Genomic DNA, 115343 nt, shown 5'->3' with positions numbered 1-115343 from the left:
ACACATTGTTGAAATCTGCTGGAATGTTGCCTTAAACTAATGCTCAAAGGCTATTAGAGGAATAGCTTAATAAAACAGGAGAGTCAATAACCCTACTTTACAATACAAAATTATGTCAGAGAAAAAATCAAAAAACTTTGCATTACCCATTATTTTAGGCATTGTTATTCTATCAGCCGGAGCATACGGCTTTACAAAATATACTCACTCACTCCATTATGTAGATACAGATGATGCACAATTGGATGGAGATATTGTACCTGTAGTAGCAAAGGTAGGCGGTTATGTAAACAGTGTATTGTTTGAAGATAACCAGAAAGTTTCCAAAGATCAGTTACTAGTAAAAATAGAAGATACCGATTATCTGATCAAAGTGCGTCAGGCAGATGCCTCTTTACAATCGGTAATGGCGAATGTAGGTGTATCCAAATCTACTGTAGTATCTACACAAGCTGGCATTGCTACAGCTAAATCAGCTATTGAAGCTGCTAACATACGCCTGTGGAAAGCAAACCAGGATTATACCCGTTATAAAAACCTGTATGATGACAAAGTGGTTACTGCTCAGCAGTTTGATGCCATAAAGGCTGAAAAAGATGCTGCTGAAGCACAATTAGCATCTGCCAAAAGTCAATATGATGTAGCCTCCAAACAAGTAGGTACCTCTGTATCTCAGGTAAGTGCAGCATCCAGTAACATTGCCCTTCGTCAGGCAGATCTGGATTTTGCCAAACTACAACTTTCCTATACCAGTGTAAGCGCTCCTGTTTCAGGAACTGTTGCCAAGAAAAATATTCAGCCAGGTCAGTTGGTGCAGGCAGGTCAGAGTTTGTTTGTAGTAGTAAATGACAGCAGCATTTATGTAACAGCCAACTTCAAAGAGACACAATTAAAGAAAATGAAGCCAGGTAATCCTGTCACCATTGTGGTCGATGCCTATCCAGATGAACCAATAGCGGGTGAAGTAGCTAGTTTTTCTCCTGCAACAGGTGCTAAGTTTTCATTATTGCCTCCAGACAATGCAACTGGAAACTTCGTAAAAGTTGTACAACGTGTTCCAGTTCGTATCAAACTGAAGGCAGATAAAGCTATGCGTGAAAAGCTGCACCCAGGTATGAGTGTAACAGCAGAAGTGAAAATAGATTAACACTTTCTTCAAGGATAATAATGGAATAGTCAATGAGGATAGTCCTGATGATATCCATTAACTACCTTTCCCTCTGAACAGATAACTTCTTTTGAGGCACAGCCTATTTAGAAATATAGCTGTCAGTTTTATAAAAGATGATTGTACCCTTACAATCAATCCATACTTTACATGAACTTTAGTTGATTACTATATGCCTGAAAAAGGTTCTTCCAAATGGATTATTACCATTACAGTGATCGTAGGTTCCTTGTTGGAACTAATTGACACAACCATTGTCAATGTATCACTGCCCCAGATTATGGGAAATCTGGGAGCCACATTATCAGATGTGAGCTGGGTGGTGACAGGGTATGCGGTTGCAAACGTAATCGTATTACCTATGTCTGGCTGGCTTGCCGGACGTTTTGGCCGTCGCAATTATTTCCTTGGGTCTATTATAATATTTACAGTTGCATCTTTCTTTTGCGGAAATGCAGACAGTCTGTTGATGCTGGTTATTTTCCGGATTATTCAAGGTCTGGCAGGAGGTGGCTTACTATCAACAGCACAAACGATTCTGATTGATACCTGGCCACGGGAAGAGATAGGTATGGCCAATGCCTTATTTGGTTTAGGAGCCGTATTGGGACCGGCAGTAGGTCCTACCATCGGGGGTTATATCACAGACAATTACTCCTGGCCATGGATATTTTATGTAAACATTCCGGTAGGTATTCTGGCAGGGGTGTTTGTATTTATCTTCATTAAGAACACCAAAAATGAAAATATAAGCCGACGTATTGACTGGACAGGGATTGCCCTACTCGCTTTATGTATCGGATGTCTGCAGGTGGTGCTGGAAAAAGGTGAAACAGAAGACTGGTTTGAAACAGCGTATATATCTGTATTAACCTTTATCTCACTGGTAGCGAGCATTGCGTTTATATGGCGGGAACTTAGTATCGACTATCCGATTGTAAACCTCCGTATTTTACGCTATCGGAGCTTTAGTGCAGGTATGCTTACTTCTTTTGCACTGGGATTTGGTATGTATAGTTCGGTATTTGCACTACCTATCTTGTGTCAGAATATTCTGGGTTTCAGTGCCCAGCAAACTGGTGAGTTGATGTTTCCCGGTAGTGTAGTCACTATGTTTATCATGCCTATAACGGGAACGTTATTAAAGAAAGGGTTTCCAGCCCAGTTTCTGGCTACAGGTGGTATGATCCTGTTTTTTATCTTTACTCAGATGCTGAGTGTTTCCAATGTGTTTAGTGGTCCGAATGATTTCTTCTGGCCTCTGATGGTACGAGGTGTCGGAATGGCTATTCTCTTTGTTCCTTTGACCACATTGGCGATTCAGGACCTGCATGGAGCTGAAATAGGACAGGGAACAGGACTCAACAACATGATGCGACAGTTAGGTGGTTCTTTTGGAATTGCTCTTTCGAATACCATACTGGCACACCGTGCCGCTTTTCATAGAGTGAACCTGGTTTCCTACATGAATTCTTATAGCGATGCATTTACAGAAAGATTAAGAATGCTCACCAATAGTTTTATTGCCAAAGGATATACTCCGCTAGATGCTGAATCCAAAGCACATAAAGCATTGGATGGAATTATGACCAAACAAAGCATGATCCTCTCTTACAATGATATATTTTGGCTTGTAGGGTTCTTTATGTTATTCTGTATCCCATTGATTTATTTGCAGAAGTTCAAGAAAAATGTTGCAATCCCTGTGGATGCACATTGATGTAATTTACAATTATTCCGAAAAACCGACAGTTACTAAATTGTCGGTTTTTTTATGCTCTGTCCGAAAGATAGCATTATGTAGCATTTCACTTAAAATACATCGAATAACCTCAAAATCTGTAGCGACTGTACACATCCTTACTGACAAACAATATCCTTCTGTTGGGAAAGGTTGTTTCTCTGAAGTTTAAGTACCATTTTTGCGCTATGAAATTCCGATTAATCGATATTATCAAATATGCCATTCCATTGGTAGTAGCTTTTCTATTGCTACGTTTCTACGTATTCAAGGAATTAAGTCTGGCTGATATGATAGCCACTTTCCGACAAGCAAACTACAGTTGGGTTATCTTCTCAGGAATTGTCTTATTGTTTGCACACTGGAGCAGAGCCTATCGATGGCGGTTATTATTGGAACCTCTTGGGTATAAACCCAGTATGTCTCGTATGTTTCTGGCTGTTATGATCGGGTATTTTGCCAATCTGTTACTGCCTCGTATGGGTGAAGTATCCCGATGTGGAGTATTGAATAAGATGAATAAAGTGCCTATCAATGCAGGAATAGGTACTGTGGTAGCTGAAAGACTTTTTGATGTTGTAATGCTACTATTACTTCTATGCCTCAATTTTCTTCTTGAGTTCAACCGGCTTAGTGACTTCTTTATTCAATTCTTTACGGATAAATTTGGTAGCTTTAGCCAAATCTCCTCAACCTTTTACCTCATTTTGATTGTTGGAGCCTTGTTTGTAGCAGGTATGGGATTCTGGGCTTACAAAAATCAGGAAAAACTCTGGAAAATAGCCATTCTTGCCAAGATTCGCGATTTCTTCCTGGGTATGTGGGAAGGCTTGGTCAGTGTAAGAAAGATGCAAAACAAATGGGGTTTTATTGCTCATAGTTTCCTTATCTGGATAGGTTATTATTTTGCGGCCTATCTTCTCACATTTGCACTTCCAGATTCAAAGCCTCTTGGCTGGATGGGAGGGCTTACTATCCTTATGATGGGTAGTCTTGGTATGGCAGCTCCTGTACAGGGTGGCACAGGCCCGTATCACCTGCTGGTAAGTAGTGCACTTATGTTGTATGGATGGTCTCAAGAGGAAGGTATTATCCTGGCTACCTTTATCTGGGCATCTCAAACACTCCTGACAATTGTAGCAGGTGGCATATGCTTTGTGGTTAGTTTGTTCATCAATAGCACAGATATAGAACCTGTTGAGGTAAAAGATACCCCATCTCAAAACTATAACTCTGCAACCTAAACTATTTATAGTATACTAAAATGACAGAAGAAAAAATCCAATCCTTGGATAAAGCACTTTTAACTATAGCTCAGTGGAAGGCAGAAGGCAAGTCTATTGCCTTTACCAATGGATGTTTTGATATAGTACATATAGGTCATGTAGACTATCTGGAAAAAGCGAGATCTCAGGGAGATAAGCTTGTATTAGGCCTCAATACTGATGCATCGGTGCAACGATTAAAAGGAGAAACCCGCCCCATTGTAAATGAAACAGGACGGAGCCGGGTTATTGCAGCACTTGGATTTGTCGATCTGGTAGTTCTTTTTGACGAGGATACGCCAAAAAGTCTGATTGAAGCTATAAAACCTGACATTTTGATCAAAGGTGATGATTATACAGTGGAAACAATTGTTGGTGCAGATTTTGTAATAGCTAATGGAGGAACAGTAAAAACCATACCTCTGGTGAAAGGATTTTCAACCTCATCTATTGTAGAGAAGATCCGAAAGTCAGGGTAAAATTTTTATAAAACCTGTTCGTCTACCTCGGTAATTAAAAATTAAATAAACACACAACTATGATCTTTCTTATCAGTATTGTAACCATGCTTGTCAGCATGTTTGTGAGCTGGCAACTTAAAAGCAAATTTGCGCAATATTCACAAATTCCGTTAGCAGGCGGAATGAGCGGAGCAGAAGCTGCCGCCAAAATGCTGCGAGACAATAATATTTTTGATGTTCGAATAACAGCTGTAGAAGGCCAACTCACTGATCACTATAATCCAGCAGATAAAACAGTCAACCTGAGTCAGGATGTATATTATGGACGTAGTGCAGCAGCAGTAGCAGTAGCCTCTCATGAATGTGGACACGCAGTGCAGCATGCAACTTCATATGGACCTTTGCAAATGCGTTCAGCATTGGTGCCTGTAGTAAGTATTTGTGGTAATGTACTTCAGGTTTTGAATATGCTTATTCTTTTTGGTGTAGGTTACTCTATCTTCCAGGGTCATGGAGCAATGGGTAATATTCTGTTGCTGGTATTAATAGGAGCCAATGCAGGTTTGGCGTTGTTCTCCACCATTACACTTCCTGTAGAATTTGATGCAAGTCGTCGGGCATTAGTTTGGATGGAAAATAGTGGGGTAGTTACCCAAAGAGAACATGACATGGCAAAAGATGCACTTAAATGGGCTGCCATGACTTATGTAGTAGCAGCTATTGGTGCACTTGCTCAACTTGCTTACTGGATATTTGTATTCATGGGTCGCAGAGATGACTAATGACAATATGATTTATAAAAGAAAAACGTCATGCAATCCTGTATGGCGTTTTTCTTTTATAGTCTTTCTATTTGCTCTATCAATCAATCTCAATCACCACATCGCTGGTTAGAGGATGGCCTACACAGGTAAGGATATATCCCTGTTTGATCTCCGTTTCTGACAATCCATCTTCTTCATCTAATAAAACCTTTCCACTTACACACTTACCCATACAGGCAGTACACATACCACTCTGACAGGAGTAAGGAAGATCTATATCGTTATCCAGTGCCGCTTCCAGTATAGTTTTTTGGGCAGGTACAGCTACTTTATATTCAGCTCCCTCATACATAATTGTCACTGTATAGTCTTTCACCTCACCTGTTGTATCTTCTACCACTTCTCCATGTACGGGTTCTTTGGTTACCGTTAGAAAACTCTCAGAATGTACTCTCTCTGATGGAATCTGCAAAATGCGTAGTGCCTGTTTAGCTTCTTCCATCATGCCATCCGGACCACAGATAAAGTACTCTGTATCTGCCCATTTAGGCAAATGTTCCAACATCTTGAGTACTAATGACTGATTCAGTCGTCCAATATGGCCTGTCCATGAAGAGGCGGGCTGGCTTAATACATGAATTACATCTAACCTACCTGCAAACTTTTGTGTAAGAGAAGCTAACTCCTCTTTAAATATAATAGACTGTTCATTCCTGTTGCCATATAATACAGATACACGGCTACGAGATTCTGTATGCAAAATAGTTTTAGCAATAGACATCAGTGGAGTAATGCCACTCCCAGCACCAATCAGAATAATATGTCTTTGTTTATCAGCATTAGGTTCAATAGTAAATGTTCCCATGGGCTCCATCACTTCAACCAATGCACCTGGCTTCAGTTGATCATTCAGAAAGTTTGATACCTTCCCTCCTTCTACTCGTTTTACAGTTACAACCAGATTGTTTTCCGAAATAGGCGAACTACACATAGAGTAGGAACGACGCTCTGTTTTTCCGTTAACAGGAACCAATAACGTAAGAAATTGCCCTGATTTATATGAAATGCGCTGATTAGCAGGCTGCTCAAAATGTACAGAAATCGAATCAGGAGTTTCCCGAACAATTTTTTCGACTTTTAGAAAATGATATTTACTCATGTGTATTAACAATGTTAACTTTATCAGGAGGCAAAAGTAATCAATCGTAGTCAAATCATACTTGTAACGGAATTAATCTTTCATAGCAGAATACAATTTCTGGCTTACAATACAAAATAAAAAGCCTGGCTTTGTAAAGCCAGGCTTTTTATTTTGTATTGTCATACTATTAAAGGCTAACCAGCAGGAACCAGGTAAAGTGTTACTGAGGTAGTTTGTCCTTTTGCATTCGTAGTAGTATATTTTATATTTAAAATATCTTCGGTCAAATCACTGACAGTAACAGAAGCCGGGCTAAAACTAGCGTTATTAGGTACAGTAAAGTTAATTGCTGTATCATTGGAAGCAAAAACCCATGTTCCTGAAGAAGAATTATTCTGAGAATCAATCCATGTAAAGCCTGTACTACTAAAACTCAGGCGTAATGGTGTGTAATTCACAGTCTGAGCACCTCCTATTTCAAAAACAACCGTACCATTTTCTTCTGCCTTCTGAACTTTCCAGGTTTGGCTAATTAATTCGGTTTTGGTTTTGGGTGTACTTTTTTTGCAGGAAGCTCCTCCTACAATAATGCCAATCAAACAGAGTGTAGTAAGGAAAATGTTGATTTTTCTCATTTAGACGCTAATAAAGGTTTATAACAAAAATAGAGACTTTACCATAAAAAAACTAATTCTTTGAAACATACGCTATATTTTATACATGTATATATGTATGTTTTTTATTAAAACATCTGTATTCTATCATCCTCCAATATGAAATACAGAGAGGATCAGCATAATACAGTTTATGAGTCCATATATTCCCAAAATAATAAAGCCTACTGTTCGATCTGTTTTTTGAGATTGTTTGCGTTTTCCGGTATCGTCTATACGCAATGAAATAACAGAAAACATCACAGTAAAGAAGATTGCCAAAAAAGTAGCGCCATGAAGAATGTCTACTATGGTCAATTGAGAAGAGAATGGTAAATAGCCATCAATCACATATTTGTTACCCACTGCTGCAAATAATCCCCCTACTGGTAATCCAAAACGAGCATCTGCATGTTGAGCATCTATAAAAAATGTAACATAAGCAATCGCAAATGCGACATACATTCCCAGAAATAACTTAAAAAATAATCCCCATGCGTTGCGTTCAACATCTACCACAACTGCCAGTTGTGAATAGGCAGCATTAAAGTGTTCCAGGCGTGTATCACCAAATCCTGTTTTGTATTCGCTGGTTCCAATCTCAATAGCAGTCTTTCGAATTTTCCAGCCAGAGATTGTCATATCCGGATCATATAATTTACCACTTGTATCCGGCATAAAAATCAAACTTGACTGATCATATTTCGAGTTCTCTACAAGTATTTGAAGTCGTTGCCGGTCAAAAGGAAAATGTTGGATAGCCCAGTTTTCTTTCATGATACATTTTAACTTAAACTGTACCCACTTTTTTCCTTCCAGACTATCGATCACTACTTCGTCTACTGTTACTTCCTTGGCATTGGCAATCTCCAGACTATTTTCCAGATCCTCCAGCTTTTTATTATATACCATCCAAACCCAGAAACGAGCTGTATATTCCTGTTCCCGAAAATCAAGATCGTGTAAGCTTAACAGATAACAACCTATACGAACCGTATCAGGAGTGCTTGTCTGCGCATAAAGGCTATTACATGTACCTACCCCTATTAAAACTAAAACAAATAAAAGAAAGCTTCGAAGATTCCGTGCAAGAAGAAGCATATGATTCAAATGCTTGACTGTAAATATAAACAGTAGAGGATACTCATCTGGATGATGTAAAAGGAAAGCCATCCAGATGAGTTTTAAATATAACGTTTATGCCTTATTTTTTTGTTTGGCAGATAAAAAGATCGCAGCACCTACAAACGCAAACAAAGCAATAGAGCTAAACAAGGCAATATGTTCACCCTGTTGGTATGTATTACTGATAAAAGTAAACGTAATCTTGTGTTTACCAGGAGGTACAACCATACCACGTAAAATGTAATTCACACGAAAATGAGGTACAGGCTTATCATCTATTGTAGCTTGCCAGTAGTCTTTGTTAGCATAGTAAATCTCAGAGAATACAGCCAGTTGAGGAGTCTGTGCATTGGATTCATAGACCAGATGATCGGGTGAATAGCTTGTAAGGGTAATGGTTGCAGTGCTATCAAACTGGATATTCAGACCATTTAAATCTTTTTCAAAACGTTTGTCAATAATAGCAGTCGTTTTGGGTTCAAAAGTCTCAATGGCTTTAATTTCTTCATCTGCATTTGGAACAATTTTGTATTCTTTTACAAACCATGCATTGCCCAAAGCTTCTGGATTTTGCTGAACAAATACCTGCCCCGTTTTCTGATCTGGCACAATTACATACTTTGTATTCAACATATTAAGACCTTTGATGCTTCCTTTTGCCAAAACGCTGTCAATAACATCACTATACCGACGCATCTTGGCACCATGATACCCTCCTACTGAATGATGGAAATAAGAAGTAGTAGCATCTTGGAATGGACTTGCAGCATAATTAAATACTCTATACTGTGTGGTATCTCTCAGAATCTGCTCATCGGCAGGCGTTGGTTTAATAATAGCCCGTTCCTGATCACGTCTGTCAATGGTAAAATCATCATTATTAACATAGCGCTTGTCAACAGCAAACATATCAGTTAATACAACAGCTCCCAATACCAGGACCATAAGAGACGCAGAGAGACGTTTGAATAAAAACGCAATAATCACTCCTGCGGCTACCACAATAAACATAAAACTGCGAAAAGCATCTCCACGCAATATAGAAGCCCGGTCATCACGTATCGGACGGATAATCCAGTCTCCATATCCCTGCGCAAGTTGCGGATCAACTATATCACTGCGAAAATCAAAGAATGCACCTCCCAATAATGCAAAGAGTAATGCCACACCTCCAGTTAATCCAAAACTCCAGATCAAAGGCCTTTGAAGATTAGTCCAGCTATACTCTCCACGAACCAGTTCCTGTACAGCCATGGCAGCTCCTAACACCAGAAATACCTGCGTTAATGCCAGAGTCATAGTCACTGCACGGAATTTATCAAAAAGTGGTGCATAGGTAAACAGAATGTCATTGAGAGCAAAGTTCTTACCCCATGCCAGCATAGTCATAAATACAGCAGAGCCTAGAATCCACCATTTGATGCGATTTGGGATAATAAACATGCCCAGCACAAATAAAAACAGAATAACAGCACCCGCATAAGTTGGTCCACCCGTAGTAGGTTGATCGCCCCAATATAAAGCACTAGATAGTTGTGCTACAATTTGTTTGGCCTGTGCATCAGATGCTCCTTTTTCAATCAAAGCATTGTACATAGCGGAATTTTTCCCAATACTTTTAGACATAGTTCCACCACCATAAAAATCAGGAATCAACAAGGTAAATGTCTCCATTTTGCCATAGCTCCACCGAAAGGCATAATCATAATCCAGACCATCTGCATTAACGCCTTTATCATCTGCTGTTGCAGGTTTAGGAGTTAATTCTGACTTCCCTCTGATACTTTCTTTGGAATATTCACTGGTAGTAAGCAAACGAGAGGCATGAGAGCCAACAGCTAGTGCAACACCCACACCTATTACAGCTGAGGCAATTAAAAATGGTTTTAGTCGTTTTTCACGAATAGCAACAATCAGTTCCATAAGTACATAGAACCCAATAGTCAGAAACATATAAAATGTAATCTGCACATGGTTTCCATAGATGTGCATTCCTAAAAATAACCCTACCAATGCACCCCCAATCCAATATTTACCTCGATAAGCCAGAATTACCCCACCTAATATAGGAGGTAGAAATCCCATCGCAATTACTTTGGAAGCATGACCAGCTTCTATATTTATCAGGTTATAACTACAAAAAGCAAACCCTATAGCCCCCAGCACGCCTATCCACGCATCAAACCCCAATGCAGCCAGCAGGATATAAAATCCAATCAGATACAAAAACACATAGTTAGCGGGCTCCGGCAACAGATTAGCGAAGAAACGACCTACTTTGGTAGTCCAGCTATTAGGATAATCTGCGGCAATAAGATAAGTAGGCATTCCTCCAAACATACTATTAGTCCACATAGGATAATGTCCTGTCTTTTCACGATACAAACCTGCTTCATGTCCTGCACCTCTAGCTTGCACAATATCATGTTGCGACATAGTCTTTCCATCCAGAACAGGCGAGAAATAAACAAAAGTGATAATTAGAAAAGCCACAATAGCCAATACATGTGGAATGGCTTTTTGCAAGAGGTTGTTGGTTTTCATGCGTTCAGAATATTGGGAGAGCCTCTACAGATAAATAAAATTTTATTTAAGATTCAACAAACAAAACATTGCTTGTAAGACAACTTAGATGGTATATCTTTATCAGTAATGTCTCCTTTCAACGAAATTAGTTTAGATTGTTTTTCGGAAAATGGTTCAAATATAGAATTTAAACTCTGAGGATTTGCAAAGAAAAGCCGATATTATTTTCCCGATAGAACATAAGATTATATAAGTAAAAGAAGGGATATGGAAGTGTTAAAAGTCCTTTTTCAGGATTTAACACAATTTTTATAAAGAATTCATACCACTATTCAGTTTAGCTGTGTATTTTCGCAACCGTTTTTAACGAGTTGTAAAATCTGAATCATTATACAAGCAAGACATATACAGTCAAAACATATCTGTATATTCATTGCATATCTGGCAAATAGCCAATTAAATTATCAGGCAGCCAGTTTCTTTCATATTATCCGGAAATAAGCTACCTGAAATCAAAATTATGAAGAAAATAGCCATTTTCACCTCTGGGGGAGACGCCCCTGGCATGAACGCTTGTGTGCGTGCAGTTGTCCGAAGCGCTATTTATTATGGATTGGAAGTATACGGAATCCGTCATGGATATGATGGCATGATCAGAGGAGAAATTTCTCAAATGCAATCCTATTCTGTTAGCAATATCATCCAAAAAGGGGGTACCATTTTAAAATCTGCCCGTAGTAAAGAATTCATGACCAAAGAAGGCCGGGCAAAAGCATACGATCAGTTACAAAAATATGGTATTGAGGGATTGGTAGCAATTGGGGGAAACGGAACATTTACGGGAGCCTCTATATTTTATGAAGAATATGGTATACCAGCAGTAGGTGCCCCAGGAACTATTGACAATGACTTATATGGCACTGATTATACAATTGGCTATGATACAGCTGTAAATACAGCACTGGATGCTATCGACAAGATTCGGGATACAGCAGATTCTCATGACCGTATTTTCTTCATCGAAGTAATGGGTCGTGATTCAGGATATATTGCCATTCAGTCTGGTATTGGTGGGGGTGCAGAATTAGTAATGGTTCCAGAAACTTTTACTCCTATTGGAGAAGTTATTAAAACATTGGAAGAAGGCTGGAGCCGTTCCAAATCCTCTTTCATCATCATTGTAGCAGAAGGAGAAAGTGGAGGTGCTACAGAAGTGGGAACAACAGTAAAGAAACATTTTCCGGATGCGGATATACGTATCACCAATCTTGGTCATATTCAACGTGGTGGTAGTCCTACAGCATTTGATCGGATTCTGGCAAGCCGTCTGGGTGTTGGTGCAGTAGAAGGTCTGATCAATGGACAGCAAGGGGTAATGGTAGGTATCATTAACAACAAGCTAACCTATACTCCTTTCCGTGACTGCATCAGCTTAAGCAAACCTATTAGTGATGAACTGGTTCGTATTGTAGAGATTTTAAGTATATAACAGTATAAGTTACACAATATCAGACTTTGAATGGTAGTGCATCTGTTCAAAGTCTGATATTGACTATCAGTAGTTAGATAAGATGATGATTTTCGCTCTTTTTGCATTTAAGGTTACAGGGATTGGTGTGCTACCTATACTTCTGGTTATTACAGGAGCAATATTTCTGTGGGGTATGGTGGTTCTTAATAGTCTGAGAACCCGCAAAAGTAATACAGATATCTATCTTCAGAATGTAGGCAAGGTAGCATTTCAGCGAGTGCAGTTACTTATGCAGTTGGGAGAATTACTGAATACCAATCTGGTAGCTGATCAGGAAGGAGGTTACAATGAAACCAAACTGGCGGCAGAAACTAAGACAATTGCCCAATCCATTGAAAACCTGGGATTTGCAGATAATAACGAAGCAAACCGCTTACAAACGGCTTTAAGCCAAAATGCGTCTCTTTTGCTGCAAACACAGAAAAAATTCAGATCCGCACGAGGCAACTACAATGAGTTATGTAAACATATGCCTTACCGTATTATAGCTTCATTATTTGGATTTAAGCCTATGGCAGTTTAGGATTATTCATCTGCTGTTCTATATACTGTACAATCTCTTTAAACTGGCTAGGATGAAACCATTGATATTCTGTATCACGGGTAAACCATGTAAGCTGGCGTTTTGCATAACGCCTGGAATTTCGTTTCAGTAAACGAATCATTTCAGCCTCGTCATACATACCATCCAGAAATTCAAACACTTCTCTATATCCTACAGTTTGTAGAGCATTTTTATCTCTATATGCTGCCAAACTACGAACTTCATCTACCAAACCATTTTTCAGCATCAGGTCCATACGTAAATCAATCCGCTGGTATAACTCTTCTCTATCACGGTTCAGACCAATCTTTATAATCTGAAAAGGTCGTTCTACTTTTGTTCCTTTCCGAAAGGAAGAATAGGGCATTCCAGTTCCAATACTCACTTCCAGGGCTCGCATCACACGTTGTGGATTTGCCCGATCTACCTGTTGTCCATATACAGGGTCCAGTTCATCCAGTTGTTTAATCAGCACTTCTAACCCCTGTGTATCTAATGTTTGCTGAAGTTGTACCCGTATTTCTGGATCAACATCAGGAATCTCATCCATTCCATCTGTCAGCATTTTGATATATAAAGTAGACCCACCTGTGAGAATACAAACTTTATGTTGTGCTAAAACTGATTGGATACAACCTAATGCATCCTGTTCAAATGCAGCAGCATTGTACTCTTCTACAACACTATGGGAGTTGATGAAATGGTGTGTTATTCCTTCTTGTTCATCCGCGGTAGGCTTAGCTGTGCCAATAGTCATTTCACGATAAAACTGGCGTGAATCTGCTGATATGATTTCAGTCTTAAAATAATGAGCTAAACGCACACACAATTCGGTTTTCCCTACTGCTGTAGGACCTACTATCACTACTAAATAATTGACTTCTTGCATACAAAAGCGGAGAGGACACGTTTTCTCAGGAATATTTGTTACTTTTAAATTGGAAGATGTAGAGTATAATTTTATAAAGGCTTCAAAAGCATCTTTTAGGCTGTGCCTTCTCCTATTTTTCGGTCCGTAACTTTTGCTACGCCCGTCAGAATAGTGTCGTCTCGCTCTAGAACCTGCTCTTTTCGATGCTTTACTAATTATACTATAAACTTCATGAAAACGGCCCTTGTTTTTTGAACCAGCAAGATAGTATTTTTCACTTTACAAAGAGAGAACGTTGACAATATGGATTATATTGATTCAGTGACCCAGCAAGAAAAGAGTAGATTATTACAGGAGATCGATCGCTTAAATCACAAGATTGCTCAATACGAGAAACTTACTCAACCTGGTTTGGGAGAGGCAATACCTGCTTCTATTTCAAAATCAGGATACAATCAATTATTTAATAGCCCATTACGGGCCAAAGAGTTTGACCAGCCTCTGACACAAAACAATGATGAGCTAATCATCATTTTCGATAGGGAAGGGAATGTACTGGATGCAAACAGGGCTGCCTTACATTGGTTTCAATATTCAAGAGAAGAACTTATCAGCCGATCTGCCAAAAACTTTTGTGAGGCCTATGGTCTGGACTTTGAGCGATTTCAGGAATATTTAAAACGCACCTGGCAAGGAGAAGAACTAACCATTGAAAGACAACTCGTTAGTAAAAAAGGCACCTTCTTATTCGAGATACTCTTAAAAAAAGCCATCTATCTGGGAAGAGAAGCTATAGCTATCTATGGTCGGGATATCACAGAAATCAAAATAGCAGAGGAAGAGAAAAAACGGCAGGTAGCCCAACGGGATGCGGAAGAGCAATTTCTGCGGACACTTGAGAAAGTAAATCTGGTATGTTTTCGGATTGAAAGTGACGAAACAATTTCTTTTTGCAATGATTACCTCTTAAAAGTAACCGGATGGTCAAGAGAAGAAGTACTTGGACAAAACTTTTTTGATGTATTTGTACCAGTATCAGACCATGTACCCCGTCGCAAGGAATTTTATAATGCACTAAAAAATGGAGGGTTCTTTGAGATTACTGAACGAAGCTTATTAGGTAAAGATGGAAATCTTCGTTACATACAGTTTAGTTCTGTTGTATTGAATACCCAAAAAGGAGAGATTTCGGCTATTACCCGTGTAGGAGAAGATATTACAGATAAAAAGAAAGTCACTGCCATTCTAGCCAGAACTCACGCACAATTACAGGATTTGTTTGATAATGCCAATGACCTGATTCAGATCATATCCCTAAAAGGAGACGTTCTTTTTGCCAATCGGGCCTGGCAGGATAAACTTGGATACAGTGGGGCTGAAATCGAAAAGCTAAATATTCGCGAGATTGTTCATCCTCAACATCTCAAAAGTACACTTAGTAAATTTAACCGCATTGCAAACGGCGAAAAGATCTATAAGTTTCAGACTGTATTCCGAAGCAAATCTGGCCAGGACATTTATCTGGCAGGTAGTGTAAGTTGTAGGTATGAAGCTGGCAAGCCCACAGCTCTTCGCTGTATATTATATGATACAACCGAACGAATTCGGGCAGAACGTGCACAGAATCTGTACTATAGTATTGCCAACTTAACTACCAAAAGTGGTAACCTGGATATCTTGTATCAGAATATCCACAAAGAATTAGGGAAGATTATTGATGTACGCAACTTCTATATTACGCTGTACAACAATGAGCGTAACTTTCTCTATTATCCATATTTTGTAGATGAGGACACCAGCAGTGATTTGCGTGTCACCCAGCGTCGTGTAGGTCGCGGACTCACCGAGTTTGCCATGTTCTACAATAAGCCGTTGTTCTTATATGAAGAACAGATTCTTCGTCTTGCAGAGGAGAACAATCTGGAATTATATGGTAAAACCCCCAAGGTATGGATGGGTGTACCTTTAAAGATTGAGAGCCGGACTACCGGAATCATTGCGGTAAAGTCCTATGACAATCCCAACACGTATAGCACCCGTGATCTTGAACTATTGGATTTTATCTCAGGTCAAATCGCCCTGGCAATTGAAAGAAAGCAGAACGAAGAAAAACTATATAAGCAAACAGCTCAGTTAAATGCTGTATTTGAGAGTGGAAGCCATCTGATGTGGTCTGTAAATAAACGTTTATACCTGACATCTTTCAACAAAAATTTTGCAGATTCCTATGAGTCCCGCTTTGGATTCCGACCAATCATAGGGGTCAATACAGATCGGGTGCGTAGCGAATTTATGCGTTCCCACAATTATCATAACTGGGAAGCCCGTTATCGCCTGGCATTACAAGGTATTCCGCAGCATTTTGAGACGCAGATACGTACTAAACAAAATGAGAATTCCTGGAGAGAAGTATACCTGAATCCTATTATCTCAAAAGATGGCACAATTGAAGAACTCTCAGCAATAGCTCACGATATTACAGAGAAGAAAGAATCAGATATGAATCTGATAGAGAGTGAGAAGAAGTTCAGAAGTATCTTCGAATCTTTTCAGGACATCTACTATCGGTCAGACTTACGTGGTATTATCCGCATGATCAGTCCATCTGCTTATGAGGTAGGAAACTACAATGACGGAGAAATTATTGGACGTAATATTACAGATTTCTTCATTGACAAAGGAAAAAGCTACCATACCTATCGGCAACTGCGACGCAATGGATCTGCCAAGAATATTGAAGTCGGTTTTATAACCAAACAAGGCACTGAAATTCAATTTCTGCTCAATGTTCGTCTGGTACATGATGAAAACGGAAAACCTATAGAAATTGAAGGAGTAGCCCGGGATATTACCGAACGTAAAAAGGCAGAAGAAGAACTTTTAAAGGCCAAGGAAATAGCCGAAAAATCGCTGAAAGTTAAAGAAAGATTCCTGGCGAACATGAGTCATGAGATCAGAACCCCTATGAATGGTATCATCGGAATGATTGATGTACTCAACGATACTCCATTAAATCCGAAGCAAAAGGAATATGTTCAGACTGTTAAAAAGTCATCTGAAACCCTACTCACGATTCTGAATGATATTCTGGACTTATCCAAGATCGAAGCTGGCAAAATGGAGCTTCACAAAGCCCCACTTTCTTTTCAGAATACTATCGAGAAGCTGCATGCATTGTTTACTCAACAAGCTGCAACAAAGAATAATATTCTAAAATACCATATAGATGATAAGGTACCAGAGTTTATTATTGCGGATGAGACCCGATTGCTTCAAATCTTGTCTAACCTCACATCCAATGCCATAAAATTCACAGAAAAAGGTACTGTATCCATTCAGGTATCCTTATATGAAAGTAAGGGAAAAGTCAAGAAAATCAAAGCTTCTGTAAGTGACACAGGTATAGGTATTTCCAAAGAAAACCTGTCTCTGTTGTTTAATGCATTCAATCAGGTAGACAACTCATCTACCAAATCTTATGGAGGAACTGGTCTGGGTCTGGCAATCTCTAAAGAACTGGCCCGTATGATGGGCGGAGAAATAGGGGTTGAATCTCAATCAGGCAAAGGTAGCACCTTCTGGTTCACGTTTGAGGCAAAAGAGACAAACATTAGCCCTCTGACAAAGAATATTACAGAAGGAGAATTTAAGGAAGGCGATGTATTTAACGGATTACAGCCTCTTGTATTACTGACCGATGACAATATGGTTAACCGTACTGTAGCAAGTGAAATACTTGGCAAGGCAGGATGTATTATTGAAATGGCAGAAAATGGTTTTACTGCGATTGAAAAAGTAAAAAACACATTTTCTGATCCAGTAAAACGCAACTATGATATCATTCTCATGGATATTCAGATGCCTGATATGGATGGTATTACAGCGACCCAGCACATTCGTCAGCTAAATATAAAGAACCTCCCTCCTATCATTGCTATGACGGCCTATTCCATGAAAGAAGATCGGGAGAAATTTCTGAGTCAGGGAATGGATGATTACATAGCAAAGCCGATCCGCGCAGCGGCACTCATTCAGAAAGTAAAAGAATGGTTTGACAAATCGGGAAACCTGAAAGCAAATACAAATGTAATACACCCGATAATAGCGTCTCAGCATGTATCAGTAGAATCAATCACCCCTCAAGTCTCAGAACCAAAAACTGCCCCTGTTATCGTATCAGAAGCAGAAAAAGAGTTTCCTGTCCTCAATCTGGAAGTAATAGGACAGTTAAAGAAATATGGTGGGGAAGAGATGGTGCTGGCAACACTCGAAGAGTTTATTGCTGAAGCCTATGAACAAATGAATGAAAACATGGAAGCTTTACCTTCAAAAGATTATAAGAAGATTTTAAGCAACTTACATACATTGAAAGGAAATTCAGGCACATTAGGTATTGAAAAAATTGCTAATTTTGCACGCACGACAGAAGCTGACCTGAAAAACAATGTCGTCAAAAATTTAAAAAAGAATCTGCTGAAGATTCAAAAAGAAATTGAGATATTTGAAAACTCCTATAAGGAGATCTTAGGAACTGATATAGAGGCAAAAACAGAATCTTAGCACGTATATCAGATCAGAATTGTTTAAATTTTGTAACAACTTAATATTTATAACTACTACCTGAAAAATGGCAGACAGCAAAAAAGTACTCATTGCCGAAGATAGTTCGGTTATTCAAAATCTAACCAAAAAAATTCTTGAACAGCAAGGATGTGCTATCTCTTCTGTAAAAAATGGAGAACAAGTACTAAGCGCACTTGAAAAAGAAAACTTTGACATTATTCTATTAGATATCAATATGCCTGTTATGGATGGTATGGAGTGTGCAAGACAGGTAAGAGCATTGCCTGATCCGGTAAAAGCCAATATACCATTGGTTGCTATTACAGGAAATGCAAAAAACTATACAATGGAAGAGTTCCAGGCAGTAGGAATCAATGAATATCTACCTAAGCCTTTAAACTTTGATCAGTTGGTGGAAGTTGTAAAAAAGCTCACCAATAAGGCCTGATTTTATACGATTAGTTTAAAGGTCTTCTGAATAATTTAAAGCTTATTTCGGATTTTATCCACTAATAGCACATAAAATAGCAGAACTGTTTATATATTCTATGTACAGTCTGCTATTTTATGCTTTTATACCTCATGAAATATACACCGCAGTTTTTATCAAAGATCGAAGATATCTTTGCAGAGTCTGATTATATACTCCGTTACGAAAAAGGCAACTTCAAAACGGGTTGGTGTGTGTTAAAAGAGACCAAAATAGTTGTTGTCAATAAGTTTTTACCATTAGAAGGACGTATCAATAGTGTAGTTGAGATTCTTAGATCTGTAGACCTGAGCACCGAGAAAATGACAGAGAAAAGTAAAAAGCTGTTCTCTGAGCTAAAAGGAGAAGAGACAAAAGATAAAGAAACAACACCGACTACATCCTAAGCGCAAAACAAATCCTTTGAATATTGCCCTTTTGTAAGATCATAGAGTCTGCCACATTAATTTTTCTATTTGCTTTATGGTTATTACCCTACTCGGCACAGGTACTTCACAAGGCGTTCCGGTAATAGGCTGTGATTGTGAAGTTTGCCGTTCAGTTGACTTTCGAGACAAAAGACTTCGTACTTCCGTACATATACAAACAGATGATCTGAGCCTTGTCATTGATACCGGTCCGGACTTTCGTCAACAAATGCTTCGGGAAAGAATCAATACACTGGATGCCGTATTGTTTACCCATGAGCATAAAGATCACACAGCCGGCCTGGATGATATACGAGCATATAACTTCCGTCAGAACCGGGATATGCCCGTGTATGGTCAACAACGTGTACTGGACTCCCTGCAACGTGATTTTGCCTATGCATTTGCCGAATTCAAATATCCGGGTATTCCACAGATTCAACTTCATACAATTGACGAACATCCTTTTTCTATACAAAATACCACGATCATTCCCATTGATGTACTTCATTACAAATTACCAGTTCTGGGCTTTCGAATAGGTGATTTTTCTTATATTACAGATGCCAACTACATTTCAGAAACAGAGATGGAAAAGTTAAAAGGCTCCAGAGTAATTGTATTTGATGCCCTGCAACAAGAGCCACATCTTTCCCATTTTACGTTGAATGAAGCAGTCGAAATCCTTACAAGATTACAACCAGAAGAGGCGTACCTCACTCATATTAGCCATCGAATGGGACTGCATTCCACAATTAATAAAATGCTGCCACCATTTATTCGAATGGGCTATGATGGAATGAAAATCAGAATGAACAAGAAAATACCTGTATAGCTTTTATCTAGTAATACAACCGTTCATCAATATGTAATTTGATAGTGATCATAGAATCTTTCAAGTTGCATTTAGATAATAAAAACAGATTATCTAAATCTCAAACCACGGATTGCCATCTATGGTATAATACTTGTACAGTAGTTTGCGCAAAACCTTTAACTATTCAATTATCATGAAAAAATCAATTCTGCTTACATTCGCATTTGCCCTGGCATCTATTCTTGCTTTTGGCCAAAATCCTCCTAAAAGCCCACGTATTACATCTGAAAGTAAATTTATTAAAGTTTCCTATGGACAGCCTTCTAAAAGAGGCCGGACTATTTTCGGACCTAATGGCATTGAACCTTTTGGAAAAGTATGGCGTACAGGTGCGAACCAAGCTACTGAAATTACATTTACAAAAGACGGAAAATTCGGCGGAACTCCTGTAAAAGCTGGAACCTATACACTATTTACTATTCCGGAAGAAAAAGAATGGACTGTATTGTTGAATAGCCAGTTAGGTCAGTTTGGAGCATTTGAATATGATAAATATAAGGATAAGAACGTATTGGAAGTAAAAGTACCAGTGAAAAAACTTTCTTCTCCAGTAGAAAAATTCACTATTACACCAAGTGATAAAGATCTGAAAATCGAATGGGACCAGACAAGCGTTGTTGTGCCTGTAAGCTTCTAATCTGAATTACTAAACAAAAAAGGATTCCAATTATTGGAATCTTTTTTTGTTTAATCTTTTATGTGGTCAGGTGTAGGCAAAAACTGTTTCAAGAGTTCCAGAAATGCAGACAGTTCTGCTGTTCTCTCCTGAGCCCACACTAATCGCATCTCTACCTTATCCGGAATGTTGCTCAGCTCCTGATATTTTATATCCAGTTGTATGCCTTTAAGAGTAGATTTTCCCATCAAAGTTATTCCTATTCCTGCTTCCACTAAGCGTAACACACTAGCTGAGTTTGGAGATTCATGCACTGTCCGTGGCAGAAACCCGTGATTCTGAAATATACGTAGTATATTTTCAACATATCCCTGACTCTCCCGCTGTGGGGGTAAAATCCAGTCTTCCTGACAGAAATCCCTCAGGTTGGCTAGCCTATTAACTGTAAACGGATGAGATTGAGGGAGTATCAAAGCGAAGTTTTCCTGATAAATTACCCGACTACTCAAAGCAGGTGGAACAATTGAATTAGGCATAAAGCCTATATCCAGTTCATTGTTCAGAAGCTTTTCACAAATTAGTCTATTGCTAGCTTCTATAAGCATCGTTTTCACCTGAGGAGCCTCTGTTCTCAGTTGTTTTAGTAATACCGGAATCACCGATTGCATAGCAGAACTTGCATGACCAATCCTATACTCCCCAGCCTCTCCTCTGTGAATCTGTCCGGTACGATATGTAACATCTTCTAACTGATGCAGAAGCTTTTCGATATTGTGTTTGAAAAAACGACCTGCTTCTGTCAACTCTATCTTTCGTTTAGTACGATCAAATAATACAGCACCTACTTCTTCTTCCAGTTGTTGCATCTGACGGGTAAGCGCAGGCTGAGCAACAGGAATTTCATCTGCTGCCTTGCGAAAGCTAAGAGTCTCGGCTACCAACAAAAAATTTTGTAATTGATAAATTGTCATGTATATCTGATATCATTTATAGCATCAATCAATCGAAAATAAGTATTTTTTTCGATCAAACAAATGCAATTACTTTGTATGGAAATCAAGCAACTACAACTATGTTATCTACCTCTACATTCCGGTATACTACAGCTACTCTTGTCTGGATAGCCTTTGTTTTATTAACCCTTACATGGGGTAGTTCTTTTATTTTGATAAAGAAAGGCCTGCAAAATTATTCTACCTGGCAGGTAGCTACTCTGCGTTTGGTCTCAGCCTCTGTGATTATGATACCGCTTGCACTGTTTTATATCCGGCAGATACCTAAAGAGAAGATTCAATATATAGTTCTGTCAAGCTTATTAAGTATGTTTATTCCCGCTTATCTCTTTTGTGCCGGACAGACAGGACTTAGTAGCTCTATTGTAGGGGTATTAAATGCTCTCACTCCTGGTTTTACATTTTTGGTGGGAGTGGCATTCTTTCATCAGAAAAGCAAATGGATACAGATAGCTGGTTTACTATTGGGGCTGACAGGTACATTGTTTCTGATACTGATTACAGCACAAGGTACAGTAGTAATAAATGAATATGCGATCCTGATTGTACTGGCAACAATCAGCTATGGTTTCAATATCAATATTATCAAGAACCACCTTTCTTCCATCAATCCTGTTCATCTTACAACAATCACAGTTTCTATCTCAGGTTTACTGGCATTACTTTATTCTATCATTACCCAAACAAATTTATTACAGATCACAACGTCTGAAGAAAGGACTTCCTTCGCTGCAGTCGTTACTTTAGGTGTAATGGGAACTGCATTTGCTCAACTGGTATTCAATAGCATCATTAAGGTTTCTTCTGCAGTCTTTTCCAGCTCTGTAACCTATTTCGTCCCCATTATTGCTGTATTCTGGGGAGTATGGGATGGAGAAGTTCTTTTGCTATGGCATTATCTGGGTATACTCCTTATCATCATTAGCGTGTTCATATTGAATAAAAGTAGGTAACAGAGACAAATCTATTATTATACCTTTACTTGGATAGCTTTAAATTTACCAGAAGAGAGTACTTCTTTTATTCGGACTCGTATAGGTGCCTCGATGTAAGTAGTTATAAAACCAGCTATGAGAATACAGACTATCAAAGAGATTAGTATAGCTATCCAGAAGTTCATTCCTAGCCATAATGTTAATCCCGGAATTAGCATATGTACACCTAAATATTGGTGTATCAGATAAAGAGCATACGAAATCGTACCCAGATACAAAGTTATTGGATTCACAATAAATCTTAGTTTGCCATGAATGAAAGCAATAAACAAAGCGAAATACATTAATAGCATAGTACTATATTGAGCATGTGAAATGAATAATCTTGATTGACCACCATTGTCGTAAAGCCCTATCTGGATAATGCAACAAAGTACTATAAGAGTATAACGCCTTATATAAGACGTTTTCTCTGTAGAGATTCTGAAAAATAGGATTCCAGCATAGAATAAAGGCAAGTGATTAATCAGAGGAAACCAAACATCCAGAATGTGGTATACATTTGGACAAAATGATACCAACACATAATCATAGATAACAACCAATGCCAATCCTCCTATTCCCCACCATTCGACATTTTTTAATTGATTAGAAATAAACAGGACAAGTATAACTACATAGAAAACCATTTCTATGATCATAGTCCAATAAGGTCCATCCAGGTCTGGCACTCCTAAGTAATATTGGAACATAGTCATGTTAGTGGCATATTGCCAGATGGGATACAATCCAATCGTTTTACGACTCAAAATGTATTCTGACAGTAAAACCAATAGAAATGTGAGCGTAACACAGGTCCAATAGGTAGGATACAATCGGGAAAAACGGCCAATTACAAATTTTCTGGCTGTAGCCATTTTGTCAACGCTCATAAAAATGACAAAACCAGAAATGATGAAGAATAAATCAACTCCAGTTACGCCAAGTTCAAAACCCGATAAAGCCTCTTTTCTCCCCATTGTAAAATGGAAGAAAACAACAAGAACAGCAGCCAGACCACGCAATGCGTCCAGCTCAACGTATCGTTTCTTTTGCACAGGATATTTTTATTTAACTTTTATACAGAATAACAGCATTAATAATAAAATATTTAGAAAGTGAACACGCAGATAAGTATTCTTACTAAAAGCAAAAGGGCCTCATTCGATGAGACCCTTTTGTCTATTTTACTGCAAACATATGTTATTTGCATTCCATTTTCTTCATAGGAGTATTGCTATCAAACTTCAGAGCAGCTTTATCCTTAAAAACCATCTTTCCGTCTTTTTCTTCTATATCACCAAAGCCTTCTATCAAATTATTATTTTTTTTCAGGAAAATAACCTCTCTGACAGATTGTACACCTTCAGACATAAAAGCATATTCTGCTAATAAGGTATCACCGTGCATCTGTCCGGTCAAAGAACCTGTATTTTTATCTTTTCCTGATAACTTATACTGCAATGTCCCTGTTACACTGTTGCCAGTCAAAGTAAATTGAGTAGCAATTGTGTCTTTGTCTGTTACATACGAATAACATTCCGTAGTAGAGACAGTTGCAGAATTGGTATCTTCTGTTTTGGTATCTGTCTGAGTTTGTTTAGTATCACACGCTGTAAGGCATAACAAAAAAATGCCTGAAATATAAAAATGACGCAAGTTTTGCATTACAAATTGGAATAAGTGAAAAGTTGAGTTATAAAAATTAAAGTTTTCTTGTAAATCGCATAATAGATACTTCATTCATATAGAAAGTAAGCATATTAGCTGATATAGTATATTTGTTCATTTTCTTTAAAGCATCCATAAAAACTTGTTCCCCTCCTCCCTCACAAAACATACGAGTCATGACAAAAGTATCTGGAAAACGAATAGTTTGATCTTTTATAGTAAACTTTCCTCTAAATGAATTACAACTGTTATTTCCAACTATAGTATGATCATTAGTATTTACGGTGATAGCAGGCTTCTGATTGAGATATAAACTATCAAAAGCAATTTTTACACCTGAAATATAATTTAACTCCCATGTACCATTGAGTGAAGCCAATGACAAAGAATCTGTGGCTGTACTATGATGGTTCCAAGTAAGCTTTTCTGTCAGATACATATAAGGCCCATGAAAGTGATGCACAAATACCTTGTCTTTACTATCCGGATATACCTTGTAATACTCTTCATCTGCCAGCAACACTATGATTGATCCTGTGCGTACATAATTATTGCTACTATAATATTCAGGTGATATATAACCGTTCAAGTTCTTCTTTACCAATTTGTATGCCATTTTACCCAAATAGTTCTGATAGCGTTTTTGAGCTTTAAGAGAAGGTTTGCTCAACCTATTGTACATATAGTTAAGGGCTATCCGCTGAAAAAACTTTTGTTTTCTAATAATCCCTCTGGCATTTGCAAATAGATTGGTTGTATTAAAATCATAGATCGTTTGAACAGAAAGTGGAACTTCTGGTACCCAATCTGCCGAATTAACTACATTATATGCCCAACCATTTTGTGTCATTGCTTCGTATTCATAAGCAAAAAACAAATTTCCCGGTTTAGGTCCTGCACTACAATAGGTCTTAAAACGTATATCTTCAGGTAGCTGCTTATTTTTTTGTAGGCTATACAAGTAGGCTGTCATCAGATAAGCAATACCTCCACCCTGACTATGCCCCATGATCAGCATATCTTTGATTCCCTTTTTATAACAGGAGTCTATTTTGGGCAGTATATCTTTCGATAGAAAAGCAGTACTCACAAGCCATCCTACATGTACTGCAGCTTTTGGATTTGATGCCAGTTCATAAACAAATTTCTCCTTGGCACTTATTTCAAGTTCTCCTTTGGCTGGAACCATAGCGGAATAAAAGTTTGCCAACCAGCTTACACTACTTGCAGCAGTACCTCTGATGCTGATAACACCCACAGAATGTTGTTTATTTACCCATAAATCCCAACGGTTCTCTAACCCAATTACCGGAGAGCGGTACACAAAATCATACTGTTGAGGCTTTGCGATAGCATTACTATAGGTTGTATCACCAAAGCGGGCAGAAACCTTCATTAATTCCATGTATTCTTCTTTATCAAATCCTGGCTTTAATACCTGCGCATAGGATGTCGTTAAAATTATAAATATCAATACAATAGAATTTGTGAAAGCTCGAAACATTTCCTTTTTCATATTGGACAAACTTTACGGATAAATGAACTGTCTTTTTAACTTCCTATCTGATTAATTGTTTTATATTCCTTTAAGAATAGGATACAGTTACTTAGTTAGCCACAAAAAAACCCTGTAGTGTACTACAGGGTCTTACTTTATATAAATCTATTTATTAAGGATTTGGCTTATCACTATTTGTCTTTCCCAATGAATTGATCCAAGCTGCAATTTTCAATGCATCAGCCTTAGGTACCTGTGGCATTGGTGCCATTGGAGTAGCATATCCAGGCCAGTTCTCAGGTTTTGGATTATAGATCAAGTCCACAATCTTTTCATTGGAATACTTACGCTTTGCCACATCTGCATAGGATGGACCTACCACTTTCTTTTCAGCAGAGTGACATGCCAGACACGTATGTTTACGTAATAAGGGCATAATCTCTTCTGTAGTAGGCACTGCCGCAGTTGCAGGTTTTACTTCCTTCTTGGTAGCAGGTTGCGTTCCTGTTTTTGTTGATTTGGCAGGAGTTTTAGAAGTAGCAGGAGTAGTTGCGGCGGCAGCCGAATTTTTCTTACTTACTTCTGCCATATTCAATTTCTCACCAGCAGGGATGGCATTAAGTGTGTAATAAGCAGTAGGGTGTACCAAAGACCATGAATTTTCACGAGTTCTCACACCTTCTAATAACAATTCATGCACATAATACTCACGCAGATTATCTACTACTACACGAACTTTCATTCCATCTTCACTTACTTTTACTCCCTTCACTGTACAACGCTCTTCATTGATGGTTGGACTACCATATACAGGATAGTATTTATATGTAAAGCTTTTTACCTGATAGGAAGCGATGTCTTCAGCAGAAGCTTTGTCTACAGGCATTGTAAATTCCACTTCAAATCCGTCAGGCATAGCACGTACAGCTTTCATTTCAAAAGGCATTTTTCCGTTCCAGATTAAGCGTTGCAGACCTTGATTAGCATCTCCGGCAGATCCCCATCCACGATTTGTCTCACCTACAAACAATGATCCGTCTTTACCCCAGGACATACGAAGTACACCTGACTGGAAACCACTGCGAAAATCAAAAGCAGCACCCTGATATTCTCCGTTTACTTTCTCAAGGAATACCCGCATGATTTTACTTTGACCCTGATCACCTACAAATACCTGACCAGCAAAAGGACCAAACTTACCTACAGTTTCATCTGTGATGATCTCAGAGTTAGAAATACCTAAGACCCCGTGAGGCAACCAAACGGCAGGTGTCTTTAATTGAGGAAAATCTTTTTTGTATGTGAATAATGGAGCCTCTTTTCCTTCACGATTGTTTTCAGGCTTCACAGCACGTCCATTCTGACGAACAAAACGTGGATCTACTTTGGCATACAATTGCTCAGTTGTAACTTTTACAGGCTTGTCTGTTAGTTCATTCACTTGGGTTTGTTTAGCCCAGCGCAAACCTGCGGGGTGGCCTGTAAAATCACCTTTCGCCACATGCCAGATACCACCAGATCCCATCCAGTCACCCTGGTTATCATCATAGAAAAATTCACCATCTATAATACCTATACCGCAAGGAGAGCGCATTCCTGTAGCCCAAGGTTCCATTTTACCATCAGGTGTAATACGCATGGTCCAACCTCTCCAGGGTACACGACTTTCCCCACGCCACCATTCTTCATCTCCAAAGGCTACGTTGCCCGTTACAAAGAAAGATCCGTCAGGAGCTATTTTAGGACCGAAACTATATTCGTGATAGTGTCCGGACAAAGGCCATGCATAGACAGTTTCATAGCTATCTGCTTTGCCATCGCCATTCTTGTCTGTCAGTTTGGTAAGTTCACCACGTTGTGCACAGTATAAAGATCCATCTTTGTATACCAGCCCCAGAATTTCATGCAATCCACTGGCAAACTTTGTAAAGGAAGGATACGCCCCATTGCTCATGTATGGATTCTTGATCACCCATACATCACCCCGGCGGGTAGATACAGCAATATCACCATTAGGCAAGGTAGTAACTCCACCTACTTCCATAACAATTCCTTCCGGAACCGGAATGGTAGCAATTTTATAAAAATCTTCTTCCTTAGGCGATTCCTGAGCCTGCATACTCAATGGTAGCAACACAGCTGCAGACCACCCAATAATATGTTTTAGAAATGTCTTCATATATATTTTGACAAAGCTTTTAATCTTTTAAACAGGTATTTTGAAACGGACATAATTGTATACAAAAATACAAAGAATGTCTGTTACCAAATAATAGAGTAACTGATCTGATTACCAGTTGTTACTGGCATAAGTAATTCCTGACGATTATTTACTGTACGTACTACAGGCTTTACACCAGCAGCATTAGCAAGCTTTATGAAATAAGATTTATCATCTATCAGATAACTACCATCAGGTTGAGCAACAATATCTTTTCCTTCTGCAATACGGCAGTAGAGATTAGTTGCAGATCCTGATACTTTCAGTGTACGAGTCAGACGCTTACCGCCATCTTCCGGACGAGTCATATCTTCTACCTCAGTTCCATAGATACTATATTTGAAAGTTGGAAGGCCTGTTGCATCCAATTCATAACCATGCCCACGATAGTTGGCTTCCGGAGTTAATGAATCTGGCCATGCAGTAGTATTGGTAGGTAATACAGAGAAATTAGGTACATCATTAATTTTCAACGTGCTACCCATTGGATCGGAATGTCCGTCACCCCGGTCATGCCACATAGGCGTTGCATTCAGGAAATCACCTCTCCAGCACTGTACCAGTGCACCATTATTCAGGTCTACTGTAAAGTTAGCACCTTCCAGGCTACCTACAGATACAGCATGTGTAATTCTCTTAGACTTAGTACCTTTTTCAAAATCAATAAAACAACGAACTATTTTAGGCTCTCCTTCCACATTGATCAGAATAGGATTTACAGGAGCATCCAGTGGCAATGAGCTTAATGTATTCAAAGGCATTCTGCGAACATCTGCACCCTCAATAAAAACACCTAACGCTGGTTTCATCCAGGAATCTCTTTTAGCTACCAATACCTCAAAAGTATGATCTCCAGCCGATAGGTCTGTTGTGGCAGAGCGTTCGTTCCAGGTACCAGTCATAGCTAACGGAGCCAGGATCTTCCCATCTATCTTCAAAAGGTTAAAACCATTGATTTGAGTATAGAACGTATATTTTCCGGCAGATTTTACATTGAGCTTACCAGTGTGTCTGATTATATAATCATTGGCAGCAGGCACATTTTCGATAGTTAGATCCTGTGTTTTGCCGCTTTGTACCACCTTAAACTTGGTATCTGCTTTTAAAGTATCACTGGAGAAAGGTCCTTTGCCATAACTGTATTGCAAATCTGACAAAGTTGGGATACTCATACCATACGTTTTGTAATAAATATTACGAAACGCTACCGGACCATGATCTCCCTGGATCAGAATTGGACCTGGTGTTTTCTCGTCTGGAAAAACAGCACCACGAGTAGGGCCTGTTACCTCCACGTTCTCATGAATGACAATTCCATTCAATACAACTCTCAGGAACTTTGCATTTGCCAGTTTATTTCCTGATGCGTCATAACGAGGTGCCTGAAAAGCAACTTCCAAATGCTGCCACAAACCAGGAGCTAAGCAGGCATTGGTACGTGGAGGAATTCCCTGATAGCCTTTTTGTCCTTCAGGTTTGCTGTCATCCCAGCGTTGATAAATCCCTCCACAATCACCATACGAAGGATTCTTTTTACCCCAACTATCCAGGAGTTGTAGTTCATAACGTCCTTGCAGGTAGATACCGGAATTAGACCCTTTAGCCATCATAAAATCCAGCGTCAGGTCAATATCTGCATGGTCAAAACCAAATGTAAGATTAGAGGTATTTTTCTTATCTGGCAGGTTTACCAACACACCTTTGCCTTTGCCGGTTTTTAATGCATTCTCCTGATTCAGATCAGCATTAGCATCACCAGCTATCTGCCAGTTGCTTCCTGTGGGTTTAAAATTGCTTAAATCTTCTAGCGAAAGCTGTTTCATCGGAACATCCTTGTTCTGAGCCAGTAATGCTCCTGAAAGCAATAGGGCACACCCGAACAAACATGTCTGACGAATGTTTACGAATGAAAACTTCATCATACAGTACAATTGTGAAATAAACAGTAGAAGGGATGGAAATATAGATTAAGAGCTGAAAGGTACAACATTCTCTTGTTTTGCAAAAAGAAGATTTGACGAAATATTCACTTTTAAATAAAATATATCTACAAATGATGTACTTTCAACAAAATAATTTAGCATTAATCTTTACTTAGTAGAAAACATAGATACTTGTTATCGTTGTGTTTTCCATTTACTTTTTTGAGAATTAGTAGTTGTCTGCTGTATAGTGCTTTTGCGGGTATTCTGCGTTTGGAGCAATTGGCTAACCAGCAATGCAGCTATTTCAGCTTCTTCTTCATTAGCATCTGTTTGTAACAAATCCGGTGTAAAGTATTTATTCACAAAGTTTGTATCAAAACTGCCATCCAGAAAAGCAGGATGTTCCAAAACAAATCTGCAGAATCCCAGTGTGGTTTCTATTCCCGTAATCTGATATTCATCAATAGCCCGCTTCATTCGGTCAATAGCTTCAGTACGATCTTTTCCGAAAGTAATAAGCTTTGCAATCATAGGATCATAGTAAATAGGAATACTCATTCCCTGTTCAAATCCGTCATCTACTCGTACCCCTGCTCCCTGAGGACGAACATAGGTTACTAACTGACCAATGTCCGGGAGAAAGTTATTCTTAGGGTCTTCTGCATATACACGCACTTCCACTGCATGACCATGAATGTGAAGGTCTTCTTGAGTAAAAGATAGTTTTTCACCTGCAGCTACTTTAATCTGTTCTTTTACCAGATCCACGCCTGTGATCTGCTCAGAAACAGGATGCTCCACCTGAAGACGGGTATTCATTTCCAGAAAATAGAAATTCAGGTCTTTGTCTACTACAAATTCAACAGTACCTGCTCCATAGTAATTACAGGCCTTTGCTGCAAATACAGCAGCCTGTCCCATTTTTTCGCGTACTTCAGCGGTTAATACAGCAGATGGAGCTTCTTCGATTACTTTTTGATGGCGACGTTGTATGGAACATTCCCGTTCAAACAGGTGAACGATATTCCCATGTTTGTCACCCAATACCTGAATTTCAATATGCTTGGGAGAAGTTATGTATTTCTCAATAAAGACCGATCCATCACCAAAAGCGGCAGTTGCTTCAGAAATAGCTCGCTGCATCTGTTCTTCCAGTTGAGATTCTTCTTCAACCAATCTCATTCCTTTCCCCCCTCCTCCGGCACTAGCTTTAATCAATACAGGATAACCAATTCTTGCAGCTTGCTCTATAGCAATTTTGACCTCACTTACAGCAGACGGAATGCCTGGCACCATAGGTATGTCATATTTTGCGACAGCATTCTTCGCAGCCAGTTTACTTCCCATCACTTCAATAGACTCTGGTGAGGGTCCAATAAAAATCAACCCATTGTCTTCAACCAACTGTGCAAACTTTGCGTTCTCAGATAGAAAGCCATATCCAGGATGGATGGCATCTGCTCCACTTTGTTTGGCTACTTCAATAATCTTTTCCATCTGCAGGTAAGACTGAGCCGAAGGAGGTGGTCCTACACAATAGGCTTCATCAGCTGCCCGAACATGCAAGGCCTTACGGTCAGCCTCCGAATAAATGGCGACAGTAGCAATACCCATTTCCTTTGCAGAACGAATAATCCGTAAGGCAATTTCCCCCCGATTGGCAATAAGAATTTTCTGAATAGACATACAAAACTACCGATTTATTGATAAGCAAAGATAGTATTGGATTCTGGGGATGCAAGACAAAACTTTTAGGAACATAAGAGATTCTCTTTTATATACTTAAAATTTAAAATGCTCTGTTTCATGGAAAGTCAAAATATATACTAAGCAAACCTACCTACAAATCATACACTCAAAACGATGCCAGTTCTCTATGAATTTCAAGTTTTATACAAATACACTTATTAAAATTAATACTTTAATTAGCTATTTATGTAACTTTATGCTGTAATTACTAGCCTCATTCATTTAACAATAACTTTATTATTTCTATTTACACTCTGACCGGAAATGGAATCTGTAGAAAATATTCAATCAATTTATCCTATCATTAGGCTTTATCTTCATACAGCTTTCTGATTCACATATATGCTGTAAGGGATATTAACAGTACCTATATCCCTTTACTTTACTTCACAGACAACCAATCCTATCGTTTAACCTTTATAAATAAAAAATATAACTACGTCCGCACAAAGCAACTATTTATGCGTCTTACCTTTACTATACTTATCCTTTTATCTTCATTCACCACATTTTCACAGGTAAAGATCCAGAATCTTTATTTTAACAGTACTCAAAATATTCTCCGGCTTAATTTTGCAAACCTTCCTCCCACCCCAACATATACAGGTATTGCAGGTATTAGTAAAAGTACAACCGAACCTGAAATTGCAGAAGGTATTGCTCATGTGGAGGATACGGAAGGTAACGTAATTATTTGGGTAAATTCCAATGGAGTATATGACAAAACTGGTACACTTATGCCTGGATCTGCAAGTATTTTAGCAGATCCATCTTCAACTGAGATTGTAATCTGCCCTGTACCCAATACCACTGATCAATTTTATATTTTCTATAACAAAAAATTGTGTTCAACCTTATTGTATGCGATTGTAGATATGAAGCAACGCAATGGATTAGGAGATGTAACTACTCAAAATAATCCCATTGATGTAGCCAATACCTATGCAGAAGGGCTTGAGGTCATAAAAATCCCATGTAGTAATGAATACTGGCTTATTGCCTATCAATGTAGTATAGGCTTTAAACGGTTTAGGATTGGTATTGCGGGTATTGGAACAGGTACTTTGGTGCAATCTCTTACGATTACTAACAACAATACAGAGGCTAATTATGAAGGACGTGGAGAATTAGACTATCACAACGGAAAAATTGGTTACTCCATTTCATCGAAAAACAGAGCATATATTGCTGACTTTAATCCAACAACAGGTTCTCTTTCAAATGGCAAACTCCTATCATTCATTTCTGGGGTAAATAAGTCCAATGATGGTATGTATGGCGTTGAGTTTTCGCCGGATGCAACCAAAGCCTACTTTACAGACTGGAATAACAGGGATATCTTTGGAGATATTGCTTCAAACAATTTGTTTCAGTATGATTTTGTTACTCAACAAATACATTCCTGGCTTATTCCTTACCAAACATGTTCCCTTAGCCAAAGTGAGGTAGAAGGATTAGGACAAATAGAACTGGGAAGAGATGGAAAACTGTACATTCCACATGTAAAGGGTTGTCAGATTACAGTAATTGATAATCCTAATTCAACAACTCCAACTTTTAGCACAATTGATGTCAATACGGTATTATCAACAGGCGTATCTGATCATATTCAATCCGAAATTTTTGTTCCTGTAAGTCTCGCAGCCAGCAAAACATCAATCTGTAAGGGAGAAAGTGTTACACTTACTGTCACAGGTAATACCAGCACGTATCGATGGTCTTCAGGAATAACAGGAAACTCTTCATCTGTAGTTGTAAGTCCTGAATCACAAACAACATATACTGTTTATGCGCTGAACCAATATGGATGTGAAGATTCATCGTCTGTTACTATCAAGGTGAAAGATGTCACCTCAGAAATTTCTGTAACGACACCCCCTTCAGCTTGCAGCCTTACCTCAGTCACACTTACAGCTCCAGCCAATATGGATTTGTATAAATGGTATCTAGATGGCCAATTACTCAATAATCAAACCCAATCCTCTCTGGTTGCTACTCAAAGTGGTTCTTACAAAGTAATTGTATCATCAGATGATTGTGTAGCAGAATCTGATGAAATGGTTATAGAACTTGATACAGGTAAGTTAAAAATCTCCAATCTGATTACACCAGATAAAGATGTAAATCATAAAAATGAGACGTTCAAAATTATAGGTACTCGTAGTACACTCAAACTTATCATTTGCAATCGTTGGGGACAAGAAGTGTATATAAGCTCTCATTACCAAAATGATTGGGCTGCGGATAATTTACCAGATGGACTTTATTATTATTATGTGAGTAGTGCCGAAAATTGTTTTCCACCGCAGAAAGGCTGGCTACATGTCTTACGTGGCCCTCAGAATTAAGTTGTATAGTGTAAAAATAAACCCCTGTGTAGACAGGGGTTTATTTCATAACAGATTCAGAATGTTCTTAGAATCTAAATCCAAAAGCAATGGAGCGTAAATCAGGACCATGCTCTTCTGTAAATAAAGGATTCAGATCATACTTGAAGAAAATATCAATTCCTCTGATACCTACCAATGCCTGCACACCATATCTGACATTATTCAGATAAAAGTTGCTGGTTTCGTGATCTTTCTTGCCATCAGAATCTTTTATTTTAGAGTAACTATGTAGCCTGTATCCAACAAAACCTCCTACCCCAAAACGAAATGATCTGCTGGAGTGTCCGAATTGTAATACAGGCATTACAGGTATACTTGCATAGATAGAAGTCAGCTTTGACTTTTTCAGATCTTTTACATTCGACCCGTCCAGCACTTCCACAAATTCTACACCAGTAACCCCTTTTTCAATTCGTGTATTGCTGTCAAACATATAGTTATAAAAACTAGCTTCCAATCCATAGGTAAGCGACAAAGGACTGCGACTACCACCAATACGTGTTTTATAAATATGGGATATGGCTACATATCGTGACCCTAAAGGCCTCAATGTATAATTAAGGTTCTGTTCTGGAAATTTGCCATCTCCTGTCAGGTAGTTATCTAATCCCAGATCAAAATACCATTCACTACTAGTACGTTTGCGTTTATATACTCTAGGCTGAGAATTAGAAGTAGAATCACCACTACCTACATCTCCATCTTTTCCTCCGATTCGTATGGAAAAAGTGGACTCTCCTCTTTCGGTGTCTTTTATAGTCACTTGATTATCCCGAACCAATACAGTATCTCCATTCATTACAAAGCTGGTATCTTTTCCTGCTCTGGTATCTGTCTTTTCCTGAATCTCAATAACCCTGTTCACCAATGCATTCAGGTCATAATTTCTTAGTGCCTGTAGTTCGGCTTTATCAGTTGTCTGAATAGCAATACGTGTTTTCTTACCTAAAAGGATAATAATTGAATCCCTTCGCTCTTCAGGAAATGAATTAAAAGCCATTGCTGTACTCATCACTCCCCAAAATAATGTAACAAAAATTAACCGTTTCATAGTTGTAGATAGAATTGTGTTTAGTCCTTCTTTCATTCTTACTTTTAATATATGGGTTTATGAGTGATCAGTTTTTAGTATTCCGGTCCTTAACCCAGGCAACAATAGCCTCTTTATCCAGATTAATTTCCGATTTTTTAGCTTTCTTAATTGCCTGCCATAACTTTCCAGCCTTCCTTGCAATAGGTTCATCTGTAGTATCTCCTTTATTTGATGCAGTCAAATTAGCATCAGCAACTTCTACGACCACGACTGTAACTGTATTTTCCTGAGACCTTGTTTCTGGCCTCACAGCAGGCACAACGCTGGCAATCATCTCTTCTTTCGGAGTAACTGTAATCTTGTCATCCGGCTGTGTCTTCTTATCTATCACAGGTAAGTCAGGACCTTTAGCAATCAGTTTATCCTCATTCTCATTGATAGGAGATACTACTTTCTTCGGCTCAGGTTGTTTTACATTTTTCCCTGATTTTTGATTAGAAGATATATCAGTCTCACTATTTGAATAAGTTGTATGTGATTCTGCTGTTGGCCTGGTTATTTCTACATTTTTTGTGTTCTCAGTTTTTTCTCTATCTTCTATGCTTTTTACAGGAACAGTAGGCTTATTTACCTTATGGGGATCTGATACTGCCATCTGTATTCCTTTATCCTCTCTCCAATAACGTATACCTACCAATCCAAGAATAAGCAAAGCAATAGCAGCAGCAATAGAGAGATATAATCCTTTTTTACTCTCTTTTTTTTTCGTCATTCTTCCCTGGAGCTCATCCCACGCACGAGAAGATGGCATTTTCTCGACATCATACAACCGTTTGGTAAACAGATCATCAACCGGATGTTTCTTTTGTTTATGCATATCTTACTTCGTTTTACTTTGTTTCTACTAATCAATAATTCTCCTTTTTCACTCTACTTTTTTCCATTTTATAGGATTATATCAGGTAAAGACAGTCAAATATTTATGTTATCCTATCTGTTTCTCCACGTTTAGCATTTTTTTTTCAGCCTTACGTAGATTTTCCTGTAACAATCCCCTTGCACGACTTAATTGTGATTTGGATGTATTTTCACTAATACCTAATTGTTCTGCAATCTCCTTATGTGAATACCCTTCAATAGCATACAGGTTAAAAACAGTGCGATAGCCGTCAGGCAGTTGCTGAATCAGAGCTAGCAAATCTTCTGTCTCAAATTCATCTCCATCTATATGCATAACGGCTTCCTCATTGTAAACCGTTTCAATCTCCACTTCCAGAAAAACACTTTTATTTCTGCGAACCTGTTGTAATGCTTCATTAACCATAATACGTCGTATCCATCCTTCAAAGCTTCCTGCAAACTGATACTGATCTATTTTCTCAAAAATTTTCAGAAAACCATTAATCATCACATCCTCCGCTTCCATCTGATCTTTGATGTAACGAGTACAAACGCCCAACATTCTACGTGAATACCGATTATACACTTCACGTTGTGCAGCAGCATCATTCCGCTGACAAGCCCGAATGAGTTTTTCCTCGTTATCCCATTTTTGTATGCGTAGAAACATACGTTCTTTGAATGTGTTAGTTGTAATTGATTTTCATAAGGTAGATGCAAAAAAAAGAAGGCAGGTTGCGCCAATGTTAAAAAAAAATCACTTTTCTTAACATATTAGACATAACAACCACATTATCAAACACTTACCGTTAAAATATTTTTTTATTCTCTACCAATAAAAAAGAAACCCGTTTGAAAACGGGCTCAAAATACTAGTCATACGAAAAACAACAAAAGATGGTAGCACTATTCTTTCTATTTCAAAATATCTGTTATCACATTACTAAAAAAACTAACTCACTTACTATCAAACCGATATAAAGCTATTTATTTCCCGCCACGGTCATTGTCCTTTTTTTTAAATATTGAGCCAGTTCTTTCATACTCTCCTGGCTGATGTATTTGTCTTTGCCATCTTCTGCTTTTAATCTCACAAAACCAAGAGGTAGTCCTGTCATACTATCAATGACTGCATGCAGATAGTTGGTAACAATTTTCTGTTTTTTGGACTGTATTTCTGGCACTATCTGTAGTAGGGCCAGATTTGGGTTACCCTTTACAGCACTTTCATTAAAGCGTTTAGCATCTACAATGACAAAAGGATAAGGATAAACTTCTTTAATATCCTCATATGATAAGCCATGTGCCAACCAGTCTTTACGTAAAAGTAGTGTTTTAGCATGCATATCCGCTTCGGCACGTGGCAATACTTCCTCCCATTCATAAGGTGTAGCCCTGTTCTGCAAAGTACTGTCAATCAGATAGTGCTCTACAGCTTGTACTCCGAAAACCAAATCAGCTTTTTCAGGTGTTATATTGGGAAGATTTTGTCTGAAGAGGGATTGAGACTTCGGCAAGTCCTCCAAAAATTTAATCTCCATTACACTATAATTGCGCCAATGTTCCCGGAGGGCATTCAACTGCCTGTAATTTTCCGGAAACAATAAACGCTGATGATTCCGTCCCCCCTCATCTCCTTTTATAGTGAAGTTATCAATAGTGGTGCAGTAAATAACTGCATAGTTTTTTACCTGTGTTTTTCGCAGACGATCTGCATCATTCATTGTCATATAATTAGCAGAACTATCCCACTTCCAGTATTTTTCCACTGCATGTTTCAAGGCTGCATTATAAGCCTCAACTCCTTCTTCATACGCTACTACCTGATCATGTTTCTTTTTCTTCTTCATTAACTCGATCACTTTCTGTGAGGGTTGCTCCATTATCACAATCAACTCTCGCTGAGCTAGCTTTTTCATCAAGGCTGGACTTCCGAAACCACATTGAGCATAACCAGCACAAGCAACAAAGAATAAAAACAGGTATGGGTAGAATTTTCGCATAAACAAATATAAAAGCAATTATTTGTTAGAAAAATTATATACTTTGCATTTAGCTATCAATAACTTGCAGAGTTTCTTATAGGGCTCCCCCAAGTTCCACATTTCATTTGAAAGTTTCACAGAATCTATATTTTTTTTCGATAGAAGTATCTTTTTATAAGTTAAAATTATAACCCTTTCAAAGAATTTCATATTTTGAAAAACAACTACGCCCTCTCTATTCATATTAGAGTAAGCTTGCTGCTGCAATTAGTATGCATGTTGGTCTATAAGCAAACATGCATGGGACAAGAATTGTCTCAGATCCGATTTTCAGGAAACTTTAAAGATGTACCACTAAGTGAAGTTTTGCAGTCTCTCGAACAACAAGCACTGCAACAACAGCAAAGGATACATTTTTTCTATGAGACATCTAGCACATCTACACTAAAAGTTCATGCCACATTTACCAATGCACCTCTTGTCCAGGTCATGCCATCTGTTCTTGCTTCTACACAGTTAAGTTACTTACTATATGACTCTCACTATATTTTATTAGTTAATAAAGAAGATCTATCTTCTCTATCATTATCTCCTCATATGGTAGATTCTGTTGGAAGAAAGATACATCCTGAAAATATACCTTCAATTGAAGCAACTAACGATTCTCAGGAAACGATTCGAGAAAAAATGAATCTTATAACTACCAAACGAGGTACAAAGACGTATTCGATTACAGGGTTATTAACGGATGCTACCAATAATAAAAAACTGGAAGGGGCTACAGTATATGTAGAAGAGATCCGATCAGGGGTTCTGTCTGATACAGACGGAAACTATCAACTGGCATTACCGGCAGGAACTTATAATCTGGTATATAGCTATGTAGGCTTTCAATCCAAAAGAAGACAGATATCTGTTCGCTCCAATCAGACTATCAATATAAGTTTGTTAAACACAGATATTCGTTTGAGAGAAGTAGTAGTAACAGCTGAAGCTGTTGACCGAAATATCTCAACCACTCAAATGGGTATAACTAAACTTAATATACGCACTATCAAAAAAATGCCTCCTTTGTTAGGGGAAGTAGATATCGTTCGCAGTGTTTTATTACTACCAGGGGTAAGTACTGTAGGTGAAGGTTCTACTGGCTTCAATGTGCGGGGAGGCAGCATAGATCAAAATCTAATTTTAATGGATAATGCGCCTATCTACAATACCTCTCATATGTTTGGCTTATTTTCTGTTTTTAATCCGGACATTGTAAGAGATGTTACTTTATATAGAGGTGGGATTTCAGCCAGATTTGGAGGAAGAGTGTCCTCTGTACTAGATATTCAACTGAAAGATGCCAATGCACAAAAAGTTACTGTAAATGGAGGTATAGGACTAGTAGCCAGTCGATTGGCAATTGAGGCTCCTATTATCAAAGACAAGCTTTCATTTATTGTAGCAGGAAGAGGCAGTTTTACAGACTTTTTATTAAAAAATCTTCCGAACGAATCACTTCGCAAAACACGAGCCAACTTCTATGATGTAAATACAAAGGTAGATTATCGTATTAACGCCAAAAACACATTAAGCCTGTCAGGGTATATCAGTGATGACTTTCTTCAAATCAATGCAGATTCCATTCTTACCATTGCAGTTAATTCTTCCATTACACAATACCGATGGAGTAACAAATATGGTGTATTGAAATGGCAGCATTTCTTCAGCGAGAAGTTAACAAACACAACCTCTCTTACATACAGCAATTATACAGCTAAGGTTATTAACCCCACTGCACCAAATGAATTTAAGATACCCAGTCGGCTCAAGCAATTTACAATCGGTTCCGATTTCAGTTATCAGTTGAACGACAACCATAAACTAAATTTTGGTATACAAGGCATTCGGTATTTTGTTCAACCTGAAAATCTGGACGTTACCTTACCCAGTGATATCAATCCAATTGCTCTACCCACTGAACATGGGATAGAAACAGCTATGTATCTGGAAGATGATTTCATCATTAACAAGATGCTGACACTCACCTATGGGTTACGATATTCCCATTATCTGAACATAGGTCCTGCAACTGTCAACATGTATGCGACAGACTCACCTCGGGAATCGCTCTCTGTTATTGATTCAACAAAATATGGATCTGGATCTGTCATAAAAACCTATGGAGGTCTTGAACCCAGACTGTCTCTGAAGATCAGCCTAAATGAAAGCAGTTCGATAAAAATTGGCTATAATCGAATGCGACAATATATTCATCTTATCTCCAATACAGCATCAGCTATCCCAACGGCACGCTGGCAGCTCAGCAACACCTATATAAAGCCTCAAATGGGAGATCAGATTGCCGTGGGTTATTTCCGGAACATATTCGGCAATATGTTTGAGACATCTATAGAAGTATACTATAAAAAGATCTATAACTTCCTAGATTATAAAGATAACTCTGTTGTCTTTCTGAATCGCAATATTGAAACTGCAGTTCTACAAGGTCAGGGGCGATCCTATGGTGTAGAGTTATTACTACGAAAAAATATCGGAGAATATCTGACAGGCTGGATGAGCTATACCTATGCCAGAACTTTTGCTCAGATGAAAAGTCAGTTTGATAGAGAACAGGTAAACGAAGGAGACTGGTATCCTGCCAACTATGACAAACCTCATACATTCAACTTGGTGTTGAATTATCAACTAAAGAAACGTATCGGGTTTTCCATGAATTATACATACAGTACTGGCAGACCTGTCACTTATCCGGAATCCAAATTTGTATATGGTGGTATTATAATTCCGGATTATGGTCTACGAAACCAACGCAGAATCCCAGATTATCACCGCCTGGATGTAGCTATAAATATTGATAGTGGCTATCGGAAAAAGAAGAAGGTAGATAAAAGCTGGACATTTGCGGTATATAATCTCTACAGCCGTAACAATGCCTATTCTGTGTTCTTCAGGCAACAGGGAGGTAGTGCAAATGCCTATAAACTATCCATCTTTGGGGCTGCCTTCCCTTCTCTTACCTATAATTTCAAATTTTAAAGATACATTTTCATTCTATGAGATACCCTATTATATATTTATCTTGTATCTTATTAGCTTCTCTGCTGACCAATTCGTGTATTACGCCATATGATCCAGATCTTCACACGGCAGAATCACGTATTGTTATAGAAGGGCTTATATCTACTTTACCTGGTCCGCAAAAAGTACGTATTACTCATTCTGCAGTGTATACCAATGCTACAGCAGGTACCAATATTGGCATTCCGGGAGCAATTGTATACGTTACAGATGATCTTGAAAACCGCATCGACTATACAGATATTGGAGGTGGCAACTATGAAACATATATCCAAGGTAGTATAGGACGTTATTACCAATTGCATGTAATAACTCCTGATGATAAAGAATATACTTCCGAACCAGATTTGTTAAAACCCGTTCCACAGATTGATAATATCTATTGGGAATACAACCGAGAAAAAAAAGAGATTAATGTATATGTAGATTTGACAGATGCTCCTACTCCAGGAGATGGTTACTTATGGAAATGGCAACATTATGAGAAACTAACCTATTGCAAATATTCAGAACTGATTGTACAACCAAATGGCACCTCATCCTGGACGCAGTGTCGAGAATGTTGTACAGACTGTTGGGATATTACCCAGTGCCGTTCCTGTGTCAATATAGCAGGTGACCAATATACTAATGGAAATCAAATCAAAAAGCAGCTGATTACCTCTGTCCCTTATAGTGATTATACGCCTTATTATCTACTTATAGAGCAACGATCTCTAACAAGTAATGCGTATGCATTCTGGAATTCTGTAAAAGCACAGACTTCCAACACCGGCGGTCCATTTGATGCAGCTCCTGCACCCATACTTGGAAATATAAAAAATGTTGCTAACTCCAAAGAAAAAGTTCTTGGTTTCTTTGGAGCCTCTGATATTATTCAAAGACCCTACTGGCAGGATAGAAATCAGATTGATGACACTCCGAATCCAGCCCAGCCTCCATTCTGTGCACCTGCTTCAGGCCCTCCACCTATATGTTATGCATGTATTGAAGATGCGGGTTATCGCACCAACTTTCAACCACCCGGATGGAACAGATGACAGATTCCATCCTTGATGTATGACTTTCATTCTCTACTTTATCTATGCAAAAACACCTTAAACCCTGGCTACTAGTTATTGGATTAATACTAACAGCAAGTATAGAGTCAGCCTATCTTACAGCCCCCAAAGACGATATTTTAAATCAGATCCTCAAAAAACTCTCTGCGTATCAGGAAACTTATACTCCAGAAAAAGTATACCTTCATCTAGATAAGCCTTACTATTTTTCAGGGGAAGACATCTGGTTCAAGGCTTATGTAGTCAGCGCAATGACTCATCTGACTGATTCAACAAGCGGAGTTTTGTGTGTGGACTTACTCAACAGTAAAGGAACAGTAGTAAGTACTGAAAAAATAAAGCTTACTTCGGGAGAAGGTCATGGAAATATTTTGCTGGGAGAAGAGCTTCCAACAGCAACGTATCAACTTCGTGCTTATACACGCTGGATGCAAAATGGCAAGGCGGATTTCTTCTTTCACAAACAGATTTCAATCCTGAATCCAAATAATATTCCATCCCCCACAAAGTCCACAGACACAGGAATAGATGTACAGTTCTTTCCAGAAGGAGGAGATCTGATAGAAAATCTGGAAAGTACTATTGCCTTTAAAGTTACAGATAAACAGGGAAAAGGTATTGCCAGATCAATCAGGATAATCTCAGATACGAAGGATACTATGGGAACCTATACTACCATGCATCATGGTATAGGAACCTTTCGCTTTACACCTCTGGCAGGCAAAAGTTATCAGGCCGTAGTTCAAGATCAATCTAAAAAATCTATTGTAGTCTCACTTCCTAAACCTCGTTCGGAAGGATGGGTAATGCACACAGATAATATAGCCAATAATCTGCTGCTATCTGTGCAGTCAACCAGGAGTCTGGAAGAAAAATTGTATATAGTAGTACAAAATAGAGGCAAGAGTATCTACCAAAGTGAAGGACGCATTTTAAATGGAAAATTTTCGTTACAACTTCCAGGTAGTCTGTTTCCAACAGGAACCACTCAGATTACCTTATTTGATGCCCAAGGAACTCCTCAGTGTGAACGACTTGTATTCTTCAATCAAAATGATCACATTCAGATTCAATTAACGTCAGATAAAAAATCGTATCTGCCACGTGAAAAAGTAACTCTGACATTGACAGCCCGTGACGCACAGGGTAAGCCTATAACAGGTAATTTTTCTATGGGTGTTACAGACACACGTAGCTTCTCTTATCCGGAAGAGAATATCTTAACGAATCTTCTTCTTACTTCTGATCTGAAAGGAAACATTGAAGATCCAGGATTTTATTTTCAAAACAATAATCCGAATGCAGTAAAAGCGCTGGATAATCTGATGCTTACACAAGGCTGGCGACGCTTTGCATGGAAAGAAATCCTGCAACCTAACTTACCGTCACCTGCCTATGAACATGAACCGGATATTGCACTCACTGTCAGACTACTAGATAAAAACACAAGAAAAATTATCCCAGCGCAAGTTCTTCTGGTTTCAGCTCCAGGTACAAACTCTGTTTTTCGATATGGCTATACAAATGCAGAAGGTAAAATTCATCTGAATAGTCTGGATTTTTATGATTACCGTAATGTTATAGTCAGCATTTACGATAAAGAGTTGTATTCATCAGCTATCGTTGTTGTAGATTCAGCAAGTAGTGCACCTTATTCTACCGGAATACTTCCCACAGTTCTGATTACGGAAAATATGACCCAAGCAACAAACCGAAAAAAGATATGGTCTATGATCCAACAAAACCACGCGTCTGCTGAATCTTCGAATGTGTCTATTTCTACCAGTGATACCCTACGCCCTGTTCAACCCATCTACCAGAAAGCAGATGACAGGATCAAACTGGATGACTACACTCTGTTTCCAACTATGGAAGAGGTCATTCGGGATATAATCCCCTGGGGACTGCTCACACACAAAAAGGGACAGACAGGTTTTCGTATTCTTAACCCGGATACAAAGCTTTATTTTAAATATAATCCATTATATCTCATTGATAATGTACCTATCCACAATATAAATCCTATTCTTAGTCTTGATCCAACTGCTGTACATTCTATTGAGTCTGTACGAAGTGCTGTAGGAAGGGGACAATTTGGAGAGATAGGATATTATGGCATCTTTTCGGTTTTTACCAAAGCCGGAGATTTTTACCCTTCCAATGAACCTGGATTATTTAATTTTCCAGTACGTGGATTTCAAAAAGTTCGTGAGTATTATTCACCCAAATATGAAACGCCCTTGCAGAATCAAAGACAACCTGACTTTCGGAACTTGCTGTACTGGAATCCTTCTGTTCAAACGGATGCTACCGGAAAGGCGACTCTGACCTTCTATAATTCAGATGACTTAACCACATGGCGTATCATAGCAGAAGGCATTTCCAAAGATGGTAAACCAGCAATGGGAAATGCAGAATATACCGTTACGATGGATTTAGCCAGATAGAATATCTATCAGACTATATATACAAAGGTCATAAAAATTCTGGAAACAAACCCATCTCAGGATTTTTTATGACCTTTGGCATGTTATATATCTGGCAGTGTGTTTACCTTGCCCACACAATACTTAATTTTATTATGGAAGTTCAGAAAAAAGACATTACAGATATCAAAGACATTGAACAGTTTGTCAATACATTTTATGGCAAAGCACGTGAAGACGAGTTGATTGGCCCCATTTTCAATAATGCAGTAAAAGACTGGTCACATCACTTACCTGCTATGTATAAATTCTGGAGCCAGTTATTGCTTGGCACAATGGATTATACAGGCAGCCCGTTTGCTAAACATATTCCCTTACCTATTGAGAAACAACACTTTGACCGCTGGATACAACTTTTCTATACTACTATCGATGAACTTTTTGAAGGTCCGAAAGCAGCAGAAACTAAAGACAGAGCCTATGCAATTGCGGCAACGTTTGAATATAAACTGCGGACTATCCGTAAACTTGCATCGCAACCCTAAGCATGTATTTGAAAAGGCTCATTTACTATAATTGCGATTTTAATGATTGATTTTCTTGAGAAAAGGTATACTTTTGGGACCTAATAGTTTATACATTTGCATCACATCCTTTATCCTTTTCTCAGGATAGCTTTTTATGCGAAAAATAGTAACCGCACTGCTCCTTTTTTCTCTACTGCTGCAAACATTCAGCAGAGCAGGCATCTATCTTTCGTTTAAAGTCAATCAGGATTACATTGCACGGGTACTTTGTATCAACAAAGCAAAACCTCAGTTGAACTGTAATGGGAAATGTTATCTGGCAAAAAAATTAAAACAGGCAGAAGAACAGGAACAAAAACAAGTCCTGTTGAAAACCCTTGAACTCAATCTCTGCTGCCAGGAACTGCACGCATTTAACTTTGCGCGTATCCCTCTGATTGTAAACCGGAAGCTGGTGCCATTCTATCTGGTTAAACCTACATTCAGCACATTGCTGAACATCTTCCACCCTCCCCGTATGTAAGTTTCTACATCTCTTTTTCTGTAACTGATGCCTTTTGTGTCTTTATGGGATTGGTATGGCGTATTAGCAGTATACATACTTATTGCCAACCCACCCATAGTACATCTTTAGAATAAAGCAACGGACACGTAAGGAGTCTTACGTCAGACTATCCTATCATAAAATACAGAGATAAAATCGATAACCGGCTTTTCTATACAAAGGATAAGCCCTAATACCTTATTGCCTCTGTTTTGCCATATGATATTGGGTTGGAGACTCCATACTATGCCACTTAAGGCAACACCCACTTTGTAGAACTTATTTTAACCTATATGAAAAAATACTATAACCTCACTATATCCTTTGTTTGTTGCTTTCTTTTTTGCTTTACAGCATTTGCTCAACAAACTATCAAAGGAGTCGTTTTTGACAATCAAACACTTGAACCACTGGCAGGTGCAACTGTCTCTATCCCTAATACAACAACAGGAACCCAAACCAACGAGAAAGGACAATTTGTCTTACAAGCTTCAACTGAAAAAATCCTAATCTCCTTTATTGGATACGAATCTCAGGAAATTGTTGTGGAAGGTGCCTCTCTCAAGGTGGCACTAGCACCTATGGTTGGTAATCTTCAGACTGTAGTAGTAACAGCCAATCGGGAAGCTGGTTTACGAACCCAATCTCCTGTAGCAATCAGTAAGCTCTCTCCTACGCTTATTAATGATACCAAACCTACCAATTTGTATGAGATCATAAACAAAGTCCCGGGAGTGGTGATGCTTAACTACAACAATGAACAGCATGCCATGAGTATACGTCAGCCGATGACGACCAATTCCTATTTTCTGTATATGGAAGATGGGATTCCTGTTCGGCCTATGGGTGTCTTTAATCACAATGCACTAATAGAAATGAATATGATGGCTATTTCGTCTGTTGAAATAGTGAAAGGTCCTGCCTCCTCTCTCTATGGTCCGGAAGCCGTAGGAGGAGCATTAAACTTTATCACCCAACGGCCTACTGCTATTCCTACCGCCCGTGCAGGTATTCAGTTTGATGATTATGGATACAAACGTTTTCAGTATAGCGCAGGAGCTACCGCAGGTCGGTTTGGTTTCTTTCTGGGAGGATATCTTGCCAGACAAACTAATTCATGGATGGATCAAAGCGATTTTGAGAAATCCTCTGTGAATGCCAGAGCAGAATACAAACTTGCTGATAAAACAAATCTTACAGGTACATTTACTTATAACGATTATTATTCTGAAACAGGAGGCACTGTAGACAGCACAGCGTTTTATAGTCGTTCCTATAAATCCAATAATGATTTCACCTATAGGGCTGCAAATGCTATCCGTGCCAGATTATCATTAGAACATACCTGGAATACACAAGCTACCACAACTATTACGTCTTATTTCAGAGACAACTCCCTGAAACAGAATCCAAACTACTCTATTATCTGGACAGCAGGCAGTACTACAGCAACCGGACAGATCAACGAAAATGCCTTTACTTCCTATGGAGTGGTAGCGCAACATTCACAACGGTTTGACTTCCTTCAATCAAAGCTGCTGGTAGGTGGCATGTATGATTACTCAAAAAATCCATACTATGCCTATACCACTCAATTAGCAGCCCAATTACGTGCAGATGGAAAGTCTGTTGAGAAATACACGCTCACACAAGAATTACCGAATGACTATTTGTCCAGATACAAAGCAGATATTTATAACTCTGCACTCTTTACCCAATGGGATTTTGAACTCATACAAAAACTACGTATTTCCCTTGGAGCCCGTTATGATCGAATAGCGTTCGATTATGTCAACTATCTTGACAACAATGCTACGGGTTCAAAGTCGTATAGCCAGTTTACGCTTAAGCTTGGCTTAACCTATGATCTGGGTAAGGACAAAGGCCTGTATGCAAACTATTCCAAAGGTTTCTCTCCTCCTGCCCTTACAGCTATTTTCCGAAAAAACACCAATGCCACAGAAAGTCAGGATCTATTCTATTATAATCTGAAACCTGCACGGTTTGATAATTTCGAGATTGGAGGTTGGGCAGCGTTCTTCCAGAATAAGGTGTATCTGGACTGGGCAGTTTACCAAATGAATGGATATAATGAGTTATTAAGCATACGGCAATCCAACAATAGTTATGACTATCAGTCTGCAGGTAAAACCCTGCATCGCGGTATTGAATATGGACTCACCTGGAAGCCGACTACTGAATGGTTTTTCCGGTTTGGAGGTACCAATGCACTGCATAAATTCATAGAGTTTGAGTTAAGCCAACGGGAAACAGATCAGGTTAAGAATATCAATGATAAGGTCATGCCTCAGTCGCCTTCCTGGACAGCCAACACAGAAGTTACTTACAAACCAAACTGGCTTAGAGGTTTTCGCGCCTCTCTGGAGTGGCAACGTATGAGTTCATGGTACATGAATCAGGTAAATACAGTTAAATATGACGACCATACAGCTCTGGGCCTTAAAGGAATCAGTCTGTTTAACTTCCGGACAGGATATACCTGGAAAGGAGTCGAAGTATTTGTCAATGTCATGAACCTGACCAATGAATTATACGCCAACTCTACCAGTCTTGGCAATGGAGCATCAGACCGGGCAACCTATACTGCCGGAGCTCCCCGTACATTTGTAATGGGCATTCAATACAATTTCACAGGAAAGAAATAATTCACTCACAGTGCGAGATACTCTCAGTCTGTGTCTCTATAACCTTATTGTATGAAACAAGTAACATCAACCCTTGAGAGCCAACCCCTATCACTCAAAGATAGAGTGTTAAGACTTATTAGGCGCAATATGTATCAGTGGCATCGTGTTCTGGGTATTATCACTGTGATTCCGGTCATCTTCTGGACATTATCCGGTTTGATGCACCCCTTTATGTCACATTGGTTTAAACCCACTATTGCTCACGATTTTATTCCTCAATATCCAATACAAAAGGATCAGATTAAACTATCTGTTGCAGAGGTGCTGAAGCAAAATAAAATCACAAAGTTTAAGAACTTCCGTTTCATCACGTTAGATAAGCAGACCTACTATCAGATAAAGGATACAACTAACCATTTGTTATATTTTAGTACACAGAATGGAAAGCCTCTTCCCAACGGAGATATCCGGTATGCCGAGTCGCTAGCCCGCTATCTGATTGATGATTATACATCACCAATCCTTGCTATCACTCAGATCACAGAATTTGATCATGAATATAAGTATATCAACCGCCTGTTACCTGTATGGAAAGTAAGCTTTGACAGATCAGACAGAATGGATGTGATGATTGAAACAGAGCAAAGCCGGATAGCAACTTTCAATACACAGGCACGCAAAACCTTTATCCGGATCTTTGATCTATTCCATAACTGGTCATTTCTGGAAATGATATCCAATAAAGGTCTTCAGATTACAATCATGCTCACATTATTGATAATCATCTCATTTTCGACTGGCAGCGGTATCGTTGTCTATGGCTTTCTATGGAAACGGTTTAAAAAACCAACCGCAGGTAATACAAAAGGTATCCTTAAAAAATACCATCGTCAGATTGGTATAGCCGTATCACTGGTTACCTTTGCGTTTGCAGGAAGTGGAGCCTGGCATCTGGCTCGCAAACTGACACCTGACGAACGGAATAAGTTTGTCTATGAGCCTGTTTTCAAAACAACTGAAATGGAAGTAGCTTCTCTGATGCCGGATATTCAGTGGGATCGTTTGCTGAATATACAGATAGTAAAAATAGGTCGAACCAATTATTTCCAGCTCTTCTATGATAAAACAGAGTTAGAGTCTGCTGAAGTAATTTACCAGCATACCTATACACATAAGATTTTAAAAGAGGGTTCTGTATTATATGCCAAATACCTGGCTAATAAGTTTGCCAATCTGGCAAACGTCAATGGAAGTTTACAATCTGCCTGTTGTGATCTGATATCAGATGTCGCTAATGCAGACATTTCCAATGACAATCTGCTTCATGCTGACATACTAACACGGTTTGACAGAGAATACGGGTTTGTTAATAAACGATTGCCAGTGGTAAAACTTGATTACAATACACCCGAAAAGACCAGTTATTATATAGAGCCAGCCACTTCCCGGCTAGCCGCTAAGATCGAAAATGCGGACCGGGCAGAAGGATGGTCATTTGCCATATTGCATAAATACCTGCTACTGGAATGGGCTGGCAAAAATGTGAGAGATTTTGTCACCCTTCTTTCAGCTACAGGTGTGCTGGTAACAAGTATCTTTGGGCTGGTATTATTTGTCAGAAAACGATAACCTGTATTTTTGTTTCTAGTATGTTAAACCTAACTACTTATATATCCCATGCATCATTTAGCTCAAAGCAAATATATTCTCTTACTACTGGCATTCGCTGTGTTTTTCTATGCCTGTTCCGAAAAAAAACACAATGGAGAACATGATCACCATCATCAGGCAGAAACCAGTGGCAATGCAGCAGTAGATTCGCTAAAGAATCAGGTAATGGCTGTACATGATGAAGTGATGCCTAAAATGGAAGAAATTATGGCATTGGAATTAGAAGCACAGCAGCAAATCAAGCAACTGGATAGTTTGACTAGAATCAATCCAAAACAGGCTAACTCAACTCAAAAACAACAATTAGATTCCCTTGTAATACAGTTAAATAATGCAGATGATGCTATGACACACTGGATGCAGGAATTTGATGGTCAGATGAAATCCAAAACAGACGAAGAAAAAATCACCTATCTGAAAAATGAGAAAGATAAGATTGATGCCGTTCGTGATCAGATGCTGGGCAGTATAAACAAAGGGAAAGAACTTCTTAAAAAGTAAATTACATGAAAACAACTAATCTTTTTTATACCTTATTTATCTTATGTGTAGTAAGCCTTATGGGTTGTAACCAGGAGAAAGGCTTACCTATATTAGGTCCAACCCACGAGGAAAACGGGAAAACTGTATATCATACAATCCCAGCATTTTCCTATCGTGATCAGGACAGTACACTTATCACCAATGAAACGCTAAAAGGCAAAATATACATTGCCGATTTCTTTTATTCCTACTGCCCTACCATTTGTCCCAAAGTAAAAAAGGAATCGATGCGGGTGTATGAGAAGTTTAAAGACAATCCGGATGTTATTTTCGTTTCTATTACCTTAGACCCCAAACATGATAATGTTTCCTTTCTGAAAGAATATGCAGAAAATTTTGGTCTTGATAGTAAGAAATGGCATTTCCTGACAGGTGATAAAGCAGCAACGTATCAGCTTGCTCAGAAGGGTTTGATGGTAACAGCTCTGGAAGACAAAAGCGAACCAGGAGGCATTGTTCACAGTGGAGCCCTGGTACTGATTGACCGTCAGGGACGTATTCGTGGTTTTTATGATGGTACCGTGCCTAGTGATGTCACCAATCTGCTTTATGATATTCCAACATTGTTAAAAGAGAAGGAATAGAATACACTATAAACGAACAATCATCAATACAAGAGCTTTTAAGAGATAAAATCTCTTAAAAGCTCTTGAAAACTGAAAAGACTCCTTATGAAAGGATAAAATATGTTCTTTTCAAGGAACGGGAAGCAATCCTTTCAAGAAGACAGAGAGGAAGTTTTAGAAGTATTTCCCTTCTATTAACACTATTAAGCAATACATCCAACCATCATACCTCCACAGCTTTCTGCTCCTTATTTTTAAGGAACACCCTTACCATTTGCAGTATCACAGAAAGAACAATCAATCCTAATCCAAGATAAAATACAGGTGTTAATTCCTTATTCTCATGATAGATTATAATAGCCAGTATAATCGTGTACACAGGCTCCAGGTTTAAGCTCAGATTGATTGTAAACGCGGATATTTTGCGCAATGCCTGGGTTTGAAGCAGGTACAGAAGCACCGTACAAAACAATGATAACACCAGCAAATAGCCAAAATCTGCCCAGGAAGGAATAATAGAACCTACAGGAAAGAAATACAGATACAAAGGCATGAATGCAGCAAGTCCCAGTGCACCTCCTAACATTGAGTAGGTAATGATAACTTCGCTTGCATATAACTTTGCCAAACGTTCGTTGGTGATTGTGTATAACGATCCTAATACGGAGGATATCACTCCTAAGCCTATTCCTATCCTGTATTGGGAGTCAAAGCTAAATATCAGAGCAATGCCTGCCAGTGTTAATATACTCAGCAATAATTCTGCGACTATGATTCGGTGTTTGTTCAGGATAGGTGAAAATAGTGCAGTAAAAAAACTGGTTAGGGAGAAACACACAACTCCGACTGAGATATTGGCATATTTGATACTTCCATAGAAAAACAGCCAGTGTAAACCTATAAGGAATCCCGACACAGAAATTCGCAGAAAATCTTTCAAAGACACAGAAGTTAAACGTCGTGTAATACCTAAAATGCCCAGCATCAGTATTCCGGCCAGCAATATTCTGTACCAAGCCAGCAAGCCTTCATTGAGTGTAATAAGTTTTCCAAAAAGTCCGGTAAAACCAGCAAGTACGATAGAAATATGAAGTTTTATAAAAGCCTTTTTCATACAATGATTGTTTAAACAGATTTGAAATAAGCTCTCCTTGTTCTGATATGTACACACGACAAATCCCGAAAATAAAGAGTTAGAGAATACCCATAGAGGGCTCAGCTAAACAACCTTGCAGAAAATAAAACAGGCAATAGCAGTTATGCCTCTTACAATCTAAGAAGATAACGAATTGTTATTCCAGTTGCTTAGCTTAGCAAGCTACTGGAGGAGGAAGAACATTAGAGAAAAATCCGTAGGTATACATTGTAATCGGGAATGATGATACAAGTATAAGTCAATCGCAACATATTTTCAAGTTTATAACATCAATTCAGATACAGTTTATTTGATCTGGAATAATCTAAGAAGAGTAAATTCTATACTCTTTAAAAGCGTAAAATCTATTTTCTTGATCGCTTTTCAATTTATAGATTCTAATCTCTCTTCATTTTTATGCATGTTTGTATCTAAAGTTAGTTTAAAGTCCAGAACATCACTCTTCTTATCACCTTGTCACTTTTTTGCTTGCCCAAAATAGGGGCACCAAATGAGAATTTGGTGAGCCAGTCTGTGTGTTAGCAAAAAAAGGGCCCTTGCTGCCGAATCTCCAGCCCTCAGGCCATGGGCTCTCCTCGCGGCAGAAAGAAGGCCAGCGCACCGCTACAACCTTTCGTGTTTAAAGGCATCGCAACTCTCTTTGTAGCATCTAAAAGATAATCTTATGCTGTCAGTTAGCATATGGTACAAATAGAACGATGGATACTTCAATCGTGTGTGGTGGTGTAGGTGCGTAGGGTTTCCTTTTCCCGCGAGGTTAGCCTTTGGCCTTGCGGGCAGAAGGATCGGGAAAAGGTGCCTTTTTTGGTTACTTTTTTGGGCAAGCAAAAAAGTGACACAGTGTGTGGCACGCATAAGCATTGGACAACAAACCAACTCAGGAAATAAGCAAAAAATGAAGAAAGAGAATATAAACAAACGATAGAAGAGAGATCTGTAAAAATAAACCAAGAACCTATACTCTTTTCAAAAAGTATAGACTCTTGGTTTGTACTATTTCAGATTCAAATGAGACAAGTATGTCATTACAATCTCACCCCAAATGAAGCGACAAGGCTTCGTCCATCTGAACTCCATATTCCTGGTCCTGGATAGAAAGTAGGTCGTTTGGTAAAGTATTGTGTATTGGTAAGATTGTTAATGCCCAAACGGAATACATAATTGCCACCAAAATGCATACTCATATTCAAATCCCAGATGCCATACCCAGGTACCGGACCTTTGGCTCCGTTTGCAGACGGAGTTGAGGTATTGAGTGCATCTGAGAATGTTTTGCTCACATAACTGTATTGTAAGGTAGCACTAAAGTGTTTGTACCAGAAGTTTGCCCCATTCCGGGTAGTCCATTTGGGAGCAGATTCTACATAGTTCCCTGTGATATCCTGATTCTCTGTTCCTGTTGATACAGCTCCTTTTATGTACTGAGCATCGAAATACGAAGTAGAAGTGAAAACAGAGAATTGAAGTGTAGTTCTCTTGATCAGCTTGCCTTCTATGTAAGTCTCTACACCTCTGGTACGACTATCTCCTACATTGGTTTTATAGATATAAGAGGCCCCATCAGGATCTGTCAGAATCAAGTTTCCCAGGCGGTTTCTGTACAAAAGCTGAAAGGCTGTTACATCATAATAGAGCCAGTTGGCAAAGTTGCCGCGTACTCCCACTTCAGCATTGTAACCAAAGGCATCTTTCAGATCCTTGTTGGCACGTTCCAATACAGAACCTGGAATGATATCTTTCAGAATAACCGGACGATATGACTGAGCCCAGCCTCCATAGATAGTATGGCTGGGGTTGATCTGATACTGAGCATTGAGACCTGCCAGAGGAAAATGATGTTTGATTTTGTTCGGAACATCCTGAGCATCATAGTAGCTGATTTTTCCGGAAAGGTCTGTTACCCCATTTTCATAGCGAATACCAGGTGTAACAGACAGCTTAGGTGTAATCCGAAACAGGTTTTCTACAAAAACAGCAATATTTTGTGTTTTGAAATGTAGATCCCTCCCCCAGTTTGGATCGGTTAATGTCAGATCAAAATCAGAGGCAGTAGTACCTTTACCCAATTGACGGCGATGCAAGTCATTGTTGATATAACGTATCCCTGCAGATAGACTACTTGGTAATCCACCTAAGGTGTACGTTTTCAGCAAACGAATTTCGGAAGTATAGCTATTGAAGTTATCAATATCCACCTGACGGGCTTTGTAGCTGTTGGTAGCAGGATTGATTGTATCTCCAACAGTTGCGAAGGCATCAATCTGCACACTGTTACGGGAACCCAATACAGCAGAAGTGATAAAACTCAACTGAGTAGTTTCGTTCAAATGCCAGTCCAGTGTCAGCGAAGGAATATAGATATCCGGATTAAAGTAGTTTCGTGAACGGGTAGATTGTCGCGGGTCTTCCTTAAACATAGCATCTGTCAACGGACCGGGGATATGGTACAGGTATGTACCTCTGCCTAATTCAGCCTTCAGATTTACCTTTCTGGAAAAACGATAGGACAAACTGAAAAACTGAGCTTCGGCATTGGATTCGCTGTTTTTACGATAGCCTTCGGACACACGTTTATGATAATAAGCATAATAGGTTAGCTTACCAATTCTTCCTCCAATGGCATTGTATGAACTAAAAAGACCATATGAACCTGCCGAGTTGACGCTTTCAAAACTAACTTTACGGGTAGAGTCTGCCTGTTTGGTTATATAGTTGATCATGCCACCAAACTGCGAACCGTATTGAAGGGAGGCTGTGCCGCGTATTAACTCTACTTTCTGAATAGACTCCATTGGCGGACTATAGTGACTGGCAGGATATCCATAAATATCCGAGTTAGTCATAATAAAGTTCTGACGAATGTTATACTCCCAGCTCCGGTGTGGGTCCAATCCACGTGTAGCTATGTTCATCTGATTGCCAGATCCATCCATATCATAGACAAATATTCCCGGAATCTTGGCGAACAACTGACGACCTGTCTTTTCAGCAATATTGGCGTTCAAAGTTGAAATATTGATGACTTCATTTTTAGCACCACCAATCAGATAGGTATTATGAACAGGTTTCAGATGCTCAACCTGATCCTGTTTTCCATAGACATCCACCTGTTGCAACTGGTAGGTGCGTAATGAATCTTTTTGTCGGGCTTTTACACTATCCTGCGCTTCTGTCTGTGCATTAACCGAAACACATAGCACAAATCCCAATACAATGACTGATATTTTAACAGGTATACAACAGGCAACGAATTGTTTTATATAAGTAGTACTATATTTCTTCATGAGAATAAGGTGACAAATGGCAAATTGAAAAGATAACGGAAGCAGACAGGTATACCCATAGCCTAGCCTATCTGTTACTTAGACAACTTAGAATACAGTCGTATAAGCAAACAAAGAATACGCTCTCAAAATAGAATGAGAGAAAAGTTATCCTATTGGTAGTTCTATCAACTATGAAAGAGAGAACTCCGGAGGGGGAGTCAGTATAGTAGGTATACCGGAAGTATACGAACAATCCCAGAAAAAACAGGTATTCTGATTATCTCCAGCTTCTGATATGAGTCTAAAACAAACAGGTAGATAAGGTAAATAAACCTGTTTAAAAAAAGATTTTATAGGAGAAGATGATTGCTTAGTGTCTTTCTTACTTAGATCCAGTACATGTGTCTTTAAATGCGTCTGTAAATCGTCCAGTACTTTTTCTTGTTTGATATTATTGACACAATACACAAACAGTGTATCATTCACAATTCGCTGAATAACCTTTTCATAAATCTTCCCCCGATGGGTAAGTTCACCATTCACCTTTTCAAATCCACGGTTCGTCTGATGATACCATCCTATAGGCACTTTGAATATAAGCCAGTCCTTTTGAGGTAAAGTGTTTCCTTGTATAGACTGATCTTGTACAGATTCATGCAAGGCTGTTCTGGCTTCCGTTTTTTTCCACTCAAATAATAGAAAATACCCTATTGAATGATAGAGTAAAAGGAATAGCAGACATATGGAAACAAGTCGTTTCAACTTTAAGTGGAAGGTAGCTCACAAAGATGCAAGAAATATTTTGCACGAAAAGATACTACTTTTTTAACAAAGTATGCCAAAAGTTGAACAAACACCTCTTTGATTCAGATTATTTTGGACTTCTATACAGATAAGTCAGTCGTCATAGGTGACTTTGCTGATATAGCACAAATACCATCCGAATAGTATATAGCTGGTTCCTAAGTTATCTGGTAGAGAGCTGCATTCAATTACCTAATTCATTACCAGGTGTAAGTTCTTATTGTTCATCTATAAAAAGTGCATTTTGTTTAGGTAAGCTCCAATCTAAACTACTATATTCAGGACGGGGCAACTTCTATAAAAAAAGCTTCTCTGATCCAGAGAAGCTTTTTTGCTATACGTATGAATAAAGAAGCAAAGATGAAACGGTAAAATGTAAAGTATCTGAATCAGGGTATAAGCATCCGCTTAGAATCCCTTGTTTGTTTATGCTGAGTAATGTATTCCTATATCTTTTATATCTTTCCACTAATTTGTAGCCAACTTCCATACATACTAAACGGATAGCGGCTAGAAAGAAGATACATCCCTATTTTCAGCAGAAAAGAGAAAGATGTATCTTCCTAACACAAACTACACCAGGTAAAGATCTCACTCTGTATCATCCTTTTGGAAAACGGCTATTCCGTCTTTCCTATTGATATGTTGTAAAAACAGTGCCAATCGTAAAGCTCTGATAAATAAAGCATTACCAGCCAGTATAACTACTTAATTTGCAAAATGAGTAGTTGTCATCTGGTACTTGAGACAGTACTCCCTTGTATCTGCAAAATCTGCACTTTTACTGGTCTTAAGCCATTTTTTAAAAACAGGTTACTACTTACGTATTTTGGAAAAAATACTCTCTGTTGCATGTATTCAACAATAGCACACAAAATTCCTTTGCTGACAGGCATGCTTTTTAGCTGGTAACCCCAATTCCACAAATTGCATTTTTCTGTCATATCGTATCCACACTATGCAACTGTTGTATAAACTGCACTTAGTTAACTGACTAAGTTATCTATTCATATGTAAGTGAACTTGTAAGTAATAGATACATTTATGAAGCAAAAACCTCCATACTATCACATAAGGAAAGGCACTCAGAAAATATCTCTCTGTCCTTCTGCAAAGCTTCTCCCCTACCCTCCTGAAAGTATCACATTCTATTTCTTTCTGTAAGCAACACTCCTGAGCATTGCTCTTAATTGTTTCCTGAAAGAGTGATCCAGTCCTTCTGAAAGAATCTTTTGAAAATAGAGCATTGTTTGGCTTATGAAAGAATATACTCAAGATCCAAAGGCTACTAACCTTGCCACATGATTCTTTCAGGAGGACACGAAAAGGATATCGTCTCTATCTTGACAACACTGAATACATGATACAAAGAGAATTATGGTCACTTCAATCATGAGTGATAATGTATGTAGTGTGTAGGGGATCTTTTCTCTGTGAGGTTGGCCTTTGGCCTTGCGGGGGAAGGATCGGAGAAAAGTATCCTTTTTGGCTAACACACAGCCTGGCTCACCAAACTCTCGTCTAGTGCCCCTATTTTGGACAAACAAAAAACGAAGGAGCCGCAAGGAGAAGGAATATTAAAACTATAAACAGGCAAAGGGAGAGAGATTTCTCAAAAATTAACTAGCGCCTAGCCTATACTCTTTTCAAAAGCACAAATGCTGGTTTTGAAAAATAAACTTACCTCCAAACTTCGGAATGGCTCAGGTTTGACTATTGTTCCAAAACAGAATTCTACATCTTCTCACCTGCTTTTCCACAACTTTTCCTTGCTTACATAAAGTGGGGAACGAAATACAAAACGCTGATTATACGTACAAACACTCATTTTAGAAATTAAGTAACAACCACATATATAGTATATGAGAGATAAAAATACGTAAGCTGTCCTGTTTTCGCCCCTCAAAACCTTCCATTTGCAAAAATGCATTTTCTGAAAAATAGATCTATAAAAAAGTATATATGTGCTAACCTTACAGTAAAGCAGAGAACTTTTACTGAACTAGGTAGTTATACGCCAGAGCATTAGCCTGCTCTGCTTTTCAAATAAGTATAATCCCATTTTGCCTGTAAAAAGTCTAAATACGGGCATATTTTTTACCGATGGTATGGCAAACCTAAAGACCTACCAATGAAAGTACTTGAAACAAAGGTAATGCGAGGCCCTAACTACTGGTCTGCCTACCGTCAGAAGCTTATTGTCATGAAGCTTGACCTGGAAGAATTGGAATATTATCCGACCCACACCATTGATGGATTTTCCGAACGAATAGAAACACAGATTCCGTCTTTAATTGAACACCGCTGTTCTGAAAATCATCGTGGTGGTTTTTTTAAACGTGTCTATGATGGAACCTGGATGGGACATGTAATAGAACACATAGCCCTGGAACTACAAAATCTGGCAGGTATGCCATGTGGCTTTGGAAGAACCCGTGGCACAGGAAAGATAGGTGTATACTATGTCGTTTTTTCCTATGAAATAGAAGAAGCGGGCTTATATGCAGCTACAGCTGCTGTGCGCATAGCAGAAGCACTGGCAAAAAATACGGCTTTTACCCTTGAGGATGATATCAGGGAGCTTGTTCGTATCAAACAAGATCATCAACTCGGACCAAGTACCTTATCTATTGTGCAAGAAGCTGAAACAAGAAAGATTCCTTATCAGGTACTGGACGATGGTAGTGAAATCATTTTTGGTCAGGGAAGCCGCCAGAAAAGAATCCAGGCTACCATTGCTCAGACTACAAGCAATATGGGTGTAGAACTGGCTGCTGATAAAGAGCAGACAAAACAGGTGCTCGACAAAGCAGGTATCCCTGTTGCGTATGGAGTAACTATACGAAAAGAACCCCAGCTACAGGCTGCCATTGAAGAAATGGGATTTCCGCTTGTGATCAAGCCTCTCGATGGAAATCACGGACGTGGAGTAACTACAGGAATTCGTTTGCTGGAGCAGGCCTGGGAGGCATTTTCACTGGCCAAACGCATATCGGATACAGTCATTGTCGAAAGATTTATACAGGGTGAAGATTATCGGTTTCTGGTTATCAACTATAAGCTGGTAGCTGTTGCCCGACGTACTCCCCCATTCATTATCGGAAATGGAATACAAAGCATTCTGCAACTGATAGATGAACTCAATACGGACCCACGCCGGGGAGAAGGACATGAAAAGGTTCTTACGAGTGTCAAGATTGACCAGGCCACTGTATCTATATTGAACGAAAAAGGATATACACTGGAAACAATCCTTCCTTCAGGAGAGACACTTTTTCTGAAACGGACTGCAAACCTGAGTACCGGAGGCACGGCGACAGATGTCACAGATCAGGTGCATCCACACAATGTATTTATGGCTGAGCGGATAGCCCGTCTGATGGGTCTTGATATTTGTGGAATTGACATTGTTACGCAAAGCATTGAACAACCCATTACAACCGCTACCGGCGCTGTAATTGAAGTAAATGCAGCACCGGGGTTCCGGATGCATTTATCTCCTACCGAAGGACTGCCCCGAAATGTTGCTGCACCGGTTATAAATATGCTGTTTCCAAAGAATATACAGGCACGCATTCCCATCATTGCTGTCACAGGTACCAATGGAAAAACAACCACTACTCGGTTAATTGCCCATATGATAAGTCAGACCGGACAAACGGTAGGATATACAACAACTGAGGGAATTTATATTCAGGGCCATCTGATTCAAAAGGGAGACTGTACGGGTCCTAAAAGTGCCCGCATGATACTAACAGACCCCTCAGTAGACGTAGCAGTACTGGAATGTGCCCGGGGAGGCATACTACGCTCTGGTCTTGGATTCGATCGGTGTACTATCAGTATCATTACCAATGTGTCAGAGGATCATCTGGGTCTGAATGGCATAGAGACACTGGAAGAAATGGCAAGGGTAAAAAGTGTGGTAGCCCGTAGTACTGCGAATGATGGCTACTCCATACTGAATGCAGATGATGATCTGGTATATGAGATGGCCAGCGATGTAGACTGTGATGTAGCTTTTTTTAGCATTAACCCTACTAATCAACGAATCATTCGCCATTGTGCAGAGGGAGGACTGGCGGCTATTATTGAAGAGGGGTATCTGACTATTTGCCAGGGGCAATGGAAAACACGCATAGCAAACGTTGCTTCTATCCCTCTTACGCTGGATGGAAAGGCGTCCTGTATGATCAAAAATATACTGCCTGCTACCCTGGCCGGATTTATACAGGGACTTTCACCTTTGGCGCTTCAGCAGGCACTGCATTCTTTTGTACCCTCTCCCGACAATACACCTGGCCGGATGAATTTGTTCACCTTTCCAGATAGCACAGTTATGATTGACTATGCGCACAATAAAGGAGGAATGCAGGAGTTGCAACACTTTATGGGAAAAGTAGAAGCATCTGTAAAGATCGGAATCATTGCAGGTGTGGGAGATCGACGGGCTGATGATATCCGGACTATGGGCAAACTTGCAGCACAGATCTTCGATCAGATCATCATCCGGCTTGACAAAGATCTGCGTGGACGTGATCCTGAGGAAATCATTAGTCTGCTTGAAGAAGGAATTGGTGAGCACAATGCTCAAACCTGGGTCAAAGTAATTCCAGACGAAAAAGATGCAGTAAACTATGCCCTTGATATGGCGCCTTCAAAGGCGTTTATCACTGTGCTTGCTGAAGAAATTGAAGAATTGACTGCTCATTTAAAACAACTAAGTCAACAAAAAGAACAATCGCTGGATATACCAGATGCTCTGGTTGCAGAGGACTCTTCTGCAACCAGAGCTAGTCAACAAACACAGGGTAAAACCTATCATCCATTTGTTTTATCTAAAGCATCCTAATCATGCAGGAAGTTCCTAAAGGAAAATTATTAATTATAGGAGGAGCCGAGGATGTGGGAGATCCGGAAAAGCTATCAGAAGCTCAGGAGGAAAGCCGAAACTTTCGAAATTTTGAGGTCTTGCAGGAACTGCTTCCTCCTGATGCCAAAGCTGATCACCGCATTGAGGTAATTACTACCGCTTCTGAAGAACCCCATGAGATGGGTAAAAAGTATCAGAAGGCTTTTGAACGAGCCAACATCTCCAATGTAGGTATTATCCATATTGGTAATCGGGAAGAGGCAAAAGTTCCAGCCACAGTCAAACGTATTGAGAAGGCTAGTGCGGTCTTCTTTAGTGGAGGTGATCAGTTTCGCCTCTCTACCATATTAGGCTGCTCACAGGTAGCAGATGTCATTAACCGGAAGTATATCCAGGAACCTGGATTTATTGTAGGAGGTACCAGTGCGGGTGCTATGGCGATGTCTGCTATTATGATTTATGGAGGAGATAGCAGCAAGGGTTTGTTGAAAGGAACTGTAAAAATCAGTTCTGGTTTGGGACTCATAGATCATTGCATCATAGATACCCATTTTATCAACCGCGGGCGGTTCGGACGACTGGCAGAAGCTGTTATCATGAATCCTTCCTGTATAGGACTGGGATTGGGAGAAGATACAGCTCTGGTCATTCACAATGGCAATGATGCCGAATGCCGTGGTTCCGGGATGGTTGTAGTGATTGACTGTAAGGGGTTGGGACATTCGAATATAGCTTATGTGGAAGAGGGCACACCTGTAAGTGCCGAAAATCTGACAGTACATCTGCTGACCAAAGGAAATGGGTTTACCCTCAAAGAACGGAAATTTATCCCGGCCAAGAAGGATATAGACCTTGAAGAAAGTATTCGATCTCATTAGGTGAATGTGTCTGTTCGATGGGCACTGTCACACCTGTGGAGTGAACAGTGCCTTATTTCTCATCTTTTTACTTTTTATCTATGTCTATAGTAGCCTTAGCCATTCACGGAGGAGCAGAATCCTTATCTCCCCGTATCAAACAAAATCAACAAGCCTATGAAGCGGGGCTTCACCATGCCCTGGAGGCAGGATATCGGATCTTGCGTCAGGGTGGTTCGGCAGTGGATGCAGTAGAGGCAGCCATACAACAAATGGAGTTAAATCCTTTGTTTAATGCAGGCCGAGGGGCAGCGTTGAATCAGCAAGGAGAAGTGGCCATGGATGCTTCTATTATGAATGGGAAAGATCTTCAGGCTGGAGCAGTCGCGCTGGTACGCCAGATCCAACATCCTATTTCATTAGCTCGTGCTGTTATGGAACAAACACCACATGTTCTGATTGGTGCCGAAGGTGCAATGGAATTGGGCAGAAGCCTGCAGATGCCGTTTATGCCAGAGTCGTACTTCATTTCCGAAAGTCAGTACAATGCACTGGCAGAGATGCAGATGCAAACGCAAAATAAGCCGGATGTTATATTAAATGACACGGTTGGAGCCGTAGCGCTGGATCAGGAAGGCAATCTAGCAGCGGGGACGTCTACCGGAGGCCTTACTAATCAGATGAAGGGGCGTATTGGTGATAGTTGTATGATTGGAGCAGGTTGCTATGCCAACAATATAACCTGTGCAGTTTCCGGGACAGGTGATGGAGAGTGTTTGATGCGCAAGGTAGCTGGCTATTCTGTTTCTGCATTGATGGAATTTTCCGGAAAAGAACTGCAGGAAGCGTGTGATTTTGTAGTATTTAAGAAAGATAAACATGTCCTGGGAGACATAGGCCTTATCTCGATGGATGCTTGTGGCAAAGTGGTCTTCTCCTTTAATACAGAATGTATGTTTCGGGGATGGATAAGTAGTGATCTGGACTTTACACAGGTTGCTATTACCAAATAACTATTTTTTGCAATCCGGAAGCATTTCTCCTTCCCTATCTGCTTACATCCAATCCTTATTTCTTTAACGCTGGTGCGTGCCTGATCTATCACTCTTCAATGTGATAACGGGCAGGTATAGGTGGTCTGTTGCCATCTGTGTAGGTATATATTGATCCATTTAAAAGAAAAATTTAACTATATTTTATATGAAAAGAACAGGTTGGATAGTACTGGTATTGATACTGGTACTGGCAGGAGGCTATCTGGTTTTCCGCTGGCAACAGCGATCTCAGAAAGATCCTGAGGCAACATTTATTAAGCCTAGGATCGAAATGGCTGGTATGCAAATCCTTCATATAGACAAAGACTATACGAAAGGAAATATGAAAATACTGATTGACAATCCAGCCCCGGTGGGCTTTGAAGCTGATAGCTTGGCTTATCAGTTGTACATTGCAGGCGTAAAAGTAGTGCAGAGCTCCTATCCCAAACATGTCGATATCAATAGCAATGACAGTAGCCTGATAATTCTGCCGGTGACTATTAAAAATGAGGAACTGATCCAGACATTGAAACAACTGGAACAGAAGGGGCTGGATAGCACAGAATACACGGCCAAAGCAAACATTTATACAGACTTACCCTTTCTAAAAAAGAAACCTGTTGAGCTGAAAGTCTCAAAAAAGCTTCCTCTTCTACGGCTTCCGGAGCTTAAACTTGTTGACGCAGATCTGGATAAGCTTGGATTCAAACAGACTAAATATTCTGTCCGTACGGAAATTACCAATAAAAACGTATTTCCCTTCGTACTACGCAATGCCCGCTTTCAGATGAATCTGAATGGGGAAAAATTTACCGAAGGAACTATGCCAGAAGTAGTTAATATTCCAGCTAAGGGTAAGGCAACAATAGAAGTACCAATGAGTATAAAACCCAATCAGTTGATGGAAACTGGAATAGACTTGTTGAAGAAAGGCAAAAAGAATACCTATCTGTTTGTCTTTGAAGCCACCCTGGTAGACAAAGAGGACAATAAGATGTTTGACAATAGCAAATTAAAAATGGAGAGTTCGGGTGATCTGCGTGAACTAATAAAAAATACCCGTGAGGTTATAAAAGAGAATAAAAAAAAATAGCAAAGATTTAGAATGAATGCTCCTAATATGACTAAGGGTATTCTTTTTTATAGAAGATTTACTAGCTGCCCTTTATAAAAAAGCCTTTCTGAATCAGAAAGGCTTTTTTACGGTAGAATGTATTATCAACTTAAAATAATAGCTTAAGAAAGCCAACGTAATCGTCTAGTATGCGTTTCAGGAATAAATCAGTAATAAGTGGGGTAGTTATCGTATTCCTGCGAAAAATAATTACAGTTTATTCCTGAAAATTTTTAGTATCTGGTTTGGATAACCTACCTTCAATTTGTTGTTGATACATACTCCGGACCTGATTTTGTAAGTCTGTTAGCTAGTAGCAGATTTATTGTCTAAGAAGCAGAATCAGCAACTGCAACTCGGTTATCTATGCGAAATATGTTCCGGTTTTTTCATAAAACTTTAAAAGGTTGCTCGTAAGTTATTTGTATTTATCTGTTAATCAGGATGATATAAAGTTGCATTAGAAAATGAAATTCTGAAAGAGGATAAATACCTGTTTTGTAAATTGCGTATTTATTCTATTCTTTAAAAAGTATTCATTTCAGATTTTTGTTGTAAATCAGGAAACCACACGAAAACAAGAGAAAAATAGAACCTCATACCATCTAAATCCACTCAGTTTAGATGTGCTAATTGATTTTTCCTGTTTTTATACATTTTTTCACCTTTATTATGTATCAAAGATTAATAGACCGCACTTTATTCCAATCCGTAAAACTAATTGTTCAGGACCCGGAAGTGCATTTTTTGTTTTGCGATTATTTGCGACACGTTGTTACCTATAAGCAATTTTTCTTTTTCCCAGTACCTGCAAGCCGGATAGCAGATCTTGAGAACGCAAAAGAGGATTTGATGATAAGCCGATATATACTGCGCCTCCATCTGAAACTGTATTCGAAGCTTAGATCACAGGGGGTATTCATTCGGAAACTGACCCGACTCCCTGTTTCAGAAATTGAAAAGCTTCTGGACATTTTTGACACGACCCGATAATTTTTTTGATTGCTGACATTGTTTTTTAGACAAGTATCATAATAAATATACATAGTCTGACACCTATAGTATAGACACCTGTCGTTCAAACGATTATGTGTAAAATACTCATCTATAATAACGAGTATTTTGTCTCTTTTTCGGGTAAAAGTCTTGTCCAACCTTTATGGCCTGCATATACATTTGTACAGGCTATGGTTTCTGTTAGTATTCCAAAAGATCAACTCAATATACCGGAAGCAACTCGACAAATGGATTTAGCAACAGCGTATGTATATAATCTCTATTTCAGTTTACATCCTTTGGAGACAAGCCCTGTGTGGATCTTTCAATTGTTTCCAGTTAAAGTTCGTTCAGAATTGCAATACATCAGGAGAAAAGTAAGATACATTCTTGAACTGTCAGGCTTAAGCATATACTTATCCGAGCCAAGACCGTTCTCACAAAAAAAGCCACTCTTAAAAAGAATGGCTTTTAATACATAACGAGTTAATTAGTATACTAAATCCTATCATTCCTTCTTTTATGAAGAAGATCTTAAACCTATTTTATTGTATATGAATATAGGGTGTCGGCGAGGGGGCTTTGAACTTGTGATACTCCCGGACAAAAATATAGATCCACGTCAACAGAAACAGTACCTGTACCCATCCATCTACTATATAGATATCCGAAATGACGTCACGTAACGGATAATAGAAGTCCACAAAGGCAAACGCCAAAGCTGTAATTCCTCCAAGTACAAAAGCAGGTCTGGAATCGGTACGTATAAACAGATAACTCAATAGAGTTAAGCCAACAGGTATTCCCAGCGCCCCCACCGTTTTGACTAGCCATATATCTGTTTTGTAGCCAGTTACCTCCATAAAGCTATCTATATGCACTAATGGCCATATGGCTATGATTAGTATATACAGGCCTTGTATCCATAGGAGTGATCTAAAAATTTTCATATCTATATAGCCGGAATTAAAGAGAACTTACATCAGGTTTTACAAGACCTTTCATTTGTTAGCAGTTATATTATTTACTAGTATCTGCAAGCAAAACAGCAGGCTGCGGTTCTGTTTGCTTTGAGTTATTGATTAACAGACTGAAAGAACGTTTTTGTAGCCTCTCCTCCTCCAGTAATATGTCCAGTTCTTTGCGGCACTGACCTTGAATCTGAATCAGTTCACTGATAACATTGCTCTGAGCTGCAATTTGTTTTCGCTTTTCCTGAATCCGCATACGGATTGGCTTGATAGTGGTTTTTGAGATCATGATAATTTCAATAAAAACGTGAAAGGGCACCTGGTAATTGGTGAAGTTGTATAGTATATACAACCTATATAGCCATGAATTAAAAACCTTCTGGATTGGAACGCTTTTAATTCATGGCTATCTATCAGTTCTTAAAGCTCTAAAGCTTTTTACCTACCTCACTAATAAATTCACTGATCTTTCCACCTATTCCCGTTGATCCTTCCATTTGCTCCATCTGAGCATGGCCTTCCGGTTTGGGTGGATTTAATACAGGTTCTTCTCCATACGGTTGTGCCTTTTCAAAGATAAACTGGCCTTTACCATCTATGGAGGTTCCTGAAGACCAACGTTGTCCTTGCTGTGAAGCTCCGTCCGCAATGTTTGTTGAAACAAACGTATAGCTGAACTCCTGTTTTTCCTGAGTTTGCGGGAAGCTGTTTGGAATCGGATGTACATTCTGTACTCCTCCCAAATCCTCTAATACTGCCAGCCACTGATTCTGGTGCATTGTATCACGGGCAATCAGAAATGATAACATATCTTTCATACCTGGATCGTCGGTTAATTCCCAAAGACGGGTAGCCAACAATCGTCCTGTTGATTCAGCCATTACATTGGCATACATATCTGCAGCCAGATTACCGCTGCCTACCACCCAGGAACCATTGAAAGGTACACCATTGGCATCTGTTGCCATGGCTGCCATACCTGACGAAAGTATGTGACGAACATCCATACCACCCATAGCCGCGCCTACCAGTGGATTATCGCGTGCAATCTGATCTTTCAGTTCATTGGATGCTGTATCCAGATTCATCGCTACTGCAGTGCAAAGCATTTCAATATGGGAGATCTCTTCTGTGCCAGTTTCTAAAAGCATATCTCTGTATTTGGCTGGTCCACGTGCCCCCCATGCCTGAAATAAATATTGCAAACATACACGAATCTCACCTTCGATTCCTCCAATTGCCTGTTGAAGCATTCTGGCAAACAAAGGATTGGGCTTTTCTACCCGAACGGTAAACTGGAGCTTTTTATCATGATAAAACATAGCTGTAAGGGTTTAGGGAAGTGAACAAAAAAAGCACTGTAGCAGCCAGCTTTTGAAGTATACTATCTCTACTCTTTCACTTCTCAAACTGGCTTGCCCGTGCAAATCAACATGTTACAAAATTGGTTATCAGAATCCGGCCATAAAAGAGAGTAAATACCCAATTTTAAAAATAGGTGTTTGCCACATAAAAGGTATGAGAGTCATTGTTTGAACCGAACCCATGACCCACTTCTTCCCTCCGTTCGGTTCTTATTAGTCTTTACGAAACTATCGCTTCCTCCCACTTGTTATGATTACAAACCGGACAAGTCTGTTTGCCCGCTGGTTGTGGACTTCCGCACTGAGAGCAGACTTGTACATTGGGTGCTTTTTTTTGCTGATCCCGAAACTCTCGATCCCATATAGGTATCATCGACAGGCCAGGCTTAGCCTGTTTGTTTTCTATAATGGTAAAAGTGCCATCGGCTTCCATATAGAGTCGTTCAATCGTACCCAGATGTGCAATCCCACTCTGACGAATAGACGCCACAATCCGTTCTTTGGGAAGTCCGATTTTACGTAAAGCTTTCAACTGCAATACACCATCTTCGACCAGCGTAGAATACTTACCATTCACTACATTAGAAAACTTTTCATTGGAAAAAGCCCAGAGAGATACCAGTCGTTGAATACCTACAATGACAATTGCCACTATCAAGGCAGGTATAAGTCCACGGGAAGGTTGTTGCAACGGAACCCCAATGGCAGCTGCCAGCGATACCAGGGCTGCCAGTTCTGAACGATTGCGAGACAACACCTGCGACTTACCCGATAAACGCAAAGCCACAACCAGAATAATAAAGATAATCAGGAAGCGAATGATCACCTCTATCAGAAAAACAGGAGGTGCATCGCCAAAAAAGATCCGGGTAAAGTCGTCGATTTTAATATCTTCAGCTTTCATACTAGCTTAGTGTTTATACGATGAAAAAATAATTTTCTGAGAATCCTCTTTGGCTTCTTCAAAGACAGGACTTCCATCCTTAGATGGTGGAACTTCAGTAATTAAGGCCTTTGTCCAACTATTAGCCTGACAATTGGGACAAGATACCTGTTGATCCATGTTCTTTTCTCTGATTACCCAGCCGCAACTATGACATGCCAATAGCGCATTTGAACTGTATTGCCGATCAACAATTACTTGATCAGTGAAGGGTAAGAGAGAAAGTCCAGGCTTGGGATTGTCACTGTGATAAATACTCACTATTCCACACGCTTCCAGATACACCCGTGAAAGCTGCCCCAGATGAGTTATTTTTTTTGAACGCAGATGTGAAAAGATCTGCTCCCGTTCAAAGCCTTCCTGACGTATCTGATTGAGCTGGAGAACACCATCTTTTACAAACAGACGGACATCTCCTTGTACCAGCCGTTCCACTTTTGCATAGGCAACAGAAAGTCGGTTCACTCCTCTTAACGCAACAAGCACACAAAGTAAAATCACAACTCCTGGCAAAAGACCTCGTATCGGATCTTGCATTGGAGCGGAAACAATAGCACCCAGCATGATCATAATCGACATCTCGGTGAGACTTAACTGGGCGTTCATCCTCTTTCCAAGCAATCGGACAATCACCAGCAGAAACAGAAAAATAAATACCGACCGTAAAAAGACCTCTACCAGAAACACTACCGGTGCGTCACCCAGCAGGATGCGCTGTATATCCCAGAGATGAATATCTTCTTTTTTCATATAGTTCTTGTATTGGAGTTTAGTTGCAGAATGATTTGGTTGTAAGTCAACTTCTTTCTATTGATAATTACTGTTTATAGAAGGGTACGGTAGTATAGGATGCCACAATGGATCGAACAAATGATTAATTTTAGACACTGATCTTGCTCTATCCTCTTAGTTGTAAAAAATTGAATCCAGTAGCAGTTCCTGATTTACACTTTCAGTCAGAATGATACATGGCAATGTACTAGCACATAGTAATCGTATCGAATCGAAAAAGCCAACCTCCTAGTCATGGCGGGAAAAAAGTAGTTACTTACTATCCTCATTCAGTTTTTGTTCAGCACAAACCAGTGTTAACCCCAACAAAATGATTTGAATAATGTCATTACAGCAAGAAGCCTGACCTATCTGAGATCGAAGATAAACCCATTGGTCTTGCAAAAACTGAACTGCAGTATCTCTACTCTCAACGTCCAGAATCAACAAGTCTGTATCGGATATGTCCGTGTTGTGGTGACGCATAGTATAGGAATAGTTCCCAGACAATTCATCCCAGGCATTCTCTGTATCAGATTTGATAATAGTCAGCAACTTGTCAAATAGCTCTCTATCCTCTTTCCAGTCCTCTACCACAATCAGTTCCATCATCCGACCCGGATTATAGTTATGTAGCTGATATGGTTTATCAGCAAAGGCACAATGAATAAAGTGTTCATACATTCTGCCGCAAGCAAGCTGAAAGTGATTAATCATACTTTTCGTCTATTTTATACCAGGATCTGCTTTTGTTACTCTTTAGACAACCGCATTGCTTTCTGCCGGTTCGTTTTCAGACTTACAAAAAAACCTTCCTGAAACAGAAAGGTTTTTTGCTCCTAAGTTCTCGGCTCGGCAAAGCCAGTAATATGAAACAGCCAATATATGAAGACCATATATATTTTTTCCCAAGGAGTTATTCTACATTGGATTACTCTCTAGGGTTATGAAGTAAGATGTTACAAAGTTTGTCAACAGAATATTCTTATAAAAGAGGGTTAATACGCAATTTGACAATCACGTATTTGACGCATACAGGTAAATACAATATTCTCAAAAATAGAAGAGAAACACCCATTTTTTAGCCATTTAGCGCCACTGCTTAGTGCAGCTTCCGATCAAGAAGCTACCATATTAGAGAAACAGAAGGATTAATACCTACACAATAGATTGAATATCAACAAATTGCACTAAACACTTATTTTAAAAATTGGGTATTAACTCTCTTTTGCAGCGCAATCAGATTGGCAATCTTTGTATTCCATTGACACTTTATTCACAAGCAAAGTAAGTCCGTCTCCAGATTTACTTAACTCCTTCAATCAATGAAAAAGACAGCTAATCATTCAGCCGTACTCCAAATGTCTACAGAACGAAAGCATACGATAACTGTATTACGTGCTCTTTTGGATAGACAACAAGACCTTATCCATCAGCTTCGCATAGAACAGAATCAGATCCGGGTCAAACTACAGCGATTACTGGAAGAAGAAAAGTATGGGTATATAAAAAGAAGGTCCTGACTATACCATCCTGGACAACTTTATAGTATAACTACCAGTAGTACGAGCAACTTACTACTACAAACCAAATACTTTCCTGCCCTGATATGAAAATTATGAGAGACTTTGAAGAATTTACCATTTTCAGTCCCGGAGACCTTGCAACTCGCTGGAATCTTTGTTCCAGCGTTGTTTCTTTATTATATGCAACTGCATTTCCGGCAGCCGGACGAGACTATAAGTTTGGATTTAAATTCTATCAGGATACTCCTATATACTATGCGCTAATTGACTGGAAACTCAAGAAAATTGCACGGGTATCTCCTATTGGACAAGTAGATGAGCTTTATCAGATGGTAGAAAAAGAAAGAAAATATAGGCGCTATCAATCAGCTGTTGCGAAAGCACTGGAAGAGATAAAAGCGGACAAGATAGAGACCCGGTTTTCTGAAGATGTGTATATCACAGTGAACCGTGTTATTGCCTATTCCCGCATTTGTGAAAGTTCAACTCTCCCTTCTTCGCTTTGTGTTGAATTTATGTACTATCCGTATTACGGATGGCAGTCAGAATCCATTGATCAGCTCATACCCCTCTAAAAAAATCTATCTGACAAGTAAAAACAGAAAGTACACTTGTTTTTTTTCACAAGCTACTTCCACTGACGCCAAATACTTCAATTAGTTTTGCCTGGAAACCAGCCTGTGCCACCAGCTTTTTTACATGCTCCGGATCAAGCTCATTACCCGAAACGGTAAGCGTCTGATCATCACTGTTAATATGCCAGTGCGCGATTTTTGCATCTTCATTGAGCAAAGGGGTAATACCTGCCTGACTTTCTATGGAATAGATATCGGTTTTAAATTTGAATATCTCCATGTTGAATTTAGTTGGGAATGAGAAGATAAATAAAATAGAGGCTACCTGCATGGTAGCCTCTTGTTAGTCTTTGATTCTGCTGCTGGTTTTGTCCAGATCAGTCAGTGAGCTAAATCTCTGCGGTCTGACTTAAGACAATAAAAAACCATCCAACTGAAAATGAATGGATACATCCGGATTCATTCTCTGGTTTAGATGAATTACCTTAAACCAGTTATTTTCGAGTTTATCACTCCTTTCGCAGACTAATACGCTTATATTTTAAAACACTATGCCATACCTTGCCAGGTTAAAAAGCTCTGTTTACTGGCTGCCATTGTAGCTTTCTGCTTTTGCTGAGGAATTAATTCCTTACTATAAATCAACACTTTTCGCCATCTCTATACCATAAAATTCGTACCTCAAAATAAGAAAGTTACAATGGACGGTATTCAAAACAAGGTATCGCAGGAGAATGCTAAACCAAACACGTATTTACCACAGTCACCTGCTACCTATTGATTTCTACAGATTTGTATAAAAAAATCAGTGTATACACTTTCTACACCTATATCTGAAAGAGTGCTGATTTGTGTTAAACACCTTATTTTGAAATTAAGTAGTTGACACATAGATAGTAACACCTGCCAAACAAAGTTAAGAAGATGGCATTATTTTATCATATGTATGATCAAAACTGAGGGAGAGAGTTTTCAGAAAAACAACTAACAACCTCACATTTTTTTGCTTGTTCTTTATCAGAATATATTCTTTTGACTACGGCTCTCTCATGAACCCTGGAGCGATAGAAGTCAAGAATCAGAAAGACTGTAGACTATAAGAATAGATGATGAAGTGATTTAAGCAATTGTAAAGCAGTTCAGAGGTCAGATAGTGGAGTGAGGCTATTTTATTTATAGTGGTTAAGTAACACAATAGATTACAAAACCCATTTTTTCAACTCTTATAGCACTTTAACCAATATCTGACTTTGCTGCTTTATCGAATTTGTTATTCGAGAAGAATAAACGTACTACATACACACTAAAGCTGATAAATACAAAGAAGACTTACTGTGCAATACTCTTTTTATATTCTTTTCTTCCCAAAAAAGGTTGCACAAACTGATTTAATCCAAATACCAAACTCATTGTTATGCAGCAATTCACAGATTTTATACTCATCGAGCCGTCTGACAGGCTGCCATGGGATTTGGGAAAAAGAATGAAGTCTTTGCTTTCTGCTGATGTATTTTCAGCAGGTGGAATACACTATAGATATGGGCTTAAGCTATATAAAAACGAGCCACTGTATTATGTTTTGGTAGAATGGAGCAAAAAACAAATTGTTCGGGTCTGTGAAATGGGACCTTCAGATAACCTGTATGAAATGGTTGAAAAACAGAAAAAGTATCTGACGGAGAAGGAATTTATTGACAGAGGACTGGTACAGCTAAGGGCCACCCAGATATATGAAAGACCAGTTACTGACATTCCGTTAGTTGTTAGAAAACTATTTCCAGATCCGGAATCCAAATCTATAGATGGTTTACCCATTGGTAAGAAGATAGAATATCAGTACTATCCCCTGTTTGGATGGCAGTTTGAAAGAGTGACTGAGACTATTTGTTTAGTCGATACTGAGATAGAAAGCTATTGATACCTATTTATATAATACACACGTCAGTAGATTGTAAGACATTTGCGCCTCTTTTGATTGACATTGACTATGACAAAATAACCGGATAAGACTACTACAATTCAATTCGAATCAAGTCTTGAGACTAAGTATAAAAACGTTTAGAGATAACCTAAAATGTATCAATATCAATCAACAAACCGACAAATACGATGAATACCTATCAGAGATTTTTATTGATGCTGGCAATAGCCTTTTGTGTTGTATACATGGTACTGTATTTAGACGTAGACAATACAGATCATATTTTTCTGAGTATGCCTCATTTTTATAGGACACTTTTGATAGTATCTCCTATGGCAATTCTGATATTGCTGATGGTACCAAAGACATATACCAGCATGAAAATGAACAATATAATCATGGGAGCAAGCGGAGTGGTATTTCTTGTGTCGCTGATCTTTTTACAGAATCAGACATTCATGAAAGATACCCAATACCTGAAGGCCATGATTCCACACCACTCAGCGGCTATAATGACAAGCAAGACTGTAACTATCAAAGATCCCAGAGTCATAAAGCTCTCACAACAGATTCTTCATTCGCAGGAAGACCAATTAGACCAGATGAAAAAACTCCTCAAGGAAATGCAGCAATAGTACAGGAGGACTAGAACATCAACAACTGGTACAAACAATCATTCGCTCTTTAAAATTGCAGCAGACAACGTCATAATCATATTTCACTTTTATCGAAGACACTCAAAATATCCGTTACGAAAGTATTCGAACACATTCATTGACTCATCCATCATAATTATACTATGTGCCTATTTGTGATCTTTTCATAATACATCTTTGAGAAAAATGCCGAAAGGTCTGGTTATATTAACCAGACCTTTCTTATTACTTTTCAAAAAAGTACTTATACTATATCCAGACCAGAGGCCAATATTGAACAAAAAGCTGAGAGTGAAAGATCTTGTGGCTATAGGGTTATAGTACTTCCACCAGAGTATGTATTCTGAGAAGGCAACTAAATTTATGTTGAGAAAAACGTATATTAAACTGATAAGTAACGATGAGACGAAGCCTGCCAGAAAGAAGCAAGAGCCTGGTCAAAGTCAGTCATTAAAGATGCTTTGTTACTGGTTAAAGCAGTAGAGCGGACAGGCAAATCGGATGACTTTTCTTTTTGCCGTAAATACCAGTAGTCAATCGACGTTTTATCAAAACCAGCCTGAAAAGCAATGCCTTTGGTAAACTCAGCCCAGCTAACTTCACCCCTGTTTGACAGATGCCAGATACCATATGCCTGATCCAGAAATAAGTCGAGGCTCTGGTGTATAAGCTCTGGCAGATAAGAAGGCGAGAAACGTAGGTGATCAGGGATAGAAAAACTTTCCTGACGGGTAAACTTCTCAAATGTGAGTTGAATAAAGTCCTTCGCATGCCAGGGATTTAACAAGGCACCTGTACGCACAACTAAGGCCTGAGAGAGATTTTGCAGGATCAGGTTTTCAGCAGCTACCTTACTAATACCACTATCACAGGCAGGTGATACAGGGTCCTGTTCATGGTAAGGAGCCCCTTTGGTGCCATCAAAGACAAAATCATTTGAAAACGCCAGTAAAGGAACCGCATTCTCCTGACAGGCTTTTACCAGAAGCGAAATATCATGTAAATGGAAGTTGGTACCTGATGAGAGCAAATTCAGGTGAGTTTGGCTTTTTTCTTCTGTAGCAAGAATAACTCCCCAGGGTTTATAAAGCTGAAACAACTCCCAAAGCTGGTTACTATCCATAACCAATTGCGAAGACAGGATATGATTGGCGAGTCCACGTTCCTCACATATGGTTGCAAAAGCAACCTGCATGGCCTGGCTATTGGTAAATATAAGCAAGGGCTTACGAGTCACCGAATGTGATAGAGCAGCCGGTGACCTTTGCCACCAGCCTGGCTCATGAACAACGGAAGGTACAGCAGTCTGGTCTGTTAGTAACTGCTTGACCAGAAACGAAAGTGCCGTTGGACGTGGTTCTGACGAACGTACATCAAATAGTCCCGGTTCATAATACCCTACCTCTCTGGTAAGCAAAGTGTTCCAGTCAAAAGAGCCCAGAGAAGCCCAGGCAGTAATGGCTCTGAAGTCTACACCTTTTGCAATAAGCTTCTGTCCGGTTTGCCAGGCCTGATAAAACCAGCGCATTTGTTCTTCACGGGTACATCCCAGGTGCACTTCTGTTACAGCCAAAGGAATAGTATATCGTTCCCAAGCTTGCAGCAGTAACTTCTCAGCCCCCGCCATCTCTATAGGCGCTCGTACAGCTTCTATGTCCACATACTGGTGTCTGCCGTTGCCTCCGACCAGAAAAGAAGGATATTTAGTGATCTCATGGTCCAGATATCGCTCACTGGTAAGGTAATAATCAAGGCCTAAGATATCCGGAGGACACGCATTTTCAAGAAAGAAATATAACTCCTCCGGAGGAATCTCAGAGTCAAGTAAATAATTCCAAAGCGGGTGTTTATCATCTACAAACCCACAAAGTAAATCATATCCCAACCACCTGCGTGCATTATCAAAGTCAGCCTGGTACTGGAGTTCTTTTGTGCTGTATGTAATGCCTAAATCTTCAGTTTGTACCAGCTTCGCTGCAGGTTGTATCTGCCGGATTTGTTGCATAGCCAATACTATCCCTTTGCATTGATTGATCAGGATACGACAGAATCCTGCATCATCGCGTCGGTGTGGATACCAATGTCCATACAAACCCGCAAAACGAGCGGTTGTAAGCGGTTCGTTGATGGGATTATAGAGAGTCAACCACGGATAGCGTTCGGCTACATTTCTGGCAAAACGTGCAAACTGTTCCGGAAAGTGAAGCTGATCAAATGTACAGTAGGCCGGACCACTTCCATGATGAAGCAGTCCGACAATCGGGTTCATCCCAATATCCTTTAAAAACTGCAATCGTTCATCAGTCCACGACCAGTCCTGTTGACCAGGATCGGTAGGAGCAATTCGCTCCCATAGTACCGGATAGCGAATGGTCTGAATACCCAGTTGAGCAATCTTTTCCAGATCCTGAATACGCGTTTGATGCCCATTTTTGAGTAACTGATCAAAATACTGGTCGTCAATGCGATTCACAGAACATTCGATTCCTCCCCAAATCTCAGGATTCGGGAGCGGCAGGAATGGCATTGGGTGAGTAAACTCCGGGGCTCGGAACATGTTTTTTTACAATTTGTGGATCAAGAACTTCGTTAACAGATTTTTTACCGGATAGTTTGTCATAGAGTGTCAGTGCCTGAGCAACCACCTGATCCATGTTGTAATACCGGTATGTACCCAGACGACCTACAAAATGCACGTTGGGCAGCGTTTCTGTTAACAACTTGTACTGTTGATATAATGCTGCATTTTCAAGCTTGGGTACCGGATAATACGGATCGCCGTTCCAGCTTGGATACTCGTAGGTAATACTGGTTTTGGCATGTTCCTGTCCGGTTAAATGCTTGTATTCTGTGATACGCGTATAGTCTTGGTCGTTGGGGTAGTTTACCACCGCCACCGACTGGAACTGAGGCTGATCTACTGTCTTATGGACAAATTGCAGAGAGCGGTAGGGAAGATGTCCGTAACAATAATCGAAATACTCATCCACCGGCCCGGTAAAGATTAGATTTTTAAACCCAACATACTTCTTGATTTCTGTATAGGATGTGTTGAGTGCAATGTGAATGTTGGGATGATCCAGCATATTTTCAAACATACGGGTATAGCCATGCAAAGGCATATACTGGAATGTATCTGTAAAATACCGGTCATCACAGTCAGTGCGCGTCGGAATACGGGAGGTTACCATTTTATCCAGCTCCGAAGGGTCCATTCCCCATTGTTTACGGGTATACCCTCTGAAAAAGGTTTCATACAAATCTCTTCCTACCTGGCTCAACACTACATCTTCAGATGTACGAATAGTTTCTATAGGCTCTTTAATCTGATCAAAATAAGCAGCAAGTTGTGCGGAATCAAAATTATGTCCATATAACCCATTCACCGTATTCAGGTTAATAGGGATGGGTAGCAATTTGTTCCTGACAGAAGCCAGTACTTTGTGTTCATAAGGCCTCCATAGCGTAAATTCAGACAAATAGGCAAATACCTTTGGTGAATTGGTATGAAAGATATGGGGTCCGTATTTATGAATCAGTATACCCGATTCGTTATAGTAATCATAGGCATTACCGCCTATATGCTTACGTTTATCAATAATAAGGACTTTTTTGTTGCTCTTTTTCGCTAAGCGTTCTGCTAGTACAGCGCCAGCAAAGCCAGCACCTACAATAAGGTAATCAAACATATACAGGTATAGTTAAAAAGTGATCAATAGGTATATGTCAGGGAATTACAAATGATTGGCAATAGAATTAGGGTAATGCAGGAGGGCTAGTTACTACCAGGTCACATACTAAGCCATATGCCTTGTTTTCGTTTCAGCCAGCTTTGTTATCAATTGCTGCATTTGTTGCCAGGTATAATCCCATGAATTATTTGCAAGGAACTCATCTACTCTTTGTTGCCATTGTGTATTTCCTGCTTCGTTAAGTGCCTTCTCTATCGCCTGTTCAAACTCCTCTGCTGATTCAGCAATATGAACCAGACCCACTTCTCCATAGGGACGAATCACATCTGTAATGGGAGTAGAGACAACCGGTCTGTGAGCCGCCAGGTATTCTGGTGTTTTGGTTGGACTAATAAAACGGGTAGATTCATTGCGGGCAAAAAGCAGCAGGGCCACATCCCACCCTGCCAGATAGGCAGGCAACTGTTCATACGATTTCATGCCTAGATAGTGGATATTCGGATTCTGAGGTAAGGTAGCCGGATCAATTTTTACAACCGGTCCTATGATAATAAAATGCCAGTCCGGGCGACGTTCAGCCAGATCGCGCAGCAGATCAATATCAAAACGTTCATCAATCACTCCATAAAACCCAAATTTTGGTGCTTCAATGGTTGCCTGGTCTGCTGGTTCAACAGCCCTATGTGCTTTAGCAAAATGATCTTTATCAATGCTGCTGGGGAACGCACGAACAAACGGATGCCGATCTCTTTTGGCTTCATACAAACTCAACCCTCCTGTATAGACAATATCTGCTTTTTGAAGCAATTGCTGTTCCCATTCCAGCAGTTCAGGAGGAGCCCCTTTAAAAGCAGAAAGTTCATCCATACAATCATAGATAGTCACTTTCGGTGTTAGATTTTGACCGAATGCCAATGCCATTGGGGTATAATACCAGGCTACATAGTCTTCAATCCGGTATTTTTCTATCAGGGTCTTCAGTATATTTTCTTGTTCCTGTCTGGCTTCTGTATGTGAAAGGGTAGCTGGAAACTGTGGAGTGATTACCCAGAGATTATTTTCGTTTCGTTCATTAAAACTGACAATCTCCTGTGTATCAGAAAATACAGGCTCTTCTACAAAGAAAACCCGCCATTGCCTTGCTGCCCGTGTCATCAAATGTTGAGGACGTTGAAAAACAAAGTCCCAGCGCAAATGTGAGAAACAGATCAGATTTTGAACAGATATTTCTGCTGGTGTGTCTATAGCGTCTTCAGTTAGCTGAGTATCAGACATATTACCAATATTACCTTGTATAGAGGTTGTGCCTTGCAATGGATCTGTAATTTGTACAACAGTAGAGGCTAATAGATTAGATTGATCTTTCGAAACGGTCTTCATACTATGTAATGGGAGATTAAGTGAGGTATGCTGAAAAGAAATAAGGTTAAATCAGACGCAGGGTATACTAACCTTAGTATAGAAGTTGATTGCTTGCATATACACTAAGGTTAGCAGATCTGACAAATCAGATAGACTCTCTCTGTATCACTATTTCCTTTGAGCTTATATCTATCTGCTACTGATATGAAAGGCAGATCTTTTTCCTGATTCCTTTATTTATTGCCTACCGGATTACTCATAGAATTGAGTACTTCCCGGGATACTTTCAAATGGGTGCGTACAAGCGGATGGGCTGCAGCTGCCAGACTCTTCAAATTCGAATCACTGGCCTCAGACTCAACCATACTCATTACCTTGTCCAGCTTTTCATGATCATTTACGCCACTCTCTTGTATATAAAAGCGGTCTACTTCATTACCTGTGAGTTTGCTAAGCTGAGTAAGCATTTCCTGCGTTTGAGAATCTATTTCTCTGGGAAGGCTAACCCCTTTGGCTGAAGCTATTTCCGTTAGTTTGGCCGCCAGACCGTTTTGCTCTTCGACCTCAGCCTGTGCTATTTGACGTATCTGATCATTACTAGCTTTTTGAACGGCCATCTGGCTAAGCATTAATTGTTGCATGCCCCCTTTGGCTACCTCCATAAATAAGGTCTGATCTTTCTGAGAAAGTGCTTTCTTATCTGCCGTAACAGCAGCTACTTTGGCAGCGCCTTCCTTGTTGATACGCTCTAGCTCTGTTCGGCTCATTCCGCCTATCATAGCAGAGGCGTCTGCCTTATTACCAGATGCTTGATTTCCTGATTGCTGAGCAAAGCTTGTCAGAGGGACCAGTGATGTGACTGCCAGTAATATAGCACCAGCAAGGATGCAACGTAGTTTGATATTGTAGGTTGTCATAAGGGTTGTTTTAATTAAGTGATTTTTATGGATCTCACATAGCAGAGAATTTCTGCCGGATGTAAGTGTACACCATCTGACGATCCGTTTATCCGGACCTGGGTATGAACAGAATTTTATATTATCTGCAGGAATACTTATACAAAACAGTGCCTTGTCTGGAGAGTAGATTGATATAGGATGCGTTAAATACCTGTTTTTAAAAAGGAGTATTTGACGCACATTGGAGTGGTGGCAGATACCCAGGTGTGAAGTTTATGAAATGAAATAGTGTGTTCTAATAGGCATAAGCTTGGCTTTTGTATACCAGGCTATGGCTTGGGCCAACTGTGTAAAATACTTGTTTTCAATATTTTACAGTATGTAGTTGCAATTAAACTGCCAGACAGGATAAGAGCTAGCATAGCAAGGCATGATTTTTATCAGCCCTCCCCAATCTGTACAAAGCCGGGCCAGCTGAGATAAGGAGTCTACATAAATGATGGAAAGCCCGGAATAGGATTTAAGATATATTCCCTATAAGCACACCAGAAACTCTGCCATTTTGTGATATATTACCAAACTTTATCAGATCCTGTCGTACTAGTTTGTACAGGCTTAGACAAGCCCCACATATCTGTTTACAATGCGGCTATTTTGTATGTTAGAAATAGAAGCTGAGTACCTTCTGATAAAACAGCAGCCAATAACAACAGTCTGGACATTCAGGAAGAACATGCTGTGTTGCTCCTCACTAATCTATCCTAGGTGTACATAAAAGTAGTCGTTTACCACCAGGTAAACTTGTCCCGGACGAAAAACAAAACATCCGGACAGGAATGTTTTTTTTACGGATATCAAGCTATCTCTTATGAGGATGTTCATTAGTGGATATTCATTTGGAAATCCTATACATAGCTCGTTTGGCTTTCCTTTTTTGTTTGTTCAGTAAATGTCTGGTCTGAATTGTATTTACTCAGAACATGTATACCAGCCATACCTTTACAAACCTGTAAAGACACTTTTTTAAACCGGAATTCACAACATGTGAGCATCTGAATAGTAATAAGGACAATATCCTACTAAAATCAATATAGCTTTTACCCCATCAACTCATGGAACCCAATCACCCAAACTACGGACTTACAGAAATTCAGGAAGATTCAGCAGAGGAGGTACACTTTGTGAACCCTTTGCCACGGGCAGTACTTCGGCACACCCGATTTGCTCTTCTGGATGGCGAATGGAAATTTTCATTGGACAATGAAGATCAGGGGTTGGCCAACAAGTGGTATCTGGCACATACCTATCAACATACCGCTCACTGGCCAGGTGCAGTAGAATCTCACATGGCAGAAGCAAAAGATTCCCACCCTTCCTCTTCCTGGCAGGATAAGGTGATTGTGTGGTATGAACGGGAATTTTCCTTTCATGCTACCATCGAAGAATCTATTCACTCTATGCTACAGATCACATTTGGTGCCTGTGGGTATGAGACCAGAGTCTGGCTGAATGGACTGCCTCTGCAAACCATTGATGGGGAAGAGATCCATTATGGGGAGTATACTTCTTTCTCATACGAATTAAACCAGGAAATGCTGCGGCCTGTCAATCGGCTTACTGTCCGGATTGCAGATACAATGGATGCCGAAATTCCAAGAGGCAAGCAGGAATCGCATGTGTACAAACGGGGAGGTATCTGGTATCAGACCTATACCGGTGCAGTACGCAGTATCTGGCTGGAAACTGTAGAACGCAATCGGCTTCGTTCACGAGTTGGGGTGATTAGTATAATAGAAGACAAGCTTGTTCAATTTAACCTTACCACCCGGATTCATGATCCTGGTTGTTATATCTTACGATTAAAAGTCTACGAACGAAGTCGCAAGTCAAACGAACCCCTGGCAACATCTGATTTCCCGTTACGTCTGGAAGTTGGTCAGAAACGGCAACGGGTAGCTATTGAAGTTCCCGGAGCTGAGCTTTGGTCACCGGAATCTCCTCATTTGTATCGGCTGGTGGCACAACTGATTGATCCCAGTGGCTACGCAGCCGAAATCGAGACGTTATTCGGTTTGCGTAAAATAGAGTCCCGCAGTTCTAAAATATATTTGAACCATACCCCAGTCTATCTGGATGGTATCCTTTATCAACCCGGTACGGCTACCTATGAAGAAATGCAGCGTCATATGCAGGCGATGAAGGAGTTGGGTTGCAACCTGGTGCGGATTCATATTACAGGCGTTGATCCAAGGATTTATAATTTAGCGGACGAAATGGGTATGCTTTTATGGGTTGAGGTACCCAGTCCGCATAGTTCCAGCCAGGTAAGTCGTCAGAATCACCGGACCGAATTGCTCCGAATGCTCACACTCATTGAAACCCATCCGTCCATCATAATCTGGAGTCTGTACAATGAAGACTGGGGCGCTCAGGATATTGCTATAAATCCGGAAACCCGTCAATACATCATGGATATGTATCATTATATGCAGATTAACCATCCTCAGTTTTTGGTTGTTGATAATGATGGATGGCACCACGTTTCCTCAGAGGGACGTTTGAAATCCGATTTACTGACTGCCCATTTGTATACACCTGATCTGGACCGATGGAAACTGTTGCTGAACCGATTAGTAGCTGGTGAAATGGAAGGGGTAGCTGCGTTTCCCCTAGTGGTAGGTGATCCGTTCTTTTATCGCAAACAAAAACCATTGCTGGTGAGTGAATGGGGTGGTTTTGGCTTTGTAGATTATGGAGGGCCCAATGATGCAGAAAGCCGGACAGAGCAAATCCGACTGTTCAAACAGGAATTGCGAAAACATCCTATAGCGGGAGATGTGTATACACAGGCCATTAATATCGAAGATGAACGAAATGGCATTATCGATGCACATACCGGAGAATTACAGGTTCCTGCCAATGTGTTATCTTCCAAAGATATACAACTATAAAATACCGAACGAATATCTAGTATATGGAACAGGTTACCAGGATAGTATCGCGTTAAGAAAGTTAACACTTTTAAACGCGACTACCTGTCATAAACTTTTTATCCAATACTCCCTTTCAACTACAACAATACGACTTTTGACTAATTCCGTTTTCTGGCCTCTGTTTACCTTTGCTTAAACAAAAAATCAGAAAAATGGAATTAAAAAACAGCACCATTCTAATCACCGGCGGAACAAGCGGGATTGGCTTAGAGTTTGTCAGACAACTTACCCAACAAGGAGCTACAATCATCGTTACAGGACGTAACCTGGAGGCATTGGAGAAAACAAAAACGGCGTTTCCAAAAATTCACCCCTTCCAAAGCGATGTGAGCAAACCACAGGACATTGAAAAGTTGTACAAAGATGTTACCCGACAATTTCCTGAGTTGAATATCATCATCAACAACGCTGGCATTATGCGTTTGATTGATGTAGAGGATACTCGATTGGATCTGGAAAATATTAACCGTGAAATTGTCACCAATCTTTCGGGTACTATCCAGATGGTGCATCAGTTTTTACCGCATTTACGAACAAAAAAGTCGGCTGCAATTGTCAACGTTTCATCGGCAATTGCCTTTACGGCCTATTCTTCTGCACCTGTGTATAGTGCATCAAAAGCAGGAGTTCACGCCTATACACAGGCATTGCGCTTGCAACTGGAAGAAACAAACGTAAAAGTATTCGAAGTAGTGCCTCCGGGTGTGAATACCAATCTTCAAAATGATTGGGTGCTACAACCAAACCCCTCAATGATGATGGATGTAGACAAAATGGTAAACATTGCCATTAAAGGACTCTTGAATGACAAACCAGAGATTAAACCTTTCCTCATTAGTATAATAAAAACGGTGAGCAGACTTATGCCCAATCTCCTGCTCAGGTTCGGACATGGTGAATTTAAAAAATTTAAACAACTGACTGCTAACTACTAAATATGGTAGAGATGAAAAAATCACTTTTAGTAGTCATCATGCTGTTTGTATCAATAGGCACTTTTGCACAGAAATTATCACCAGACCAGATAGTAGGGATATGGCAATGTGAGGATTTTAAAATAGAGATCTTCAAATCAGGTACTACTTACTCTGGTAAACTACTATGGGCAAAAGACATATTTGAAGCTGACGGAAAAACGCCTAAGAAGGATAGTAATAACCCCAGCGAAAAACTAAGAAACCGATCCAGACAGGGTATTGTACATATTACAGAACTCGCTTACAAAGACGGCGAGTATAGAGATGGAAAGCTATATAGTGTGCAGGATGGAAATACCTATAGTCTAAAAGGTGTACTTAAAAATGCGGACAACCTTGAAACCAGAGGGTATAAAGGTATTCCAATGATAGGTAAAACGTTCATATGGAAACGTGTTCAAAATTGAGATTCAGGCAACATTTTGTTTTTCTTTCCAATGTGGCTTCCCTAGGTTATTCTATCTGTTTTTTCTGTAGTTCAAGCATAGGCAACAATACCTCAACAAATCCAAAAAAGGGTTAACAAGGTCGATCATTATTGTTCAGATCTCATTCTTGGCCAGTTATATAATCAAAAGTAGATTCTTACCTAAAATGATAAAAAACATTCTTTCCTTAGTATTATTGATCGTTAGCGTATCACTAAGTTTCAAGCACGGCTGGGATACATTTCACTATAAAAACAATCCCGAATCAGTCAAAATGATGAATGACTTAGGTATCAGTGAATCGATTATTCCATTCCTTGGCTTTTTAACTATAGCTGTGGGAGTTCTGTTGCTGATTCCCAAGACATTTTTCCTCGGCAATATGCTCAATGCTATCTCAATTCTTTTTATTATGGGATTGGCATTACGAGCCGGAAATGGTCGAATGGCGTTGATAGAGATTCCGTTTCTGGTAATGCCATTGCTCTTGATATGGCTAAAATATCCATTTAAAAAGTAAACTACTTCTGTATAATAGCAAATATGAAACCCTACAGGATACAATCCATATCGGAAATACATCGGTTGATGAATCTTCCCAAACCACATCATCCGCTGATTGGTATAATAGATTTAAAGGGACTAAAAAATGACCCAAACATCACTGCCGTTATTTTTGACTTTTATGTAGTATCGCTCAAGAGAGGTTGTAACAATCTGTTATATGGGCAACAGAAATACGATTTTGATGAAGGTTTAATGGCGTTTTTGTCGCCCGGACAGGTTTTGCGTGGTGAAGAAAATGGTGTACCTGCAAATCTGGAAGGCTGGATGTTGTTCATTCATCCTGATTTTTTATGGAATACCTCTCTTGCAAAAAAGATAAAGCAGTATGAATATTTTGGGTATGCTGCCAATGAAGCTCTGTTTCTTTCCGACAAAGAAGAAACCCTTATCAATGGGATTATTGACAATATCAAACAGGAGTACCATTCAAACATTGATAAATTCAGTCAGGATGTAATCATTGCACAACTGGAATTGTTGTTTACTTATTCTCAACGGTTTTACGAACGCCAGTTCATTACCCGCAAAATCACCAATCACAAAATTCTAGAACGGATGGAAGATGTATTGGCAGACTATTTTGGTAATGAAGACTTGATGATAAAAGGATTACCCAGCGTTCAATACATTGCCGACAAACTGAATATTTCAACCAAATATCTGAGTAGTTTATTAAAACAACTAACCGGGCAAACTACCCAGCAGATCATTCATGAAAAACTAATTGACAAAGCAAAGGAGAAACTATCTACCACTGAATTATCCGTAAGTGAAATCGCCTACGGACTGGGTTTTGAGCATCCTCAGTCATTTAGTAAATTATTCAAAGCAAAAACTAATCTCTCTCCTTTGGAATTCAGGCAATCGTTTAATTAATTGTTTCAACTGACATCTTCTCTCCTCTTATTTTATACTCTCCTACCCTTTGGAAAAGGATACATGAAGATAAATAAAGGCATATAAATAGATAAGCAACCCAACTTAATTAGTATAACTAACCTTCAAAATTGAATTATAGGATAACTATCAGGCTAGCTAATGACCAAAATAAATACAAACGAGCTATCGCAGCTCTTGTTGCAGGATATCTAAGGTCTTCTGATCCTGTATTCCTTTAAAAAAAGTATTAATAACATTCTTAAAAACGGGATCGGCATCTTTTACATTGGCAAATAAGGTCATGCAGGAACATAACTTCAAATCATCCGGAGAGCCAAATATCTGATTGGCTGTTTTTCCTTCCAGTTGTAAAACCGCCTGTGAAATTTCAATCAGATTTTTACCTAGCACAGGGTGAAGAAGATAAGCTGTGGCTTGATCAATATCCTCAATAGCATAAAATTTTGCGGTGTCACTTTGCCCTAACCCCTTAATCTGAGGAAAGATGTACCACATCCAATGAGAAGTTTTGCGGCCACTTTTAATTTCCTGTAGTGCTTTCAAATACACCTGGTTTTGTGCATCCAGAAATCTGCTCAATGTATCTGTTGACATGATTATCTTTTTTAGTGAACAATAAAGCATTGTCTTTCTTTTATACCATAAAAACAGTAGTTCCGCTATCAGACTGAATCAGATAAAAGATTTCATATTGTTGGTAGTACGGATAGCCAGAGACTATACAGGTAGTATAAGTTTTCTATGAGCATATAACTAATTGGTTCTGAAATAAGTTGACAGATGCATTAACTTATTCAGAACCAACTAAGTACGCTGTAAAAACTGCTAGTATTCAGTAAACTTTTCAAACCTGATCTTACCCATTGACCACAGAGCCACCATTGACATGGATAACCTGTCCGGTAATATAACTGCTATCTTTGGATGCCAGAAATACATAAGCTGGTGCTACTTCGGATGGTTGACCTGCTCTGCCTAATGGAGTATCTTTACCAAATTTACTCACCTTCTCAGCTTCAAAGGTAGCAGGAATGAGGGGTGTCCAGATAGGTCCTGGCGCTACCGCATTGACCCGAATTCCTTTGGAAGCCAGATTCTGTGATAAAGCTCTGGTAAAAGCAACAATGGCACCTTTGGTAGAAGAATAATCCAGCAGCGTAGGATTGCCTTTATAAGCAGTTACAGAGCTGGTGTTTATAATTACTCCATCTTCAGGCAACAGACTCAATGCAGCTTTGGCGAAATAGAACATGGAAAAAATATTGGTCTCAAAAGTTGCTTCCAGCTGTTCTTTGCTAATGGTCTGAATATCATCTTGAGGATGTTGTTCAGCCGCATTATTAACCAGTACATCAAACCGTCCCAGACGCTGCTTGGTTTGCTGTACAGCATTCTGGCAGAAGCTTTCATCCCGAATATCGCCCTGGATCAACAGACACTGCCGACCTTCGTCTTCAATCAGTTGTTTTGTTATCTGTGCATCTTCATTTTCATTTAGATATACAATGGCAACATTGGCTCCTTCTCTGGCAAAATGTACAGCTACTGCACGTCCAATGCCACTGTCACCGCCTGTAATCAGGGCGACTTTACCTTCTAGTTTACCGCTTCCACGGTAGTCTTCTCGAATAACTTCCGGTTGTGGCGTCATTTCAGTTTCCATCCCCGGTTGGCCGTCTTGTGTTTGCGCAGGGAAATTATTTGGATATTGATCAGTTGGCATAGCATTAGATTGTTAAGGTAAAAGAATAGAAATCAAAAAATGTTTTGTTGGTATGTCTGTGTTCAAAGTATGCATTTACGGAGTATACGAAACCCGGTAAATAACTCCATTGGTATCATCTGAGACTAATAGTGATCCATCGGTATGCACAGTCAGTCCGGCTAAACGTCCAAAATGACTCGTATTATTATTGATCAAAAATCCTGTCAGGAAGTCCTCAAAACGGGTAGGTTGTCCATTTTCAAAACGCAATCGTACTACTTTATAGCCTACAGGGTCCCGGCGATTCCAGGAACCTCTCATGGCAACAAAAGCATCCGTTTGATACTCAGATGGAAATTGTGAGCCAGTATAAAATACCATTGCCAATGGGGCACTATGTGCTTCATACTGTAAGAGAGGTAGTGTAGTTTTGGCCAGGTATTGCTCATAGGTAGAATCTTCAGGCGGAGGCTGCGGATTAAATTTTCCATCGCCGTAGATATAAGGCCAGCCATAAAATTTACCTTGTTCCAAAAGATTCACTTCTTCCTGCTGTTCTCTGTCTCCTAGCCAGTCAATCCCATGATCCATGCCATACATCTTCTGAGTTTGAGGATGCCAGCCAAATCCAATTGTGTTACGTAGTCCGGAGGCAAATATCTTTCGGTTAGAACCATCTGCGTTGGCTTGCAAAATGGTAGCATTTTCTGCATTCGGTTCTTCACAGGCATTACAGGTACTACCTACAGTGATGTACATTTTACCATCTGGCCCAAATGCAATGGTGCGATTGGGATGCTGACCTGCGTCGGGCAAATCTGAAATAAGCATTTTTAATGTTCCCAGTGTCCCATCATTGTTAATAGCAGCAGAGAACACCTCATGAACCGTAACCAGATACATCTGATTATTGTAAATAGTGATTCCATGCATATTGGGTTTATTGGCTACAACCTGTGACTGATCTGATTTTCCATCCGAATCAGTATCTCGCAGTAATGTTACGGTGCCGGCATCTCTGTCTGTAAAATATACCTGCCCGCCAGAGCCTACTGCCAGCATACGAGGCTTACCAAGATTTTCTGCAAACTTGCTGACTGTGAAGTTTGCAGGTACCTTGAGCTGAGCGACATTCTGATCTGTGGCCTGCTCCTGTACCGGATGGAAAACATGACCTTCTACTTTTGTAAGGCCATCAGGATCATCCTCATCATTTGAATCGCAACCTGTAAGCATGATGCCCATTAGTGTTGCCACAAAAACCATTTTTACCGGGTGTAGAAAATTGAATTGCATGATTATAAGCGATTTGAAAAGAAATAAGTTAAAAAGTATTATCTGCATTGAATACATAAAATGCTTCTACAGAAAGGCTTTGCTAGAAGATGGTAAAAACTATACCCGTTTATGCTTATAGCAAGTAGGAATACACCTATGATGAGTATGAAGTTGGTATACACTAAAATTAAACATCCGCCATAAAAGCCTGTATATCAGTAAATTACATCAATTTACAACCTTTAAGATTATTGGCAAGCGTCAAGCTGTTGCGCGAAACACCTATTTTTTAAAATGAGTATTTATCACAAAGGGCAGGAGCCAAAAAGATGTACGAATGATTAGACAAAAAGATGTTGGGATTTATTGTGTAATTATTGAACTACCCCACTCAATCCTCTGAATCAGAGAAGAGAACCAGAACAATACTATAACCAGAGCAAGTATTGTATCGACAGGAATACCTTTGTGGAAAAATGTATTATGTGCTACTGAGAGTAAACTAATTCATCGAAAAAAGAATAAAAGCTACCTTCCAATACTTAAAAACTTCATTTCACCGTTGCAAGTACGCTAAATACGTGTTTTTACAAATAAGTATTTACACTCTTTTGTAGATTTTCATTATTAGTAAACTTTGTAAAAACAGTCAGTTTTTAATTAAATATGATGTTAAGTTAAAGAAACATTCAAACTAAAACTGCCGAAATATGAGAGATGATCTTTACACACAAGCCAGAATTGAAGATTTAAAAACCCATGTGAACATCATAATGGAGAGAGTACATCAATTACTTGCCCAACAAAACAAAAGCCGGATTGAAATACAGCGTCTGATAGAGGGTAAAACAGACTGTATTCATAAAAAGCCAGATGATTGTTCAGACACCAACTATAATCGTTGGCAATAAGCTTCCGGAAGGTAAAGATCGAATTATTTTGAATTTTATCGTTAGTTACGACATAGTTTTTAGTGAATAGTTCAAGTGTACTCGCTTTTTTGTATGTAATGTAAAAAAGCCTTTCTGAATCAGAAAGGCTTTTTTGTCGTAGATAGGTTACTACCTATCCGTTTTAGAAAAACCCTCTCTATTGCATACATTGAACGATAACACAAAAAATTCTTTTGCTGACAGGCATGCTTTTTAGCTGGTAGCCCCAATTCTACAAATATATTTTTCTGTCACATCTTATCTACACTATGCGACTTTTGTATGAACCGACTTAGTTAACTAACTAAGTAATTTATTCATATGTAGATGAACGGGTTAGTAATAAATACATTTGTGACGCAAAGATCTCAATGCTGTCAACATAAGGAAAAGCGCTCACAAACTCTCTCCATCCTCCTGTAAAGACATCTCCCCTGCCCTCCTGTAAATAATCACACCCTACTGCTTTCCTTCTAAAAAAAGCTTTTGACAAATAGAACTCTGTTTACTTTCTGAGAAAAATACATTGCAAAAGGAAAGTTGGTCTATCTTGTCACGCCTGTTCCGACAACAGCCTGCCACGCCAAGGCGTGGGCGGGAAGTTTCTTACAGAAGGACAAGAAATTTTTTCTTTATTTACAAAACATCTGTTTAGTATAAGACAATAATTTAGTTCGGATTAACTCTGTAAACGATGTGTATGTTTTTCTCAAATGCTTGTTTTATCTAAGAGGCAAAATGATGGTAATAAGTGTACCTTTCCCAGACGTAGATTCTATTTCTATCGTTCCTTCCAGCAACTTTACCCTGTCTTCAATCGTTTTCATGCCAATGCCTTTCCCTGATTTGCTACTATCGGGTTTGGAGGTTTTCATGCCGGTACCATTATCCTGGGCTTCTACATAGATAAACTGATCGTCATGGGTGACTTCGATACGGGCACGGCTGGCACCCGAATGCTTCACAATATTATTGGCTAGTTCCTGCGCGATACGATAGATAGCTGCCTCCAGATAGTCGGCGAACCGTTCCTCCAATCCATGACAGACAAACTCAATACCTGTACCCGAAAACCGTGTACAGAAATCGCTGATAGCCTTATCCAGGCCATATTCCTTTAGCAAAATAGGAACCAGTTCGTGAGAAGCTCTGCGAGTCTCTGCAATAGCATCGACTAACACAGCTTCTGTTGCCCGAAGTGACTTTTGGATCATCGGTTGATCATTAGACTGCAGGTACATCTCCAGTTGATTCAGATTGAGTTTGGTAGCATATAAGAGCTGTCCAACTCCATTGTGCAGTGATTCAGAGATGCGTCGGCGTTCTTCTTCCTGAGCTTCCAGAATGGCTAACAAAAGTTGTTTCTGTTGCTCAATCTGTATTTTGATATTCTCTTCTTCCAGCCGTTTGAGTTCACTGATATCCAGATCTACGCCCACTACCCGCATGGGCTTTGCCTCTGTATCATACATAACTGCACTTTTGACTTTAACCGTTACAGGTTTCTGATCCACTATCATATGCAATGTTTCCTCAAAAGGGCCTTCACCATTCCGGATCTTGTCTACCATTGTTTGGGCAACAGGGCGATCCTGTCTGTTAACATAGTCCAGATACACTTCCAGATGGATCTGACTACCCAGTGGCAAACCAAACAAACGATACATACCCTCTGACCAGTAAAAGGATCTTGTATCCAGATCATATTCCCAGCTTCCCATTGCTGCGACCTGTTCAGCTTGTTGTAAGATCATTAACCGTTTATACAATTCCAACTCCACCTGTTTGCGTTCAGTTATATCCAGATTGGTAGCTACCACCCCATCGTCGAGTTTGACAAACATACACGAAAACCATTTGTTAAATCCTTCATACTGGTAGTAATACTCCATGCCTTCGGCTTTACCTGTTTCCATAACACGAAGCATTATATCAAATATTCCAATTTGTTTAATGCCCGGAAAGGCCTGTGCATACAAACTACCTTCCAGATCTGTACGCCCTGTTTCCCGTTTGATTTCTTTGTTGGCTATCTGAATCCGAAAATCAAGAATAGTGCCATTTTCATCCCGAACAGCTTTCATCACCGACATCCCCATCAGATTGGTGTCAAACACGGATTGTAGCAGATCCCGGCTTTCTGCCAGTTCCTGTGTGCGTTCGGTTACCTGGTGTTCAAGCAGTGTAGCAAACTCTTCCATTTGCTCACTAGCCAGCTTTCGCTGAGTAATGTCAGCGGTTACAGCCAGAATAACAGGTGATTGGGTTTTATTCGTTTTTAAAAGTGACAGCGTACTGTTAGCCCAGACAATGGTACCATCAGGTCGCAGATAACGTTTATCTATAGAGACCACCTCTTCGGTTTCAATCAGATATTGTACCCTATTAAGGCTCAAAGGCAAGTCATCAGGTAAGGTTACATCGACAATGCTCAAGGTGAGCAGTTCTTCTCTGGTGCGCCCCAGAATGTGGCACAGTGTATTATTAACACGTAAAAAACGTCCTTCGACAGAGATTTCAGAAAGGCCTACTTCTGCTTCTGCAAAGATGGCTGCCAGTTGAGACTCACTCTGACGGAGGGTTTCTTCAATGCGTGCATTTTCTACTGTTGCCCAGGTGCGTTCTGCGATCTCTGTAGCCAACTCAATCTCTTCTTTTGTCCAGGTTCTGGGGGTGCTTTGTACAATACATAAAATGCCGATGGCTTTCTTATTCTTGATAACAGGAACATCTATAAACGAAATAACCTGTAACTGTATACAAAGCTGTCTGAGTGGTTCGTCAACGAGGTCGGTAGTGTGTACATCCTGTACAGCAAATGGTTTTCCTGACTCTATTACAGCAGTAAAAATGGCAAAACTGCTTAGTGGGTATGTCCCGGAAACAGACGGAAGATCACCATGAAAAGCGTCACGATGAATAACAGCATTATCTCCGGCAATCTCACAATAGTAACATCTGTCCGTTCCGAAAAAAGCCATCGTCTCCTGTGCAATCAAATTGTGTATGGCTACAGGGTTAGATAATGTACGAAGCGCATCGTTTAGCCTCAATAGAAAAGCCTGTCTGTCTTCGGCTAACTTCGTTTTTGTAACATCCTGCGTGATACCTATTGCAAGTACCGGAATACCTTGTATATCACGAATGAGCTTACCCGCTGCCTGTAGCCATCTTGTTTCAGAAGGAATAGCAATAGAACGGACAATATAGCTGAAATGATCTATACCACTTTGTATTGCTTTCTCAAAAATTTTGTATGTCAGCTCTCTGTCAGCCGGATGAAGTAATAACAGATTTTCGTCCATTGTTTTTGCCGGCGGAACTCCAATAACTTCTTCTGTATTGGGGGAATAGCTTAGTGTATTTGTTTTAAAATCGAATTCCCACCAATACATACCTGAGGCCTCTGTTGCAAGGCGTAGCCGTTCTTCCGATTTACGCAAGGACTCTTCCGCTCTTGCTCTTTCCACCGCTGCCCAGGTGCGATCAGCGACTTCTTTCACTAACCGAACTTCAAATGGTGTCCATTTGCGTGGTTGTGCATTGTGCAGGCCGAAATTAGCTACTATCCGTCCTTGCTTACTAAACGATACAGTAATAGCTGCAGCAACATTCGCCCCCAGCCAGGCCGACCGCACACCCTCTTCAAGTCGGGAATCAGTAGCCGTATTGTCAACGACTAGTGTTTCATTGCTTTGTAATACTTCTAGTGGAAAGCCTTTTGCAAAGTCGGCATACGGTACACGGCTTGGGAATAAAGGTACCTGGCGTGCATACTGGCCGTGGATGACGGATGTGGCAGAGTTACCGTTTCCCTCAATTTCAAGATACATTGCCCGGTTAGCGCCAACTTGCTCAACCAGCAGGCGTGAAGCCGTTCGCTGGATTTCGGCTGGATCTGCTATCGGTTTGAGTGTATCACTGAGTTGCAACAAAAAAGTCTGCCACTTCTCACTTTCCCGTAGTGCAGCTTCCGCTCTCGCTCTTTCCACAGCAGCCCAGATACGATCAGCGGTTTCTTCTACTAATTCAATCTCATATTGTTTCCATTGCCTTGGCTCTATGCTATGCACAACTAAAGTTGCCACCCATTCTCTCTCTTTTACTAAAGGCACCTCTATATATGCACCAATATAAGTTGATTGGAACCCTTTCCTTTCCACTTCAGAAAGACCAGAATCTGTCATTGTATTGTAACATACCTGGGTTTTTTCTGTATGGTATCCCTCTACCGGTCGTTTGCCAATATCCTGATGGTGCAACTGTCCTGTTATAGGTGGTAGTCCATCTCCATAACTATGTGAAATATGTACATAATCGTCTTCTACTTCACTGTAGTGTGCTCGATTAGCTTTCAGGTGTGCTCCTAGCAGATCTGCTGCAACAATCTGGATTTGCAAAGGGTCAGCAAGCGGACGAAGTGCATCGCTTAATTTGAGCAGATATTGCTGTTGTTCTTCACGGCTCTTTCGTTCAGTAATGTCATTAAATAATATGGCAACATGATGCTCTTCCGCTGCATCTATGCGGAAGGCATATACTTCATAATAATGTCCAATTGCTTTTGCCTCATTCTCAAAATGTGCAGGCACACCCGTTTTCGCAATCCTGCCATATATATCAAACCAATATTGCTCATGAGCAGGAGCTATTTCCTTCATTGTTTTTCCAACAGCATTAGTCAGGCCAGTTTGCTTTTCAAAAGACTGGTTAGCTTCCAGAAAAAGATAATCATAGGCTGATTCATCTTCCTCAAACAAAACTTTAATAATGCAAAAACCTTCATCTATCGAATTGAAAAGTGTCCGGTACTTTTCCTCGCTCTTTTGTAAAGCTTCTTCTATCTTGCGGTGTTGGGTAATATCGGAATCAGTGCCAAACCAGTAGGTAATTTCCCCCTGGCTATCCAGCATGGGAACTACACGTGAATGCACCCAGCCTATCTTCCCCTCTGTGTTGAATACCCTATGTTCCAGATCAAAAACAGATTTATTGTCTATCGCCTCTTGGATGGCAGCCAGGAAGACAGGCTGATCTTCAGCCGGCAAATAGGCCTCTTTCCAGTCATGTATGCGTTTATCCGTATCGGGGAGCATCTGCTGTCCGGACAGGTTTTCCTTCCGGGTCCAGTCGGCACTCATGCGGTATACCTTTTGACTGGAAGCGACTGTGAACAGGCGTAGTTGTTCTTCTGACTTACGTAGAGCCTGCTCCATCTGTTTGCGCTGGGTAATTTCTTCTGTACTCATCACAAATCCATCCCCCATTTTTACCAATGTTTGATGAAACCATCCATCAAATTGTTCATAGGGATAATAGTGCTCCTGATCCGTGGGAATACCTGTTTCAGTTACATGGACAAAGGCATCAAATAAACCGGATTCTATTACTGCAGGATTCTCTGTAAGTAAACTTTTTCCAATCACATCCCCATATCGTTCATTCCACCTCTGATTGGTAAATACCCAGATAAAGTCAATAATCTTTCCTGTTTGATCTCTGACTGCTTTAAAGGCTTGAACAATATACAGTGAGCAATCTAAAGTAGCTTGTAGTACATCTTTGCTTTGCTGAAGGGCTTCCTGTGTCTGGATTTCCTGGAGGGTTTGCTTGGTTAAATCTTCTATTTTATGAATGATGTATTGTATTTCTCCTGTCTCATCCAATACAGGTGTATTTAGCATATACCAGTACTCTTTATCAGAGTTATCTTCCTTCTCTGCAGAGTGAGGACTTCCCGTATTGGAAATTGAATATTGCTGTAAGGCCATCTTATGTGGTTCTTTACTGGACAGCACATGCTGTAATGATGCCAATAGCCGTTTGGCTGTATAGGCTTGTTTGACAGACGGATTCCTGGGAAATACATCAAAAACAGGTATTCCTGCTATAGTTTCTCGTTTAGTTAAGGTGGCTTTCAGATAGGTATCCGAAGCGGTCAGAATCACCAGATCTGCGGATAGTATGAGATATAAGTCCGGAAGGGTTTGGAAGATTTTTAAGGCTTCTCCGGAAAATGGAGCTAAAGATTTCATACTAAGGCATACTGGTTATACATGTAAGTGCTGTGCCTTTTCGTGAAAGGATTGTTGTTCTAAAAGTAGTAAATATTATGAAAAAGAGACAACAACACTAAAATAAAAGACTGATAATTAGAATATTACAACGCACTACCTTTCTTACTTTCTACATAATGGCTCTTTTCAGGTGTGATTATTGTGACTTATTCCAACTTTAATCCTTTACTCCGATGACTCCGCAACTGCGATTACAATTCGAAAATCGGCTCGACCTATTGGATCAGGAAATAAGCAAACTGACACAACAACTCCGGCTAGTGCAAGAAATGAAATACACAAACGAAGAGAAAATAATTAGCATCGGGAAAGAAGCCTTTCTGGAAATGGAAAAAACGAAAATTCAATTTCTGCTGGATAGGGCTTGCTTGTGGTTTTGAAAACCCAAAAGGCTGATTTGACGGGTTGCATTACTAACCTTTAGTATACCAGGACTTGTTTTGTTTATGAGAGGTTGGGTGAGATTATTCTTCTTGTTCCCTATCTTTTTCTGAGATGATGACTGTAAAGGAAAGTCTCTTTTTTCGCTCTCACTCCTCCTGTAAGGAGAAAGTACAAAAAGAGTGAGAGCAGCACATGCTGCTCGTAAGTACAGTTGCTCTCACCAGTGACTATAACTCTGGTCACATGGAAGAAATATCCGAACTATAGTCAGCAAGGGTGATTGACTGTAAGTATGGTCACTCTAAGTAATTGATAGCGGAGTAAACGGACAACTGTTCAGCAAGGGATGTGACGATAGTTCGAATCAGTTTTTGTTTTGACCATAATTCTGTTCACTTTTAAGAATGACTGGAGTTCTGGTCGCTTTTTGTTTTGACTGGAATACCAGTCGCTTTTTAGAAATATTCGATCTCTGTTCACTTTCAATTTTGACTGTAAGTATGGTCAAACTCGACAACTATTCGAATACCAGTTAGATTATTGGCTGACCATAGTTCTCTATGGATAAAAACATCAACACAGGGAGGTGTACCTCAGCATGAGCTATATAATATATTTTGTAATTCTAACTGCTTTTAGTCATAGAGATTTTATAAAAAATTTCAATGGATAACTTTTGAATGATGGAAACAATGTATTCCTCTCAGTGAGATAAATCATCATGCATTATGTACTGGGAACAGGTTTTACACTATATCCTACATCTCGTAATTGCTGAATCAACCCTTGCCTGTACATAAGATGTCTAAAACCAACCGCGACAAAACAACTATTCTTCTGAAACGCTTTGTCAAGCCTTTTAACCCATTTCCTGTTCCGCTCAAGCAAGGCTAAATGGTTATTTTTATCAGTCAGATCTTTTGAAAGCTCATAGTTAATGGTCAGATTTTTATACGTATCAAAAATCTGGCATGGTTTGAAATCTTCTTCTAACATACTTCGCATAATACCAACACAGGCCTCAACCAATACCGAATCAGCCAGTGAATTAGAAGAAAACACTTCATCCATCTTGTCCTTATCATCTAAAGACTCTACCGGAATATTTTTTGTTTCAGCCAGTCTTTCAATATAATGATCCAATGACTCATCAGAGTCACGGTTTGCTGTATCACAGAAGTTTTGTGCATACACGCGAAAAAGAGTAAGGCTAAGAAGTAATGGCGGAAGGTTATAGTAATCGGTATTTTCTGCTTTTTGCACAAACGACTCAAATACTTTTCGTTGTTCAGGATTTGTAGCCGCTTTCCATTTGTCTACATCCCAGGTGACGATGTTAGCATTTGTGGTGCCTGAATCATAAAAATCTTTTCTGGCTTGCTCAACATACAGCATCGAGGAACTGGAAAGCTTTTGAACAGCGTTTTTCTGGGATAAAAAGAAAGAAGGATATACCTCGTGGAAAGTACCAAATACATAAGACTTGTGTTTTAGCCCTGCCTTACTTACTTCCCATAAAATAGTATTTGGATGATCCTGACTGAATACAGTAGAGGAACAAAAAATCAGCAGTGTCACTAAAGCCTTTTTTAGCATCAGGGTTTATTTTACCAGGTTGTATAATACAACTGGTAAAATAGTGTTTTTTTGTAAATATCCTGTACGTGTATGCGTATAGTACGATATGGTTTTATCCACAGTGTGTATACTCAGATGTTACGTTATCAATACTACCTATACAGATTCTAATACAATGGTGTGTGGAGGGCATAGCTGAAAAAAGGACTGCATGGAATCAATAAAACAATCTTTCCATCAGAGAAAAGACAGTCTTTAGCTACTTTTTGTTCGGCCTGGATAGTAATTATGGTAGAGCCTCACCCATGTTTCAAATGCTATGTTGTCTGTTCTTACTTAAAAGAAGCTCTGAACTCGATAGGTGATAGTTGGGTCTTGGCTTTAAATAATTTGCTGAATGACTGGATGTGTTCAAAGCCTAACGCGTAGGCAATTTCACCAACAGATAAGTCAGTGGCTGAAAGTTTTTCTTTGGCTTTTTCAATTAGCATGTTATGTATGTGCTGTTGGGTGTTCTGCCCGGTCAGCACTTTAAGGAGACTACTCAGGTATTTGGGCGATAAGTTTAGGGATTCAGCAATATAACTTACTGTGGGTAATCCCTTTGTCATGAGATCGTCATTAGCGAAGTAGTCATTGAGCAATTTTTCCAGACGTTCCAATAAATAATGATTGGTTTTTTCACGCGTGATAAACTGGCGGTGATAGAAGCGATCCGCATAATTGAGCAAAGTCTCAAGATGTGATATGACAATACTTTTGGTGAACTTATCGATGTTTAAATGACACTCCTGCTGAATGTTTACCAGAATATGAACTAAGGTCGTCTCTTCCTTTTCAGAGAGAAACAAGGCTTCATTTACCGAATAATCCCAAAAATCATACCGCTTGATAGTTTGTGCCAGTGGTGTGTTCCAGAGGAAATCCGGATGGATGAGTAACATCCATCCGGATTGTTGGATTGCTTCCACATGGTCCTCAAGCGACAAACTCAAAATCTGTCCCGGTGCGACAAACGACATGATCCCATTGTCAAAGTCAAATTGCTGCTGCCCGTATTTCAATTTTGCATCCTCCACGTTGGAAACTCTCTTTAAGGCAATAGCATAAAAATCATACAACCAGCTTGCAGGCTCTTCTAAACGTAAACGTTCAACAGATTTTATCTCAAATACGCAGATGAGTGGGTGTTCTGGTTTGGGTAAGTGCCTGAACTGTAGAAATTCGTTGATTGTAGCAAAACGTTTCATTCTTTATCTGGTTTCTTTTTTGACTTCCAGTACGATTTTACCCCTAACATGCTTCGTTTCGCTTTCCTGGTGGGCTTCTGCAACCTGCTCCAATGGAAAAACCTTACTCACAACAGCTTTCACTTTTCCTTCGTCTACAAGTTTTGTTATTTCACTTAACAACGAAACATACCCCATACTGACTTCGCCAACATGTGTACCTGTTGCATTCTTTGCGACAAGTGCTTCTTTCAATTCATCCGTAAACGGACTGTCTAGCTGTGTACAAACAAAAATACCACCTTTTTTTAAGAGTTCAGCTGATTTCAAACGAGTCTGATCATCCCGAACGGGTGAGGCATTAAATACAAGGTCAATGCTGCCAAATAAACGTTCAAACGGCTGGTTTTTGTAGTCAATGGTCTCGTCAGCACCAAGTCCTTTCAAAAAATCAAAATTATGAGGCGACGCTGTGCCAATCACATAGGCACCCTTTGCTTTTGCAAACTGCACAGCCAGGTTACCTACGCCACCAGCAGCACCATGAATAAAAACCCGCTGACCTGTCTGAAGCTTGCCTAAATCATATATACCGCTCCATGCGATCAACGCACACGATGGAAGAGCCGCCGCCTCGTTGAAGCTGATGGTTTGCGGCATGCATGCAAACCTGTTTGCACTTGCAACAAGGTATTCTGTGTAACTACCATCGCCCGGAAAGTTTGGTACGCCATATACTTTATCCCCTTTTTTGAAGCCTTTTACCTCATTACCCACTTCCTCAACCATACCTGCTGCATCCAACCCCAATCCCAGAGGCAATTTCAGGTATGGCCGTAAGATATCATTTCCACCCTGACGGATAATATAATCTGCAGGATTAACACTACTAGCATATACTTTCACTAAAATCTCATCTGCTGTGGGAACCGGACATGGCAGCTCTTCCAGACGCATTACTTCTGGTCCACCAAATTCATGAATTCTAATTGCTTTCATAACTCTTTATTTTTGTTTTTATCTTTCACAAAGGTCAGAGTCTATGTGCAATCTCTTTTAGCCAAATTACGCTTTGTTTCAGCCAAAAGTCTGTTTATGAATAAAGTGATAACCCAATCTAACTATTGGAATTACAATCGTTAACAAGAGTGTCCAAAACCAGATAGGATAAATGGTATGTATCCACAGCCAGGCAACGACCATTACAATAGATATGCCTGTTATAGTAGCCGCATTTTTATTCCCACCCAACCAGGCTACCAATATACCACCCATAAAGCAACTGGTGGAAACACAACTTAATTTTATCAGAAGTTGAATACTATTCGCTTTACTTACCACGATATGATCGAATAGTTTTACTGATTCAGGATAAATAATGCCTTGAATATGTGCTGCTAGTGAACTCAACAACCCAATTGCTCCGAATCCAGCCAGGATAGAAATGATCTGTTTAGCTTTCATCATCATTACGCTGGCAGGGTGAATTGGAGTTGTTCCTGAGTAAGTATAAGCTGATCAGTCATTAGTTTGCTTACCTGCTCATCCGTTGCATTGCTGAACAAGTGTGTAAAGCGGGCAAGGTCAGCTTCATTTTTGGGTATAAATGATTTTGCATTGTCTCTGGCATTGCCCTGAAACTTTTTACTAATCGGTTGCAGCAATGAATTATAGCTTTGAAGTGATAAGGCAAGATCATCTGCATACGTTGCCAGGAAGTAAGCCAGAGCCTTCGCACCATAGATAGATAAGGAAGCCCCCATACCTGATAAGGCAGTAGGGCAATATCCTGCATCACCGAGCAAAACTACGTTTCCATTGACTAGGTTAGGAGCATGTACCATACCCATTTTATCAACGAACATCAGGCCGTTTTTGAGAAAGTCGTTGATTACATGTTGTACTTCGCTGGGATACGTTTTGAATGTATCCTTCAGCAGATTGTGGGCATTTTCCTGTACTGCAGGTAAGTTGTCCGTAGTATGGATATAGCACTGAATAGCAATCTCTTCCTTGCTGACCGGATAAATAGCAAACATCTTGTTTACATCCAGGTAGGTACTGACTGTGCCTATAGTATACGGATAATTTCCTTTTAACCTGCCACCCATATACAGAAGATTAAAATCTTCCAGCTGGCTGTCCTGGAAATAGTTAGCTCTGGTAGAAGAACGCAACCCTTCCGAAACGATCAGCAGGTCGGCTTCCAGTAGAGCTCCATTGGACAGTGTAATGTTGACCTTTTGACCATTCTGCTGCATGTGTTCGATGGTTGTCTCAAACAAGATGTTTACCTCATTTACAACACTCTTGTACAATACCTGATGAAGACCACCTCTGGTGATCAGAATTGACTGAGTGGTATTCTGATTTACCTTTTCATAACTTATATTCCGGATCATATGTCCTTCAGCATCTAGCCAATGCATAAACAACGAAGGCGTCGCCTCCTGAATTAGTTCTTCCTTAAGCCCCAGCTGATCCATAATCTCCACACCAAAGCTTTTGAGTGATACAAAGAAGCCGGCCTTAGTAAAAGCTCTGGCTTTATTGATGACTATAATTTCATGTCCTTGCTCAAGCAATAATTTTGCAACGGTGAGACCAGCAATGCCACCTCCTGAAATGATGATCCGTTTTTTCATTGTATTTCTATGTTGATTTACAAACACAAAAATATTTGTAGGTTTAGGTATAAAATAGCCGATTACCTACTATTAATAGTCCAAAAAAAATGAGAAAGAAGGTTAAAGATCAGATGTTGGAACTCGCAGAGAAACTTGGAGTGCCTGTCTTCGAACAGATATCTCCCCTAAACGCTTTACAGTTTAATTACCTAAGGACCATAGACTTACTGCCGGAAATGATAATTATGATGCGTTCACTGGTGGCAAAAGAAGCTTTCTCGTTTCGCAGGGAGCCGATCACTGTGATCAAAAACGGACTGCTGTTTTCTTTTCAGAACGTATTCAATGATGGTCAGGAAAATGTAGCAGACCTGGCCAGCAACTTACAACAAGAACGTTCACATGTACGGATCACCCCCCTGCATATGACAAGTGAGGTACGTTTTGCCAAACAGGCACATATCAAACAGATCACAATTATTATAGAAATGGCCTATCTGATTAGGTTTCTTGGTAAAGATCGGCAACCATTCGGTTATCTGTTTGATGCGGAAAGTACCTTCTGGATAGAAGAATTTATGTCCCCGGAGATAGCTTCTTGTATAGATCAAATGTTGAACAGTAGTAATACTATTAGCTTTCCTGACCTTTTTTATTCTATGAAAGCACTGGAATTGCTATACTTTCTGTTTAATAACCTCTCGCGCAGGGAGTCGGTCTCACATCAGCAAGTAACTCGTGATGAAATAAACAAAGTATATGAGGTACGCAATGCCATGGCAGCCTCACTTGACCGTGCATTATCAATCAGCGAGCTAGTAAAAATAAGTGGAATGAATGAACTGAAATTACGCAAAGTTTTTACACAGGTATTTGGTAAGGGATTATACGCTTACTTCCAGTATATCCGAATGGAGGAAGCAGCCAGACTGTTGAGAGAGGAACACTTATCTGTATCGGAGGTTGGTTATCGTTTAGGATTTAGTAACCTTAGCCATTTTGGAAGATTGTTTGAAGAACATAAGGGTATGAAGCCAAAGAAATGGAGCAGTCAGAATCACTAAATGTCCTGTAATTTTCTCTCAAGAACCCAGTGTGGCTACCTGTCCACCTATGGCGAGAAGTTCCTTTCAGAGGATAAAAATAGTAAAGGACATACCTGACCAATAAATGCAGGACTTTTTTGATAGTAGCACAACCAGTTTGGCTTTGAATAGAACCCGTCACTGAACTCCCTGAACTCTCCCAAAGAAGATTACGGATAAAGGTAGAACCTGTTTGTACTCAAAGTAAAAAATCCTGGTTTTCCGGGATTGACTCTTCCTATCCATTGCCCTAGCTTTGCTAATGTAGCTGATAAAACCTCATTACTACTCAAAAGTGGCAGCTAACCTGCCTTATTCAATTATTTTTCCACAGACCCTACCTATTACATAGTATGAAAAGATACCTGATCTGTATTTGTTTATTCTTTTCGTTGGGATATAGTATTGCCCAGCAAGCTGCTTTAAAAGCAGGTAACAAGGTTTTTGTAGAGAATACCTCTAAAAATGAGAATGCCATCCATACCGCCGAGCAGTTGGAGACGGAGCTTAAAGAATGGGGATACTGGAAGCTAGTCAACAAGAAAGAAGAAGCTGATTTTCAAATCAAAATCGATGTTACAGCCTCAAAAGGCATCACCTTAACCTCCTGGGGTGGAACTTCTATTATGCTGGTGGCAAAGCTAGTCGATCAGAAAGGAGAAGAGATATGGGAGTCCAATGCCTATAAATCAAGCCCAAATGGCACCAATGGATTTAATTCGAGCAAAGCAGTAGTAAACAAACTAATACGTGAGCTGAAAAGTAAGTTTGCAGGGAAATGAATCTCTGATATTATATACATGAGTCATCCCAAATTTAGGATTTAACTAAAAAACAAGCCTAGATTTTTTTTCAAAAACATAGGCTTGTTTTTTTGAGAAACATTTCTTTTTGAGTTGATTTATTGTTCCTCCACTGACCTCTTCATTTTTTCTCACCAAAAAAACAGGGCATCAAATGAGAATTTGGTGAGCCAGGAAATGCTTCAGGCTGATTATCCTTTCTTCTAACTTCTCTATTCGTGTTTTGAGCCAATTGGCAACTGGATGTAGACTATTTTAAGCATTATTTGCAGGTGTATTATACTGCAGTAAGTACAATCTTACCTTGAATGTGGCCGAGAGCGGCTCGTTCGTGGGCCTTTTGGGCATCTGCAAGAGGAAACGTGCTATCAATAGCAACACGGACAGTTCCGGAATCAAGAAGGTTTCCTAACTCTGCCAGTTGCAGTCCGTTTGAGCGCACCTGGGCTGCCGAAACCGTAACACCCCGCTCTGCTGCCTGGTCATGGTCAGAGAAACCCAAGAACACTGGGAATAAAGCCCCACCACGTTTGAGTATACGCAGGAAACGTCCAGTAGTAGGTCCACCAAGCGTATCAAGCACAAGATCTACCTCCTTCACCACTTCCTCAGGAGCACGCGTTGTATAGTCAATAAACTGATCAGCACCAAGCTCATGCAGAAACCCTTCATGCTTGCTTGAGGCTACTGCAATTACCTCTGCCCCCTGCCATTTTGCCAACTGTACGGCCAGGTGTCCCACACCGCCTGCAGCCCCATTTATAAGCACTGTCTTACCATTGAGTGGCACTGGACTATGTGGTTCAGGTTGAAATGGGTTAGGTTCATTATGCCCTAACCGAATCAGGTACTGCCATGCTGTAAGTCCCGCCATAGGTGCACCTGCAGCGTGTATGTGATCAATACCGGTTGGTTTGTGTGCAAGATCTGAGGCAGGAGCAGCTACATATTCAGCATAGGCAGCACTTTTTCCGAAGCTCGGAAAGCGAATCATACCAAAAACTGCATCACCAACAGCAAAGCCTTTCACATCTGGAGCTATAGCCTCAATGACACCCGAAACATCCGATCCGGGAATGACAGGCAAGGTTATAGAGGGCTTGAAATTTGGAACCGTCTTAAATCCATCACGTAAATACCAGTCAGGAGGATTGATTCCGATTGCGTGAACACGAATTAGCACCTCGCCTGGCTCAAGTGCAGGAAGTGGCACATCCTCATAACGTAGTACTTCTGGTCCGCCAAAAGCATGGAGCCGAATGGCCTTCATCATTTGTGTATTTGCACTCTTTTCTGTTTTGTTTTCGAATGATTGCATTGTATTGTATTTTGTATGTAATAGATTCTTATTTTTGGCTTAAGCTATTAAGGATTGATTTTGTGTTTTTCCTGCCACTCAAAATTCCCTATTCGCTCATTGATCAGCCAGCGGTTGTTCTCACGGATATATGTGTCTTGGTAAACAGCCCCAATGGTGGTCTGTATTTTTTTACCATCTTCGGTGCCAATCATTGTGATCAGGCAATAGCATGTCCCAGTAGCACTATTACCCTGGATAGTTACCTGCTGTTGGCCATTGAAATGATAGACGATTTCAACGTTTTTAAGAAACTTGGCAAAGCCCTTTTCCATTTCTATCCGGCCTTTTAGTTTTAAAAATGGCTTGCCGTTCACATACGTTTCTGAGGTTGCATTTTCAGAAAAAAGCTGCACCTGAGCATGCACATCTTTTTTATCTGCCAGGATAGAGATACTATCTACCAGTTCTCTGAGGGAAATTTTATCTTCTGTTTCTTTACTGTTCATGATGTTTTTTTGTTAAAAATTGGCATAGCAATACCCGGTATCCATACAAATGGATATATAAAAGGAATAACTTCTTACAAAGAATAACCTGAGGATATTCTTTGCTATTTATGCAACTTTCAAAGTCAGTGTGTAGTGCAGATTACTTAAGACTTGTTTGAGGGATTAGTGGAAAGACTTTCTGAAGATGTTTGGTGAAATATGGGTGTAACGTTTAAATAACTTATTAAAAGATTGCGGATGTTCAAAACCCAATTGATATGCAATCTCAGCCACAGTTAGCCGAGTGGTACTTAGAATTGTTTTTGCCCTTTCAATTAATCGGTCATGGATATGCTGTTGAGCACTTTGTCCTGTCAACGACTTAAGCATATCTGTCAGGTATCTGGGTGATACATGAAGATGATTCGCCACTTCAAGCACAGTAGGTATACCGCTCTGCTGATCAGCAAAACGAGTTGCCAGATAGCTATCCATTTGACTGATCAGGTCATGATAAACAGCCTTTCGGGTCAGAAATTGCCGATTATAAAAGCGATTACTGTAATTAAGTAATAATTCAATCTGGGAGACAAGGACATCCTGGCTAAAGGCATCTGTATTTGTTTCCAACTCAGCCGCAATGTTAGTAAACAAGCCAGCAATTACGTTTTTCTCTTTCTCAGAGAGGAACAACGCTTCATTTATGGAATAGGTGAAGAAGCCATACTGATGAATGTTCTTTCCTAACTGATAATTCCGTAGCAGATCGGCATGAAAAAACAGGTTGTACCCCTCATAACAGCTTTCATCCCCTGATATTGTTATGAGTTGATTAGGGGCTAAAAAAGCCAGGCCTCCTTCTTCAAAGTCATAATAGCTTTGTCCATATTTGATCTGACCACTGAAATCCTTCTTAAAAGAAACTTTATAAAAATCGACCAGAAAACTTCGTCCTGCATTTTTACGGCTGACAGTCTCTGTACTATAGTTAACCAACGCGATCAGTGGATGCAATGGTTTAGGCATCTCCAGTACTCGCATAAATTCTGAGATACTTTTGCAAATGACGGGTTGTGATATAGCTTTCATCGCTTAGCCTGTATAAATAAGAGTTTTACATCGAAATACAAGATAATTTGCTCTGCCTTTCTAACCTCTGGCTGACTGATAATATGTGTCATCACATCAAAGTTTATACCTGGCATTGGGAATAATCAAATCCTGGCTGCCTTTTCTATTGTTTTTCATAGTACAAAGGTAAGCTAAGCCAGCATTTGAAAATTAGCCTAATCTGTCAAATGTGTAGCCAGAATCTCCATTTATACTATCAGGATATTCAGGAAGTATAGATGCAAGATAAGAATAGACGATAGGTATATATTACTCTGGTAATCTTGTCTGTGTACAACATCACTGACAATTGTTTTGGATAAAATCTCAGTGTATTTCCTATATTCAGCACAAGGCGTTCTTCCCTAAAACCCTCATTTCTGACAAAGTTATGGAACAAGATAAGCATAGAAGTAAAATACTTATCTGATAGAGTTGTATGCAGTCTCAACAATTCGGCACTGCTGAGTGTAACCTGCTAATTAGTATATCCCCTGATAGCCTATTTAGTTAGCATTATTTGCCATTATTTTTTAAATACGTCTATCTTTGACCTCACTGATTGACACCATACATTCACTGGCTTATGAGCAATTCTGTAAAAAAACGCATCCACCCTCTGGTTAAACCTTTTTCCGACTTTATTCAAAGCGAAACTTCCGGAGGGATTATTCTTTTGATTGTCAGTGTTCTTTCATTGATTCTGGCAAATATGGATCAGGGTATCGCCCGCTATTTCCCTGCCATCTGGGAGAGTCATTTTCATATTTCATTCAATGGATTTGAAATGAACAAATCGCTTACCCATTGGATTAATGACGGACTAATGGCCTTGTTTTTTCTTGTAGTAGGATTGGAAATTAAGCGGGAAATTCTGGAAGGAGAGCTATCGAGTATAAAAAAAGCGGCATTACCGATGATTAGTGCGCTGGGAGGTATGGTAGTTCCTGCTATCCTGTTTGCCCTTATCAACTGGAATGCACCTACCCGTAGTGGCTGGGGTATTCCGATGGCAACCGATATTGCCTTTGCCCTGGCAGTGTTGCTTTTACTGGGTGATAAGATTCCTTTGTCACTGAAAATATTTCTGACTGCTCTGGCTATTGTAGATGATTTGGGAGCTGTGATTGTCATTGCTGTGTTTTATACCAGCCACCTTGACTTTACCTATCTGCTCTATGCGGCACTGGCATGGGGTGTTTTATTGGCACTCAACAAAGCAGGAGTACGTACCTTAAGCATTTATTTGCTTATTGGTCTGTTCCTTTGGTATTTCATATTACAATCAGGTATTCATGCTACCATTGCGGGTGTATTGCTGGCTATCAGCATTCCTTTTCGCATTCGGTATCCGAAAAACCAACTGGTAGAAATGATTGATGACCGCTTGCAGGTGATCAAGGAAAATCTGCATTCTGAACAGTTACAACCTCGTACAATCAGTGAAGAACTCGAAGATCTCAATGAAAAGATTAACTCTCCGGCTCAAAGGCTCGAACATCAACTGCATCCGTTGATTGCTTTTCTGATCATTCCCCTCTTTGCTTTCTGCAATACCAGCTTGCTAATTAATACCGATGTTTTTCACCAGGTGTTTTCGCCTATTGGAGTAGGAATTATGGTAGGGCTGGTTGCCGGAAAGCCTCTAGGGATTTGTTTATTTGCCTATTTTTCCGTTCGGTTGGGATGGGCTGCCCTTCCAGCAGGTGTAAGCTGGAAACAACTCATTGGTGCAGGTATACTGGGTGGAATCGGCTTTACGATGTCTATCTTTATTACGCTGCTGGCATTTGAAAATAATCCCGAGTTTCAATCCGTTGCCAAAGTTTCCATTCTGCTGGCTTCCCTGATTGCGGGACTAACAGGTTATTTTCTGCTGCGTGGACAAAAGTTGCCACCTGTTGTAACAACCACTTCGGATGAGCACTAACAGTGAGTAATAAGACTTTGCAAAAATGACAATGGAGTAGTGCAAGATTAGTTGGGTTGTTCAATGTTTTTATCTGGTATTTGTCAGATTATATAGTTATCTATCTTCTTTTGTGTTTATATGATTGCTCTCTGGATTGGTGTTTTTATTGTTAGCTTACTTGTATTAATTCTGGCAGCTCGTTTCTTTACACAGTCTGCCGAAGTAGTAGGACATGCTTTAGGAATGTCTCCTTTTGCTGTAGGTGTAATTATTGTCGCTGTAGGGACTTCTTTACCTGAACTGATTTCTTCACTGATAGCTGTTAGCAAAGGATCTTCTGAAATTGTGGCAGGAAACATTCTGGGGTCAAGTGCTTCCAATCTGCTTTTTGTGATGAGCCTCACCTCTATGTTCTCTAAAAAGTCTATCCGATTGGGAGATCAGTATATTTTTATTGATTTACATTATCTGGTCGGATCTGCAGCCATGTTAACGTTTATCATGTGGGATGGACTCATTACTCCTGTCGAATCGTTGCTGCTATTGTCGGGGTATATTATTTATACGATTTATCTGTTAAAGGAAGGCGATACCGAGAAAGATATTACGCTGGACCCGGTTGTGAAAGAGGCTCAATCACAAAACAAACTCAAGGCAAAAGATTTACTTATTATCGCTGTTAGTGTTGTTTTTATTTTCCTTGGAGCTAACTATACCATTACTGCGCTGGAGGTTATCGCAGAGGCTCTCTCAATCAGTAAGGCGGTTGTTTCTGTCACAGTTTTATCACTGGGGACAACTTTGCCTGAAGCGGTAGTCAGCATTACTGCTTCCAGACAGGGAAAAGCCGATATTGCAGTTGGTAATATACTAGGTTCGTGTATTTTCAATGCTATGGCTATTCCAGGAATTACAGGTCTGATAGATGGCATTAAAGTACCTGCTGAATTGCTTTCTTTTCCACTTCCTATTTACCTGACAGGAGCTGTTTTGTTTTATTTAATTACACAGGATAAGCGCATTTCTCGTTGGGAAGGAGCTTTGTTTCTGTTATTTTATATTCTTTTTATCGGCAAGGTAGCCCATCTTTTATAATAATGACTGTTATCACACTATTTGATAGATCGATAGCAATAGTTGACAGACATGGTAGGAAAGCTGATTGTTTGCAGAATAGTAAACAACAATCCTGGAGGAATAAACTATAGATTATATCTGAATACGATGGTTCACATCCACTAAACATAACATTTCATTTACATCAGATGATTTATGGTGAAAAGAAGGATGGATACGATACCCATCCTTCTTTTATATACATACAGATAGTATTTGAATTGTTATGTTAGAACCATTATAACCCTGAATAGTAATCATATCCCTGTTCAGCCCAGAAGTCTCTCGGACGCGTATCGCTAAATGTGATTTTTCCAATTCGTTTCAGATTCTTCACACCATATTTAACCGGAATAATCAACCGCAGAGGGGCTCCATTTTCAACCGGTATGGGATAGCCATTCATCTCGTATGCAAGAATAGTCTGGGGATGCAGGGTACTTTCCCGATCTATCCCTACATAATATTGTTCATCAGGAGTTTGCATGCCAACATAGGCTTTCTTCGATTGAGATTCAAGGTTAAAATGCTGGATAAAGTCACTAAAGCGCAAACCGCCCCAGTGCTGAATCTGATCCCAACCTTCTATGCATTTGAACGAATAGATAATTTCTGTCTTCGGTAATTTTTTGAGTTGCTCCATGCCTATTGTGAGCAACTTACCTGCTTCTTTCTCTACTTCGAGTTGCCAGTCCTGAACACGAAATGTTTCATCTGTAAGGCCAATGTCTCCATTTACCCGAACATTCGTTGCAGCCATCGATTTGGGATATGTTTTTACCAGATGGGTGTTACTGTATACTTGTTTGAAAACCTGCTCAGAGGTATTGAGGGCATCGCGTAGAGGTTTGTGTGCACCAGCAGTGATACCTGAAATCTCTTCAGGAGAATTATATAACCATTTCCATGCACCCAGACCCAAACCTGATAGTGCAAAAAAGCTTGCAAAAGAAATGAACGTACGTCTTTTGATCTTTCTATCTATAGTCGCTTCAAATGAAGGTCTCTTTAATTCTTTATTTTCCATACGAGTATTTAACGGGAGCTTTATTCATGAGAAACATGGGGAAGAAGATTTTCATCAGTCACTGAATTCACCGGCGTTGTCACGTTGGGCTGATCTACAACTTCAAATCCAGCTATCACAGCCCGGAAGTTATTCCATCCGGCACGAATCACCTGAGCAAGATGAATAACAAAGAAGAGTACATATCCTATTGTTAAACCGAAATGCTCAATTCGAGCCAGGTGATACCCCCCACAAAGCCATGTGAGCCAGTTGAGCTGAACAGGTTTATAAATAGCCAGCCCGGTAACAGTAGAACCTATGCCCATTACAATGATAGCCGTATAAGCAATGCGCTGCGCAGCATTGTATTTGCCTTGCAGGGGAGCCGTTTTCCTCAGATGCAGATCATACAAAACTACCTGCCAGGCTTCTGTAAAGGAATGTCGGTTGGGTAAGAGTTGTTTCCATGAACCAGAGAAAATTGTATAGAGCAGATACAACGCTCCGTTCAGTATAAAGAACCACATAAACAAAAAGTGAAATGCCATTCCTTCTGCCAGACGCTGTGGAATAGAGAATACGTCATAAAACCACTGCGGAAAGAAATGAATCAGGGTATAGTCGAAAATAGTGATAGTGTATACGTCATTAGCCCAGTAGATAAGCAGGCCACTCCAGATCATAACAGTCAGAACAGGGAAGTTTACCCAATGGGTCCACCTCATAAGGAAGGAATGTTTTTCTTTGATGACTTTCATAGATACCTTTTGGATTAATATATATCTTTCAGATTATTGGTCAAAACAAACTATACTTCCGCATTTAGGTGTTGCTGGTAACATTATAATACTGGAAAGGTGTTCAGAAAACGTTACTCTATTTCCAATAAAAGAGAAATGTACTATTTTCATATGCCCTGTTGATTCGATTTTCAGGTTTAGTCGGATCACAGAATAAAACCTTACATTTTTTTTTGCTTTTTTTTGTAAGGTTTTTCTCTAGCCTCCGACTAAAGGGTATCCCCTTTGGGGATAACAAACCCAATGCATACTATTTTACGTATCCATGCAAGCTGAAAACAAGGATTTTAACATCACAACCGATCTACCTATTAATCCACACCAATGGGTAAGTCGCTATGCCGATTATTTATATACCTATGCCTTATCCCGACTTACGGACGAGGAGTTAGCCAGGGATCTTGTTCAGGAGACCTTTCTGGCTGCCCTCGAAAGAGCAGATCAATTTAAAGGTAGCAGTACAGAAAAAACGTGGCTTACGGCTATCCTAAAATACAAAATAGTGGATGTATATCGGAAAAAATCGTCCCAGTTCCTTCACAGTACAGATAGCGTTAGTGCAGAAAAGCAACAGGAAGACTTTTTTGATCCGGATGACGGACACTGGAATGTACCTCACCGGCCACAGGCTTTCGGAATAGAAGATCAGGACCCATTCACCCAGAGTGAATTTACCCATATTCTTCAGCTTTGTATGAAAAAATTGCCAGCCCTCTGGCTTTCAGTATTCACGATGAAACACATGGATGAAGAAGATACAGATGCTATTTGCACGGCCTTAAAAGTAACTCCCTCAAATTTTTGGGTTATCATCCATCGTACAAAAGTAAATCTAAGGGCATGCCTTCAAAAAAACTGGAGTTAGCCAATACATATACATGTTAACCTATACACATGGGACCATTGAAGAAAATACAATACAACTGCAGAAAGGCTACGTTTCTGATTGAAAAGAAACAACTGGCTTCTCTGACGCTTCGGGAAAAACTGGAATTAAGAATTCATCTGGCAGGCTGTTCGATCTGTCGGACATTTGAAAAACAAAGTATTCTGATTAACAGAATGGTAAAGGATATGTTTACCAATTCCCAACATCAGCAATTTACACTAGATGATGATTACAAAAAACAACTTCAGGACAAAATTGATCAGCAGCTAAATAAAAATTAATTCTTTTTGTAAGGTTTCTCAGAAAGATGCGACTAAAGGAGAAAAACAGTTTCCATCTACTAAACCTTATGACAATGAAAAGCCTGAAAACATTTCTCCTGACTGCTGTTGCAGTAGCTTTTGTGACCATTCAATCCAATGCTCAGACAACTCCTTCTACATCAAAAGATACATCTAAAATGGCAAAAGGAGATCATTCCAAAATGTCTAAAATGGATCACAAAATGGACAAAAAGATGGACAAGATGTCTGATAATAAAATGCATGCAGACAAAATGAGTGGTAATAAAACAACTGGAAGTAAGATGTCTGATAAGGATAAGATGTCAGATGATAAAATGAAGAAAAAAGGAGCTGCCAGTAAAATGTAAAGCCTAATAAGGGTTCAGCTACTGTTGAACCCTTGTTTTTCAATTGTTTATTTACCTCAAACTAATTCTGCAACCATGAACTTTTTCATACCTAAATCTTTACTAAAAAAAGAGGTATTTGCCTTTTTGCTGGCTGTAAACTTTATCGTAGGTTATCAGATTCAAGCAGCAACAAGAAATACATTGCTCAGCCAGCCAAGTAATGGACCTGCTGACTCTACGATTGCCAAAACACCAACTGATATCAGCCCATTACTAGTTGGGGAATCGGTGCCACTGATTTCTCTGCCGGATGCCAAAGGAAACATGGTCTCTCTAAAGGAGAAATTACGCGAAAAGCCGTCTATACTTATTTTTTACCGTGGTGGATGGTGTCCTTTCTGCAATAAGCAGCTGGCTGCTATCCAGAAAATAGAAGGTGAACTTCGCAAAATGGGATACCAGATTATTGCGATCAGCACCGACAGCCCTGAAAACCTGACTAAAACGATGGATAAAGAAAGGCTAACTTATACTCTCTTATCTGATAGTGAGATTACCCTTTCAAAACAATTTGGAATTGCTTACACAGGACCAACCAGTTATGGGACACTATTACTTGAAGGTTCAAATGGTAAAAATAAAGATAAACTTCTACCAGTGCCCTCTGTTTTCATTGTAGATACCAATGGAATCATTCAGTTTGAGTATATTAATCCTGACTTCAAACAACGCATCAATCCAGATATTCTTCAATCTGTGGCAGGGGCTATCATGAAGGCAAACAAGTCTAAAAGCTGAGAGTGATCCCCACTTTTTGTTTGAGTAGATACTAGTTTTAGATACTAGCTTAGGTTTTGAAGTTTATATCCTCTGGCCTTGTAACTGTGACGATTCTGGTTAAAGTTTGGCAGAGCCTGCAAGTGAGAACTTCCATCACTTTCTTATTCAGGTTCATTATGATAGATAAAATATTGTTTACCTTAAAAAAGAACCATTACACATGGAGTCCTTTCTTTTTAAGGCTCATTATTGGGTTTGGTTTTATTACACATGGCTGGGCTAAATTAAGCAGGGGTCCGGAAGGTTTTGGAAAGTTACTCACCCAGATACACATTCCTTTTCCCGAAGCAATTGCCTGGATCTGTACAATGCTAGAACTATCTGGAGGGGTCGCTATCGTATTGGGAGTATTCGTCAGTATTGCAGCGATACCTCTCATAGGCATTATGCTGGTGGCTATGTTTTCTATACATATCCACTATGGATTCAGCTCGGTTAAAACCATTGGCCTAACACCACAAGGTCCTGTATTTGGTCCCATAGGGTATGAGATTAATCTGTTGTATATAGTAGGATTAGTCTCTCTTATTTTGACAGGTGCAGGAATATTTTCAGTGGATGCCTGGCTGGCTCGTGCAAAAAATAAGTCAATAAAGGAACCGGCTTGTTAAACAGGCCGATTCTCTTATTACAGAAACTTAGCCGTATGGTTGCAAGAAAATAATCACCGTTTAGAATATGGCGGAGGTGTAGAAAATAACTAGTACAATACGTGATTTACCATAAGCATCCCTATGATTTTCCTACCGCAGGGTTCGAAACATTACCCGGATATCTTCAATGACTGCAGCCGGATTTTCATAATAGCCGAAATGACCTCCCCTTTCATGTGGATTTATATAGTGAAGATTGTACAAAGCTGCTTTCGGTCCCTTTTTAAATGCTTCTACACGTTGTTGTGTCGTTACTCCTGAAGGATTTTCTCCTCCCAGAAAAGTGATCCCTGTTGGTGCCTGGATAAGAGGCCTATGGGTATGACTAGGTTGCCAGGGATAATGAGCACTATCTGCATAAAATCTCATGGAAGAAACCACTGTTCCTGTCATATAATAGAGCATAGCGTTGGTAATCATATGTTCTTTGGAAAATGCTGTTTCAATATTGCCATTCTCAGTTTGTGCCCACGAGCGCCAGCGTTCCAGTAGCCAGGCCAGCAGACCGACTGGGGAGTCCTGCAGACCATAGGCTATCGTTTGAGGATCAAGTATATGTACAGCATAGTGGCTTACAAATACTTTCATGCGGTTGAGTGCCTGCTTTCGGATCTGGGATGGTGTATTCTCTGCTGTTTTATGGCTGGCCATTACATCCCAAGGCTTTTCGGTATTAAACTGGTCAAGTTCCATCGTATGCATCAGATGAATACCATACAGGCTGTCCGCATATTTATGACCTAACTGAGAAGTAATCAGTGCTCCCCAGTCTCCACCACTGGCAGCATAGTGGGTATAACCCAAAATTTTCTGCATGAGTATATGCCATAGATCAGCAGTTTTCCAAAAATTGATGCCTGCGGGAGCCGGTGTGGAAAATCCATATCCCGGAACAGATGGAACAATCACATCAAATGCATCCTCAGAGTTTCCGCCATATATTTCGGGATTGGTTAAGGGAGCGATTAGTTTGTGCATATCCCAAAATGACCAGGGCCATCCGTGGGTTAAAAGGATAGGAATAGCCGTAGAATGGGGGCTTTTCTGATAGATAAAGTGGATGGGCGTATC

General features: G+C 39.7%; 95 protein-coding genes (2 of these 95 cut by a window edge). 49 read left to right on the top strand and 46 right to left on the bottom strand.

Annotation, left to right across the window (positions count from 1 at the left end):
* The 6 genes from QNI22_RS36220 to QNI22_RS36195 form a co-directional block, all read left to right on the top strand.
* Positions 1–35, top strand: the 3' end of a protein-coding gene (locus QNI22_RS36220; protein WP_314519013.1) for a TolC family protein. 1291 nt of this gene lie to the left of the window's left edge; 35 of the gene's 1326 nt are visible here — the last part of the coding sequence; its start codon lies beyond the left edge, outside the window; the stop codon is at positions 33–35.
* A 77-nt stretch (positions 36–112) separates the two neighbouring features.
* Positions 113–1147 (top strand): HlyD family secretion protein, encoded by a 1035-nt coding sequence (locus QNI22_RS36215; protein ID WP_313977657.1) that lies wholly within the window; start codon positions 113–115, stop codon positions 1145–1147.
* A 193-nt stretch (positions 1148–1340) separates the two neighbouring features.
* Positions 1341–2888 carry a DHA2 family efflux MFS transporter permease subunit gene (locus tag QNI22_RS36210; protein WP_314519012.1) on the top strand — a complete coding sequence of 516 codons (1548 nt, stop codon included), beginning with the start codon at positions 1341–1343 and terminating at the stop codon, positions 2886–2888.
* A 209-nt stretch (positions 2889–3097) separates the two neighbouring features.
* Complete coding sequence (locus QNI22_RS36205) at positions 3098–4153, top strand: lysylphosphatidylglycerol synthase transmembrane domain-containing protein (RefSeq protein ID WP_314519010.1); 1056 nt, start codon at positions 3098–3100, stop codon at positions 4151–4153.
* Between the two features lie 20 nt (positions 4154–4173).
* On the top strand, positions 4174–4653 hold the full coding sequence (gene rfaE2, locus QNI22_RS36200) for a D-glycero-beta-D-manno-heptose 1-phosphate adenylyltransferase (protein ID WP_314519008.1): 480 nt from the start codon (positions 4174–4176) through the stop codon (positions 4651–4653).
* 59 nt (positions 4654–4712) lie between these two features.
* Positions 4713–5417: a zinc metallopeptidase gene (locus QNI22_RS36195; RefSeq protein ID WP_313995818.1), complete on the top strand. Its 705-nt coding sequence runs from the start codon at positions 4713–4715 to the stop codon at positions 5415–5417.
* A 79-nt stretch (positions 5418–5496) separates the two neighbouring features.
* Here QNI22_RS36195 and QNI22_RS36190 read toward each other — a convergent pair whose 3' ends face one another.
* The 4 genes from QNI22_RS36190 to QNI22_RS36175 all read right to left on the bottom strand — a co-directional run bounded on the left by QNI22_RS36190 (position 5497) and on the right by QNI22_RS36175 (position 10862).
* Positions 5497–6558 (bottom strand): 2Fe-2S iron-sulfur cluster-binding protein, encoded by a 1062-nt coding sequence (locus QNI22_RS36190; RefSeq protein WP_314519005.1) that lies wholly within the window; start codon positions 6556–6558, stop codon positions 5497–5499.
* A 176-nt stretch (positions 6559–6734) separates the two neighbouring features.
* Entirely contained in the window at positions 6735–7175 is a 441-nt protein-coding gene (locus QNI22_RS36185; protein WP_314519003.1) for a hypothetical protein, read from the bottom strand.
* A 126-nt stretch (positions 7176–7301) separates the two neighbouring features.
* Positions 7302–8294: a ligand-gated ion channel gene (locus QNI22_RS36180; RefSeq protein WP_314519001.1), complete on the bottom strand. Its 993-nt coding sequence runs from the start codon at positions 8292–8294 to the stop codon at positions 7302–7304.
* Positions 8295–8390: 96 nt separating this feature from the next.
* Positions 8391–10862, bottom strand: a complete 2472-nt coding sequence (locus tag QNI22_RS36175; RefSeq protein WP_314518999.1) for a hypothetical protein — start codon at positions 10860–10862, stop codon at positions 8391–8393.
* A gap of 502 nt (positions 10863–11364) precedes the next feature.
* Between QNI22_RS36175 and pfkA the strand changes: the two genes are divergently transcribed.
* Together pfkA and QNI22_RS36165 are read left to right on the top strand one after the other, a co-directional pair.
* Positions 11365–12333 (top strand): 6-phosphofructokinase, encoded by a 969-nt coding sequence (gene pfkA, locus QNI22_RS36170; RefSeq protein ID WP_313977671.1) that lies wholly within the window; start codon positions 11365–11367, stop codon positions 12331–12333.
* An 82-nt stretch (positions 12334–12415) separates the two neighbouring features.
* Positions 12416–12898 carry a LemA family protein gene (locus tag QNI22_RS36165; protein ID WP_314518997.1) on the top strand — a complete coding sequence of 161 codons (483 nt, stop codon included), beginning with the start codon at positions 12416–12418 and terminating at the stop codon, positions 12896–12898.
* Here the strand turns inward: QNI22_RS36165 and miaA are convergent.
* Positions 12885–13808, bottom strand: a complete 924-nt coding sequence (miaA, locus tag QNI22_RS36160) for a tRNA (adenosine(37)-N6)-dimethylallyltransferase MiaA (protein WP_314518995.1) — start codon at positions 13806–13808, stop codon at positions 12885–12887. The genes QNI22_RS36165 and miaA overlap by 14 nt on opposite strands.
* 285 nt (positions 13809–14093) lie before the next feature.
* On the opposite strand from miaA, the gene QNI22_RS36155 reads away from it, so the two are divergent.
* The 5 genes from QNI22_RS36155 (at position 14094) to QNI22_RS36135 (ending at position 20764) form a co-directional block, all read left to right on the top strand.
* Positions 14094–18350, top strand: a complete 4257-nt coding sequence (locus QNI22_RS36155; RefSeq protein WP_314518994.1) for a PAS domain S-box protein — start codon at positions 14094–14096, stop codon at positions 18348–18350.
* A 67-nt stretch (positions 18351–18417) separates the two neighbouring features.
* Entirely contained in the window at positions 18418–18801 is a 384-nt protein-coding gene (locus tag QNI22_RS36150; RefSeq protein ID WP_314518993.1) for a response regulator, read from the top strand.
* Positions 18802–18935: 134 nt separating this feature from the next.
* A complete protein-coding gene (locus QNI22_RS36145; RefSeq protein WP_314518992.1) occupies positions 18936–19229 on the top strand; it encodes a hypothetical protein in 294 nt (97 codons plus the stop codon).
* A 76-nt stretch (positions 19230–19305) separates the two neighbouring features.
* The gene (locus tag QNI22_RS36140; RefSeq protein WP_314518990.1) at positions 19306–20085 is read left to right on the top strand and encodes an MBL fold metallo-hydrolase; all 780 of its coding nucleotides are present in this window, start codon (positions 19306–19308) and stop codon (positions 20083–20085) included.
* A 175-nt stretch (positions 20086–20260) separates the two neighbouring features.
* On the top strand, positions 20261–20764 hold the full coding sequence (locus QNI22_RS36135) for a DUF2911 domain-containing protein (protein WP_313977681.1): 504 nt from the start codon (positions 20261–20263) through the stop codon (positions 20762–20764).
* Positions 20765–20814: 50 nt separating this feature from the next.
* Here the strand turns inward: QNI22_RS36135 and QNI22_RS36130 are convergent, their stop codons facing one another.
* On the bottom strand, positions 20815–21714 hold the full coding sequence (locus tag QNI22_RS36130) for a LysR family transcriptional regulator (protein WP_314518988.1): 900 nt from the start codon (positions 21712–21714) through the stop codon (positions 20815–20817).
* A gap of 101 nt (positions 21715–21815) precedes the next feature.
* Between QNI22_RS36130 and QNI22_RS36125 the strand changes: the two genes are divergently transcribed.
* The gene (locus QNI22_RS36125) at positions 21816–22709 is read left to right on the top strand and encodes a DMT family transporter (protein ID WP_314518986.1); all 894 of its coding nucleotides are present in this window, start codon (positions 21816–21818) and stop codon (positions 22707–22709) included.
* Between the two features lie 17 nt (positions 22710–22726).
* Here the strand turns inward: QNI22_RS36125 and QNI22_RS36120 are convergent, their stop codons facing one another.
* The 6 genes from QNI22_RS36120 to accC form a co-directional block, all read right to left on the bottom strand.
* On the bottom strand, positions 22727–23788 hold the full coding sequence (locus QNI22_RS36120; protein WP_314518984.1) for an acyltransferase family protein: 1062 nt from the start codon (positions 23786–23788) through the stop codon (positions 22727–22729).
* A 145-nt stretch (positions 23789–23933) separates the two neighbouring features.
* Positions 23934–24389, bottom strand: a complete 456-nt coding sequence (locus QNI22_RS36115; RefSeq protein ID WP_314518983.1) for a hypothetical protein — start codon at positions 24387–24389, stop codon at positions 23934–23936.
* Between the two features lie 46 nt (positions 24390–24435).
* Positions 24436–25917 carry a lipase family protein gene (locus tag QNI22_RS36110; protein WP_314518982.1) on the bottom strand — a complete coding sequence of 494 codons (1482 nt, stop codon included), beginning with the start codon at positions 25915–25917 and terminating at the stop codon, positions 24436–24438.
* A gap of 154 nt (positions 25918–26071) precedes the next feature.
* Positions 26072–28078, bottom strand: coding sequence for a DUF7133 domain-containing protein (locus QNI22_RS36105; protein WP_314518980.1), 2007 nt, complete (start codon positions 28076–28078; stop codon positions 26072–26074).
* 83 nt (positions 28079–28161) lie between these two features.
* Positions 28162–30042 carry a 3-keto-disaccharide hydrolase gene (locus QNI22_RS36100; protein WP_314518978.1) on the bottom strand — a complete coding sequence of 627 codons (1881 nt, stop codon included), beginning with the start codon at positions 30040–30042 and terminating at the stop codon, positions 28162–28164.
* A gap of 195 nt (positions 30043–30237) precedes the next feature.
* A complete protein-coding gene (gene accC, locus QNI22_RS36095) occupies positions 30238–31731 on the bottom strand; it encodes an acetyl-CoA carboxylase biotin carboxylase subunit (protein ID WP_314518976.1) in 1494 nt (497 codons plus the stop codon).
* A 524-nt stretch (positions 31732–32255) separates the two neighbouring features.
* Between accC and QNI22_RS36090 the strand changes: the two genes are divergently transcribed.
* Positions 32256–34142 carry a T9SS type B sorting domain-containing protein gene (locus QNI22_RS36090; RefSeq protein WP_314518975.1) on the top strand — a complete coding sequence of 629 codons (1887 nt, stop codon included), beginning with the start codon at positions 32256–32258 and terminating at the stop codon, positions 34140–34142.
* A 67-nt stretch (positions 34143–34209) separates the two neighbouring features.
* On the opposite strand, the gene QNI22_RS36085 is transcribed toward QNI22_RS36090, so the two are convergent.
* The 4 genes from QNI22_RS36085 to QNI22_RS36070 all read right to left on the bottom strand — a co-directional run bounded on the left by QNI22_RS36085 (position 34210) and on the right by QNI22_RS36070 (position 38120).
* Positions 34210–35235, bottom strand: coding sequence for an outer membrane beta-barrel protein (locus QNI22_RS36085; protein ID WP_314518974.1), 1026 nt, complete (start codon positions 35233–35235; stop codon positions 34210–34212).
* Positions 35236–35302: 67 nt separating this feature from the next.
* Positions 35303–36094 (bottom strand): hypothetical protein, encoded by a 792-nt coding sequence (locus QNI22_RS36080; protein ID WP_314518971.1) that lies wholly within the window; start codon positions 36092–36094, stop codon positions 35303–35305.
* A 108-nt stretch (positions 36095–36202) separates the two neighbouring features.
* Positions 36203–36787: an RNA polymerase sigma factor gene (locus QNI22_RS36075; RefSeq protein WP_314518969.1), complete on the bottom strand. Its 585-nt coding sequence runs from the start codon at positions 36785–36787 to the stop codon at positions 36203–36205.
* A 313-nt stretch (positions 36788–37100) separates the two neighbouring features.
* Positions 37101–38120, bottom strand: a complete 1020-nt coding sequence (locus QNI22_RS36070) for a hypothetical protein (RefSeq protein ID WP_314518967.1) — start codon at positions 38118–38120, stop codon at positions 37101–37103.
* 282 nt (positions 38121–38402) lie between these two features.
* Between QNI22_RS36070 and QNI22_RS36065 the strand changes: the two genes are divergently transcribed.
* From QNI22_RS36065 to QNI22_RS36025, 9 genes are all read left to right on the top strand, one after another.
* Positions 38403–41147, top strand: a complete 2745-nt coding sequence (locus QNI22_RS36065) for a TonB-dependent receptor (RefSeq protein ID WP_314518965.1) — start codon at positions 38403–38405, stop codon at positions 41145–41147.
* Between the two features lie 17 nt (positions 41148–41164).
* Positions 41165–42229, top strand: a complete 1065-nt coding sequence (locus QNI22_RS36060) for a DUF4249 domain-containing protein (RefSeq protein ID WP_314518964.1) — start codon at positions 41165–41167, stop codon at positions 42227–42229.
* Positions 42230–42273: 44 nt separating this feature from the next.
* Positions 42274–44697, top strand: coding sequence for an alpha-2-macroglobulin family protein (locus QNI22_RS36055; protein ID WP_314518962.1), 2424 nt, complete (start codon positions 42274–42276; stop codon positions 44695–44697).
* A gap of 134 nt (positions 44698–44831) precedes the next feature.
* A complete protein-coding gene (locus tag QNI22_RS36050) occupies positions 44832–45221 on the top strand; it encodes a group III truncated hemoglobin (protein WP_314518960.1) in 390 nt (129 codons plus the stop codon).
* Between the two features lie 136 nt (positions 45222–45357).
* Positions 45358–45726 (top strand): hypothetical protein, encoded by a 369-nt coding sequence (locus QNI22_RS36045; protein ID WP_314518958.1) that lies wholly within the window; start codon positions 45358–45360, stop codon positions 45724–45726.
* A gap of 314 nt (positions 45727–46040) precedes the next feature.
* Positions 46041–48413: a TonB-dependent receptor domain-containing protein gene (locus tag QNI22_RS36040; protein WP_314518956.1), complete on the top strand. Its 2373-nt coding sequence runs from the start codon at positions 46041–46043 to the stop codon at positions 48411–48413.
* Between the two features lie 51 nt (positions 48414–48464).
* On the top strand, positions 48465–50024 hold the full coding sequence (locus QNI22_RS36035; protein WP_314518954.1) for a PepSY domain-containing protein: 1560 nt from the start codon (positions 48465–48467) through the stop codon (positions 50022–50024).
* 48 nt (positions 50025–50072) lie between these two features.
* Positions 50073–50567, top strand: coding sequence for a hypothetical protein (locus QNI22_RS36030; RefSeq protein ID WP_314518953.1), 495 nt, complete (start codon positions 50073–50075; stop codon positions 50565–50567).
* A 5-nt stretch (positions 50568–50572) separates the two neighbouring features.
* A complete protein-coding gene (locus QNI22_RS36025; protein ID WP_314518951.1) occupies positions 50573–51193 on the top strand; it encodes an SCO family protein in 621 nt (206 codons plus the stop codon).
* 205 nt (positions 51194–51398) lie between these two features.
* Here QNI22_RS36025 and QNI22_RS36020 read toward each other — a convergent pair whose 3' ends face one another.
* From QNI22_RS36020 to QNI22_RS36010, 3 genes are all read right to left on the bottom strand, one after another.
* On the bottom strand, positions 51399–52289 hold the full coding sequence (locus QNI22_RS36020; RefSeq protein WP_314518949.1) for a DMT family transporter: 891 nt from the start codon (positions 52287–52289) through the stop codon (positions 51399–51401).
* Between the two features lie 1067 nt (positions 52290–53356).
* On the bottom strand, positions 53357–55615 hold the full coding sequence (locus QNI22_RS36015) for a TonB-dependent receptor family protein (RefSeq protein ID WP_314518948.1): 2259 nt from the start codon (positions 55613–55615) through the stop codon (positions 53357–53359).
* A 171-nt stretch (positions 55616–55786) separates the two neighbouring features.
* Complete coding sequence (locus QNI22_RS36010) at positions 55787–56359, bottom strand: hypothetical protein (RefSeq protein WP_314518946.1); 573 nt, start codon at positions 56357–56359, stop codon at positions 55787–55789.
* A gap of 2173 nt (positions 56360–58532) precedes the next feature.
* Between QNI22_RS36010 and cphA the strand changes: the two genes are divergently transcribed.
* From cphA to QNI22_RS35985, 5 genes are all read left to right on the top strand, one after another.
* Positions 58533–61253 (top strand): cyanophycin synthetase, encoded by a 2721-nt coding sequence (cphA, locus tag QNI22_RS36005; RefSeq protein WP_314518945.1) that lies wholly within the window; start codon positions 58533–58535, stop codon positions 61251–61253.
* 2 nt (positions 61254–61255) lie between these two features.
* On the top strand, positions 61256–62152 hold the full coding sequence (locus QNI22_RS36000; RefSeq protein ID WP_314518943.1) for a cyanophycinase: 897 nt from the start codon (positions 61256–61258) through the stop codon (positions 62150–62152).
* Between the two features lie 80 nt (positions 62153–62232).
* Positions 62233–63144, top strand: a complete 912-nt coding sequence (locus QNI22_RS35995) for an isoaspartyl peptidase/L-asparaginase family protein (RefSeq protein ID WP_314518941.1) — start codon at positions 62233–62235, stop codon at positions 63142–63144.
* 187 nt (positions 63145–63331) lie between these two features.
* Complete coding sequence (locus QNI22_RS35990) at positions 63332–64261, top strand: LEA/WHy family protein (RefSeq protein ID WP_314518939.1); 930 nt, start codon at positions 63332–63334, stop codon at positions 64259–64261.
* A gap of 693 nt (positions 64262–64954) precedes the next feature.
* A complete protein-coding gene (locus QNI22_RS35985) occupies positions 64955–65275 on the top strand; it encodes a hypothetical protein (RefSeq protein ID WP_314518937.1) in 321 nt (106 codons plus the stop codon).
* A gap of 548 nt (positions 65276–65823) precedes the next feature.
* Here the strand turns inward: QNI22_RS35985 and QNI22_RS35980 are convergent.
* The 6 genes from QNI22_RS35980 to QNI22_RS35955 form a co-directional block, all read right to left on the bottom strand.
* Positions 65824–66228: a hypothetical protein gene (locus tag QNI22_RS35980; RefSeq protein ID WP_314518936.1), complete on the bottom strand. Its 405-nt coding sequence runs from the start codon at positions 66226–66228 to the stop codon at positions 65824–65826.
* Between the two features lie 70 nt (positions 66229–66298).
* A complete protein-coding gene (locus tag QNI22_RS35975; protein ID WP_314518934.1) occupies positions 66299–66538 on the bottom strand; it encodes a hypothetical protein in 240 nt (79 codons plus the stop codon).
* A gap of 139 nt (positions 66539–66677) precedes the next feature.
* Positions 66678–67571 (bottom strand): manganese catalase family protein, encoded by an 894-nt coding sequence (locus tag QNI22_RS35970; protein WP_314518931.1) that lies wholly within the window; start codon positions 67569–67571, stop codon positions 66678–66680.
* 262 nt (positions 67572–67833) lie between these two features.
* Entirely contained in the window at positions 67834–68517 is a 684-nt protein-coding gene (locus QNI22_RS35965; protein WP_314518929.1) for a DUF421 domain-containing protein, read from the bottom strand.
* A 6-nt stretch (positions 68518–68523) separates the two neighbouring features.
* Positions 68524–69306, bottom strand: a complete 783-nt coding sequence (locus QNI22_RS35960; RefSeq protein ID WP_314518927.1) for a DUF421 domain-containing protein — start codon at positions 69304–69306, stop codon at positions 68524–68526.
* A gap of 294 nt (positions 69307–69600) precedes the next feature.
* Positions 69601–70044 carry a hypothetical protein gene (locus tag QNI22_RS35955; protein WP_314518925.1) on the bottom strand — a complete coding sequence of 148 codons (444 nt, stop codon included), beginning with the start codon at positions 70042–70044 and terminating at the stop codon, positions 69601–69603.
* Positions 70045–70652: 608 nt separating this feature from the next.
* Between QNI22_RS35955 and QNI22_RS35950 the strand changes: the two genes are divergently transcribed.
* Both QNI22_RS35950 and QNI22_RS35945 read left to right on the top strand, forming a co-directional pair.
* Positions 70653–70850, top strand: a complete 198-nt coding sequence (locus QNI22_RS35950; RefSeq protein WP_314518924.1) for a hypothetical protein — start codon at positions 70653–70655, stop codon at positions 70848–70850.
* An 86-nt stretch (positions 70851–70936) separates the two neighbouring features.
* The gene (locus QNI22_RS35945; RefSeq protein ID WP_314518922.1) at positions 70937–71428 is read left to right on the top strand and encodes a hypothetical protein; all 492 of its coding nucleotides are present in this window, start codon (positions 70937–70939) and stop codon (positions 71426–71428) included.
* A gap of 46 nt (positions 71429–71474) precedes the next feature.
* Here the strand turns inward: QNI22_RS35945 and QNI22_RS35940 are convergent, their stop codons facing one another.
* Positions 71475–71708: a copper chaperone gene (locus QNI22_RS35940; RefSeq protein WP_314518920.1), complete on the bottom strand. Its 234-nt coding sequence runs from the start codon at positions 71706–71708 to the stop codon at positions 71475–71477.
* A gap of 1134 nt (positions 71709–72842) precedes the next feature.
* Between QNI22_RS35940 and QNI22_RS35935 the strand changes: the two genes are divergently transcribed.
* Both QNI22_RS35935 and QNI22_RS35930 read left to right on the top strand, forming a co-directional pair.
* Positions 72843–73346, top strand: coding sequence for a hypothetical protein (locus tag QNI22_RS35935; protein ID WP_314518919.1), 504 nt, complete (start codon positions 72843–72845; stop codon positions 73344–73346).
* 335 nt (positions 73347–73681) lie between these two features.
* Positions 73682–73984: a DUF305 domain-containing protein gene (locus tag QNI22_RS35930; protein WP_314518918.1), complete on the top strand. Its 303-nt coding sequence runs from the start codon at positions 73682–73684 to the stop codon at positions 73982–73984.
* Positions 73985–74387: 403 nt separating this feature from the next.
* Here QNI22_RS35930 and QNI22_RS35925 read toward each other — a convergent pair whose 3' ends face one another.
* The 4 genes from QNI22_RS35925 to QNI22_RS35910 all read right to left on the bottom strand — a co-directional run bounded on the left by QNI22_RS35925 (position 74388) and on the right by QNI22_RS35910 (position 79976).
* Entirely contained in the window at positions 74388–76562 is a 2175-nt protein-coding gene (locus QNI22_RS35925) for a family 1 glycosylhydrolase (protein ID WP_314518915.1), read from the bottom strand.
* A complete protein-coding gene (glf, locus tag QNI22_RS35920) occupies positions 76504–77694 on the bottom strand; it encodes a UDP-galactopyranose mutase (protein WP_314518914.1) in 1191 nt (396 codons plus the stop codon). The genes QNI22_RS35925 and glf overlap by 59 nt, the downstream gene beginning before the upstream one ends.
* A gap of 108 nt (positions 77695–77802) precedes the next feature.
* Entirely contained in the window at positions 77803–79077 is a 1275-nt protein-coding gene (locus QNI22_RS35915; RefSeq protein WP_314518912.1) for a glycosyltransferase family 1 protein, read from the bottom strand.
* A 215-nt stretch (positions 79078–79292) separates the two neighbouring features.
* Complete coding sequence (locus QNI22_RS35910; protein WP_314518909.1) at positions 79293–79976, bottom strand: DUF4142 domain-containing protein; 684 nt, start codon at positions 79974–79976, stop codon at positions 79293–79295.
* 1094 nt (positions 79977–81070) lie between these two features.
* Here QNI22_RS35910 and QNI22_RS35905 point away from each other — a divergent pair.
* The 5 genes from QNI22_RS35905 to QNI22_RS35885 all read left to right on the top strand — a co-directional run bounded on the left by QNI22_RS35905 (position 81071) and on the right by QNI22_RS35885 (position 85799).
* On the top strand, positions 81071–82909 hold the full coding sequence (locus QNI22_RS35905) for a glycoside hydrolase family 2 protein (protein ID WP_314518907.1): 1839 nt from the start codon (positions 81071–81073) through the stop codon (positions 82907–82909).
* A gap of 194 nt (positions 82910–83103) precedes the next feature.
* Positions 83104–83886, top strand: coding sequence for an SDR family oxidoreductase (locus tag QNI22_RS35900; protein WP_314518905.1), 783 nt, complete (start codon positions 83104–83106; stop codon positions 83884–83886).
* 11 nt (positions 83887–83897) lie between these two features.
* Positions 83898–84335: a DUF2147 domain-containing protein gene (locus tag QNI22_RS35895; RefSeq protein WP_314518904.1), complete on the top strand. Its 438-nt coding sequence runs from the start codon at positions 83898–83900 to the stop codon at positions 84333–84335.
* Between the two features lie 187 nt (positions 84336–84522).
* The gene (locus tag QNI22_RS35890) at positions 84523–84876 is read left to right on the top strand and encodes a hypothetical protein (RefSeq protein WP_314032705.1); all 354 of its coding nucleotides are present in this window, start codon (positions 84523–84525) and stop codon (positions 84874–84876) included.
* A 14-nt stretch (positions 84877–84890) separates the two neighbouring features.
* A complete protein-coding gene (locus QNI22_RS35885) occupies positions 84891–85799 on the top strand; it encodes a helix-turn-helix domain-containing protein (RefSeq protein WP_314519027.1) in 909 nt (302 codons plus the stop codon).
* 186 nt (positions 85800–85985) lie between these two features.
* Here QNI22_RS35885 and QNI22_RS35880 read toward each other — a convergent pair whose 3' ends face one another.
* From QNI22_RS35880 to QNI22_RS35870, 3 genes are all read right to left on the bottom strand, one after another.
* Positions 85986–86417: a DUF1810 domain-containing protein gene (locus QNI22_RS35880; protein ID WP_314518902.1), complete on the bottom strand. Its 432-nt coding sequence runs from the start codon at positions 86415–86417 to the stop codon at positions 85986–85988.
* Positions 86418–86679: 262 nt separating this feature from the next.
* Positions 86680–87546: an SDR family oxidoreductase gene (locus QNI22_RS35875; protein WP_314518899.1), complete on the bottom strand. Its 867-nt coding sequence runs from the start codon at positions 87544–87546 to the stop codon at positions 86680–86682.
* A 75-nt stretch (positions 87547–87621) separates the two neighbouring features.
* On the bottom strand, positions 87622–88824 hold the full coding sequence (locus tag QNI22_RS35870; protein ID WP_314518898.1) for a PQQ-dependent sugar dehydrogenase: 1203 nt from the start codon (positions 88822–88824) through the stop codon (positions 87622–87624).
* Between the two features lie 692 nt (positions 88825–89516).
* Between QNI22_RS35870 and QNI22_RS35865 the strand changes: the two genes are divergently transcribed.
* Positions 89517–89717 carry a hypothetical protein gene (locus QNI22_RS35865; RefSeq protein WP_314518896.1) on the top strand — a complete coding sequence of 67 codons (201 nt, stop codon included), beginning with the start codon at positions 89517–89519 and terminating at the stop codon, positions 89715–89717.
* Positions 89718–90051: 334 nt separating this feature from the next.
* On the opposite strand, the gene QNI22_RS35860 is transcribed toward QNI22_RS35865, so the two are convergent.
* Positions 90052–90231, bottom strand: coding sequence for a hypothetical protein (locus QNI22_RS35860; RefSeq protein ID WP_314518895.1), 180 nt, complete (start codon positions 90229–90231; stop codon positions 90052–90054).
* 229 nt (positions 90232–90460) lie between these two features.
* Complete coding sequence (locus QNI22_RS35855; RefSeq protein ID WP_314518893.1) at positions 90461–95773, bottom strand: PAS domain S-box protein; 5313 nt, start codon at positions 95771–95773, stop codon at positions 90461–90463.
* A 215-nt stretch (positions 95774–95988) separates the two neighbouring features.
* Between QNI22_RS35855 and QNI22_RS35850 the strand changes: the two genes are divergently transcribed.
* Complete coding sequence (locus QNI22_RS35850; protein ID WP_314518891.1) at positions 95989–96195, top strand: hypothetical protein; 207 nt, start codon at positions 95989–95991, stop codon at positions 96193–96195.
* 730 nt (positions 96196–96925) lie between these two features.
* Here the strand turns inward: QNI22_RS35850 and QNI22_RS35845 are convergent.
* From QNI22_RS35845 to QNI22_RS35825, 5 genes are all read right to left on the bottom strand, one after another.
* Positions 96926–97795 carry a TraB/GumN family protein gene (locus QNI22_RS35845; RefSeq protein WP_314518889.1) on the bottom strand — a complete coding sequence of 290 codons (870 nt, stop codon included), beginning with the start codon at positions 97793–97795 and terminating at the stop codon, positions 96926–96928.
* A gap of 314 nt (positions 97796–98109) precedes the next feature.
* Positions 98110–99027 (bottom strand): helix-turn-helix domain-containing protein, encoded by a 918-nt coding sequence (locus QNI22_RS35840; RefSeq protein WP_314518887.1) that lies wholly within the window; start codon positions 99025–99027, stop codon positions 98110–98112.
* Between the two features lie 3 nt (positions 99028–99030).
* Positions 99031–100005, bottom strand: coding sequence for an NADP-dependent oxidoreductase (locus QNI22_RS35835; protein ID WP_314518885.1), 975 nt, complete (start codon positions 100003–100005; stop codon positions 99031–99033).
* Between the two features lie 78 nt (positions 100006–100083).
* Complete coding sequence (locus QNI22_RS35830; protein ID WP_314518883.1) at positions 100084–100476, bottom strand: hypothetical protein; 393 nt, start codon at positions 100474–100476, stop codon at positions 100084–100086.
* Positions 100476–101651, bottom strand: a complete 1176-nt coding sequence (locus QNI22_RS35825) for an FAD-dependent oxidoreductase (protein WP_314518881.1) — start codon at positions 101649–101651, stop codon at positions 100476–100478. Before QNI22_RS35825 ends, QNI22_RS35830 begins: the two co-directional genes overlap by 1 nt.
* A gap of 89 nt (positions 101652–101740) precedes the next feature.
* Between QNI22_RS35825 and QNI22_RS35820 the strand changes: the two genes are divergently transcribed.
* Entirely contained in the window at positions 101741–102697 is a 957-nt protein-coding gene (locus QNI22_RS35820; protein ID WP_314518880.1) for a helix-turn-helix domain-containing protein, read from the top strand.
* A gap of 374 nt (positions 102698–103071) precedes the next feature.
* Positions 103072–103500, top strand: a complete 429-nt coding sequence (locus QNI22_RS35815; protein ID WP_314518879.1) for a hypothetical protein — start codon at positions 103072–103074, stop codon at positions 103498–103500.
* A 298-nt stretch (positions 103501–103798) separates the two neighbouring features.
* On the opposite strand, the gene QNI22_RS35810 is transcribed toward QNI22_RS35815, so the two are convergent.
* From QNI22_RS35810 to QNI22_RS35800, 3 genes are all read right to left on the bottom strand, one after another.
* Positions 103799–104839 carry an NADP-dependent oxidoreductase gene (locus QNI22_RS35810; RefSeq protein WP_314518878.1) on the bottom strand — a complete coding sequence of 347 codons (1041 nt, stop codon included), beginning with the start codon at positions 104837–104839 and terminating at the stop codon, positions 103799–103801.
* A gap of 47 nt (positions 104840–104886) precedes the next feature.
* Entirely contained in the window at positions 104887–105327 is a 441-nt protein-coding gene (locus tag QNI22_RS35805) for a nuclear transport factor 2 family protein (protein ID WP_314518877.1), read from the bottom strand.
* Positions 105328–105492: 165 nt separating this feature from the next.
* On the bottom strand, positions 105493–106398 hold the full coding sequence (locus tag QNI22_RS35800) for a helix-turn-helix domain-containing protein (RefSeq protein WP_314518875.1): 906 nt from the start codon (positions 106396–106398) through the stop codon (positions 105493–105495).
* A 607-nt stretch (positions 106399–107005) separates the two neighbouring features.
* On the opposite strand from QNI22_RS35800, the gene nhaA reads away from it, so the two are divergent.
* Positions 107006–108349 (top strand): Na+/H+ antiporter NhaA, encoded by a 1344-nt coding sequence (gene nhaA, locus QNI22_RS35795; protein ID WP_314518873.1) that lies wholly within the window; start codon positions 107006–107008, stop codon positions 108347–108349.
* Positions 108350–108469: 120 nt separating this feature from the next.
* Positions 108470–109426 carry a calcium/sodium antiporter gene (locus tag QNI22_RS35790; protein WP_314518871.1) on the top strand — a complete coding sequence of 319 codons (957 nt, stop codon included), beginning with the start codon at positions 108470–108472 and terminating at the stop codon, positions 109424–109426.
* Between the two features lie 259 nt (positions 109427–109685).
* On the opposite strand, the gene QNI22_RS35785 is transcribed toward QNI22_RS35790, so the two are convergent.
* Both QNI22_RS35785 and QNI22_RS35780 read right to left on the bottom strand, forming a co-directional pair.
* Complete coding sequence (locus tag QNI22_RS35785) at positions 109686–110474, bottom strand: molybdopterin-dependent oxidoreductase (protein WP_314518870.1); 789 nt, start codon at positions 110472–110474, stop codon at positions 109686–109688.
* A 20-nt stretch (positions 110475–110494) separates the two neighbouring features.
* A complete protein-coding gene (locus QNI22_RS35780) occupies positions 110495–111181 on the bottom strand; it encodes a cytochrome b/b6 domain-containing protein (RefSeq protein WP_336620949.1) in 687 nt (228 codons plus the stop codon).
* 340 nt (positions 111182–111521) lie between these two features.
* Here QNI22_RS35780 and QNI22_RS35775 point away from each other — a divergent pair, with 340 nt between their 5' ends.
* The 5 genes from QNI22_RS35775 (at position 111522) to QNI22_RS35755 (ending at position 114230) form a co-directional block, all read left to right on the top strand.
* Positions 111522–112121 carry a sigma-70 family RNA polymerase sigma factor gene (locus tag QNI22_RS35775; protein ID WP_314518866.1) on the top strand — a complete coding sequence of 200 codons (600 nt, stop codon included), beginning with the start codon at positions 111522–111524 and terminating at the stop codon, positions 112119–112121.
* A gap of 29 nt (positions 112122–112150) precedes the next feature.
* Positions 112151–112426 carry a hypothetical protein gene (locus tag QNI22_RS35770; RefSeq protein ID WP_314000924.1) on the top strand — a complete coding sequence of 92 codons (276 nt, stop codon included), beginning with the start codon at positions 112151–112153 and terminating at the stop codon, positions 112424–112426.
* A 74-nt stretch (positions 112427–112500) separates the two neighbouring features.
* The gene (locus tag QNI22_RS35765; protein WP_314518864.1) at positions 112501–112797 is read left to right on the top strand and encodes a hypothetical protein; all 297 of its coding nucleotides are present in this window, start codon (positions 112501–112503) and stop codon (positions 112795–112797) included.
* A 75-nt stretch (positions 112798–112872) separates the two neighbouring features.
* Positions 112873–113577: a peroxiredoxin family protein gene (locus tag QNI22_RS35760; protein ID WP_314518862.1), complete on the top strand. Its 705-nt coding sequence runs from the start codon at positions 112873–112875 to the stop codon at positions 113575–113577.
* 158 nt (positions 113578–113735) lie between these two features.
* Positions 113736–114230 (top strand): DoxX family protein, encoded by a 495-nt coding sequence (locus QNI22_RS35755; RefSeq protein ID WP_314518860.1) that lies wholly within the window; start codon positions 113736–113738, stop codon positions 114228–114230.
* Positions 114231–114362: 132 nt separating this feature from the next.
* On the opposite strand, the gene QNI22_RS35750 is transcribed toward QNI22_RS35755, so the two are convergent.
* Positions 114363–115343, bottom strand: partial view of an epoxide hydrolase family protein gene (locus QNI22_RS35750; protein ID WP_314518858.1) — the 3' portion only. The gene runs 267 nt beyond the window's last position; 981 of the gene's 1248 nt are visible here — the last part of the coding sequence; its start codon lies off the right edge, out of view; the stop codon is at positions 114363–114365.

This window comes from Xanthocytophaga agilis (genome assembly GCF_030068605.1).
GTDB lineage: Bacteria > Bacteroidota > Bacteroidia > Cytophagales > 172606-1 > Xanthocytophaga > Xanthocytophaga agilis.
Note: the sequence above shows the minus strand (reverse complement) of the source record. Positions and strands in the feature narration are given on the sequence as shown.

Excerpts from the sequence above, each read along its gene's own strand:
- QNI22_RS36215 (WP_313977657.1), top strand. The coding sequence starts at position 113 with ATGTCAGAGAAAAAATCAAAAAACTTTGCATTACCCATTATTTTAGGC.
- QNI22_RS36210 (WP_314519012.1), top strand. The coding sequence starts at position 1,341 with ATGCCTGAAAAAGGTTCTTCCAAATGGATTATTACCATTACAGTGATC.
- QNI22_RS36205 (WP_314519010.1), top strand. The coding sequence starts at position 3,098 with ATGAAATTCCGATTAATCGATATTATCAAATATGCCATTCCATTGGTA.
- rfaE2 (WP_314519008.1), top strand. The coding sequence starts at position 4,174 with ATGACAGAAGAAAAAATCCAATCCTTGGATAAAGCACTTTTAACTATA.
- QNI22_RS36195 (WP_313995818.1), top strand. The coding sequence starts at position 4,713 with ATGATCTTTCTTATCAGTATTGTAACCATGCTTGTCAGCATGTTTGTG.
- QNI22_RS36190 (WP_314519005.1), bottom strand. The coding sequence starts at position 6,558 with ATGAGTAAATATCATTTTCTAAAAGTCGAAAAAATTGTTCGGGAAACT.
- QNI22_RS36185 (WP_314519003.1), bottom strand. The coding sequence starts at position 7,175 with ATGAGAAAAATCAACATTTTCCTTACTACACTCTGTTTGATTGGCATT.
- QNI22_RS36180 (WP_314519001.1), bottom strand. The coding sequence starts at position 8,294 with ATGCTTCTTCTTGCACGGAATCTTCGAAGCTTTCTTTTATTTGTTTTA.
- QNI22_RS36175 (WP_314518999.1), bottom strand. The coding sequence starts at position 10,862 with ATGAAAACCAACAACCTCTTGCAAAAAGCCATTCCACATGTATTGGCT.
- pfkA (WP_313977671.1), top strand. The coding sequence starts at position 11,365 with ATGAAGAAAATAGCCATTTTCACCTCTGGGGGAGACGCCCCTGGCATG.
- QNI22_RS36165 (WP_314518997.1), top strand. The coding sequence starts at position 12,416 with ATGATGATTTTCGCTCTTTTTGCATTTAAGGTTACAGGGATTGGTGTG.
- miaA (WP_314518995.1), bottom strand. The coding sequence starts at position 13,808 with ATGCAAGAAGTCAATTATTTAGTAGTGATAGTAGGTCCTACAGCAGTA.
- QNI22_RS36155 (WP_314518994.1), top strand. The coding sequence starts at position 14,094 with ATGGATTATATTGATTCAGTGACCCAGCAAGAAAAGAGTAGATTATTA.
- QNI22_RS36150 (WP_314518993.1), top strand. The coding sequence starts at position 18,418 with ATGGCAGACAGCAAAAAAGTACTCATTGCCGAAGATAGTTCGGTTATT.
- QNI22_RS36145 (WP_314518992.1), top strand. The coding sequence starts at position 18,936 with ATGAAATATACACCGCAGTTTTTATCAAAGATCGAAGATATCTTTGCA.
- QNI22_RS36140 (WP_314518990.1), top strand. The coding sequence starts at position 19,306 with ATGGTTATTACCCTACTCGGCACAGGTACTTCACAAGGCGTTCCGGTA.
- QNI22_RS36135 (WP_313977681.1), top strand. The coding sequence starts at position 20,261 with ATGAAAAAATCAATTCTGCTTACATTCGCATTTGCCCTGGCATCTATT.
- QNI22_RS36130 (WP_314518988.1), bottom strand. The coding sequence starts at position 21,714 with ATGACAATTTATCAATTACAAAATTTTTTGTTGGTAGCCGAGACTCTT.
- QNI22_RS36125 (WP_314518986.1), top strand. The coding sequence starts at position 21,816 with ATGTTATCTACCTCTACATTCCGGTATACTACAGCTACTCTTGTCTGG.
- QNI22_RS36110 (WP_314518982.1), bottom strand. The coding sequence starts at position 25,917 with ATGAAAAAGGAAATGTTTCGAGCTTTCACAAATTCTATTGTATTGATA.
- QNI22_RS36105 (WP_314518980.1), bottom strand. The coding sequence starts at position 28,078 with ATGAAGACATTTCTAAAACATATTATTGGGTGGTCTGCAGCTGTGTTG.
- QNI22_RS36100 (WP_314518978.1), bottom strand. The coding sequence starts at position 30,042 with ATGATGAAGTTTTCATTCGTAAACATTCGTCAGACATGTTTGTTCGGG.
- accC (WP_314518976.1), bottom strand. The coding sequence starts at position 31,731 with ATGTCTATTCAGAAAATTCTTATTGCCAATCGGGGGGAAATTGCCTTA.
- QNI22_RS36090 (WP_314518975.1), top strand. The coding sequence starts at position 32,256 with ATGCGTCTTACCTTTACTATACTTATCCTTTTATCTTCATTCACCACA.
- QNI22_RS36085 (WP_314518974.1), bottom strand. The coding sequence starts at position 35,235 with ATGAAACGGTTAATTTTTGTTACATTATTTTGGGGAGTGATGAGTACA.
- QNI22_RS36080 (WP_314518971.1), bottom strand. The coding sequence starts at position 36,094 with ATGCATAAACAAAAGAAACATCCGGTTGATGATCTGTTTACCAAACGG.
- QNI22_RS36075 (WP_314518969.1), bottom strand. The coding sequence starts at position 36,787 with ATGTTTCTACGCATACAAAAATGGGATAACGAGGAAAAACTCATTCGG.
- QNI22_RS36070 (WP_314518967.1), bottom strand. The coding sequence starts at position 38,120 with ATGCGAAAATTCTACCCATACCTGTTTTTATTCTTTGTTGCTTGTGCT.
- QNI22_RS36065 (WP_314518965.1), top strand. The coding sequence starts at position 38,403 with ATGGGACAAGAATTGTCTCAGATCCGATTTTCAGGAAACTTTAAAGAT.
- QNI22_RS36060 (WP_314518964.1), top strand. The coding sequence starts at position 41,165 with ATGAGATACCCTATTATATATTTATCTTGTATCTTATTAGCTTCTCTG.
- QNI22_RS36055 (WP_314518962.1), top strand. The coding sequence starts at position 42,274 with ATGCAAAAACACCTTAAACCCTGGCTACTAGTTATTGGATTAATACTA.
- QNI22_RS36050 (WP_314518960.1), top strand. The coding sequence starts at position 44,832 with ATGGAAGTTCAGAAAAAAGACATTACAGATATCAAAGACATTGAACAG.
- QNI22_RS36045 (WP_314518958.1), top strand. The coding sequence starts at position 45,358 with ATGCGAAAAATAGTAACCGCACTGCTCCTTTTTTCTCTACTGCTGCAA.
- QNI22_RS36040 (WP_314518956.1), top strand. The coding sequence starts at position 46,041 with ATGAAAAAATACTATAACCTCACTATATCCTTTGTTTGTTGCTTTCTT.
- QNI22_RS36035 (WP_314518954.1), top strand. The coding sequence starts at position 48,465 with ATGAAACAAGTAACATCAACCCTTGAGAGCCAACCCCTATCACTCAAA.
- QNI22_RS36030 (WP_314518953.1), top strand. The coding sequence starts at position 50,073 with ATGCATCATTTAGCTCAAAGCAAATATATTCTCTTACTACTGGCATTC.
- QNI22_RS36025 (WP_314518951.1), top strand. The coding sequence starts at position 50,573 with ATGAAAACAACTAATCTTTTTTATACCTTATTTATCTTATGTGTAGTA.
- QNI22_RS36020 (WP_314518949.1), bottom strand. The coding sequence starts at position 52,289 with ATGAAAAAGGCTTTTATAAAACTTCATATTTCTATCGTACTTGCTGGT.
- QNI22_RS36015 (WP_314518948.1), bottom strand. The coding sequence starts at position 55,615 with ATGAAGAAATATAGTACTACTTATATAAAACAATTCGTTGCCTGTTGT.
- cphA (WP_314518945.1), top strand. The coding sequence starts at position 58,533 with ATGAAAGTACTTGAAACAAAGGTAATGCGAGGCCCTAACTACTGGTCT.
- QNI22_RS36000 (WP_314518943.1), top strand. The coding sequence starts at position 61,256 with ATGCAGGAAGTTCCTAAAGGAAAATTATTAATTATAGGAGGAGCCGAG.
- QNI22_RS35995 (WP_314518941.1), top strand. The coding sequence starts at position 62,233 with ATGTCTATAGTAGCCTTAGCCATTCACGGAGGAGCAGAATCCTTATCT.
- QNI22_RS35990 (WP_314518939.1), top strand. The coding sequence starts at position 63,332 with ATGAAAAGAACAGGTTGGATAGTACTGGTATTGATACTGGTACTGGCA.
- QNI22_RS35985 (WP_314518937.1), top strand. The coding sequence starts at position 64,955 with ATGTATCAAAGATTAATAGACCGCACTTTATTCCAATCCGTAAAACTA.
- QNI22_RS35980 (WP_314518936.1), bottom strand. The coding sequence starts at position 66,228 with ATGAAAATTTTTAGATCACTCCTATGGATACAAGGCCTGTATATACTA.
- QNI22_RS35975 (WP_314518934.1), bottom strand. The coding sequence starts at position 66,538 with ATGATCTCAAAAACCACTATCAAGCCAATCCGTATGCGGATTCAGGAA.
- QNI22_RS35970 (WP_314518931.1), bottom strand. The coding sequence starts at position 67,571 with ATGTTTTATCATGATAAAAAGCTCCAGTTTACCGTTCGGGTAGAAAAG.
- QNI22_RS35965 (WP_314518929.1), bottom strand. The coding sequence starts at position 68,517 with ATGAAAGCTGAAGATATTAAAATCGACGACTTTACCCGGATCTTTTTT.
- QNI22_RS35960 (WP_314518927.1), bottom strand. The coding sequence starts at position 69,306 with ATGAAAAAAGAAGATATTCATCTCTGGGATATACAGCGCATCCTGCTG.
- QNI22_RS35955 (WP_314518925.1), bottom strand. The coding sequence starts at position 70,044 with ATGATTAATCACTTTCAGCTTGCTTGCGGCAGAATGTATGAACACTTT.
- QNI22_RS35950 (WP_314518924.1), top strand. The coding sequence starts at position 70,653 with ATGAAAAAGACAGCTAATCATTCAGCCGTACTCCAAATGTCTACAGAA.
- QNI22_RS35945 (WP_314518922.1), top strand. The coding sequence starts at position 70,937 with ATGAAAATTATGAGAGACTTTGAAGAATTTACCATTTTCAGTCCCGGA.
- QNI22_RS35940 (WP_314518920.1), bottom strand. The coding sequence starts at position 71,708 with ATGGAGATATTCAAATTTAAAACCGATATCTATTCCATAGAAAGTCAG.
- QNI22_RS35935 (WP_314518919.1), top strand. The coding sequence starts at position 72,843 with ATGCAGCAATTCACAGATTTTATACTCATCGAGCCGTCTGACAGGCTG.
- QNI22_RS35930 (WP_314518918.1), top strand. The coding sequence starts at position 73,682 with ATGGCAATTCTGATATTGCTGATGGTACCAAAGACATATACCAGCATG.
- QNI22_RS35925 (WP_314518915.1), bottom strand. The coding sequence starts at position 76,562 with ATGTTCCGAGCCCCGGAGTTTACTCACCCAATGCCATTCCTGCCGCTC.
- glf (WP_314518914.1), bottom strand. The coding sequence starts at position 77,694 with ATGTTTGATTACCTTATTGTAGGTGCTGGCTTTGCTGGCGCTGTACTA.
- QNI22_RS35915 (WP_314518912.1), bottom strand. The coding sequence starts at position 79,077 with ATGAAGACCGTTTCGAAAGATCAATCTAATCTATTAGCCTCTACTGTT.
- QNI22_RS35910 (WP_314518909.1), bottom strand. The coding sequence starts at position 79,976 with ATGACAACCTACAATATCAAACTACGTTGCATCCTTGCTGGTGCTATA.
- QNI22_RS35905 (WP_314518907.1), top strand. The coding sequence starts at position 81,071 with ATGGAACCCAATCACCCAAACTACGGACTTACAGAAATTCAGGAAGAT.
- QNI22_RS35900 (WP_314518905.1), top strand. The coding sequence starts at position 83,104 with ATGGAATTAAAAAACAGCACCATTCTAATCACCGGCGGAACAAGCGGG.
- QNI22_RS35895 (WP_314518904.1), top strand. The coding sequence starts at position 83,898 with ATGAAAAAATCACTTTTAGTAGTCATCATGCTGTTTGTATCAATAGGC.
- QNI22_RS35890 (WP_314032705.1), top strand. The coding sequence starts at position 84,523 with ATGATAAAAAACATTCTTTCCTTAGTATTATTGATCGTTAGCGTATCA.
- QNI22_RS35880 (WP_314518902.1), bottom strand. The coding sequence starts at position 86,417 with ATGTCAACAGATACATTGAGCAGATTTCTGGATGCACAAAACCAGGTG.
- QNI22_RS35875 (WP_314518899.1), bottom strand. The coding sequence starts at position 87,546 with ATGCCAACTGATCAATATCCAAATAATTTCCCTGCGCAAACACAAGAC.
- QNI22_RS35870 (WP_314518898.1), bottom strand. The coding sequence starts at position 88,824 with ATGCAATTCAATTTTCTACACCCGGTAAAAATGGTTTTTGTGGCAACA.
- QNI22_RS35865 (WP_314518896.1), top strand. The coding sequence starts at position 89,517 with ATGAGAGATGATCTTTACACACAAGCCAGAATTGAAGATTTAAAAACC.
- QNI22_RS35855 (WP_314518893.1), bottom strand. The coding sequence starts at position 95,773 with ATGAAATCTTTAGCTCCATTTTCCGGAGAAGCCTTAAAAATCTTCCAA.
- QNI22_RS35850 (WP_314518891.1), top strand. The coding sequence starts at position 95,989 with ATGACTCCGCAACTGCGATTACAATTCGAAAATCGGCTCGACCTATTG.
- QNI22_RS35845 (WP_314518889.1), bottom strand. The coding sequence starts at position 97,795 with ATGCTAAAAAAGGCTTTAGTGACACTGCTGATTTTTTGTTCCTCTACT.
- QNI22_RS35840 (WP_314518887.1), bottom strand. The coding sequence starts at position 99,027 with ATGAAACGTTTTGCTACAATCAACGAATTTCTACAGTTCAGGCACTTA.
- QNI22_RS35835 (WP_314518885.1), bottom strand. The coding sequence starts at position 100,005 with ATGAAAGCAATTAGAATTCATGAATTTGGTGGACCAGAAGTAATGCGT.
- QNI22_RS35830 (WP_314518883.1), bottom strand. The coding sequence starts at position 100,476 with ATGATGATGAAAGCTAAACAGATCATTTCTATCCTGGCTGGATTCGGA.
- QNI22_RS35825 (WP_314518881.1), bottom strand. The coding sequence starts at position 101,651 with ATGAAAAAACGGATCATCATTTCAGGAGGTGGCATTGCTGGTCTCACC.
- QNI22_RS35820 (WP_314518880.1), top strand. The coding sequence starts at position 101,741 with ATGAGAAAGAAGGTTAAAGATCAGATGTTGGAACTCGCAGAGAAACTT.
- QNI22_RS35815 (WP_314518879.1), top strand. The coding sequence starts at position 103,072 with ATGAAAAGATACCTGATCTGTATTTGTTTATTCTTTTCGTTGGGATAT.
- QNI22_RS35810 (WP_314518878.1), bottom strand. The coding sequence starts at position 104,839 with ATGCAATCATTCGAAAACAAAACAGAAAAGAGTGCAAATACACAAATG.
- QNI22_RS35805 (WP_314518877.1), bottom strand. The coding sequence starts at position 105,327 with ATGAACAGTAAAGAAACAGAAGATAAAATTTCCCTCAGAGAACTGGTA.
- QNI22_RS35800 (WP_314518875.1), bottom strand. The coding sequence starts at position 106,398 with ATGAAAGCTATATCACAACCCGTCATTTGCAAAAGTATCTCAGAATTT.
- nhaA (WP_314518873.1), top strand. The coding sequence starts at position 107,006 with ATGAGCAATTCTGTAAAAAAACGCATCCACCCTCTGGTTAAACCTTTT.
- QNI22_RS35790 (WP_314518871.1), top strand. The coding sequence starts at position 108,470 with ATGATTGCTCTCTGGATTGGTGTTTTTATTGTTAGCTTACTTGTATTA.
- QNI22_RS35785 (WP_314518870.1), bottom strand. The coding sequence starts at position 110,474 with ATGGAAAATAAAGAATTAAAGAGACCTTCATTTGAAGCGACTATAGAT.
- QNI22_RS35780 (WP_336620949.1), bottom strand. The coding sequence starts at position 111,181 with ATGAGGTGGACCCATTGGGTAAACTTCCCTGTTCTGACTGTTATGATC.
- QNI22_RS35775 (WP_314518866.1), top strand. The coding sequence starts at position 111,522 with ATGCAAGCTGAAAACAAGGATTTTAACATCACAACCGATCTACCTATT.
- QNI22_RS35770 (WP_314000924.1), top strand. The coding sequence starts at position 112,151 with ATGGGACCATTGAAGAAAATACAATACAACTGCAGAAAGGCTACGTTT.
- QNI22_RS35765 (WP_314518864.1), top strand. The coding sequence starts at position 112,501 with ATGAAAAGCCTGAAAACATTTCTCCTGACTGCTGTTGCAGTAGCTTTT.
- QNI22_RS35760 (WP_314518862.1), top strand. The coding sequence starts at position 112,873 with ATGAACTTTTTCATACCTAAATCTTTACTAAAAAAAGAGGTATTTGCC.
- QNI22_RS35755 (WP_314518860.1), top strand. The coding sequence starts at position 113,736 with ATGATAGATAAAATATTGTTTACCTTAAAAAAGAACCATTACACATGG.